At 59.5% G+C, this 113,945-nt stretch carries 105 protein-coding genes and 2 tRNA genes (1 of these 107 only partly in view); 73 read left to right on the forward strand and 34 right to left on the reverse strand.

Annotation, left to right across the window (positions count from 1 at the left end; all coding sequences use genetic code 11):
* Positions 1-438, forward strand: the 3' portion of a protein-coding gene (locus J7447_RS01555; protein WP_051990227.1) for a response regulator. The gene continues 39 nt to the left of window position 1, outside the view; only the last 438 of its 477 coding nucleotides appear in the window; its start codon lies off the left edge, out of view; it ends in the stop codon at positions 436-438.
* Positions 439-471: 33 nt separating this feature from the next.
* On the opposite strand, the gene J7447_RS01560 is transcribed toward J7447_RS01555, so the two are convergent.
* Positions 472-912, reverse strand: a complete 441-nt coding sequence (locus tag J7447_RS01560; protein WP_209168536.1) for a hypothetical protein — start codon at positions 910-912, stop codon at positions 472-474.
* Here J7447_RS01560 and aroQ point away from each other — a divergent pair.
* Positions 899-1,342 carry a type II 3-dehydroquinate dehydratase gene (gene aroQ, locus J7447_RS01565; protein ID WP_055658186.1) on the forward strand — a complete coding sequence of 148 codons (444 nt, stop codon included), beginning with the start codon at positions 899-901 and terminating at the stop codon, positions 1,340-1,342. The genes J7447_RS01560 and aroQ overlap by 14 nt on opposite strands.
* Before the next feature lie 45 nt (positions 1,343-1,387).
* Here the strand turns inward: aroQ and J7447_RS01570 are convergent, their stop codons facing one another.
* From J7447_RS01570 to urtA, 8 genes are all read right to left on the reverse strand, one after another.
* Complete coding sequence (locus J7447_RS01570) at positions 1,388-2,140, reverse strand: sugar transferase (RefSeq protein ID WP_286188862.1); 753 nt, start codon at positions 2,138-2,140, stop codon at positions 1,388-1,390.
* A 279-nt stretch (positions 2,141-2,419) separates the two neighbouring features.
* Positions 2,420-3,727 carry a UDP-glucose/GDP-mannose dehydrogenase family protein gene (locus J7447_RS01575; RefSeq protein WP_055658191.1) on the reverse strand — a complete coding sequence of 436 codons (1,308 nt, stop codon included), beginning with the start codon at positions 3,725-3,727 and terminating at the stop codon, positions 2,420-2,422.
* A 327-nt stretch (positions 3,728-4,054) separates the two neighbouring features.
* On the reverse strand, positions 4,055-5,341 hold the full coding sequence (locus J7447_RS01580; RefSeq protein WP_209168537.1) for an ArgE/DapE family deacylase: 1,287 nt from the start codon (positions 5,339-5,341) through the stop codon (positions 4,055-4,057).
* A 175-nt stretch (positions 5,342-5,516) separates the two neighbouring features.
* Positions 5,517-6,212: an urea ABC transporter ATP-binding subunit UrtE gene (gene urtE, locus J7447_RS01585; RefSeq protein WP_023001729.1), complete on the reverse strand. Its 696-nt coding sequence runs from the start codon at positions 6,210-6,212 to the stop codon at positions 5,517-5,519.
* Between the two features lie 114 nt (positions 6,213-6,326).
* Positions 6,327-7,073 (reverse strand): urea ABC transporter ATP-binding protein UrtD, encoded by a 747-nt coding sequence (gene urtD, locus J7447_RS01590; RefSeq protein ID WP_023001728.1) that lies wholly within the window; start codon positions 7,071-7,073, stop codon positions 6,327-6,329.
* 4 nt (positions 7,074-7,077) lie between these two features.
* Positions 7,078-8,316: an urea ABC transporter permease subunit UrtC gene (urtC, locus tag J7447_RS01595; RefSeq protein ID WP_209168538.1), complete on the reverse strand. Its 1,239-nt coding sequence runs from the start codon at positions 8,314-8,316 to the stop codon at positions 7,078-7,080.
* The gene (gene urtB / locus J7447_RS01600; RefSeq protein ID WP_168685945.1) at positions 8,313-9,935 is read right to left on the reverse strand and encodes an urea ABC transporter permease subunit UrtB; all 1,623 of its coding nucleotides are present in this window, start codon (positions 9,933-9,935) and stop codon (positions 8,313-8,315) included. Before urtB ends, urtC begins: the two co-directional genes overlap by 4 nt.
* Before the next feature lie 240 nt (positions 9,936-10,175).
* A complete protein-coding gene (urtA, locus tag J7447_RS01605; RefSeq protein WP_031269634.1) occupies positions 10,176-11,462 on the reverse strand; it encodes an urea ABC transporter substrate-binding protein in 1,287 nt (428 codons plus the stop codon).
* Between the two features lie 300 nt (positions 11,463-11,762).
* Between urtA and J7447_RS01610 the strand changes: the two genes are divergently transcribed.
* From J7447_RS01610 to J7447_RS01620, 3 genes are all read left to right on the forward strand, one after another.
* The gene (locus tag J7447_RS01610; RefSeq protein ID WP_209168539.1) at positions 11,763-15,152 is read left to right on the forward strand and encodes an ATP-binding protein; all 3,390 of its coding nucleotides are present in this window, start codon (positions 11,763-11,765) and stop codon (positions 15,150-15,152) included.
* Entirely contained in the window at positions 15,142-16,056 is a 915-nt protein-coding gene (locus tag J7447_RS01615) for a response regulator transcription factor (RefSeq protein WP_152511648.1), read from the forward strand. The genes J7447_RS01610 and J7447_RS01615 overlap by 11 nt, the downstream gene beginning before the upstream one ends.
* 198 nt (positions 16,057-16,254) lie before the next feature.
* Positions 16,255-16,977, forward strand: a complete 723-nt coding sequence (locus J7447_RS01620; protein ID WP_075281384.1) for a FadR/GntR family transcriptional regulator — start codon at positions 16,255-16,257, stop codon at positions 16,975-16,977.
* 109 nt (positions 16,978-17,086) lie between these two features.
* Here the strand turns inward: J7447_RS01620 and J7447_RS01625 are convergent, their stop codons facing one another.
* The 8 genes from J7447_RS01625 to J7447_RS01660 all read right to left on the reverse strand — a co-directional run bounded on the left by J7447_RS01625 (position 17,087) and on the right by J7447_RS01660 (position 24,998).
* Positions 17,087-17,857, reverse strand: a complete 771-nt coding sequence (locus J7447_RS01625) for a hypothetical protein (protein ID WP_209168540.1) — start codon at positions 17,855-17,857, stop codon at positions 17,087-17,089.
* Between the two features lie 139 nt (positions 17,858-17,996).
* On the reverse strand, positions 17,997-18,707 hold the full coding sequence (locus J7447_RS01630) for a ThuA domain-containing protein (RefSeq protein ID WP_023001720.1): 711 nt from the start codon (positions 18,705-18,707) through the stop codon (positions 17,997-17,999).
* On the reverse strand, positions 18,704-19,579 hold the full coding sequence (locus J7447_RS01635) for an NAD(P)-dependent oxidoreductase (RefSeq protein WP_209168541.1): 876 nt from the start codon (positions 19,577-19,579) through the stop codon (positions 18,704-18,706). The genes J7447_RS01630 and J7447_RS01635 overlap by 4 nt, the downstream gene beginning before the upstream one ends.
* A complete protein-coding gene (locus J7447_RS01640; protein WP_206904992.1) occupies positions 19,579-21,090 on the reverse strand; it encodes a sugar ABC transporter ATP-binding protein in 1,512 nt (503 codons plus the stop codon). Before J7447_RS01640 ends, J7447_RS01635 begins: the two co-directional genes overlap by 1 nt.
* The gene (locus J7447_RS01645) at positions 21,087-22,088 is read right to left on the reverse strand and encodes an ABC transporter permease (RefSeq protein WP_209168542.1); all 1,002 of its coding nucleotides are present in this window, start codon (positions 22,086-22,088) and stop codon (positions 21,087-21,089) included. The genes J7447_RS01640 and J7447_RS01645 overlap by 4 nt, the downstream gene beginning before the upstream one ends.
* 11 nt (positions 22,089-22,099) lie before the next feature.
* On the reverse strand, positions 22,100-23,131 hold the full coding sequence (locus tag J7447_RS01650) for an ABC transporter permease (RefSeq protein WP_228148060.1): 1,032 nt from the start codon (positions 23,129-23,131) through the stop codon (positions 22,100-22,102).
* 29 nt (positions 23,132-23,160) lie between these two features.
* Complete coding sequence (locus tag J7447_RS01655) at positions 23,161-23,958, reverse strand: SDR family oxidoreductase (RefSeq protein WP_209168543.1); 798 nt, start codon at positions 23,956-23,958, stop codon at positions 23,161-23,163.
* Between the two features lie 80 nt (positions 23,959-24,038).
* Positions 24,039-24,998: a sugar ABC transporter substrate-binding protein gene (locus tag J7447_RS01660; RefSeq protein ID WP_286188866.1), complete on the reverse strand. Its 960-nt coding sequence runs from the start codon at positions 24,996-24,998 to the stop codon at positions 24,039-24,041.
* Positions 24,999-25,298: 300 nt separating this feature from the next.
* On the opposite strand from J7447_RS01660, the gene J7447_RS01665 reads away from it, so the two are divergent.
* The 8 genes from J7447_RS01665 (at position 25,299) to J7447_RS01700 (ending at position 34,992) form a co-directional block, all read left to right on the forward strand.
* On the forward strand, positions 25,299-27,053 hold the full coding sequence (locus J7447_RS01665; RefSeq protein ID WP_228148059.1) for an extracellular solute-binding protein: 1,755 nt from the start codon (positions 25,299-25,301) through the stop codon (positions 27,051-27,053).
* Between the two features lie 12 nt (positions 27,054-27,065).
* Positions 27,066-27,872, forward strand: coding sequence for an SDR family oxidoreductase (locus tag J7447_RS01670; RefSeq protein ID WP_055658217.1), 807 nt, complete (start codon positions 27,066-27,068; stop codon positions 27,870-27,872).
* Positions 27,873-27,938: 66 nt separating this feature from the next.
* A complete protein-coding gene (locus tag J7447_RS01675; RefSeq protein WP_209168544.1) occupies positions 27,939-29,237 on the forward strand; it encodes a Xaa-Pro peptidase family protein in 1,299 nt (432 codons plus the stop codon).
* Positions 29,238-29,291: 54 nt separating this feature from the next.
* Entirely contained in the window at positions 29,292-30,287 is a 996-nt protein-coding gene (locus J7447_RS01680) for a thiamine pyrophosphate-dependent dehydrogenase E1 component subunit alpha (protein WP_209168545.1), read from the forward strand.
* An 11-nt stretch (positions 30,288-30,298) separates the two neighbouring features.
* On the forward strand, positions 30,299-31,297 hold the full coding sequence (locus J7447_RS01685) for an alpha-ketoacid dehydrogenase subunit beta (protein ID WP_209168546.1): 999 nt from the start codon (positions 30,299-30,301) through the stop codon (positions 31,295-31,297).
* Complete coding sequence (locus J7447_RS01690) at positions 31,287-32,630, forward strand: biotin/lipoyl-containing protein (protein ID WP_209168547.1); 1,344 nt, start codon at positions 31,287-31,289, stop codon at positions 32,628-32,630. The genes J7447_RS01685 and J7447_RS01690 overlap by 11 nt, the downstream gene beginning before the upstream one ends.
* Positions 32,631-32,646: 16 nt before the next feature.
* Positions 32,647-34,077: an NAD-dependent succinate-semialdehyde dehydrogenase gene (locus J7447_RS01695; RefSeq protein WP_209168548.1), complete on the forward strand. Its 1,431-nt coding sequence runs from the start codon at positions 32,647-32,649 to the stop codon at positions 34,075-34,077.
* Between the two features lie 9 nt (positions 34,078-34,086).
* Positions 34,087-34,992: a 2-oxo acid dehydrogenase subunit E2 gene (locus J7447_RS01700; protein WP_286188869.1), complete on the forward strand. Its 906-nt coding sequence runs from the start codon at positions 34,087-34,089 to the stop codon at positions 34,990-34,992.
* A 267-nt stretch (positions 34,993-35,259) separates the two neighbouring features.
* Here the strand turns inward: J7447_RS01700 and J7447_RS01705 are convergent, their stop codons facing one another.
* Positions 35,260-35,898, reverse strand: a complete 639-nt coding sequence (locus J7447_RS01705) for a TetR/AcrR family transcriptional regulator (protein WP_023001704.1) — start codon at positions 35,896-35,898, stop codon at positions 35,260-35,262.
* Positions 35,899-36,043: 145 nt separating this feature from the next.
* Between J7447_RS01705 and J7447_RS01710 the strand changes: the two genes are divergently transcribed.
* The 6 genes from J7447_RS01710 to J7447_RS01735 all read left to right on the forward strand — a co-directional run bounded on the left by J7447_RS01710 (position 36,044) and on the right by J7447_RS01735 (position 42,821).
* Positions 36,044-36,877 carry a xanthine dehydrogenase family protein subunit M gene (locus J7447_RS01710; RefSeq protein ID WP_209168550.1) on the forward strand — a complete coding sequence of 278 codons (834 nt, stop codon included), beginning with the start codon at positions 36,044-36,046 and terminating at the stop codon, positions 36,875-36,877.
* Positions 36,874-37,374, forward strand: a complete 501-nt coding sequence (locus J7447_RS01715; RefSeq protein WP_286188872.1) for a (2Fe-2S)-binding protein — start codon at positions 36,874-36,876, stop codon at positions 37,372-37,374. Before J7447_RS01710 ends, J7447_RS01715 begins: the two co-directional genes overlap by 4 nt.
* Complete coding sequence (locus tag J7447_RS01720; protein ID WP_209168551.1) at positions 37,371-39,752, forward strand: xanthine dehydrogenase family protein molybdopterin-binding subunit; 2,382 nt, start codon at positions 37,371-37,373, stop codon at positions 39,750-39,752. Before J7447_RS01715 ends, J7447_RS01720 begins: the two co-directional genes overlap by 4 nt.
* Before the next feature lie 48 nt (positions 39,753-39,800).
* Positions 39,801-40,856: a C4-dicarboxylate TRAP transporter substrate-binding protein gene (locus J7447_RS01725; protein ID WP_023001700.1), complete on the forward strand. Its 1,056-nt coding sequence runs from the start codon at positions 39,801-39,803 to the stop codon at positions 40,854-40,856.
* Between the two features lie 76 nt (positions 40,857-40,932).
* A complete protein-coding gene (locus tag J7447_RS01730) occupies positions 40,933-41,496 on the forward strand; it encodes a TRAP transporter small permease (RefSeq protein WP_209168552.1) in 564 nt (187 codons plus the stop codon).
* Entirely contained in the window at positions 41,493-42,821 is a 1,329-nt protein-coding gene (locus tag J7447_RS01735; protein WP_209168553.1) for a TRAP transporter large permease subunit, read from the forward strand. The genes J7447_RS01730 and J7447_RS01735 overlap by 4 nt, the downstream gene beginning before the upstream one ends.
* Positions 42,822-42,971: 150 nt before the next feature.
* Here the strand turns inward: J7447_RS01735 and J7447_RS01740 are convergent, their stop codons facing one another.
* Entirely contained in the window at positions 42,972-43,871 is a 900-nt protein-coding gene (locus J7447_RS01740) for a LysR family transcriptional regulator (protein ID WP_075281367.1), read from the reverse strand.
* A 179-nt stretch (positions 43,872-44,050) separates the two neighbouring features.
* Here J7447_RS01740 and J7447_RS01745 point away from each other — a divergent pair, with 179 nt between their 5' ends.
* Genes J7447_RS01745 through J7447_RS01765 form a run of 5 tightly spaced genes read left to right on the forward strand, consistent with a single transcriptional unit; the run spans position 44,051 to position 48,759 of the window.
* The gene (locus J7447_RS01745) at positions 44,051-45,061 is read left to right on the forward strand and encodes a hydroxyacid dehydrogenase (protein ID WP_209168554.1); all 1,011 of its coding nucleotides are present in this window, start codon (positions 44,051-44,053) and stop codon (positions 45,059-45,061) included.
* A 2-nt stretch (positions 45,062-45,063) separates the two neighbouring features.
* Entirely contained in the window at positions 45,064-45,744 is a 681-nt protein-coding gene (locus J7447_RS01750) for an RraA family protein (protein WP_209168555.1), read from the forward strand.
* 26 nt (positions 45,745-45,770) lie between these two features.
* Positions 45,771-46,724 (forward strand): tripartite tricarboxylate transporter substrate binding protein, encoded by a 954-nt coding sequence (locus J7447_RS01755; RefSeq protein ID WP_209168556.1) that lies wholly within the window; start codon positions 45,771-45,773, stop codon positions 46,722-46,724.
* Between the two features lie 59 nt (positions 46,725-46,783).
* The gene (locus J7447_RS01760) at positions 46,784-47,245 is read left to right on the forward strand and encodes a tripartite tricarboxylate transporter TctB family protein (protein ID WP_152507308.1); all 462 of its coding nucleotides are present in this window, start codon (positions 46,784-46,786) and stop codon (positions 47,243-47,245) included.
* A gap of 5 nt (positions 47,246-47,250) precedes the next feature.
* The gene (locus J7447_RS01765) at positions 47,251-48,759 is read left to right on the forward strand and encodes a tripartite tricarboxylate transporter permease (RefSeq protein ID WP_075281364.1); all 1,509 of its coding nucleotides are present in this window, start codon (positions 47,251-47,253) and stop codon (positions 48,757-48,759) included.
* A 191-nt stretch (positions 48,760-48,950) separates the two neighbouring features.
* On the opposite strand, the gene J7447_RS01770 is transcribed toward J7447_RS01765, so the two are convergent.
* Positions 48,951-49,853: a LysR family transcriptional regulator gene (locus J7447_RS01770; RefSeq protein ID WP_209168557.1), complete on the reverse strand. Its 903-nt coding sequence runs from the start codon at positions 49,851-49,853 to the stop codon at positions 48,951-48,953.
* A gap of 111 nt (positions 49,854-49,964) precedes the next feature.
* On the opposite strand from J7447_RS01770, the gene J7447_RS01775 reads away from it, so the two are divergent.
* Both J7447_RS01775 and J7447_RS01780 read left to right on the forward strand, forming a co-directional pair.
* Complete coding sequence (locus J7447_RS01775) at positions 49,965-50,717, forward strand: glucose 1-dehydrogenase (protein WP_031269625.1); 753 nt, start codon at positions 49,965-49,967, stop codon at positions 50,715-50,717.
* A gap of 91 nt (positions 50,718-50,808) precedes the next feature.
* Positions 50,809-51,417: an NAD(P)-binding domain-containing protein gene (locus J7447_RS01780; protein ID WP_209168558.1), complete on the forward strand. Its 609-nt coding sequence runs from the start codon at positions 50,809-50,811 to the stop codon at positions 51,415-51,417.
* Positions 51,418-51,580: 163 nt separating this feature from the next.
* On the opposite strand, the gene J7447_RS01785 is transcribed toward J7447_RS01780, so the two are convergent.
* Positions 51,581-51,670, reverse strand: a tRNA-Ser gene (locus J7447_RS01785).
* A 633-nt stretch (positions 51,671-52,303) separates the two neighbouring features.
* Here J7447_RS01785 and J7447_RS01790 point away from each other — a divergent pair.
* The 18 genes from J7447_RS01790 to fdhF all read left to right on the forward strand — a co-directional run bounded on the left by J7447_RS01790 (position 52,304) and on the right by fdhF (position 70,593).
* On the forward strand, positions 52,304-52,903 hold the full coding sequence (locus J7447_RS01790; protein ID WP_023014642.1) for a 50S ribosomal protein L21: 600 nt from the start codon (positions 52,304-52,306) through the stop codon (positions 52,901-52,903).
* Positions 52,904-52,953: 50 nt separating this feature from the next.
* On the forward strand, positions 52,954-53,223 hold the full coding sequence (gene rpmA, locus J7447_RS01795) for a 50S ribosomal protein L27 (RefSeq protein WP_006933726.1): 270 nt from the start codon (positions 52,954-52,956) through the stop codon (positions 53,221-53,223).
* Between the two features lie 138 nt (positions 53,224-53,361).
* Positions 53,362-53,967, forward strand: a complete 606-nt coding sequence (locus J7447_RS01800) for a GNAT family N-acetyltransferase (protein ID WP_031269624.1) — start codon at positions 53,362-53,364, stop codon at positions 53,965-53,967.
* Positions 53,964-54,533, forward strand: coding sequence for a GNAT family N-acetyltransferase (locus J7447_RS01805; protein ID WP_023001686.1), 570 nt, complete (start codon positions 53,964-53,966; stop codon positions 54,531-54,533). The genes J7447_RS01800 and J7447_RS01805 overlap by 4 nt, the downstream gene beginning before the upstream one ends.
* Positions 54,533-55,075: a GNAT family N-acetyltransferase gene (locus J7447_RS01810; RefSeq protein ID WP_209168559.1), complete on the forward strand. Its 543-nt coding sequence runs from the start codon at positions 54,533-54,535 to the stop codon at positions 55,073-55,075. The genes J7447_RS01805 and J7447_RS01810 overlap by 1 nt, the downstream gene beginning before the upstream one ends.
* Before the next feature lie 46 nt (positions 55,076-55,121).
* Entirely contained in the window at positions 55,122-56,168 is a 1,047-nt protein-coding gene (obgE, locus tag J7447_RS01815; RefSeq protein WP_023001684.1) for a GTPase ObgE, read from the forward strand.
* On the forward strand, positions 56,168-57,292 hold the full coding sequence (proB, locus tag J7447_RS01820) for a glutamate 5-kinase (protein WP_209168560.1): 1,125 nt from the start codon (positions 56,168-56,170) through the stop codon (positions 57,290-57,292). The genes obgE and proB overlap by 1 nt, the downstream gene beginning before the upstream one ends.
* A 95-nt stretch (positions 57,293-57,387) precedes the next feature.
* Positions 57,388-58,668: a glutamate-5-semialdehyde dehydrogenase gene (locus tag J7447_RS01825; RefSeq protein WP_023001682.1), complete on the forward strand. Its 1,281-nt coding sequence runs from the start codon at positions 57,388-57,390 to the stop codon at positions 58,666-58,668.
* A gap of 61 nt (positions 58,669-58,729) precedes the next feature.
* Positions 58,730-59,365, forward strand: a complete 636-nt coding sequence (locus J7447_RS01830; RefSeq protein WP_230057653.1) for a nicotinate-nucleotide adenylyltransferase — start codon at positions 58,730-58,732, stop codon at positions 59,363-59,365.
* 230 nt (positions 59,366-59,595) lie between these two features.
* Positions 59,596-59,979 carry a ribosome silencing factor gene (rsfS, locus tag J7447_RS01835; RefSeq protein ID WP_023001680.1) on the forward strand — a complete coding sequence of 128 codons (384 nt, stop codon included), beginning with the start codon at positions 59,596-59,598 and terminating at the stop codon, positions 59,977-59,979.
* Between the two features lie 80 nt (positions 59,980-60,059).
* Positions 60,060-60,542, forward strand: a complete 483-nt coding sequence (gene rlmH / locus J7447_RS01840; protein WP_209168561.1) for a 23S rRNA (pseudouridine(1915)-N(3))-methyltransferase RlmH — start codon at positions 60,060-60,062, stop codon at positions 60,540-60,542.
* 30 nt (positions 60,543-60,572) lie between these two features.
* On the forward strand, positions 60,573-61,064 hold the full coding sequence (locus tag J7447_RS01845) for a GNAT family N-acetyltransferase (RefSeq protein WP_353653738.1): 492 nt from the start codon (positions 60,573-60,575) through the stop codon (positions 61,062-61,064).
* A 281-nt stretch (positions 61,065-61,345) separates the two neighbouring features.
* Positions 61,346-62,725: a peptidoglycan DD-metalloendopeptidase family protein gene (locus tag J7447_RS01850; protein ID WP_055658261.1), complete on the forward strand. Its 1,380-nt coding sequence runs from the start codon at positions 61,346-61,348 to the stop codon at positions 62,723-62,725.
* A complete protein-coding gene (locus tag J7447_RS01855; protein WP_023001676.1) occupies positions 62,722-64,053 on the forward strand; it encodes a S41 family peptidase in 1,332 nt (443 codons plus the stop codon). The genes J7447_RS01850 and J7447_RS01855 overlap by 4 nt, the downstream gene beginning before the upstream one ends.
* A 118-nt stretch (positions 64,054-64,171) precedes the next feature.
* Positions 64,172-65,317: a divergent polysaccharide deacetylase family protein gene (locus J7447_RS01860; protein WP_208984457.1), complete on the forward strand. Its 1,146-nt coding sequence runs from the start codon at positions 64,172-64,174 to the stop codon at positions 65,315-65,317.
* A 30-nt stretch (positions 65,318-65,347) separates the two neighbouring features.
* Positions 65,348-65,878: an RNA pyrophosphohydrolase gene (locus J7447_RS01865; RefSeq protein WP_023001674.1), complete on the forward strand. Its 531-nt coding sequence runs from the start codon at positions 65,348-65,350 to the stop codon at positions 65,876-65,878.
* 273 nt (positions 65,879-66,151) lie between these two features.
* Entirely contained in the window at positions 66,152-67,828 is a 1,677-nt protein-coding gene (locus tag J7447_RS01870) for an NAD(P)H-dependent oxidoreductase subunit E (RefSeq protein WP_209168562.1), read from the forward strand.
* Positions 67,825-70,593, forward strand: coding sequence for a formate dehydrogenase subunit alpha (fdhF, locus tag J7447_RS01875; RefSeq protein ID WP_209168563.1), 2,769 nt, complete (start codon positions 67,825-67,827; stop codon positions 70,591-70,593). The genes J7447_RS01870 and fdhF overlap by 4 nt, the downstream gene beginning before the upstream one ends.
* Before the next feature lie 104 nt (positions 70,594-70,697).
* Here fdhF and J7447_RS01880 read toward each other — a convergent pair whose 3' ends face one another.
* From J7447_RS01880 to J7447_RS01890, 3 genes are all read right to left on the reverse strand, one after another.
* Positions 70,698-72,866 carry a hypothetical protein gene (locus J7447_RS01880; protein ID WP_209168564.1) on the reverse strand — a complete coding sequence of 723 codons (2,169 nt, stop codon included), beginning with the start codon at positions 72,864-72,866 and terminating at the stop codon, positions 70,698-70,700.
* Positions 72,867-73,014: 148 nt separating this feature from the next.
* Positions 73,015-74,157 (reverse strand): tRNA epoxyqueuosine(34) reductase QueG, encoded by a 1,143-nt coding sequence (queG, locus tag J7447_RS01885; protein ID WP_209168565.1) that lies wholly within the window; start codon positions 74,155-74,157, stop codon positions 73,015-73,017.
* Between the two features lie 67 nt (positions 74,158-74,224).
* Positions 74,225-74,917: a glutathione S-transferase family protein gene (locus J7447_RS01890; protein ID WP_023001669.1), complete on the reverse strand. Its 693-nt coding sequence runs from the start codon at positions 74,915-74,917 to the stop codon at positions 74,225-74,227.
* A gap of 218 nt (positions 74,918-75,135) precedes the next feature.
* Between J7447_RS01890 and J7447_RS01895 the strand changes: the two genes are divergently transcribed.
* A complete protein-coding gene (locus tag J7447_RS01895; RefSeq protein WP_055658273.1) occupies positions 75,136-75,942 on the forward strand; it encodes an undecaprenyl-diphosphate phosphatase in 807 nt (268 codons plus the stop codon).
* A gap of 83 nt (positions 75,943-76,025) precedes the next feature.
* On the opposite strand, the gene J7447_RS01900 is transcribed toward J7447_RS01895, so the two are convergent.
* Positions 76,026-77,054, reverse strand: a complete 1,029-nt coding sequence (locus tag J7447_RS01900) for a WYL domain-containing protein (RefSeq protein WP_209168566.1) — start codon at positions 77,052-77,054, stop codon at positions 76,026-76,028.
* A 150-nt stretch (positions 77,055-77,204) separates the two neighbouring features.
* Here J7447_RS01900 and J7447_RS01905 point away from each other — a divergent pair, with 150 nt between their 5' ends.
* Positions 77,205-77,441, forward strand: coding sequence for a DUF1127 domain-containing protein (locus J7447_RS01905; RefSeq protein ID WP_023001666.1), 237 nt, complete (start codon positions 77,205-77,207; stop codon positions 77,439-77,441).
* Between the two features lie 29 nt (positions 77,442-77,470).
* Here the strand turns inward: J7447_RS01905 and J7447_RS01910 are convergent, their stop codons facing one another.
* Positions 77,471-78,733: an MFS transporter gene (locus J7447_RS01910; protein WP_209168567.1), complete on the reverse strand. Its 1,263-nt coding sequence runs from the start codon at positions 78,731-78,733 to the stop codon at positions 77,471-77,473.
* Positions 78,734-78,935: 202 nt separating this feature from the next.
* On the reverse strand, positions 78,936-79,910 hold the full coding sequence (locus tag J7447_RS01915) for a complex I NDUFA9 subunit family protein (RefSeq protein WP_209168568.1): 975 nt from the start codon (positions 79,908-79,910) through the stop codon (positions 78,936-78,938).
* A gap of 178 nt (positions 79,911-80,088) precedes the next feature.
* On the opposite strand from J7447_RS01915, the gene J7447_RS01920 reads away from it, so the two are divergent.
* Positions 80,089-80,175, forward strand: a tRNA-Leu gene (locus J7447_RS01920).
* 100 nt (positions 80,176-80,275) lie between these two features.
* Here the strand turns inward: J7447_RS01920 and J7447_RS01925 are convergent.
* The 4 genes from J7447_RS01925 to J7447_RS01940 form a co-directional block, all read right to left on the reverse strand.
* A complete protein-coding gene (locus J7447_RS01925) occupies positions 80,276-80,623 on the reverse strand; it encodes an SMR family transporter (protein ID WP_055658316.1) in 348 nt (115 codons plus the stop codon).
* 197 nt (positions 80,624-80,820) lie between these two features.
* Complete coding sequence (locus J7447_RS01930; protein WP_156912343.1) at positions 80,821-81,636, reverse strand: hypothetical protein; 816 nt, start codon at positions 81,634-81,636, stop codon at positions 80,821-80,823.
* Between the two features lie 266 nt (positions 81,637-81,902).
* A complete protein-coding gene (locus J7447_RS01935; protein WP_209168569.1) occupies positions 81,903-83,351 on the reverse strand; it encodes an aldehyde dehydrogenase in 1,449 nt (482 codons plus the stop codon).
* A gap of 35 nt (positions 83,352-83,386) precedes the next feature.
* Positions 83,387-84,088: a GntR family transcriptional regulator gene (locus tag J7447_RS01940; RefSeq protein WP_161633265.1), complete on the reverse strand. Its 702-nt coding sequence runs from the start codon at positions 84,086-84,088 to the stop codon at positions 83,387-83,389.
* Between the two features lie 212 nt (positions 84,089-84,300).
* Here J7447_RS01940 and J7447_RS01945 point away from each other — a divergent pair, with 212 nt between their 5' ends.
* The 15 genes from J7447_RS01945 to ptsN all read left to right on the forward strand — a co-directional run bounded on the left by J7447_RS01945 (position 84,301) and on the right by ptsN (position 98,385).
* On the forward strand, positions 84,301-85,494 hold the full coding sequence (locus J7447_RS01945; RefSeq protein WP_209168570.1) for an amino acid ABC transporter substrate-binding protein: 1,194 nt from the start codon (positions 84,301-84,303) through the stop codon (positions 85,492-85,494).
* A 59-nt stretch (positions 85,495-85,553) separates the two neighbouring features.
* A complete protein-coding gene (locus tag J7447_RS01950; RefSeq protein WP_023001658.1) occupies positions 85,554-86,417 on the forward strand; it encodes a branched-chain amino acid ABC transporter permease in 864 nt (287 codons plus the stop codon).
* The gene (locus J7447_RS01955; RefSeq protein ID WP_209168571.1) at positions 86,414-87,337 is read left to right on the forward strand and encodes a branched-chain amino acid ABC transporter permease; all 924 of its coding nucleotides are present in this window, start codon (positions 86,414-86,416) and stop codon (positions 87,335-87,337) included. The genes J7447_RS01950 and J7447_RS01955 overlap by 4 nt, the downstream gene beginning before the upstream one ends.
* Entirely contained in the window at positions 87,334-88,065 is a 732-nt protein-coding gene (locus tag J7447_RS01960) for an ABC transporter ATP-binding protein (protein WP_209168572.1), read from the forward strand. The genes J7447_RS01955 and J7447_RS01960 overlap by 4 nt, the downstream gene beginning before the upstream one ends.
* On the forward strand, positions 88,065-88,775 hold the full coding sequence (locus J7447_RS01965; RefSeq protein WP_062489846.1) for an ABC transporter ATP-binding protein: 711 nt from the start codon (positions 88,065-88,067) through the stop codon (positions 88,773-88,775). Before J7447_RS01960 ends, J7447_RS01965 begins: the two co-directional genes overlap by 1 nt.
* Before the next feature lie 97 nt (positions 88,776-88,872).
* Positions 88,873-91,230, forward strand: a complete 2,358-nt coding sequence (locus J7447_RS01970) for a heavy metal translocating P-type ATPase (protein ID WP_209168573.1) — start codon at positions 88,873-88,875, stop codon at positions 91,228-91,230.
* A gap of 11 nt (positions 91,231-91,241) precedes the next feature.
* Positions 91,242-91,667, forward strand: a complete 426-nt coding sequence (gene cueR / locus J7447_RS01975; RefSeq protein ID WP_209168574.1) for a Cu(I)-responsive transcriptional regulator — start codon at positions 91,242-91,244, stop codon at positions 91,665-91,667.
* On the forward strand, positions 91,667-92,092 hold the full coding sequence (locus J7447_RS01980) for a cytochrome c (protein ID WP_209168575.1): 426 nt from the start codon (positions 91,667-91,669) through the stop codon (positions 92,090-92,092). The genes cueR and J7447_RS01980 overlap by 1 nt, the downstream gene beginning before the upstream one ends.
* 464 nt (positions 92,093-92,556) lie before the next feature.
* A complete protein-coding gene (locus J7447_RS01985) occupies positions 92,557-93,177 on the forward strand; it encodes a ribonuclease H-like domain-containing protein (protein WP_031269608.1) in 621 nt (206 codons plus the stop codon).
* Positions 93,178-93,222: 45 nt separating this feature from the next.
* A complete protein-coding gene (gene lptC / locus J7447_RS01990) occupies positions 93,223-93,873 on the forward strand; it encodes an LPS export ABC transporter periplasmic protein LptC (RefSeq protein WP_208984459.1) in 651 nt (216 codons plus the stop codon).
* A 3-nt stretch (positions 93,874-93,876) separates the two neighbouring features.
* Positions 93,877-94,455: an LptA/OstA family protein gene (locus J7447_RS01995; RefSeq protein ID WP_023001649.1), complete on the forward strand. Its 579-nt coding sequence runs from the start codon at positions 93,877-93,879 to the stop codon at positions 94,453-94,455.
* A gap of 124 nt (positions 94,456-94,579) precedes the next feature.
* On the forward strand, positions 94,580-95,335 hold the full coding sequence (gene lptB / locus J7447_RS02000; RefSeq protein ID WP_023001648.1) for an LPS export ABC transporter ATP-binding protein: 756 nt from the start codon (positions 94,580-94,582) through the stop codon (positions 95,333-95,335).
* 89 nt (positions 95,336-95,424) lie between these two features.
* Positions 95,425-96,978 carry an RNA polymerase factor sigma-54 gene (gene rpoN, locus J7447_RS02005; RefSeq protein ID WP_209168576.1) on the forward strand — a complete coding sequence of 518 codons (1,554 nt, stop codon included), beginning with the start codon at positions 95,425-95,427 and terminating at the stop codon, positions 96,976-96,978.
* 291 nt (positions 96,979-97,269) lie between these two features.
* Positions 97,270-97,857 (forward strand): ribosome-associated translation inhibitor RaiA, encoded by a 588-nt coding sequence (raiA, locus tag J7447_RS02010; protein ID WP_023001646.1) that lies wholly within the window; start codon positions 97,270-97,272, stop codon positions 97,855-97,857.
* 60 nt (positions 97,858-97,917) lie between these two features.
* Positions 97,918-98,385, forward strand: a complete 468-nt coding sequence (gene ptsN / locus J7447_RS02015) for a PTS IIA-like nitrogen regulatory protein PtsN (protein ID WP_023001645.1) — start codon at positions 97,918-97,920, stop codon at positions 98,383-98,385.
* Positions 98,386-98,544: 159 nt separating this feature from the next.
* Here ptsN and mdoH read toward each other — a convergent pair whose 3' ends face one another.
* A complete protein-coding gene (mdoH, locus tag J7447_RS02020) occupies positions 98,545-100,317 on the reverse strand; it encodes a glucans biosynthesis glucosyltransferase MdoH (RefSeq protein ID WP_209168577.1) in 1,773 nt (590 codons plus the stop codon).
* A 147-nt stretch (positions 100,318-100,464) separates the two neighbouring features.
* Between mdoH and J7447_RS02025 the strand changes: the two genes are divergently transcribed.
* The 10 genes from J7447_RS02025 (at position 100,465) to J7447_RS02070 (ending at position 110,421) form a co-directional block, all read left to right on the forward strand.
* Complete coding sequence (locus J7447_RS02025) at positions 100,465-101,487, forward strand: zinc-binding alcohol dehydrogenase (protein WP_209168578.1); 1,023 nt, start codon at positions 100,465-100,467, stop codon at positions 101,485-101,487.
* A 38-nt stretch (positions 101,488-101,525) separates the two neighbouring features.
* A complete protein-coding gene (locus J7447_RS02030; protein WP_023001642.1) occupies positions 101,526-101,924 on the forward strand; it encodes a 6-carboxytetrahydropterin synthase in 399 nt (132 codons plus the stop codon).
* Positions 101,925-101,930: 6 nt separating this feature from the next.
* On the forward strand, positions 101,931-102,983 hold the full coding sequence (locus J7447_RS02035; RefSeq protein WP_209168579.1) for a glycosyltransferase family 4 protein: 1,053 nt from the start codon (positions 101,931-101,933) through the stop codon (positions 102,981-102,983).
* Positions 102,980-103,762 (forward strand): class I SAM-dependent methyltransferase, encoded by a 783-nt coding sequence (locus tag J7447_RS02040; RefSeq protein ID WP_209168580.1) that lies wholly within the window; start codon positions 102,980-102,982, stop codon positions 103,760-103,762. Before J7447_RS02035 ends, J7447_RS02040 begins: the two co-directional genes overlap by 4 nt.
* 87 nt (positions 103,763-103,849) lie before the next feature.
* Positions 103,850-104,380 carry a cytochrome b gene (locus tag J7447_RS02045; RefSeq protein WP_209168581.1) on the forward strand — a complete coding sequence of 177 codons (531 nt, stop codon included), beginning with the start codon at positions 103,850-103,852 and terminating at the stop codon, positions 104,378-104,380.
* 211 nt (positions 104,381-104,591) lie between these two features.
* The gene (locus J7447_RS02050) at positions 104,592-104,840 is read left to right on the forward strand and encodes an acyl carrier protein (RefSeq protein ID WP_006933785.1); all 249 of its coding nucleotides are present in this window, start codon (positions 104,592-104,594) and stop codon (positions 104,838-104,840) included.
* A 3-nt stretch (positions 104,841-104,843) separates the two neighbouring features.
* Positions 104,844-106,025, forward strand: a complete 1,182-nt coding sequence (locus J7447_RS02055) for an acyl-CoA dehydrogenase family protein (RefSeq protein WP_209168582.1) — start codon at positions 104,844-104,846, stop codon at positions 106,023-106,025.
* Positions 106,026-106,027: 2 nt separating this feature from the next.
* Positions 106,028-106,936, forward strand: coding sequence for an amino acid--[acyl-carrier-protein] ligase (locus J7447_RS02060; protein ID WP_209169360.1), 909 nt, complete (start codon positions 106,028-106,030; stop codon positions 106,934-106,936).
* Between the two features lie 11 nt (positions 106,937-106,947).
* Positions 106,948-107,970 (forward strand): DUF1839 family protein, encoded by a 1,023-nt coding sequence (locus J7447_RS02065; RefSeq protein ID WP_209168583.1) that lies wholly within the window; start codon positions 106,948-106,950, stop codon positions 107,968-107,970.
* Positions 107,971-110,421 carry a glycoside hydrolase family 2 protein gene (locus tag J7447_RS02070; protein WP_209168584.1) on the forward strand — a complete coding sequence of 817 codons (2,451 nt, stop codon included), beginning with the start codon at positions 107,971-107,973 and terminating at the stop codon, positions 110,419-110,421.
* A 21-nt stretch (positions 110,422-110,442) separates the two neighbouring features.
* Here the strand turns inward: J7447_RS02070 and J7447_RS02075 are convergent, their stop codons facing one another.
* Positions 110,443-111,750: an oligosaccharide flippase family protein gene (locus tag J7447_RS02075; protein WP_209168585.1), complete on the reverse strand. Its 1,308-nt coding sequence runs from the start codon at positions 111,748-111,750 to the stop codon at positions 110,443-110,445.
* A gap of 235 nt (positions 111,751-111,985) precedes the next feature.
* On the opposite strand from J7447_RS02075, the gene J7447_RS02080 reads away from it, so the two are divergent.
* A complete protein-coding gene (locus J7447_RS02080; RefSeq protein ID WP_209168586.1) occupies positions 111,986-112,666 on the forward strand; it encodes a polysaccharide deacetylase family protein in 681 nt (226 codons plus the stop codon).
* 31 nt (positions 112,667-112,697) lie between these two features.
* Here J7447_RS02080 and J7447_RS02085 read toward each other — a convergent pair whose 3' ends face one another.
* Positions 112,698-113,606, reverse strand: coding sequence for a glycosyltransferase family 2 protein (locus tag J7447_RS02085; RefSeq protein ID WP_209168587.1), 909 nt, complete (start codon positions 113,604-113,606; stop codon positions 112,698-112,700).
* Between the last annotated feature and the right edge of the window lie 339 nt (positions 113,607-113,945).

Below are 113,945 nucleotides of genomic sequence, written 5' to 3' on the forward strand. Positions count from 1 at the left end.
GCGCGGCGCATTGTCGAGGCTGAAGACGGCGCGTCCGGCCTTGAAGCCATGGACCGGGCGAACCCTGACATCCTTATTCTGGATTGGGTTATGCCGATCCTGGACGGGGCGGACATGGTGCGCATGATCCGCAGTCCGAACAATCCCTTCGCCTATATCCCGATTATCATGGTGACCGCTCACACCGAGCGTAGCCGGATCGTGGAAGCGCGCCGGCTCGGCGTGCACGAGTTGCTGTCCAAGCCGATCTCGGCAAAGGCACTGTATCAGCGCGTTTCCAGCGTGATCCTGCACCCGCGCGATTTCATCAAGACGGCCACCTATTTCGGCCCTGCTCCGCGCGAAATCCGGAACCGCCAGAAGATCTGGCAAGGTGGCCCCGGCCAGCCGCAACAGCAGGGCGGCGAAGGCGACGGTAATCTCACCGCGATCGGTTAAGCGTAAAATTCAGCTGAATGTGATGTGGACGCGTCAGGCGGCCGACTGTGCTGTCGCGCGATTTTCCGCTGCCGCATAAGACGATGCGCCTTGAGCTTGGGCACTTTCTGCCGCTTCGGCAAACTGCGCCAGAACGTCAAGATCAACCGTGTAGTGGTCGAGCAGGAACTGGGAAAGAACATCGATAGGGAGATGATGGTAGCCTTCGATGGCGGCCATCAAAGCTTCAAGTGTGTCCAACCGTTCGCGGAGTTTAATCATGGTTACCCGATGAGCCGATTTTTTCTCACACTGGAGTTTTATAGTTAATAATGCGTAAAACCGAGCGTCGCAAGGATGCGGGACCGCGGTATCACCTCCGATAACAATCGTCCACAAACTTTTGCCGGAAATCTTCGAATTTCTTGGTAAAAATCGCCAGTGCGGGGCAAGTTGTCGACGAAGGTCTAGGGAAAATTCAATGGCAAAAATCATCTATGTTCTGAACGGTCCGAATCTCAATCTGCTCGGCAAGCGGGAACCGGAGATCTACGGGGCTCAGACCCTGGATGACGTCCGTGCGATGTGTGAGGCCGCCGCTGCGCCCAAGGGGCTGGAGATTGCATTCCATCAGAGCAATGCCGAACACGTGCTGATCGACTGGATCCATGAGGCGAGGGAAGCGGCCGCGGGTATCATCATCAACCCGGCGGCTTATACGCACACGTCGATCGCAATTCTGGACGCATTGAATACCTGCACCTGCCCGGTGATCGAGGTTCATGTCTCCAACATCCACAAACGGGAAAGCTTCCGGCACCATTCCTACGTTTCAGCCCGGGCGGATGCGGTGATTGCTGGCTGCGGTGTGGAGGGTTACCTGCTTGCCCTGCAGCGCATGGCGACTTTGTGCGCAGACGCATGATCCCGCGTCTCCGCCCGTGACACTGTTTGAGGATTTCCCGGCGGTTCAGTAGCCGTTGCCGTTGAAGAATTCCCTGGCGACCGTCGTCGCGAGGATTTTGACATCAAGGATAACCGACTGGCGCTCGATGTAGGCAAGATCATAGGCCAGCCGCATACGGGCCGCATGAGGGTTTTTGGTTTCCCCGCGAAAGCCGTTGACCTGTGCCAGGCCTGTGATGCCCGGAAGCACCTTGTGGCGGTCCATATACCTGGGGTGGAAGTCCTCATAAGGCATTCCTGCGGCCAGCATGCCGGGCACATGCGGTCGGGGACCTACCAGGGACATCTCTCCCCGCAACACGTTAAAGAGCTGCGGCAATTCATCGAAATTGCTCTTGCGCAGGAAGGCGCCGATCAATGTGACACGCGGATCGTTGGCAACGGTTTGCGAAATCCCGGTGCTGTCGCACTGGTTGGCATGCATCGTCCGGAACTTGAGAACGGCAAACTTCTTGCCATTCAAACCGTAGCGCCACTGACGGAAAAATACCGGTCCGCGGCTTGTCAGTTTTATTGCAACCGCGAGTGCAACAAATAAGGGAAAAAGCAGTAGAAGGCCGGCACTTGCACCGGTCAGGTCAATACATTTCTTCAGTCCGGATTGAATCACTCCGCGTGCCGGGCGGAGGTCGCGGGAGGCACGGTTTGTCGCATCGAGCAGGTCGGGGTGCGGATAGCCCCACGTCGCGAAGCCGGCGATATTCATCGCTTCGCGGCCGTGATCATCTGCTTCGTAAGATACTGTTTCGTCTGCCAAGATATGCCAGCCTCAACCCGATTTACGAGACCACTTGATGTGCGCCAGCATCCTGTCTGGAGGCAGTCGCAATCACCATCGTATCGTTAATATTTGGGTAACAAGATCGGGAAAATTGTTATCCATTAAGGGTTTGGTTACCATAGTGACGCGACGGGAGCAATGTTCCGGCGTCAAAAGTGATGTGAAATTTAATTAATTTTTAAAAAATTGAACGCCGGGCTAGGGTTAGCCCGACGTTCGCATAGGATATTATATTCTGGAGTGGAAACCGGCCGCTTAGTAGCTGCGGCCGACGCTGGTGTACTCGAAGCCACGGGCTTCCATGTAGTCCGGCTTGTAGATATTTCGCAGGTCGACAACCTTGGGTGCAGAGACCAGAGTTTTGACGCGGTCGAGGTCAAGCGCGCGGAACTGATCCCACTCCGTAACGATTACAACCACATCTGCGTTCTCAATGGCATGATAGGGTCCATCGCAGAACATCACACCCGACATGACCTTCTCGGCTTCTTCCATGCTGGCCGGGTCGTAGGCACGGATTTTGGCACCGGCAGCCTGCAGTTTTTCCACGATGTCGATGCTCGGAGCTTCGCGCATGTCGTCCGTATTGGGCTTGAAGGCGAGGCCAAGCAGCGCGATCGTCTTGCCGCTTACGTCGCCGCCCATGAATTCGATCACCTTGTCGGCCATCTTCTTCTTGCGGGCCGCGTTCACCTCGATGACGGAATCGACGATCTTCAGATCGGACTGTGCATCCGCGGCGATCCGCGAGAGGGCAAGAGTGTCCTTCGGAAAGCAGGAGCCGCCGTAGCCAGGGCCGGCATGCAGGAACTTGCCGCCGATGCGGTTGTCGAGGCCGATACCGCGCGAGACTTCCTGGACGTTTGCCCCGACTTTCTCACACAGGTCTGCAATTTCGTTGATGAAGGTGATCTTGACCGCAAGAAACGCATTGGCCGCGTATTTGGTGAGTTCCGATGTGCGGCGGCGGGTCACGATGATCGGGGTTTCGTTGAGATACAGCGGGCGGTAAAGCTCACGCATCACTTCGACCGCGCGCTCGTCATCGGTCCCGACCACCACCCGGTCGGGGCGTTTGAAGTCGCTGATGGCGGCGCCTTCGCGCAGGAATTCCGGATTTGAAACGACGGCGAATTCTGCGTCAGGGTTGGTCTTGCGGATGATCGCTTCCACTTCGTCTCCCGTGCCGACCGGAACGGTCGATTTGGTGACGATCACGGTGAAGCCCTCGATCAGTCGTGCGATTTCCTCTGCCGCGGCATAAACGTAGGAAAGATCGGCATGGCCATCGCCTCGGCGGGTCGGCGTGCCGACGGCAATGAAAACGGCATCCGCTTTGCGGATCGCTTCTTCAGGAGCAGTGGTAAAGAAGAGGCGTTCTTCGGCAACGTTCTTTGCAACGAGTTCCTGCAACCCAGGTTCATAGATCGGGATCTGTCCGTTGTTCAGGGCGTCGATCTTGCTTGCATCCTTGTCGATGCAGGTCACGACATGTCCGAAATCGGCAAAACAGGTTCCGGACACCAGACCGACATAGCCGGTCCCAATCATTGCAACACGCATTTTAAATTTTCCTGCTTCTGGGTGGTCTTCAGGCGCTAGTCAATCACCATAAGCCCGCTAGGTGCTGCCCGAATTACATGGACCGGCAGCAAAAGACCAGTTCGTTGAAATCGTATTGTTTGAAATTTTGAAATTCTGCTCCGTACACTACTCTGAAAAGGGACAGGATGAGGCGTCTGCAATTGCCTGAACGCGTCCCGGTCTTGAAGACTAACGGAACGACACAAAAAACGGGAGCATTTTTCTGGCTAAAGAGGGGATGTGCTCCTCCGGAAGGAAGGCCCTGTGCGAAGAAGGGCCTCCTCATTTCGGTGCAGCTGAACTGGCCTAGGTCTGTGCGATGCCGCACCAGGCAGCGGTAAACAGGGCGATCGTCTTCGTCACTCTTTTCAGCGACGGCAGGTTCACGCATTCGTCTATGCCGTGAATGTTCTTTGTCAGCGGGCCATAGGTGAGGGCAGGAATGCCGCAATGGTTCACGTAAAGAGCCGCATCCAGATAGCAGGCCATGATCGACCGTTTGAGCGCAGTTTCGGACGTGATCTTGTGTGCGGCGGCGAGCGCATTTTCCGCGTCGCTGCCTTCGGGAAGAAGATATCCTGCCTGACATGTCCCGATCCATTCGAGCTTTGGATTGGCTTTTTCAAGCCGGGGATCCTTCGTACCAAGCGTTTTCAGCATCTGTTCCACGCTGGCCATCCGGTCTTGCGGGGCGTCACCCGGATAAAATCCGATCCGGCCTTCGAAACGGCATTCAAACGGGATGGACGCCGGCCATTCGCCGCCGTTGATGGTGCCGATGTTGAGGCTTGCAGGATTGCGCAGGTCGTCGAAGCCGGGATGGCTGGTCTTTTCCTCATTCCAGCGAGCTTCCAGAACCTTCAACTCGTTGATGACGAGGAACGCCGCCTCGATTGCGCTGAGGCCTGACTCCGGCTCACGTGGGTGAGCCGGCACGCCCTGGACGGAGATCCGGAACTTGATGACACCGGAATTTGCATAGGTGACCTCTTCGTCTGTCGGCTCGGGAATGAGAACCGCGTCCGCCGTCGCACCATTCATGATCGCAGCTGCGGTGCCATTGCCCGTCACCTCTTCGTCGATGACAGACTGGAACTCGAGCGGCCCTTTCAAGCTGAACCCGGCAGCCTCGATGGCATCGACTGCAAAGAGATTGGCTGCGAGGCCTGCCTTCATGTCCCCCGCGCCTCGTCCGAAAAGCCAATCGCCCTCGCGCACGGCTGCAAACGGCGGATGGGTCCAGTTTGCCGGATTGGCAGTGGGCACGACATCGACGTGGGCATTCAGGATCAACGAACGCCCGCCATGGGCAGACTTCTTGCGACCACTGACGTTGAACGTGTCGGTGTAGTCGATAGTGGCTGGAGAATAGGCCGGATGGGACTGCAGTTGCGTCACATCAAGCCCATAGGTCTCGACGTCATAGGCACGGTCACGGAGAGCGTCTGCAATGATCTTCTGGACACCGGCCTCCTCACCGCGAAGGGATCTTGCCCGCACGATCTCCTGCAGGAAGGCGATCTCGTCCTCGAATGCGGCGTCAACGGCAGCGGTGATTGCGGAAATGGCTTCGTTGGAAAGTGGTTCTGACATGACGATCCGGCTGGGAAGGACGATGAGGTGGGCGATTTGCCTGCACCCTATCAACTGCACTGCCTGCGTCAAATGCGGGTAACAGCACACCTAACCCCATCATCCTTCGCGGCGCCTCCGAAGCGGCTCCCCACGATGAGGCGGAAAAGTGAGCTTTGGGAGACGTGCCCCTGGCCTAAACAGTCAGATACCGACGGACTTCCGTTTCAGAAAGGTCGGCCCCCGTGCCCGAGAGCACCACTTCGCCGCGGTCCATGACGGCATAATCGTCGGCCAGATCACGGGCGAACTCGAAATATTGTTCCACCAGCACGATGGCCATCGTGCCCTGGTCGCGCAGCCACGAGATTGCCCGGCCAATGTCCTTGATGATTGAAGGCTGGATGCCTTCCGTCGGTTCATCAAGCACCAGAAGTTTCGGACGGGTGACCAGGGCCCGTGCAATCGCGAGCTGCTGCTGCTGTCCGCCGGACAGATCACCGCCACGGCGGGACAGCATGTCCTTGAGCACCGGGAAAAGTTCGAAGATCGTGTCGGGAATGAACCGTTCCTTGCGCGGGATCGGGGCATAGCCGGTCTCAAGATTTTCCTTTACCGATAGAAGAGGGAAGATCTCGCGTCCCTGCGGCACAATTGCGATGCCTTTCTTGGCGCGGGCGTGGGCTGCCAGCGAGGATATGTCCTCGCCGTCCCACAGGATCTTGCCGGCGCTGATGCCGTGCTGACCGGCCACGGCACGCAAGGTGGACGTCTTGCCGACACCATTGCGCCCCATCAGACAGGTTACCTTGCCGGTCTCGGCCTTCAGCGAAACCTTCTTCAGCGCCTGGGCGGCGCCATAGTGAAGATCGATGTTTTCAACTTGCAGCATGAGCTGACTTCCCTTGGCTGATCGCGATGCGCCTTGTGGCCGTTGGTTCGTTCGTTTTCGGTACCGCCGTATCACTTCCACGAGCGACGAGACGCGAAAGACAAAGCCTACTCCTCATCGTCCGAGATAAACTTCCACGACACGTTCGTCGGCTGAGACATGGTCGAGTGAGCCTTCAGCCAGGACCGAGCCTTCGTGGAGAACGGTGACTTTGACACCCAGGGAGCGCACAAACACCATGTCGTGCTCGACCACGACGACCGAGTGATCATTGGCGATATCCTTCAGAAGTTCAGCGGTTTCGGCGGTTTCGGCATCCGTCATGCCGGCAGCAGGCTCGTCCACGAGAAGCAGCTTCGGATCCTGGGCCAGCAGCATGCCGATCTCCAGCCACTGCTTCTGGCCGTGGCTGAGGTTGGCTGCGAGCTCGCTTCTCTTCGAACCAAGCCGGATCAGATCGAGCAGATATTCAACCCGCTTCTTCTCACCACCCGAAATGACATGAAACAGGGTCGCAAATGGGCCACGCGGTGCCTTGAGCGCCAGTTCCAGGTTGTCCCAGACGGTATGGCTCTCAAAAACGGTCGGCTTTTGAAACTTGCGGCCGATCCCGAGTTCGGCGATCGAAGCTTCGTCCTCGCCGGTAAGGTCCACGGTGCCGTTGAAAAAAACCTCGCCACTGTCCGGTCGGGTCTTGCCGGTAATGACGTCCATCATCGTGGTCTTGCCTGCCCCGTTGGGACCGATGATGGCCCGCATTTCACCCGGGGCAATCGTCAGCGACAATTCGTTCAGTGCCTTGAAGCCGTCGAAGGAAACCGACACGCCGTCGAGATAAAGAAGACTGGAAGATCGTGCCATGGCTTTACTCCGCGGGCTGGGCTTCGGCATCCGCCGGAACGGTCGAGGCAGATTTTTTCGGGCTGACGTTGGCCGGGGAAGCGGGCGACTGCGGCGCCTGGCTCGGAGGTTGGTCCGACCCGGCTTCGAAGTCTTTGGAGACTTTCCGTTGCCGCAAGGCCGTCCAGCCCTGGGAAATGGTGCCGACGATGCCCTTCGGCAGGAACAGGGTCACGACCACGAAGAGGCCACCGAGCGCAAAGAGCCAGATGTCGGGCAGGGCGGCGGTGAACCAGGTCTTGGCGAAGTTGACCAGAACGGCGCCGAGAACGGCCCCGACCAGCGTTCCGCGCCCGCCGACGGCAACCCAGATCACCACCTCGATGGAGTTGGCAGGTGCAAATTCACCCGGGTTGATGATGCCGACCTGCGGCACGTAAAGGGCACCGGCGATACCGGCCATCATGGCCGACAGGGTCCAGACGAACAGCTTGTAGTGTTCAACACGGTAGCCCAGGAAGCGTGTCCGGCTCTCCGCGTCGCGCACGGCCACCAGCACCTTGCCGAGTTTCGATCGGGTGATCGCCCGGCAGATGAGGAAACACAGGACCAGCGCCAGGCCTGAGGCTGCAAACAGGCCCGCGCGGGTCGTGTCGGCTTGAATATCAAAGCCGAGAATGTCCTTGAAATCGGTCAGGCCGTTGTTGCCGCCAAAACCCATGTCATTCCGGAAGAAGGCAAGCAGCAGCGCATACGTGAGGGCCTGCGTGATGATCGACAGGTAAACGCCGGTGACGCGTGAGCGGAAGGCGAACCACCCGAAGACGAAGGCCAGCACGCCCGGCACCAGCAGCACCATGAGCGCCGCAAACCAGAACATGTCGAAGCCGTACCAGTACCAGGGCAGTTCTCCCCAGTTCAGGAACACCATGAAATCCGGCAGGATCGGGTCGCCGTAAACGCCGCGGGTCCCGATCTGGCGCATCAGGTACATGCCCATGGCATAGCCACCGAGCGCGAAGAAGGCCGCGTGACCAAGCGAGAGAATACCGCAATAGCCCCAGACCAGATCTACCGCCAACGCCAACAACGCATAGGTCAGGTATTTGCCCATCAGCGTGACCGCGTAGGTCGGCACATGGAAGGCCGAGCCTTCCGGGACAAGCAGGTTGCCGGCAGGAACCAGGACAATCACGGCCGCCATGATGGCGAGGAAGATCCCTGCTCGGGCGTCCATGGCGCGGAAGAGGAAAGAGGTCATCATGCTTCAACTGCCCGGCCCTTGAGGGCGAACAGGCCCCTCGGACGCTTCTGGATAAAGAGAATGATAAAGATGAGCACGAAGATCTTGCCGAGCACGGCCCCGGCATAGGGCTCCAGGAACTTGTTCACGACACCGAGGGTCATGGCGCCTACCAGCGTGCCCCACAGATTGCCGACCCCGCCGAAGACCACGACCATGAAACTGTCGATGATGTAGCCTTGGCCCAGGTTCGGCGAAACGTTGTCGATCTGGCTGAGCGCGACGCCCGCGATCCCGGCAATGCCAGAGCCGAGCCCGAAGGTGAGGGCGTCGATCCAGGGAGTGCGGATGCCCATCGAGGCGGCCATGCGCCGGTTCTGGGTCACGGCCCGGGTATAGAGCCCGAACGGGGTCTTCTTGAGGACAAGCATCAGTCCGGCGAAGACCAGCATCGCGAAGACGATGATCCACATGCGGTTATAGGTGATCGTCATCTGGCCGATCTCGAAGGCGCCGGACATCCAGTCCGGGTTGCCAACCTCACGGTTGGTCGGACCGAAAATCGAGCGCACTGCCTGCTGCAGCACCAGCGAGATGCCCCAGGTCGCAAGCAGTGTTTCCAGCGGGCGTCCGTACAGCCAGCGGATCACGCCACGTTCGATGGCAACGCCCACCAGTCCTGAGGTGAGGAAGGCAAGTGGCAGGGCGATGAACAGGGAATAATCGAAAAGACCAGGTGCGGAGGAGCGAATGAATTCCTGCACCACGAAGGTGACGTAAGCCCCGATCATCACCATCTCTCCATGCGCCATGTTGATGACGCCCATGACACCGAAGGTGATGGCAAGACCAATGGCAGCGAGCAGCAGCACGGATCCAAGCGACAGGCCGTACCAGACATTCTGTGCTGCATCCCAGGCGGCGATGGATTTCTCGATCTTGGTGATTTCCGTGGTTGCCGCTTCGCGCAAGGCGCCTTCGGAGGAAGATTGCACGGCGATCAGAAGCGACAGAGCATCACGGTTGCCCATCGTGCCGAGCGTCGAAACCGCCTGGAGTTTCGCTGCCTCGTCCATATCTGAGTTCAGAACGGCCGCGGCCCGGGCTTCTTCCATCACCTTGCGCACGCCATCGTCCGTTTCAGCGGCAATGGCTGCATCCAGGGCTTCGATACTGTCCGGATCCTTCGCCTTGAACACGGCTTCGGCAGCCGCCATCCGCACCTTCGGGTCGGGCGCCATCAGGGTCAGCGACCCGAGCGCGGACCGGATCACCCGGCGCAGCTTGTTGTTGACCTTGATCTTGTCGATTTCGCCCTTGGCCGCTTCGCCGGTCGTTTCCATGGTCAGCGGGTCGATCAGGGCAAAGTTCTTGCCGGCCTTCCTGGTGATGAAGACTTCGCCATCGGCCTTGCGCACGTATAGATCGCCATCGCTCAGGGCCTCGAGGGCAGGGGCCACCTGCGGGTCACCGGTCGCGACAAGGGCACCGATCTGCTTTTCGGTTTCGGAATATTTGCCCTTGGCCAGGTCGTTGATCAGCGGACGGAGTGCCTCTGGATCGCTTTGGGCCAGTGCCGGTGCGGCAAGGAGGCTGGCAGCGAGGCTGAGGAGGAGTAGGAAGGATCTCATCAAGGACATCGTGTCCACCGGTGTTTAGAACTTTCACCTGACGACCTCATCGTGGGGAGTCGCATTGCGGCGTCTCGAAGGATGGGTCACTTGCTTCCGGGGTTGCCGCCCATCCTTCGAGACGGACCTTTTGGTCCTCCTCAGGAGGAGGGGAGAGCTAAGAGCGACTCTCCAGGCAAACCTTTCCGGTTGGAAAACCGGGGAAAGAGGACGGGTCTCGTAAGACCCGCCCGAGCTCCGTCTCCTCCCTTAAGACCCGGAGCCGCCGCACTTGCCGGTGGCAGTGTTGAAGTTGCCGCAGGAAAGCGGTGCGCGCCAATCGGAGATCAGGTCCTTGGAGCCGTCCAGATAGTCGGACCATGCGTCGCCGACGACGAGGCCGGAGGTTTCCCAGACGGTTTCGAACTGGCCGTCTTCCTGGATTTCACCAATCAGCACCGGCTTGGTGATGTGGTGGTTCGGCATCATTGCCGAGTAGCCGCCGGTCAGGTTCGGGACGCTGACACCGACGATGGCGTCGATCACGGCATCCGGCTCGGTGCTGCCTGCCTTCTTGACTGCTTCAACCCACATGTTGAAGCCGATGAAGTGCGCTTCCATCGGGTCGTTGGTCACGCGCTTGTCGTCGCCGATGTAAGCGTGCCAGGCATCGATGAACTCGGCGTTGGCTTCGGTATCTGCGGACTGGAAGTAGTTCCAGGCAGCCAGGTGGCCGACGAGCGGAGCGGTGTCGAGACCGGCGAGCTCTTCTTCACCAACGGAGAAGGCAACAACCGGAATGTCTTCAGCCTTGATGCCCGCGTTGCCCAGTTCCTTGTAGAACGGCACGTTAGCATCGCCGTTGATAGTGGAAACCACAGCGGTTTTCTTGCCAGCGGAGCCGAAGGTCTTGATGTCGGACACGATCGTCTGCCAGTCGGAATGACCGAACGGCGTGTAGTTGATCATGATGTCTTCTTCAGCCACGCCCTTGGACTTCAGGTAGGCTTCAAGGATCTTGTTGGTCGTGCGAGGATAGACATAGTCGGTGCCGGCCAGAACCCAGCGCTCGACGCCTTCCTCGTTCATCAGGTAATCGACGGCCGGAATGGCCTGCTGGTTCGGTGCAGCGCCCGTGTAGAAGACATTGCGCTGGGATTCTTCACCTTCGTACTGAACCGGATAGAACAGCAGCGAGTTAAGTTCTTCGAAGACCGGTAGAACGGACTTGCGCGAAACGGACGTCCAGCAGCCGAACACGGCGTCGACGCCGTTGACTTCGATCAGCTCACGCGCCTTTTCAGCAAACAGCGGCCAGTCGGAAGCCGGGTCGACGACGACCGCTTCCAGTTTCTTGCCAAGCAGGCCACCCTTCTTGTTCTGCTCTTCGATGAGCATCAGCATGGCGTCTTTCAGAGTGGTTTCCGAAATGGCCATGGTGCCGGAAAGCGAGTGCAGGATGCCGACCTTGATCGTGTCTTCCTGGGCGGATGCGCCGCCGATCATCGTGGAGGCCATCAGGCCTGCCAATGCGAGTTTGGTGAATGTGTTTTTCATGGATGTTCCCCTTTGCTTGACGTCACCGGTTCCCACGCCGGCGATTGGCGGCTGGAAGGTGTGCCGCTGTCAGGAAGGGATCGTGCACTGGCACCACTGCACCGCAACATACGTCAATTGACGTAACCGGCTTGAAAGCCTGCCACGGCGTTCCAGAAGCAAAGACGGCATGAAATGTGCTGAAGAGAGGAGCTGAATAAAAAAACGGGGCGGAAAGCGGGCGATGAAGAACGGCATTTGCCGAATAAATAGTCATATGTCCAGTTATTGGGCATTCGGTGCCGGTGTGGAGGCGAGCGCGTGAGGGCGCGCCAACGCATTCTGCCTGTTCGGCGCCAGTACAACAAATGGGTCAACAACCAGACCCTGGAAGACTATGCGCTCCGGTTCACCGCCAAGAGCGCGCGCCGCTTTTCCTCCCGGGCGATTTCCCAGACGGCGATCGGGGCGATCTCCTTTCTGGCTCTGGAGGCGATCGGTGGTGCGATAACCCTGTCCCACGGAACAGCCAACGCGTTTCTCGCCATATTGGTCGGTAGCCTGGTGCTGTTGGTCGTCGGTCTGCCGATCAGCCGCTATGCCATGCGCTACGGCGTCGACATAGACCTGCTCACGCGTGGCGCCGGGTTCGGCTACATTGGTTCGACGGTCACCTCGCTGATCTATGCCAGCTTCACCTTCATTCTTTTTGCGATTGAAGCCTCCATCATGTCGAGCGCGCTGGAATTCGCGTTCGGTGTGCCGCTCTGGCTGGGGTATGTCATCAGCGCGGTTGCGGTCATTCCGCTGGTGACCCACGGCATTACCTGGATCAGCCGCTTTCAGCTCGCAACACAACCCTTCTGGATCATCCTGAACATCCTGCCGTTCGTCTTCATTGCCTTCACCGACTGGCAGGCCGTCGGCGAGTGGTTGACGTTTTCCGGCATCGACCCGGTAACACAGGCGCCGCGTACGACTGCTGGCGGCTGGGACAGCATCAACCTGGTCAGCTTCGGCGCAGCCTCCGCAGTCATTCTGGCGCTGATGGCACAGATCGGTGAACAGGTGGACTTTCTGCGGTTTCTTCCGGCGCAGGATTATGCCCGCCGCCGGCACCGGCTTGCCCTGTTTTTGGCCGGGCCCGGCTGGGTTGTTCTCGGTGCCCCCAAGATGATTGTAGGCTCTTTCCTGGCAGTCCTCGTGTTGTCGCACGGCGTTCCGGTTGACCATGCCGACGAACCCTCGCGAATGTATGCGGTCGCTTTCGGCTACATGATCCCGAACGAATCCGTCGTCCTCTTGCTGATGGCGGCATTCGTGGTGGTGGCGCAGCTCAAGATCAACGTCATGAATGCCTACGCCGGGTCGCTTGCCTGGTCGAATTTCTTCTCGCGCCTTACACACTCCCATCCCGGCCGGGTCGTCTGGCTCGTCTTCAATGTTGGCATCGCTCTGCTGTTGATGGAACTCGGCATCTATCGGTTGCTGGAAGAAACCCTTGGCGTCTTTTCCATCATTGCGATGGCCTGGCTTTCCGCCATTTCGGCTGACCTCTTCATCAACAAGCCGCTCGGGCTGTCGCCTCCGGGAATCGAATTCAAACGCGCGCATCTTTATGACATCAATCCGGTTGGTACCGGCGCAATGCTTCTGGCCGCCGGTCTCGCATTGGCCGCGCACTTCGGCGAGTTCGGAAAGACGGCGGAGGCCCTCGCCACCTTTCTGGCCATGGCCATCGCCTTTGTCGCCGCGCCCCTGATCGCTTATGCGACCAGGGGACGTTTCTACCTGGCTCGCAAGCCGCGCCAGAGCTGGCAGACGAAGGAGCACATCGCCTGTTCGATCTGCGAAAACCCGTTCGAGCCGGAAGACATGGCCTATTGCCCGGCCTATCAGTCGCCGATCTGTTCGCTGTGCTGCTCACTCGATGCCCGCTGCCACGACAGCTGCAAGCCGAAGGCACGTTTGTCCTATCAGGTCGGCACCGTCGCGGGCCGCATTCTGCCGGAAAACGCGATGGCGTTTCTGCAGTCCCGACTGGGGCGCTATGCGTTCATCTCTGTTCTGTCGAATGCTGCAATCGGCCTGATGCTCTGGATCATCTACGCCCAGGCGGAAAACCGTCTGGGAGATCCGACCGGCATCATCGGCCAGACGGTGCTGTTGATTTTCTTTGTTTTTGCCATCGTCGTCGGTATTGCCTGCTGGTTCCTGGTGCTTGCTCACGACACCCGGCGGGTCGCCGAAGAGGAATCCATGCGCCAGAACGCGCTGCTTCAGAAGGAAATCGACGCTCACGGTGTTACCGATGCGGCCCTGCAGAAGGCCAAGGAAGATGCCGAAGCCGCCAACCTCGCCAAGAGCCGCTACGTGGTCGGCCTCAGTCACGAACTCAGAACACCCTTGAACGCGGTCATGGGCTATGCCCAGGTGCTGGAGCGGGACGACAGCGTGCCGACAGCCCGCAGGCCTGCGATCAGCACAATCCGGCGCAGTGCCGAGCATCTGTCAGGGCTGATCGACGGCCTTCTGGATATTTCGCGGATCGAGGCTGGCAGGCTGCAGATCTATTCCAACGAGATCAACATTCACGAGTTTCTGGATCAGATCGTCGACATGTTCCGCATGCAGGCGGCTGCCAAGGGGCTCGGCTTCAACTATGCGCGCGCTCCCAACCTGCCGGTGTTTGTACGAACCGACGAAAAACGTCTGCGACAGATCCTGGTGAACCTCCTGTCGAATGCGATCAAGTTCACCTCTGAGGGCATTGTTTCGTTTTCGGTCAGTTACCGGTCACAGGTGGCCAGCTTTGTCGTGTCGGACAGCGGACCGGGCGTCGCGCTTGACGAACAGGTCAAGATTTTCGAACCATTCGGCCGCAGCAAGACCGCCGACGGGGCGAAGACACCGGGGTTGGGGCTCGGGCTGACCATCACCAAGCTTCTGACGGAAACCATGGGTGGAGCCATCGCGCTGTCCAGCGAACCGGGGAAGGGCGCTTCCTTTGAAGTGCGGCTGATGCTGGCGGCTGTCGACCGGCCTGTCGATACCATCCGCCTGGAAAGACAGGTGCGAGGCTACGAAGGCGAGCGGAAGACGGTTGCCGTGATCGATGACAACCCGGATCACCGAGCGCTTGTCTGCGATATCCTGAAACCGATCGGATTTGCCGTCATCGAGGCGGATACAGGCAGGGCCTGCCTGGAGACGGTCGAGCCGCTGCGGCCGGATCTCTACCTGATCGATATCCTGATGCCGGGAATGAACGGTTGGGAGCTGGCCGAGGACCTGAGGGACAGAGGTGTCAGCGCGCCGATCATCATGCTGTCGGCCAACATCGGTGACAAGGCTTTGCGGCCGGACGGTCCGGCTCACCATTCAGCAACCCTTGCAAAGCCCTTCGGCATCGGCCAGCTTTACGACCTGCTGCAAAAACACATGGGTGTTGTCTGGACCGAACAGCCGGTCGAGCGAAACCAGGAACCTGCCCGAAAGGATCCCTTGAAATCACCCGGTGCCGATCACGTCGCCGATCTCATCTCGCTTGCGGAGATCGGTTATGTGGAAGGCATCGAGGCCAAATTGAACGAACTGGCGAAAACGCCGGAAAATCTGCCCCTGATCGATGCATTGAATGTCCATCTCGCCCGGTTCGATTTCGATGCTTACAAAAACGTCTTGAGTGAATTGGAAACACATGACGGATGATCGTCGCGATACGGTCCTTGTGGTCGACGACAGCCCGGAAACGCTCGGCTTCGTCACCGAAGCCCTGAAAAAGACCGGCGTAGCCGTTCTGGTGGCGACCAGCGGCGAAACCGCTCTCAACATCTGCAACAAGGTGACACCGGATACGATCCTGATGGATGCGATCATGCCCGGCCTCGACGGTTTTGAGACCTGCCGGCAGATCAAGGAAAATCCGGCGCTCCAGCACGTACCGGTGATTTTCATGACCGGGCTGTCCGAAACGGAACATGTGGTAAAGGCGCTGGAATCCGGCGGGGTAGATTTCCTTACCAAGCCGATCGACGTCGACGAACTGAAGGCACGGATCAAGGTGCATCTGAAGAATGCCCGGTCGGTTCAAAGCGCGCATGTGGCGCTGGACGCAGCCGGGCGCCATCTGGTGGCTGTGTCGCAGGAGGGGACAGTGTTGTGGTCGACACCGCAGATCCACAACCTGCTGGCAAAGACAGGGGCTGCCGAAACCAGTCTTTTCCGGCTGGGCCGAGCACTGGGGGACTGGCTGGACGGGCCGAATTCCTCGGGCGAGCGTCGCAAGAGTTTCATGCTCGGCTTATCTGAAAACCTGGCAGTGCAACTTCACCCGCTTGGCCGTGTCGGCCCTGATGAAAACCTGTTCCGTGTCACCGCAGAAGACGAGGCCGGACAGGTCCAGGCGCTGCAAGGCAGCTTTGAACTGACACAGCGCGAGGCGGAAGTCCTGATCTGGATCGCCAAGGGCAAGTCCAACAAGGATATCGGCGAAATTCTGGGTCTGTCACCGCGCACCGTGAACAAGCATCTGGAGCAGATCTTCGTCAAACTTGGTGTTGAGAACAGGGCCTCCGCTGCCGTTCGCGCAGCAGAGGTGATCTACGCGCTTTAGGGCTTCGTGGGAAACGGGTCCCTCGGCTCGATCTGCAATCTGGTTCCGTAATCGCGTTCGATCTGTGAGAATGGCGGGTTTCCGCCATCTGATGCCAAGGTGCCGACCGGCTCGACAAGCACCCGAGCTTGGCCTATGGATGCATTAAGCCGTTGAAGAACACGAATAACCCACCGGCAATGCGAAGAGGAGCCCGGCATGGCTGAGTTTCGGGAAGTGCGTCGGTCATCGCTGTTACCGGACCGCATCGCAGCAGACATCATGGCGAAAATTCAGGATGGTGAACTGAACCCCGGCGATACGTTGCCGACCGAACATGCACTCGCCGGAACCTTTGGCGTCAGCCGCAATGTGGTGCGCGAAGCCATTGCCAGGCTGCGGTCTGATGGCGTCATTGAATCGCGCCAAGGGCGCGGGGCCATCGTCAAGCCTGTTTCAGAGCGTGAAACCTTCCGGGTCGATATCCGCTCACTCGACAAATCCGGCAACCTTGCGGACCTGTTCGAGTTGCGTGGCCTCCTGGAAATCGAAGCTGCGGGACTTGCCGCGATGCGTCGCACAGGGGCAGATCTCAGGGAGATGCGGGCAGCAGTCGCCATTCTGGAAGGGCACAAGCAGTTCGACGAACAGCGGCTGGAAGCCGACGCCGTGTTTCACCGCGCAATCGGCAAGGCGGCCGGCAACTCCTATCTCTTCGGCATCATCTGCTACATCTCCTCCAGGCTGAAGGAAACCACGCGGGTGACATCCGACATCTACGCCAAGGACGACCTGGTGGAGATCACTTTGGGTGAACATTCCAGGGTTCTTGAGGCCATTGAGGCAGGTGACAGGACCGGCGCCCGGGAAGCCATGGCGGCTCATGTTCAGGGCGCTGCGTCCCGTCTCAACGTTCAGGTCAAGCTGGGCGCCAGGGTTTAGCGCCTCCTGCCCATTTGCCTGCAAGTAGATTGTTCGTGCGGTTGATTTCCACGCCCGCAAGCCGACGGTCTCTAGTGGGGGCTTTGGCAGACAGGGCCGTGGCAGCGGATCAGGTTCGGAACAGTCCTGTTCTTTTTAGGAGCCGTTTCAACTTGTTGGAATTGCGCTCTGCTCGCATTGCCTCATAGAGCTGCAGATCGAGTTGATTGTGTCTCCTGACGGTGTCGAGCTGACGGTCTGAAAGCGAAAGCGCAGGATAGCGGCTCGGATTGTCCTGCCGCATTGTCAGGGACAGGTCGGTTTCTTGCGAGATCTTCTCATAGAGATCCGGCATTTCATCGGTAAATCCCATGATATCCACCGAGCGACCTGTCGAAACGGCACGTTTGAAAAGGCTGTCGTGATCGTCGATCGGATCAATTCTGGAGGCAAGGAAGCGGTCTGACAGCTCTTGTCCTACTGCTTTTATTGGCGTTCCACCGAGATATCTGCACATTGTATTGTCGGGAATTGGTAATCGTCCCTGATCAAGGCTTTCGAACGCATCTGCCTCTGCAATTCGTCCGTCTGCGAGAAAATGTCGAATGTGGGAAAGGACATGCTCCACCGGATCACGCAGAACTACGATCGTTAGCGTATCTGTTGGAAGATATCTTCGGACCCAGAAGCCGTAGTGTCCTCGAAACAGGCGATAGTCCGGTTTCTCCTGAAGCTCCTGCAGGGCCTCGTGAAGCGGCGGATAGCGGCCACCATGATAGGAAATCAGCGCTTGAGAGGGAACAACGGCTGCGTCTCCGACAGCCTGTTCCAGCGACAGGCGCAATGACGTGCCGGCTGTTTTCGGGATATGGCAAAAGAAGATCTTTTTATCAAACTTCAAAAACGTCTCCCTGTTCCTGCAGTGTATTAACCGCATTCGCGCAGATCAGCGCAGTCACAGGTGCGCCGGACGATCGTGAAAGTTTGAATATCCTATTGCAAAGCTGACGGTTCTTGAAGGGTGCGTTCTTTGCGGGTCACTAAGCGGATTTGCCTTCTGCTGCCCAGAGTGCACCGCGACGGATGATCTCCGTCACCTGGGGAACCTTCAGGTCATCCAGTTCGTGTCCGATGGAGCAGTAGAACACTCGGCCCTTGTCCCAGCGCCGTTTCCAGACAACGGGAATGACGGTGCCCTCGATCCACCACAGATGATCGCCTGAGAAGGTCGTGGTGGCCAGCACGTCGTTGGAGGGATCGACCAGCATGTAATATTGCTCGGACCTGAGGCGGAAACTCCTGATGCCCTTGACGATCGGATCGTCCGGTTTGCAGATCGTCACGTCGTAGTCGATGTAGTCCTCCCTGGGCTGCAGGTTGTCCGGCCAACCGGGAGGATGGGCGACGAATTGGCCTCCAATCAGGAAGTGGTAGGTCGGCCGGTCGCGGAAAGCATCTCCCATATGTCCGTGCCACCCGGCAATGCCGCAGCCGTTGGCGACGAGCTTCAGGAGCCCGTCCTCCTGCGGCTTGGTCATGTTGCCGAATTCCTGCTGGTGACCCGACCGGGCCGAAGACCAGATAGGTGTGATCAGGTCGACATCGGCAAGGTCTTCCGGGCGTTCCAGCGGTTCCATCGTATCGTAGACGGTAACGCTGAAACCATTGTCGCGAAGCAAGGCCTCATACCAGTCGCTGAAATGGGTTGGTGTGTGGCCTTCCCAGCCACCGACAAACAGAACTGCTTTCATTTCAGACCCTTGTTCACGAAAGAAAGAATGGAAGCCATGTCGCGGTCGTCATATCCGGCTGATCCGGCGGCCTTCAGAACCGCATGATTGAGTTCCGCCTGCGGCATGATCACACCGCAAGTGGATGCAAGCTCCAGCGCCAGCCCGACATCCTTGCGGGCAAGTGCGACCGTGAAGCTGACGTCGTGCGCAGTCTCATCCAGATAAAGCCCCTTGCGATAGGCGAGAACCGGAGCGGCAGCCGCCGAATTTTCCACGACCTCATAGGCTTGTTCTTTTGGGATGCCGGCTGCCGTGGTCAGGGTAAGGGCTTCTGCCAATGTCTGGTTGAGGCCATGAATGAGCATGTTGACGCCGAGTTTCATGGCAGCGCCAGCGCCGGGTTTGCCAAGCCAGACGGTTTTCCGGCCAAGAACCTCGAAGAGGCGGGCCAGATCAGGCACATCAGTTGCTTCTGCTCCTGCCATGATAAGCAGCTTGGCATCCGCCGCCGCTTGTGTGGCTCCGGAAACCGGCGCATCGACGAAGCGTCGGCCTTTCTCCCGTGCCAATAGCGCCAGACGTTCTGCCATGGGTACGGAAATGGTACCCATTTCGGCCAGAACCCGACTGCCCCCTGACGCCTCGAGCAAGCCATCCGGCCCGAGATAGACTGTCTCCGCAGCAGCATCGTCGGCGAGCATGGTGATCACCACATCCGACCGCTCCGCCAGGTCTTTCGGGGTGACTGCCGAAAAGGCGTTGTGGGCGGCGGCGAAGGCCTGTGCAGTTCCAGCTGTCCGGTTCCAGACGCTCACATTCAGACCGGCAGCAGCCAGATTGGCAGCCATGCGCACGCCCATCCGGCCAAGCCCTGCAATTCCGACCTGCATCAGGCGGCCTTGTCCGGCCGAATGCCGGAAATGGCCTGGATGAGATTGTCTTCGGTAACTTCCTCGGAGGTGAAAGTCCGGATGATCTCGCCGCTGTACATGGCGACGATCCGGTCACTTACATGCAGGACCTCCGGCATTTCCGAACTGATCACGATGACCGCATAGCCCTGGCTGGCCAGGTCGCGGATGAGGTTGTGGATCTCGGACTTGCTGCCGACATCGATCCCGCGTGTCGGTTCATCGACGATCAGAACGCTCGGGTGCATCGAAAGCCATTTGCCGATCACGATCTTCTGTTGGTTACCGCCGGAAAGGTTGCCGGCAAGCTGCTTCCAGCCGGGCGTGCGAATGTCGAGCCGGTCCCGGTACTGGTCGAAAATCGAGATCTCCGCGCCTTCGGCAACGAATGGGCCGGCTTTCAAGTCGTCTACTTGAGGCAGGGTCATATTGTCCCGGCAGTTCATGCCCAGAACAAGGCCCTGCGTCTTGCGGTCCTCAGGCACCAGCGAGATACCCTTGGCGATGGCATCGGCCGGTGAGTGAATGGCAGTCTCTTCACCGTTCAGGAATATAGCGCCGCTGCTGGGTTCTCTGAGACCGAACAGCGTTTCGGCGATTTCCGTGCGGCCGGCCCCGACAAGGCCATAAAAGCCGACAACTTCGCCCTTGCGCACTTCGAAGCTGATGTCACGGAAAAGCGAACCACAGGAGAGCCCTCGCACCTCCAGCGCCACATCACCCAGTTCGTGGTGGACGGCGTTGCGTGACAGGTCGAGCTTGCGGCCGATCATCAGCTGCGTGATCTCGTCCTCGCTGGTTTCGGCGGTGTTCAGTGTGCCGCGATACTGTCCGTCCCGCAGCACGCTGATGCGGTCGGTGATCCTGAAGATCTCTTCCATCCGGTGCGAGATGTAGATGATGCCGACGCCTTCGGCTTTCAGGTTGTCGATGACATCGAACAGAACCACCTTTTCCGCATCGGTCAGCGAGGCGGTTGGCTCATCAAAGATGACCGCCTTGGCTTCCACTGTCAGGGCACGCGCAATTTCCACCATCTGCTGGTTTGCGATGGAGAGATCGCCGACACGCGTGCGGGCGTCGAAGCCGACTTTGAGCATCTCCAGAATGCGGTTGGTCTGTTCATGCAGCTTCTGCCAGTCGACCCGGCCGAAGCTCTTTCGCGGCAGTTCGCCGAGATAGATGTTTTCGGCAACCGTCAGTTCCTCGGCGAGGCTCAGTTCCTGATGGATGAAGACGATGCCCTTGCTTTTCGCCTGTAGTGGCGACGTCATGACAACCGGTTGCTCGCTGACGATGATCTTGCCTTCATCAGGCTGATAGATGCCGCCAAGCACTTTCATGAGGGTCGACTTTCCGGCGCCGTTTTCGCCCATCAGGGCATGCACTTCGCCGGGCAGGACGGAAAAGGACACACCGTCGAGCGCGCGCACGCCGGGGAAGGTCTTGACGATGCCTTCCAGGCGCAAGGCTGGGGTGGTGCCGGTCATATTCTCAGCTCCTGTTTGCCTTTCAGGTTCAATTGACGGTCGAGGAACAGGACGGCAATCAGGATCAGGCCGATCACCAGATTGACTGTTTCCGTGTCGGCGCCGATGTGTCCCAGGCCTTTTCGCAGAAGCTGGATGGCCAGAACACCGCCGAGTGTCGAAAGTACGGATCCGGCGCCTCCGGTAAGTTTGGTGCCACCCAGAACCACGGCGGTGATGACCCACAGCTCATAGAGTTCGCCGTCGTTGGGATTGACCGAGCCGGATTCCGAATAGAACACCACGGCAGACAGGGAGGCGAGAAAGCCGATGATCATGAAGTTGATCATCATGTGTGGCCCGACCCGGATACCCGCATTGATGGCCGCAGACCGGTTGTCGCCGATGGCATAGGCGTTGCGCCCGTGGATCGTGCGGTTCATCACGAACCAGATCACGGCGGTCACGACGATCAGGAACCAGGTGGCGGTGTGCAGTCCCAGGAAATGGGCTTCAGCGAAATCAACCAGCGTCCAGTTGAGATGAGATGTGGGCTGTTCGCCATTGTACATGAACACCAGGCCGCGATAGCCGAGCATGGAACCGAGCGTGACGATGAAGGCATCGACACCGGTCTTCCAGACGATCAACCCGTTCAGAGCGCCCAGAACGATCCCTGTCAGCAATGCCAGTCCCCAGGCAATGGGAATGACGCCGTCGCCGAGGCCGGCGAAAACCGGCCAGGTCATGCTGTCGAGCAGGACGACGGCGCTCAGGGCAAAGGTCGCTCCGACGCTGAGGTCGATATTGCCGTTGATCATGATGATCGTCATGCCGACGGCGATGATCCCGATGGGGGCTGACTGCTTGAACAAAAGCAGCATGTTGTCCACGTCCATGAAGGCCTTGTCACTGAGCGACAGGAATTCGCCCGCGACCGAGAAGAAGACCAGCTCGACGAGAATGAAGCCCCAGATCGCGCCACGTTTCAGAAAAGTGCTCAAGGTTCCCGGTTCCATCAATCCCTCCCTCACGCGATCGGCGACCAGAGCTTGCCGCGTTTGGCGGCAATATCCAGCCACACGGCAAGAATGATGATGATCCAGGTCACCACATATTGGACATAGAACTGCAGTCCGACGAGCAAGAGGCCGTTCTGGATAAAGCCGAGGATCAGGACACCGATAACGGTCTTGAAGATCGTGCCGGAGCCGCCCATCAGCGATGCTCCGCCGAGGATGACTGCAGCCAGGACTTCAAGCTCAAGCCCCTGACCAACCGTGTTCTGGCTTCCCAGTGACCGGCTGGCCTGGATGAGACCGGCAGTACCGACGCAAAAAGCAGACATGAGGTAGCAGGTGAAGACGACACGGGCTCTGCGAATGCCCGAGAAGGTTGCGGCGGTGCCGTTGCCTCCAACCGCGTAGACCTTGCGACCGAATGGTGTCTTGGCAAGGACGATCCCCAGAACAGAGGCGACAAGCGCAAACAGCAGGATCGGTACCGGAATGCCGAGGACGGTCGATTGGCCGAACACGCTGAACCAGGTGCCTTCCTTGTCGGCAATATCCATGTTCTTGCCGCCGGAATAGGTGAGGGTCAGTCCGTGGATCGCCGACAACATGCCAAGGGTCACGATCAGGGAATTCAGCTTCAGATATCCGACGAGGAAGCCGATGAAGGCGCCCAGGCACAGTACCATGGCGTACATGGACGGAATGGCGAGCAAAGGCCCCAGCTTGTCGTGCAGATCGAGGACGACGATGGTGGCAAACGACATCATCGACCCGACGGAGAGGTCGAGATTGCCGCTGATGACGACAAAGGTGACGCCGAGAGCCATCACGCCGAGGATTGCAGAGGAGCGGACAACGCCCATGATGTTGTCTGGGTCGAGAAAGCGCTGGTTGGCGATCGTGAAGCCGATCATGAAGACGGCGAAGGCGATCAGGATGCCCTGTTTCGCCAGAAATCCCCCAACGCCCGACAGACTGAAGGGCTTCATGGATTTTTCCTTGGAACTGCCGGGACGGCTGGCAGCCTTGGTTGATATGTCGGACAACAGACCCTCCCTCATCCTGTTGTAAAGTTTCAAACGAGCGTCATGCCACCATCGATCATCACCACCTGACCGGTCATGTAATCGCTTTCTGGTGACGCCAGGAACGTGGTCGTTCCCGTGATGTCGGACGGTGTCGCCACCCGGCCGCGCAGGATCTCGGAGGAAAATTCCTCCATCGCCTGTCCGGGCCGCTCGGCAGCGCCGATATCCAGAAGATCCCGGTCCACCTGTTCCCACATTTCGGTAGCCACGACACCCGGCGCGAAGCCTGTGACGGTGATGTTGTGTCTGGCAAGGTCTCGTGCGCCGGATTGCGTCAGCGAGACCACGGCCCATTTCGAGGCGCAATAGGGCGCGACATTGTCAAACCCCTGTCGACTGGCGATCGACGCGGTGTTGATGATCTTGCCGCCGGTGCCCTGGCCAATCATCTGGCGGGCGGCCTCCTGCATGCCGATCAGGCACCCAAGGCCGTTCACTCCCATGATGAAGTTCCAGTTGTCCTCCGTGACATCGAGAAAGTTCATGGGTTTGTTGACGCCGGCATTGTTGAACTTGACATCCAGCTTGCCGAAAGCCGCGACGGTTTTCGCGATCATGGCACGAACCTGGTCACGATCGGTCACATCGACCTGGGCCCATGTCACCCCGGCGCCGGTTTCGGCAGCACGGTTGCGGTTGGCTTCGGCAACGGCACTTGCCTGTTCGCCGTTGATGTCCGCAAAGCAGACATCCGCTCCCTCGTTGATAAGGGCTTCGCCAATGGCACGTCCGATCCCTCGGGCAGCACCGGTGACGATACAGGAACGCCCGGACACTCGGCCCATGGTTTCCTCCCGGTCAATGTATTGGGAAAAAATGGGGCGCAAGGCTTGGCTCGCGCCCCAGTCGGGCTTGACCTTCAGGCTCAGAAGACAGGCTTGTCGAATTCGGCCATGTTGTCCTGGGTGATCTTCGGCGTGTCGAAGTAATTCAGGAACGGAACATCCTTGCCGGACAGAATGTCGATTGCCGTCTGCAGGGCAGCTTCGGCATCGTCAACGGGCGACTGGTAGATCGAGCCCCAGTATTCACCGCGCTCCATCGCCTCGTAACCGACGGAGAAATTGGTCGCGCCGACGAAGATGATGCCCTCACGTCCGGCGGCCTTGGCGGCATTCAGCGCGCCGACACCCATGTTGTCGTCTCCGGCGTAAACGCCGTCGATGTCGTCATACTTGACCAGGAACGCTTCCATGACCTTCTGGGACTTTTCGCGGTTCCAGTCGCCCGGCTGGGTCTCCACCAGGGTCACATTCGGGCAGACTTCCGGCAGACGGTCTTCGAAGCCCTTGGCGCGCTCGATCGCCGTCGTGTAGCCCGGCTGGCCGGAAATCTGAACGATCTGGGCCTCGTTCTCGATGCCCATGGCCTTGAACTTGTCGCACATGATCTCGGCGGAACGGGAGCCCTGGGTGATGTTGTCCGGACCGGAGAAGGACTTCACGAACTCGAAGCCCTGTTCGGCGATGTTCGAGTTGGTCACAATCACCGGAATGTCGGCCTTGAAGGCCTTGCGGACGGCCGGGATGACGGCTTCACCGTTCGTCGGCCAGATGATGATCGCGTCCACTTCCTGCTGGATCAGGTCTTCCATCTGGGCGATCTGCCGGGCGACGTCGCCGCCGGCGTCCAGAACGACGGTTTCGACATCCGCATTGGCGTCGGCTGCCGCGATAAAGGCTTTTTCATAGGTGGTCTGGTAGCTGTCGACGCCGACGTTGTTCTGCGTGATGCCGATCTTCATCGTTTCTGCACCGGCTGCACCAGACAAGGTCAGGCCTGCGACGGCCGTCGTGGCGACAACCAGCGAACGGAAAGTGTTCATTGTTTCATTTCCTCCCTGAGAGACCATTTCGAATGGTCTGAATTCTGAACCGTGCCTCCTCCTGACACGGATATGCGCCCACCGTGAGCGTCAACAAAAAGCCTGCACGCCTCGGCAGAACGACGCCCCCTCGAAAATATCCAAAATGGATGTTCTTATATCCAAAATGGATTTTTTGGCCGTTTTTCTAATCGGCCACGTCGCTCACGCTTAGGAGGACATTCAATGTCGATCCAAAAAATATCCAAAACGAGGAAACGCAGCAGTGGTTCATCCCGTCCGGAAAACTGGAGCCGAGCGATGAACCAGCAAGAGGGAGAGTTGGTTCGCGAAAAGACTTATCTGACGCAACAGGCCAAGACGGAAATCCTCCAGGTTCTCAGCTTTCTGGAGAACTTTGAAGAAGAGATGGATGGTCTGTTGGAGATATCTGCTCCGAACCCCTATGTCAAAATGTCGACCTATCTGGTGAAAAGGCATCTGGAAGCGAAGGCGGTGACCCCGACCTCGCTCATTGGCGCGTCGGGCGTTCCCTACGCGACAGCCAGCCGCCGCATGCGCGAGATGATCGACAACGGCCTGATCGAGCAAAGACCGAGGACGTCTTCCGGTAGAAGCTATTCCCTCCATCCGAGCGCTGACATGCTGGAGGCGTGGACCCAGTTCAGCAGCCGTGTCCGCAGGATGGCGGCGCAATCGTTCGGGTCTGCCGATCTGCGCTCCGGTACACAGGACTATTATTTCGGCGGGTCTTACCTGGAAGCCCAGACAATCCAGCCGCCCCAGGTCCTGCTTGAACCCTTGAAACTGTCCGGAGATCTTCGTGTCCTGGTTCATGGCGATCCCACCTTCATGGTGATGCATGGTCTGAAGCGCCAGTTCGAGCAGGTGGTCGGGTGTTCCATTCAGCAGCGGGCCTTTTCCATCGACCGGCTTCACGAAGAAGCGGTCAAGAACGCCCACAGGGCGACAAGCCGCTATGACCTGATTGCCCTGGACCTGCCGTGGCTTGGGGAGTTTGCCGAGAACGGGTATCTCCTGCCGTTGGACGAAGTGCTGGATGTCGAGCGGCTTCAGCCGAGCGATTTTCACACCGCCGGCTGGCAGGCAGCTCACTGGGGAGGCAAGCCGTACGGTGTGCCTTCGCAGACCACGCCGGAACTGCTGTTTTACCGGAAGGATCTGCTGGCGGAAGCAGGGCTTGAACCGCCCCTCACGACGGACGCGCTGCTCAAGGCCGCCGCCCGGCTCAACGACCCGGTTCAGGGCAGATACGGAATTGCCTGGAACGCGGCACGCGGGACAGCGCTTGGCCATACATTCATGATGACTTGTGCGGACTTCGGTCAGCCTATTCTCGATTTGCCCAAACAGGCTGGTGGTTATGACGCCTCGCGACTGGCAGACGGCGGCTACCGGCCTGTCATCTATTCCGAACGTGCACTCGATGCTGCCGAATACCTGATGGCGCTGTTGCAATATTCGCCGCCAGATATCCTGTCGATGTCCTGGTACGAGCGCGTCCGTCCGTTCGCCAGCGGACGTGTGGCGATGGCCTACGGCTATACTTTGCTCGCTCCTTACTTCGAACAGAATCCGGCCTGCGCGGCCCATGGCAAGGTCGGCTTCCTGCCGCATCCTTCCGGTCCGAATGCGCAGAATATCGCCCCGGTCGGAGGCTATCTGCTCGGAATTCCGGCCAATATTGCACCGGAACGGCTGGAGGCGGCAGCCGAAGCGCTGATCGTCTTCACGTCGCCTGAAGCGCAAAAGCTCTACGTCGAACACGGCAGCCGCACCAATCCGCGCTATTCGGTTGGCGCAGACCCGGAAGTCCGGCGCCTGTCTCCGATCTTTGAAGCGGTGGACGCCATGTCCTGGCGGGACGAGTTGCAGTTTTGGCCACGACCGCCAATCCCGGAAATCAACGACATCATCCGCATCTGCGGGGAGGAATGCCACGACATGTTGCGTGGCGTGAAGACGCCAAAAGCCGCGTTGCAGATGGCTCAAGATCGTGCCGACCGACTTCTGCGGGAGGCTGGAAAACTTTAATGGGAGGAATTCATGGACCCCAATCGGCTCAAGGGAAAAAACGTTCTGATTACAGGTGCCGCACGCGGCATGGGCGCAACCAACGCCGAGCATTTTGCAGCTCAGGGCGCCAACGTCTGTCTTGGTGATCTGGACCTCGACGAAGCCCAGGCCGTCGCGGAGCGGATCAATGCGGCCGGTAACGGCAAGGCGGTTGCGGTCAAGATGGACGTGACCCGCCGCGAGGACAACGCCGCGGCGGTGGCGGCAACTGTCGAAGCCTTCGGCAGCATCAATGTGGGCCTCTTCAACGCCGGCCTCAACAAGCCCCGTTTCTTCATGGATATCGATGAGGACAACTGGGATCTCATCATGGGCGTCAACACCAAGGCGATGTGGCTGGGCATGCAGGAAACCGCCCGCCAGATGATTGCGCAAGGGCCTCAGGATTTTCCCTACAAGCTGATCAATGTCGGCTCCATCGCGTCGCGCAAGCCTCTGGTGGATGTGACCGTCTATTGCACATCCAAATACGGCTGCCTGGCGTTGACACATTGCGGGGCCGTTGCGCTCGGCGAACACAACATCACCGTCAACGGCTATGCCCCCGGCGTGGTGGTGACACCGCTTTGGGAACAGCTCGACAAGGACCTTGTCGAAATCGGCTTCAAGGAACGGGCAGGACAGGCCTACGAAGACATCGCCAACAACGAACTGGTGATCAAGCGGGTGTCCTATCCGGATGACATCAAGGGCACCGCGTCGTTTCTCGCCAGCCCCGACAGCGACTACATGACGGGCCAGATGATCCACATCGATGGCGGCTGGTGCATCCAGTAACACTCTGAAAAACAATATTCTTTTTTACATGACGGATGTGCGCAGGTGCATCCGAAGGAGAGAGCCATGTCTCGCGCACTGTTACCCAACCTCCTGACGCCGCAGGATCTCGAACCGCATTGGCGCTGGGAGGGGCGTTTGCCCGCCTGGGGGCACACATCCGTCGATTTCGAACGCCGCATCGACCATGATCGGCTGCGGCGGTATCGCCTTGCCAGAACACGGGAGGCGCTGAAGGCCTCTCACGCCGGTACGCTGCTGCTGTTTGACGTCAACAACATCCGCTACGTCTCGGCCACCAAGATCGGCGAATGGGAGCGGGACAAGATGTGCCGCTTCTGCCTGCTGACGGGCGATGATGCCCCTTACGTGTGGGACTTCGGTTCAGCCGCCGTCCACCACAAGAAGTTCTCCGACTGGCTGGTGCCGGATCATTGCCGGGCAGGTGTGGTCGGCATGCGCGGCACCATTCCGCCGGAATTCGGCCTGATGCGCAAATATGCCCGCGAAATTGCCGGGCTGATCCGGGACGCCGGCATGGCGGATATGCCCGTCGGCGTCGACTATGCCGAAACCGCCATGTTCCATGCGCTGCAGGCAGAGGGACTTAACGTGGTCGACGGACAGCAGATCATGCTGGCGGCGCGCGAGATCAAGAACTGGGACGAGATCCAGCTTCTGACGCAGGCGGCCTCCATGGTCGATGGCGTCTATCACATGATCTACGAGGAACTGAAGCCGGGCGTGCGCGAGAACGACATTGTCGCCCTGTCCAACAAGATGCTCTACGAGATGGGATCAGATGATGTCGAGGCGATCAACGCCATTTCCGGCGAGCGCTGCAATCCGCATCCGCACAATTTCACCGACCGCTATTTCCGTCCGGGCGATCAGGCGTTCTTCGACATCCTGCAGTCCTATCAGGGCTATCGGACCTGTTACTACCGCACCTTCAACATCGGCCGGGCAACCCCGGCGCAGCGTGATGCCTACGTCAAGGCGCGCGAATGGATCGATGCCTCCATCGCCATGATCAAACCCGGCGTCTCCACCGACAAGGTGGCGGAAGTCTGGCCCAAGGCGGAGGAGTTCGGCTTCCCCAACGAGGAGACAGCCTTCGGTCTGCAATTCGGCCACGGCCTGGGTCTGGCCCTGCACGAGCGGCCGATCATCTCGCGTGCGGTCTCGCTCGACCATCCGATGGAAATTAAGACGGGCATGGTGTTCGCGCTGGAAACCTACTGCCCGGCCGCTGACGGCTATTCCGCCGCCCGGATCGAGGAGGAAGTCGTGGTGACGGACACAGGCGTTGAGGTCATCAGCCTGTTCCCGGCCGAAGAACTTCCGATCGCCAACCGGTACTGACCTGCCCATCGTGCCCGGCCGCGCGGTGGCCGGGCCCAGTCAAGGGACAACAAGATGAGCGCTGCGAAGAAAAAGAAACACAACACGGAAGAGTATCTGCGCATGTACACGCAGATGGTGCGCATCCGTGCCTTCGAGGACAACGCCAACCAGCTTTACCTGTCGGCGAAGATGCCGGGCCTGACCCACATGTATTCCGGTCAGGAAGCCGTGGCCGTCGGCATTTGCGAAGCGCTGACGCCCGAAGACAAGATCACGTCGACGCACAGGGGGCACGGTCACTGTGTCGCCAAGGGCGCGCATTTCAAGGAAATGTTCTGCGAGCTTCTGGGTAAGGAAGAGGGCTATTGCCGGGGCAAGGGCGGGTCGATGCATATCGCCGACCAGGCCAACGGCAACCTTGGCGCCAACGCCATAGTCGGCGGCTCCATGGGCATTGCCACCGGATCGGCACTCACCGCCAAGCGTCTGGGCACCGGGCACGTCACCGTGTGTTTCTTCGGAGATGGCGCGACGGCACAGGGGCTCTGGTACGAGGTCATGAACATGGCCGCGCTTTGGAAGCTCCCTGTCATCTATGCCTGCGAGAACAACGGCTACAGCGAATACACCAGGACCGAGGAAATCGCGGCGGGTTCGCTGATTGCCCGGGCCGAAGCCTTCGGCATCGAGAGTTTCAAGGTCGATGGCCAGGATGTGCTGGCCGTGAACAAGCTGGCGGGAGAGCTCGCCGCCCGCTGCCGAAAGGGCGAAGGCCCGTTCTTCATCGAACTCGACACCTATCGCTATCACGGCCACCACGTCGGCGACATCAACCGCGACTACTACCGCACCAAGGATGAAGAGACGGAGTGGAAGTCTGCGCGCGACCCGATCACCAACTTCGGCAAGTGGCTGATCGACCAGAAGATCATGACCGCCGACGAACTGGTGGCCATCGACAATGAAATCGCCGCCGATGCCGAAGCTGCCGTCAAATATGCGCTCGACGCGAAATATCCGGATGTGCGGGAAGTGGACATGCATGTCTACGCCGACACGGCCGCCTGAGGAGGGACGCCATGACACGTGAAATCACCCTGTCCAGGGCCGTCAACGAAGCCATCGCGGAAGAAATGCGCCGGGATCCGTCGATCATTCTCCTGGGCGAAGACGTTGCCGAGGCCGGAACGCCGTTCAAGGTGCTGTCCGGCCTGGTGGAGGAGTTCGGAACGGACCGGATCATCGACACGCCGATATCCGAACCCGGCTTCATGGGCATTGCCGTTGGTGCGGCGATGACCGGACTGAGGCCGGTCGTCGACCTGATGTTCGGCGACTTTCTCTATCTGGTCATGGATCAGCTCTGCAATCAGGCCGCCAAGACCCACTATATGTCCGGCGGCAAGCTGAACGTGCCGCTGGTCCTGCGCACCAACATGGGCGCGACCCGGCGCTCCGCCGCCCAGCACAGCCAGTCCCTGCAGGCGCTTGTCGCCCACATTCCGGGGCTCAAGGTCGCCATGCCGTCTTCGGCTTACGAGGCCAAGGGCCTGATGAAGACGGCAATCCGGGACAACAATCCGGTGGTCATCTTCGAAGACAAGCTGATGTACAACGACAAGGCCCCGGTGCCGGAGGAAGAATACCTGATCCCCTTCGGTCAGGCGCACATCAAGCGCGAGGGTCGGGACGTCACGCTGGTGGCGACCTCCTCCATGGTGCAGGTGGCTGAGGAAGCAGCGGAAACGTTGTCCCGCGAGGGCATCAGCGCGGAGATCATCGACCCGCGTACGATCGTGCCGCTGGATGAGGAAACCATCCTGCGTTCAGTCCGCAAGACGTCGCGCGCCATCGTCATCGACGAAGGTCACCAGAGCTACGGCGTGACGGCGGAAATCGCAGCGCGGATCAGCGAGAAAGCTTTCTACCACCTCGACGCGCCGGTCATCCGCATGGGCGCCATGGACGTGCCGGTGCCGTTTTCGCCTGCCCTTGAAGACATCACCGTGCCGAATGCCGCAGGAGTTGCCGACAACGCGCGCAAGATCTGCCGCGGGGAGCTGATCCATGCCGCATGAGGTGATCATGCCCGCGCTCGGCATGGCCCAGGACAGCGGCCAGTTGCTGGCCTGGCACAAGAAACCGGGAGAGGCGGTCGCCGCTGGCGATGTGCTTTTCGAGGTGGAAACCGACAAGGCCGCCATGGAAGTGGAGGCGCAGAAGGAAGGCTATCTGACCGACGTCTCCGTGGAAGCAGGCAGCGATGTTCCGGTTGGACAGGTGATCGCGATGATCTCTGAAACCCCGGAAGGGGCTGGAGAAGCAGGTAATGCGCCTTCATTGGAGAAGACCGCCGATACGGCAGAACCCGCACCGGGCGGCATGGAGGCCGGGGGGGAAGCCCTTCCGGACGGACATCAGGTAATCATGCCGACACTCGGCATGGCTCAGGACACGGGTCTCCTGGTTGCCTGGTGCAAACAGCCCGGAGAAGCCGTTGCGGCTGACGACATTCTCTTCGAAGTGGAAACGGACAAGAGCACGGTTGAGGTCAATGCCGGCCGCGACGGTTTCGTGGCCGCGCTTCTGGCGCAAGCAGGAGAGGAAGTGCCTGTCGGCCAGGCGATCGCGGTGATTTCGGCGCAAAAGCCGGACAAGGCAGTGTCGCGAAAGGCGGCTGGAGCACGAACCTCTGCAGCTGGTGAATCAGCGCCGGAGCGGCAGGAAAAGACGGAACCTGCCAACACGCCTGCACCTTCTCCTGAAAAACGGGTGACGGCCAAGACCGCGCCCGGAGTGGCCGGGAGAGTTCTTGCGTCCCCCAAGGCACGGCGGCTTGCGCAGGAACAAGGGCTGGACCTGCAGCGTTTGGCCGATGCCGGCCATCCCCAGCCGTTTCACGTCAAGGATCTGGAGACCCTCAAGACCCTGCACGCGGAAACGCCGGCGGCAAGTGCCACGGCGCAGCGCTTCGAACTCAGGGCAGAGGTATCGGGTGCCGGATTTGCAGACTTCGTGGCCTGGGCGAAGGACAACGGCGGGCAAGTCGATCAGGCAGCTCTGCTGGCCGGGTTTGCGGCTGCCAGTTTCGGGAACTTTCCCGCCAAAGTCCGCGTTGAGAATATGTGGCAGTCGCAAGCCTACTCCGCTGCTTCGCTCTGGCTTGGTCAGGTCAAACCGGCGGACGATGATCAAGAAGTGGACCTGCTGGTGCGTGACCTGAGAGCAAGCCGCATCTCGACGCTTCAGCTTGATGCAGGCAAATGCCCTGTCATCAGCATCCTGCGCCAGGGGGAGGATCTCGCTCTGGTGCTGGAATGGACCGGTGACCGAGTGACCACGCCTCAGGCGATTGACCTGCTTTCCAATTTCGCGGGTCGGATGGAGCAACCGCTCCGCCACCTGCTTTGAACCGATGGGGACCATTATGGACCATACCGATCTTTACATTAACGGCGCCTGGTGCGCGGGAGCGAGCGGCGAAAGGTTCGACGTTCTGAACCCGGCAACCGAAGAGGTGCTTGCCTCCGTCGCCTCCGCAGACATCAACGACGCGGATGCCGCGCTGGATGCAGCGGAAGCCGCGATGGCAAAATGGGCCGCCAAAACGCCGCGCGAACGTTCGGAAGTTCTGCGCAAGGCGTGGGAATTGATGACGGCGCGGCTGGAAGACTTTGCCCGCATGATCACACTGGAAAACGGCAAGGCGCGCAGTGACGCCATGGGCGAGGCGACCTATGCCGCCGAATTCTTCCGCTGGTTTGCCGAAGAAGCCGTACGCGCCGACGGCCTCATCACCCATGCGCCTGCCTCTGGCGCGCGCATCATCGTGCAGCACAAGCCTGCTGGACTTGCGGTTCTGGTCACGCCCTGGAACTATCCGGCGGCCATGGGCACCCGCAAGATCGCTCCGGCTCTGGCCGCCGGCTGCGGGGTGATCATCAAACCGGCTTCCGAAACACCGCTGACCATGCTGGCGCTCATGCCCCTCTTGGAAGAAGCCGGCGTTCCGGCTGGCCTTGTCAATGTGCTGCCTTCCAAGCGCACCGGCGCGCTTGTCGATCACATGCTGCACGACCCGCGCGTGCGCGTCGTCTCCTTCACCGGTTCCACGGCGGTTGGCCGCAAGCTGCTGCATTCTGCGGCTGATCAGGTCCTCAAACCGGCGATGGAACTTGGCGGCAACGCGCCGCTGATCGTCTTTGACGATGCCGACCTTGATGAGGCGGTGCAGGGCACAATGCTGGCCAAGATGCGTAATCTCGGTGAAGCCTGCACGGCGGCCAATCGGATCTATGTACACGAAGCCGTTGCCGACGACTTTACCCGCCGACTTGTCGAAGCCATGAAAAAACTGAAGGTCGGTGACGGATCTGACCCGGACGTGGACGTCGGCCCGCTGGTCAATGCGGAAACCCGCGACAAGGTTGCGGATTTCGTTCGCGATGCCGTTGAGAAGGGGGCGAAGATCGAAGTCGGTGGCGACCTGCCGGGGGGAAAGGGCTTTTTCTATCCGCCCACGGTTCTGTCGGGTGTGCCCGAGACGGCCGACTGCGTGCACGACGAAATCTTCGGGCCCGTCGCCGCCCTCCAGACCTTCAGCGATCAGGACGACGTGATCCGCAGGGCCAACGACACGGAATACGGTCTGGTTGCCTATGTCTTCACGAAGGACATGAAACGCGGCCTGCAGGTCTGCGAGAAGCTGGACTACGGCATGGTCGGCTTCAACCGCGGCCTCGTCTCCGATCCGGCGGCTCCCTTCGGCGGCACCAAGCAGTCCGGCCTTGGCCGTGAAGGCGGTCATGAAGGCATGCTGGAGTTCATGGAAACCCAGTATATTTCGGCAAGCTGGTAGGAGGTGGAGATGTCCGACGTGATCGCACCGCCTTCGGTCAGGGCGCTGGCCCGGCAGAAGGGCATAGACATAGAGAAACTCGCGCGCGAGATCGGACGCACGTCCATCGCCCGCGAGGATGTGGAAGGCGAAGGCGATACTGGGATGTCGCCTTCGGTCTCAGCTTCTCCAGTTGAAACAGGAGACCGCGGGTACTGGGACGTCGACCACGCGCTTTCCGGCCCCATAACGGAAGAACCGGTTTCAAGGTTCGCGCAGGTTGCCGCGCAGAACATGGCCGCCGCCCAGCGGCTCATTCCCGCCGTCACCCATCACGACCGCGCGGAGATGACCGCCATTGAAGCCCTGCGCAAGGAATTGCGGACGGAAGCCGGCGAGCGCGGCGTGAAGCTGACGGCGCTGGCTTTCCATGCCAAAGCCTTGTCGAAGGCCTTGCGGGAGTTCCCGAAGTTCAACGCTTCTCTCAGCTCGGACGGCAAGGCACTGTTCCTGAAGGACTACGTGCACCTTGGCATCGCGGTCGACACCGCCCACGGCCTGATGGTGCCCGCGATCCGGGACGTTGACCGGAAAGGCCTCTGGCAGATCGCGGCGGAAATCGCCGACCTTGCCTCCAGAGCACAAGAGCGCAAGGTGCGCCCTGATGAAATGGGCGGTGCGTCCATGACCATCACCAACCTCGGCGGGATCGGCGGCACCGCCTTCACACCCATCGTCAACCCACCCGAAGTCGCCATACTCGGCATCACTCGCACCGAAGTGGCCCCCGTCTGGGACGGGGAGGCTTTCCAACCCGTCCAGATGGTGCCCCTCGATCTCAGCTACGACCACAGGGTCATCAACGGCGCCGACGCCGCGCGCTTCCTGAGCTATTACGCGGGTCTTTTGAAAGAGCCTCGGCGGATGTTGATCTGACGGGCTGTCTGCTGGATTTACCTCACTGCAAGATTGAGGTTCCCGGAATGTGTGTAGCTGCCTGGGAGCTTGTGGACGCTATGCGGTCCTTGAAAAACCTGAGGAATAGCCGGAACGACGGTATCTCTGTTCTCCACGAAGTTACCGAAATCGCGTTTCCGACTGTCCAGCTGCGCTTCGAACAGATTTGGAGCCTTGTCCCGCGTGTGCCTCTCCGGGGGTGGTGAATGAGCCGCTTGAACAGCGGACAACCTCTTCAGCACCAGCTCAAGGGCAGGGACTGATTCCGAACGACAGCAGGAAACGGTCGATCGCTCTTGATATGGCCTCGGACGGATCGTCCGGGCAGGGGGTTCGGTAGATGTGCTGTCGGATGCCGATGTAGACGATGCCGCCGTGCAGGTTCCAGATATCTTCCATGACCGGTGTGACGCCGGAGCTGGCCTCGTGCTCGATCTCGCCCAGGAGCGGCAGCAGGATGACGTCACCCAGATGTTTGAGATAGCGTCGGTTGAGTTCTGCGCCATAAAGGCCGGAAAACATGAAAATCCGCATCCACTCGTACTGGAAGATGAGTGTGCTGTATTCGGTGTAGAAATCGAGCAGGCGACGACGCAGCGGCACTTCCCGGTCGGTCAGCCGTTCCGGCCAGTCGGGAGAAAGACGTCCGAGGTACACCTTTTCGTAGACCGCCTCTATGAGGTCGTCCTTGGTGGCGAAATAGTTGAAAAGCAGCGATTGCGTGACGCCGATACGCTTGGCGAGATCGCGGGTGTTGCCGTCAAGGCCGACCTCGGCGAAGAAGGCGACGGCACCTTCAACGATCTGCTGGCGGCGTTCGGAAGGGGGCAGCCTGCGACGGCTGGAAGTGTCCCCCGTTTCGGCGACATCGGTCATTCCATTCATGTTCCTTTTCCTGCCTCCCTCATACGGCACGCAATAATCTACTTGCAATCTTCCGATTTTTATAGATCATCTGATCAATAAAGTTGAGCAGATGCTCAATAAGCGATGCTGGAGGGCGTCGCGATGAAATCGGGAGGGAGACGCCATGAAGGCATCGGCGGGCGGTTATGCCCGGGCATCCAGTTTGCGCAACGCGCTGGAAATGCTGGCCGCGAGCGACGGCAACGGCCGCGTGCTTGCAGGTGGCCAGAGCCTGGTTGCGGCCTTGAACCTGCGTCTCTCCGCAGGCGACGTTCTGATCGACATTTCCCGCCTGAGCGAGCTTTCCGGGGTAACCGAAACGCAGGATGGTCTGCGGATCGGCGCGCTGACATCGCATGCGGAGATTGGTCGTAACCCGCTGATCCGGCAGTCTGCTCCGCTTCTTTCACAGGCGGTGGAATTCATCGCCCATGCTGCGATCCGCAACCGCGGCACGATCGGTGGTGCGCTGGCTCATGCCGATCCGGCTGCGGAGTTTCCAGCCTGCGTTCTGGCCCTTGGCGCCACGCTACATGTGGAGGGCCTCAACGGCTCGCGGGACATACCGGTGGAAGATTTCTTTCAGGACATTTTCGAAACGGCCATCGAGGAGGGGGAAATCCTGACCGGCCTCTCGGTCCCGAAGGCAGAGCCCGGCGAAAAGCAGGTCATCGTAGAGGTTGCCAGGAGATCCGGCGACTATGCCCTTGCCGGGGTGTGCCTCGTCACGCGCGCCGATGGACACCGGCTGTCGCTTTTTTCCGTCGGGCCCAAGCCGGTCCTTGCCGAAGGGGCCATGGCCGCTCTCGACCAGGGCAACATTGATGGCGCCGTTCAGGCTCTGCAGGCGGAAATCGACCCACCGTCGGACACCCAGGCAAGTGCCGCTTACCGTCGCCACCTTGCCGGTGTCCTCTTACGCCGCGCCGCCGCCAGGATCGAGGGAGGAAACGCATGACGGAGATGTTCCGCGACAAGATCGACATCAGCCTGACCGTGAACGGGGAGCCCGTCGAGGCGCGTGTTCCGGCAGGTCAGCATCTCGTTGATTTCCTGCGCGGCGAGCTTGGCCTTACCGGCGCCCATGCAAGCTGCGAACACGGTGTCTGCGGTGCCTGTACGCTGAAGGTCGATGGCAAAGCCGTGCGGGGCTGCCTGATGCTGGCCGCCCAGGCGGACGGTGCCGACGTCTGGACAGTGGAAGGCCTGTCTGACCTGGGCGCGATTAAGGATCTTCAGGACGTCTTTGTCGAGCGCAATGCGCTCCAGTGCGGCTTCTGCACGCCCGGTATGCTGGTTGCCATTAACGAGCTGCTGGAGGCCGGCGGCACGCCGTCGCGTGATCAGATCCGCGAACATCTGTCGGGCAATTACTGCCGCTGCACCGGCTACGAAGCCATCGTGGATGCGGTTGAAACGGTAGCGCGTGTCCGCGCACAGAAGGGGGCCGCATGACCATTCAATTCGGTAATCCGGACCGGCCCAATTCCTATATCGGCAAGACGGTCCCCCGGCCCAACGCCCGGCGTCTGGTCCAGGGGCGCGGCGTCTATGTGGACGACATCGTGCTGCCGCGCATGGTTCATGTCGCTTTTGTGCGTTCGCCCTTCGCGCACGCGAAGATCAACCGTATCGACGCCGAGGATGCAAAATCGGTGAAGGGTGTGCTCCGGGTCTTCACGGGCCAGGACATTGCCGAGGTCTGCAAGCCATGGGTTGCTGTGCTCGCCCATCTGAAAGGCCTGAAATCGCCGCCGGAACACGCGATTGCCGTTGACCGAGCCTGCTGGGTCGGCGAACCGGTGGCAGCCGTAGTCGCGACCTCTCGCGCTGCTGCCGAGGATGGCGCGGCTCTTGTCGATGTTGACTACGAGCAACTGGACGTCGTCACCGACATGATGACCGCGCTCGATCCTGAAACGCCGGTGCTGCATCCGGAAATGGGTGACAACCTCGCCTTCCGGCGCCTGCACGAACAGGGGGACGTGGACGAAACCTTCCGGACCGCGCACAAGGTCGTCTCGGCGCGCTTCGTCACCGGACGGCACACGGGCGTGACGCTGGAGCCGCGCTCGATCCTGGTCGACTGGAACCCGGCCGAGGAACAGATGACCGCCTGGCATGCGACGCAGGCGCCCCACATGATCCAGACAGTTCTGGCCACTCATCTCGACCTGCCGGAAAGCCGGGTCCGGGTCATCTGCGAGGACGTCGGCGGCTCATACGGCATCAAGGTGCATGTCTATCCGGACGAAATGGCGACGGCGGCAATCGCCAAGATCATGAAACGGCCGGTGAAATTCATTGCCGACCGGCTGGAAAGTTTCTCCAGCGACATCCACGCCCGCGATCATCAGATCGAGGCGAAGATTGCAGTTGGAGAAGACGGCCGGATCCTCGCCATGGATGTCGATGACTGGACGGCGATCGGCCCATATTCGGTCTATCCGCGCACCTCCGCCATCGAAGGCAACCAGGTGGTGAACCTCTGCGGTGGCCCCTATGACTTCCAGAATTACCGGGCCAGGACCACGGTCGTCTTCCAGAACAAGACGCCGACCTGCCAGTACCGGGCAGTCGGCCATCCGATCGCGGTCGCGATCACCGAAGGCCTGGTGGATATGGCGGCCGCCGAAATCGGCATGGACCCGGTCGAGATCCGCCGGCGCAACATGTTCAGGGATGATGCCTATCCGGTGACGTCTCCCGCGAACATGCGTTTCGAGGGGCTGTCGCATCATGCCTCCATGGACAAGCTTCTGGAGCTGATGGATTACGACGGCTTGCGAGCCGAACAGGCAGAGCTCCGCAAGAAGGGCATCTACAGGGGCATCGGCATTGCAAGCTTCATCGAGCTGACCAATCCTTCGCCTTTCATGTACGGTATCGGCGGCGCGCGCATTTCGGCACAAGACGGTTGCACGGTGCGGATGGATCCGGACGGATCGATCGTTGCGCTGTCCGGTGTAACCGAACAGGGGCAGGGCACCGAGGCGATGCTGAGCCAGGTGGTTGCCGAGGGTCTTGGCGTGTCCCCTGCGCGTGTGCGGGTCATTACCGGTGATACACAAGTGACGCCCTATGGTGGCGGCACCTGGGCGTCGCGCGGGGCAGGCATAGGCGGCGAGGCTGCGCTGCAGGCGGCGCGGGCGCTTCGCGATTCCATCCTTGAAGTGGCCGCTTCCATGCTCCAGGCCGATCAGGCGCAGCTCGACATCCGCGACGGCGCTGTGGTCGACAGCACCTCGGGCGAAGCCCGCATGCCGCTCGAGGAGCTCGGCAGGATCGTCTACTTCCGCGGCGACACATTGCCGAAGGGCCTGCCGCGTGAACTCGTCCAGACACGGCACTTCATCACGTCCGAATATCCCTTTGCCTTCACCAACGGCGTCCAGGCCTCCTACCTCGAGGTCGATACGGAGACCGGCATCGTGAAGCTGCTGAAGCATTGGTGCGTCGAGGATTGCGGGCGGGTGATCAACCCGCTTCTCGTGGACGAGCAGATCCGGGGTGGCATCGTTCAGGGACTGGGCGGAGCGCTCTTTGAGGAAATCCACTATGACGCGGAAGGCCAGCTCCTGAACGGCTCGATGGCAGACTACCTCGTGCCGATGGCAGCTGAAATGCCCGACATGATCATCGGTCACGTTGAAACGCCGACGGGGGAGAGTTTGCTCGGGGCCAAGGGCGCGGGCGAGGCGGGCACTGCCGGGTCTCCGGCCGCCGTCATGAATGCGATCAACGATGCCCTGCGGCCCATGGGCGCGCAAGTGACAGAAATGCCGTTCACGCCTGAACGGATCGTGAGAGCACTTGGAACCTTGAATGACTGAACCAGAGGAGCCTGGGAGGATAAGGCTCCGAATGCAGGGAGGAAAATCATGAAGTTCGTAACATTGGCAACCGCAACGGCCATGCTGGCCAGTTCTGCCGGCCTCGCCGCCGCGCAACAGGCGATCACGGTCAACATCGGTTCGTCGCATCCGGAACAGAACATCTGGGTCTATGCGATGAAGAACACCTTCCAGCCGGAAGTGAACCGGATCCTGGAAGCCGCCGGCGAATACAAGGTCGACTGGGTGGAGTCCTATGCCGGCACGCTCTACAAATTCACCGACACGCGTGAAGCCGTCATGGACGGTATCGTCGATGTGGGCATGGTCGGCACCGTCTGGGAAGGTGCGAACATGCCGCTCCAGAACGTGACCTACTTCACGCCGTTTGCCACGGAAGACCACAAGATGATCATCGAGATCTTCGATGATCTTTCGGCAAACCTGCCGGAGCTGCGTGACAGCTGGGCGGAAAACGGCATGGTTCATCTGTCATCGCTCATCACCGACAGCTACGACATCTATGCCACCTTCCCGGTCAACTCCATGAAGGATCTTGAAAACCGCAAGCTCAACGCCCCGGGAACCTCGGCCAACTGGTTGCGCGGGACGGGGGCAACGCCGGTCGATGGTGCACTGACGACCTATTACACCAACATCCAGACCGGCGTGACCGAAGGTACGCTGTCCTTCGCGTCGGGCATTCTGCCGACCCGCGTCTATGAAGTCGCGCCGGAACTCACCCGCGTGGGCATCGGCTCGATGTATTTCGGCGGCATCGCGGCCAACAAGGACTTCTTCGACGGTCTGCCGGAACCGGTCCAGGCCGCCTTCCGGGAAGCTGCGAAGGCAACTTCCGCGGCACACGGTCAATATGTCGAGGATCTTGCCACGCGAGCACTCAAGGAAATGCAGGAAGCGGGTCTGACGATCCACGAACTGCCGGAAGCTGAAAAAACCGCCTGGGTGAACGGACTGCCGAATATCGTGGAACCGTGGCTGGAACAGACCGGCGATGCCGGCCGTGTCGTGCTGAAGGCCTATTTCGACGCCCTGCGCGCACGCGGTGCGGAACCGCTGAGGTCCTGGGACGAAGGGCTCTGAGAGCGGCCTTGCCTCACACCTCTCCCGCCCGGCATCTTGTCCGGGCGGGTTAATTGAGAGCGAACTGGACGTAACGATGACGGATGAGACCAGAACCGAGGCCGACGACGCCTATGTCCCGGCTTTCTCGGAAGCGCCTTTCGGCGCAATGCTCGGCGGCACGGCCGCCATCATGTCATCGGTCGGTACACTTTCCATCGGCGCGCTCATGATACTGATCGTCGCTGATGTCCTTGGTCGAAATTTCTTCAACGCGCCGATTACCGGCGTTGCGGAAATCGCTGCGCGCACCGTTGTTGCCATCGTCTTCCTGCAGGTTGCCGCTGCCATCCTGCAGAAGCGCCTGACCCGGGCCGATTTTCTCGTCCGGCGTCTTGAAAGCGTGTCGCCGAAAGGTGTCTGCCTGATCGAGGCCCTGTTCTCCCTCTGCGGCGTCATCGTGTTCGGTCTCATTCTCTGGGCTTCCTGGCCGAAATTCGCCAGTGCCTGGGCGACGTCCGAATTTTTCGGCGTCCAGGGCGTCTTCACCATTCCGACCTGGCCCTTCCGGGGCATAACGGTCCTGGGCTCGGCGGTGGCTGTTCTGGCCGCGTTTTACCGGGCAAACACAGAAATTCGCATGTTCCGGAGCTTTTCATGACGACGTTGACCATTGGCTTCCTGCTTGTCGGCGCGTTGATCGTTCTGGTTCTGCTCGGCATGCAAATAGCCTATGCGCTGTTCCTGGTGGCCTTTGCCGGGATCTGGATCATCCGCGACAACATCGACCTTGCCTTCAGGATGCTGGAGCTGACCGTCTACAGCGGCATTGCCGATTATCTGTTTGCGACCATTCCCCTCTTCGTCCTGATGGGGCTGCTGGTGAGCGTTTCCAACGTCGGGCGGGACACCTTCGAAGTTGCAGAGGAACTGCTGCGCCGGGTCATCTGCGGGCTCGGGGTCGCGACTGTCGCGGCCAACACGATCTTCGCTGCGGTCACCGGCGTCTCCATCGCCTCGGCGGCGGTATTCACGCGCGTCGCAGTCCCTGAAATGGAGCGTCACGGGTATCGCCCGGCCTTTGCTGCCGGTACCGTCGCGGGCTCATCGGTACTCGGTATGCTGATCCCGCCGAGCTTGCTCCTCATTATTTACGGGGTTCTGGCAGAAGTCTCCATCGGTGGCATGTTCATCGCCGGCATCGTGCCGGGCCTGATGCTTGCCGGTGGCTTCGTGACAATGCTCGTTGCCGTGACCGTCCTGTTCCCGGGTTTCGTTCTCACCGATCCGGCTGCTGCGAAGGAGCGCCGGCGCGACAGCGCCATCGAACCGATGCCGCTTGGCCGGATGATCGCCAAGCTGGTGCCGATCATCCTGCTCGTGGTTCTGGTGCTCGGCGGACTTTATTCGGGATATTTCACACCAACAGAGGCTGGTGGTGTCGGCGCCTTCGGTGCGCTGCTGGTTGCGCTTTCACGCCGTTCCCTCAACCGCCATAACCTGTGGCGGGTGATGAAGCAGACCGGCGTGATCTCTGTATCGATCCTGCTGCTGCTTATCGCTGCCAGTTACTATTCGCGCATGTTGTCGATCGCCGGCCTTCCCAACGCTATTGCAAGCCTCGTCAACGAAACCGGCCTCGGCCCGATGGGCTTCATGGTTCTGTGCTCGGCGCTCATTCTCGTCATGGGCATGATCCTCGACAGCACGTCGATCCTCCTGATCATGGTGCCGATCGCAGCGCCCATCGCGCAGCACATGGGTATAGACCTCAGCCAGTTCGGCATCGTCATCGTGATCGCCGTTGAAATCGGCCTCCTGACGCCGCCCTTCGGCATCTCGGTGTTCACGGTGCACAATACGCTCAACGATCCGGACGTTTCCGTCGAACAGATCTTCGCGGGCACGATGCCTTTCATCGCGGTCATGCTGCTGGTTTTGCTGCTCGTTATTCTTCTGCCAGGCATTGCCACCTTGTTCTTGTGATGGAAAAAACAATGCGAGGATCTTCCGTTTGTCCAGGCAAAGCCTTCTTTCTCGGCCCTGAGACCGAACGATCTCGTTGGTGACGCCTTTTTGACAAGACACATTGATGAGGCGGTGCAGCCTACCGGCTGGTGATCCTTTGGAGGATGGTCAAGACACGTCCTCTATTCTGCTTACGCCATGCGGGGCGCAAAGTTCGGCAAGTACCGTGTGGATACGCGCTATGATTTCAGCCCGCGGCGATACGATCCGCTCAACGATGCCGATTTGCCTTGTCACTTGCGGATTGCCGAAAGGGAGTTTTGTCAGCCGCTGGTGATCCGGTTCCTGCAAGGCGACATGCGGTACAACGGAAACTCCCATGCCTTGCCGGACACATGTGACGATGGACCCGATCGTGTCGATCTCGGCAATGTCGTTGGTAGCGATCCCCATGCGAGAGATCTCCGTGTCGATAAGGTTGGCAAGCGGCACGGCGCTGCGAAATCGAATGAACGGACAGGTGGCAAGCAGGTCGGCGGGGTCGGTGGATTTTGTGTCTTCCGGTGCGATCAGCCAGAGCGGCTCACGAAGGAAGGGGCTCCAGCGCAAGGCGGGCGGAATACCGACATGCTCCGCAACCACTGCAGCATCGAGCCGACCGGAAGCCACATCGGCAATCAGGGTTGAAGACAGCGAAACTCTCAGATTGGTTTTCAGATCGGGATACTGGTTTCGCATCTGGACAATGGCTCTCGGCAGCAGATTGAGTGCACTGGAACGAACAGAGCCCAGCATGAGGGTGCCGGCGAGCTTGTCTCCCCGCAGATTTGCCTTGGTATCGTCTTCGAGACGTAACATCTCCTGAGCCATTTCAAGGACTTGAAGTCCCTGCGAGGTCAACTTCGGAGGACGGGACGACCGTTCGAACAGGATGATGTTCAGTTCGACTTCCAGCGCCTGGATCTGTTGACTGACTGCCGATGGCGTCAGGTTTACGATCTCCGCCGCCTTGGTGAAGGTGCCATGGGTTGCGATAGCGACCAGGGTCTTGAGTTGACGGGTGTCCATACCTTCATCCAGTTTTTCTTAATATAAGAACCAGATTAATTCGCTTTTGTTAAGTCATTCTATCCGTTACCCAAGATGGCGGAGGAATTCAACCGTGCAAGCTGGGAGGCGGACGCGGTCACTCATCCCCTATCAAAGAACAATCACTTTCCGCTTGCGGAGAGCAGAGAGACGTACGCATGAGCAAGAAAATCCTTGTGACCGGCCCCGACCTCGACCCAAGTGCTGTCGCGCTTGTGAAAGACCACGGATACGAAACCGTTCATACCCCGGCCTATGCAGACAGTGATGTGATCTCCAGGCTGCTGGTCGAGACCGGGGCGGAAGGGATTGTCTCGCGGATGGGCCGACTGGATGCCGACGTCCTGGCAAAGGCTCCAAAGCTGCGCGTCATTTCAAAGCATGGTGTTGGCGTTGACAACATCGATCTCCAGGCAGCCGCATCCCGCGGCATTCCGGTACTTGTTGCAACGGGCGCGAACGCAGTTTCAGTCGCCGAACATGCGATTGCACTCATGCTTGCCACCGTGAAGCGCATCCTGCCGCTTGACGCAGGGCTTCGTGCCGGCCGCTGGGAAAAGGCAGGTTTTCTTGGCCGCGAGCTGGCAGGAAGCCGACTGGGCCTGTTGGGGATGGGGTCTATTGCACAGGCGACAGGCCGAATTGCCAAGGGCATTGGCCTGAACCTGATCGGCTACGATCCCTATGCCGACAACGACGTATTCGAAAGACTGGGCGTAAAACGCTGCAGCTCGCTCGAAGAGCTGCTGGAACAATCCGATGTCCTCAGCCTTCATTGTCCGCTGACCGATCAGACACGCCAGATCCTGAACGCCGAAGCCATCGCGCGCATGCCGGAAGGCAGCTACGTGATCAACACGGCGCGTGGTGGGCTGATTGACGAAGACGCGCTGCTCGCTGCAATTCAATCAGGTCATCTTGCAGGCGCGGGACTTGACACTTTTGCCGTGGAACCACCCCAGGCGAACCATCCGTTCTTCAGTGAAAACCGCATCGTTGTCACTCCGCATATCGGCGGCGTCACGCGCGAAGCCGGCGCACGTGTCGGAGTGGAAGCCGTGCGCGGCATCTTCCAGGTTCTGGATGGCCAGCCTGTCGCCCGCGAACGCATAGCAAATCGTGCACTTCTGGCCGACGCCGGTGCCATGTACGCCAAAGCAGGAGAATGAACATGTCGGTTGGCTTTCGTATTTGCAGCCGAAAACAAGCTGCGCCGCTGGAACTCGTTGCTGAATTTGCCAAGCTTCCGGTTGCCAATGTCTCCGACTGCATGGGACGCCTCGCAGCCGCCGGTCCGCGTCTGCGGCCGATGCATGCCTCCGGTGGCCTGGCCGGCGTGGCGCTGACCGTCAAGAGCCGTCCGGGTGACAACCTGATGCTGCACAAGGCGATCGACCTGGCCAAACCCGGTGATGTGATCGTTGTCGATGCCGGTGGGGATCTTTCCAATGCGCTCATGGGTGAGCTGATGCTTGCCTACGCCGTCAAGCGAGGGGTTGCGGGCTTCGTCTTGAATGGCGCAATCCGCGATGTCGATGCCTTTCTCAAGACCAACCTGCCGACTTTCGCCGCGGGGGTCACCCATCGCGGCCCTTACAAGGACGGCCCGGGTGAAATCAATGTTCCGATCAGTCTGGACGGAATGGTGATCGAGCCAGGTGACATCGTGCTGGGCGATTGCGATGGCGTGCTCGCGGTTCCACTGGATGGGGCCGAGAAAATTCTTCGCCAGACCCTGGCGAAACAGGATGCCGAAGAACGGCAGATGAAGGCAATCGCTGAAGGCAAGAACGATCGCAGCTGGGTGGACGCAGCCCTCAAGGAACGTGGTTGCGAATTTCCGGATTACTGAACAGTCTCAACAAAGGGAGGAGACAAATGCTTACTTACCTGAAGGCTTCTGCAATTGCAGGTGCGCTGGTTATGGTCGCTGGGGCTGCCATGGCCGACTATCCCGAAAAACCCATTGAGGTCATTGTCGGATATTCCGCAGGCGGCGGCACGGACGTTATGGCTCGCACCGCTGCACCGTTCATCGAAAAATATCTGGGCGAAGGGGCAAGCCTCGTCGTCAAGAACATGCCGGGTGCTAGTGGGCAGATCGGCATTACGGAAACGGCGAGATCTTCTCCGGATGGCTACACGCTCGGCACCTTCAACCTTCCGGGCATGATGGCGCGCACGATTGATCGTGAAGCGGAATATGATGCCGACAGCTTCACCTATCTCGCCAATGTGGTGAACGATCCCAACGTGATCGTCACCTCCAAGGCGAGCGGTCTCGACACGCTCGACAAGCTGATCGCGGAAGCCAAGGCCAATCCCGGGGCCATCACCGTCGGGATGTCCAGCCTCGGAGGCGATGATCACTTCGCGCTGATCAAGCTTGAAGGCCTGACCGAAACCGAGTTCACCATCGTACCGTTCAAGGGCTCCGCCCCGGCGCGAACCGCACTCATGGGCGGACACGTGGCGATGGGGATCCTCAACATTTCCGAGGTGGCCGAGTTTCAGGAAGAACTGAATGTACTTGGCGTTGCGACGCCGGAGCGCTCTGACTTTGCGCCAGACCTGCCAACCTTCAAGGAGCAGGGACTGGACCTGATAAACGGGTCCATGCGGGGGGTCGTCGCGCCTGCCGGCCTGCCTGAGGATGTACAGGCTAAGCTTCTTGCCGCATTCGAACAGCTTGCCTCTGATCCGGAGTTCCTCAAAGCCATGAAGGAAACCGCAAATCCGGTCGAAGTGGTAACCGGGGACGATTTCAAGGCATTGACCGAGGATCTGCATACCCTTGCAAAGCAGGTCTGGGATACGACTCCCTGGAACTGATGCGCGTTGCGCGGGGCACGCCCCCGCGCGGCCTCTCTTACTCAGATAAAGCCAGTGCCATGTCCGACCATCGTACACACCGCCTTCTCCGGCCCGAGACACTGACCGCTCTTGGCATCGCCGCGGCCGCGTTTGCTTTTCTCTACCCGACCTCGACATTGAGGCCGATATCTGCCCTGCTGCCAGCCGTGATGCTGGTCGGGCTGATCATCCTCTCGCTACTGCTTCTGATCGCCGATCAACGCAAGGCGTCGGCTGGTGAAGAAACCGAGCCCATGAGCAAGTCACCCAGCCGGGTCGCAGGTGCCTTTCTGCTGATCCTTGGCTACGCATTGGCCACCGACCTGATCGGCTTTTACCCGAGCACAGCCATAACCATTCCGCTCGTTGCCTGGCTCTTCGGCTATCGCAACCCACTTGGACTTGCAGTGGCAACCCTGGTCGTTGTCGGAGCCATCTGGCTGATCTTCGATTACGGAATGTCGCAAGACTTTCCGGCAGGACGCCTCTGGCAGGAGTGATCTCAATGTACTCCGATCTTCTCAGCGCACTTCCCGAAGTTTTCGGGCTGGCCAACTTTGCCGCTGTCGTCATCGGCGTGATTGCGGGCATCGTTGTCGGTGCAATGCCCGGCCTTAGCGCCACAATGGCCATCTCCGTGCTTGTGCCATTCACGTTCGGTCTCGAACCTCTGGTCGCGCTCGGTCTGATGGCCGGCATCTACAACGGTGCAATGTATGGCGGTGCCATCCCCGCAGTTCTTCTGCGCATTCCCGGCACCCCGGCAGCCGTTGCCACAACGTTCGACGGTTATCCGATGGCGCAAAAGGGCGAGGGCGGATTTGCGCTGCAAGTGGCCGTCGTCTCATCTTCGATCGGTGGCATCGCAAGTGCCTTTGCCCTGATGCTGCTCGCGCCTCCGCTCTCCAAGGTCACGCTCCTGTTTGGTCCTTCGGAAGTGTTCTGGGTTGCCGTGTTCGGCCTTGCCAGCATCATCTTCCTGCTGGGAGGCAACCCGGTAAAAGGGCTGATCAGCGCCTGTTTCGGTGTCTTCGTCTCAGTGGTGGGGTCGGACCCGATCTATGGAAATGATCGCTACACTTTCGGACAGCTGGAGCTTCTGGATGGCGTCAATATCGTCATTCTGCTGGTCGGCCTCTACGCACTGCCTCCGGTCATCGATCTGCTCGAAACGCCTTTGAAAACGGACGGCGTCAACAGTTCCAAACTGGGAACGGAGCCGATCTGGCGTGCGCTGCCTCGCATGTACCGCTTCTGGAAGACATGGATCCGTTCATCCATCATCGGGATCTGGATCGGAATTCTTCCGGGAGCCGGCGGTTCGATGGCTGCTTTCATGTCTTATAACGAAGCTCGCCGGGCCTCGAAAACACCGGATACCTGGGGCAATGGTGAACCCGAAGGCGTTGCGGCCGCGGAAACGGCAAACAATGCGGACACCGCTTCCGCGCTGATCCCGGCCCTGACACTTGGCATCCCGGGAACCGCTGTCGCTGCGGTCATGCTGGGTGGGTTGCTGGTGCATGGTCTGCAGCCGGGGCCCATGCTGTTCCGGGACAATCCGGACGTGGTGTTCGGCTTCATGTGGCAGTTCCTGTTCGGCGCGATCCTTCTGGTGCTGCTTGGCGGGGCACTGGCAACGAACAGTTTTGCGCGCCTTTTAAATCTCCCGCGTCCTCTCCTGGGGTCGGTCATCATCGTCTTGATGCTGATCGGGGTCTATTCGATCCACGGACGGATGTTCGATGTCTATCTGATGCTCGGCTTCGGTGCGATCGGCTGGGTAATGGACAAGCTCAAGTTCCCTCTGCCACCGGTTGTCCTAGGTCTTATCCTGGGTGGGTTTGCCGAGGAAAACCTTCGTCTTGCCTTGCGGATCGGACGCGGCGACTGGCTGGTCCTGTTCTCGAACACGACCAGCCTGGTTCTGGTCGCCCTGACGGTCGCGGTTGTCGTCGGTCCGATGATCAAGCGGCGGTTTCAGGCCGCCAAAAGGGAAGAGGCTACCAGCTGACAAGACCTTGAGTGTTTGACGGGAAACTTGCCTGAAAATTCAGGACCCCGGTGCAGAGCGATGAGTTCGCATCGGGGTTTTCTGCCGGTTCCATTCCTTTCCGTGAAATCCGTGTGCTGTGGTTTTTCGGGGATCCGCCGCAGTACCTTTCGGAGGACTGGCGGAGCCGCAACATAGTTAGGTTTCGACCGTTATTCGTAGCTCAGTGCATCCTTTGGAAAACAGCGGGCAAGATGGTCGATGAATGATCGGACAGCTGGCGGCAGCCCGCGCCGCGTCGTGAAGACCAGATGCACGATCCCTTTCTGACTTCGCCATTGCGGGAGGACACGCACAAGATCCCCGGTAGCCAGTTCCGCGCTGCAGACGTGGTCGGGAAAAAGCGCGACACCGAGACCCTTCTTCACGGCCGTTCTGGTTGCCGAAAAATCCGCGCAGCCCATCCTGGCCTGCTTTCGAAACGCGTGGGTTTCGCCCATGTCGGTTTCGATGTGCCATTCGATTTCATCCGCGCTATCGCTCGTCGATAGCAAGGGAACTTTGTCCAGGTCATCGACCTCATGAACGGTCTGCGCAAGGCCTGGGTTTGCAACCAGAATTCTGATTGAGGTACCGATCGTACGCATTGTCAGCGAGGCATCGCTGGTCAACGCCGTGCGCACACGCAAGGCGAGGTCAATGCGTTCCGAGATCAGGTCCAGCGCCCGATCGGCAGCTACCAGCTGCAGCCGTACCTTGGGGTGACGAGACAGGAACTCGCTTATCAGCGGGGCAACAACCTCAACGAGGCCGGTTGGGCATCCGAAGCGGATCAGCCCGTGCGGTTCAGCCCTGGATTCCGCAACCAGGGCATGGGCGTGTTCAGCTTCCGACTGCATGCTGCGGCACCGCTCATAGAATTGCTCCCCGATGTCGGTGACCCGAAACCGACGGCTTGATCTTTCGATCAGCCTTACGCCCAGACGCTCTTCCAGAGCCGCTATTCGCCGGCTGAGCTTTGACTTGGGAACGCCGATCGCCCGGCCCGCCGGCGCAAACCCGCGATGCGCCACCACCTCGGCGAAATAAGCCAGGTCATTCAGGTCTTGCTGCATCTATCGTTCTTCCTATGGAACGCTAAGTGTTGAAATTGTCCACTACAGAAACGATCGTTCCATTTGCATCTTCTTGTCAACGGCAATCGTGCCGTCAGACAGGAGAATGAAATGACACAGAACTTCGAGAACAAGGTTGTGGTTGTCACCGGCGGAACCAGTGGCATCGGTCTCGCGACGGCAAAAGCATTCGCATCTGCGGGGGCATCCGTCTTCATCACCGGTCGCCGCCAGGCAACTCTTGACGAAGCCGTCAAGTCCATTGGCGGGAGAACGACCGGCGTGCAGGGGGATATGTCCGTGCTTGCAGATATCGACCGGCTGTACGACGCGGTCCAGCAGCAGCACAGCCAGATTGATGTACTCTTCGCCAATGCCGGTGGAGGTGAATTTGCCCCGCTCGGCGAGATCAGCGAAGAGCACTATCAAAAGACCTTCGATACCAATGTGAAAGGTGTTCTTTTCACCGTGCAAAAGGCGCTGCCGTTGCTGCGGGACGGAGCCTCGATCATCCTGACGTCTTCGACCACGGGTACGGCGGGGACACCGAACTTCAGTGTCTATTCGGCAACCAAGGCGGCAGTACGCAATTTCGCCCGCAGCTGGATCCTCGATCTGAAGGACCGCAATATCCGGGTGAATGCCATCAGCCCAGGGCTGACCGAGACCGCCGGCCTCAACGATCTCTTCGGCGGCGGTGAGCAGGCCGAAGGTGTCAAGAACCACATCCTCGGCAATATTCCCTCGGGTCGGATCGGCCGACCGGAAGACATCAGCAACGCAGTGCTCTTTCTTGCTTCAGAGGCGTCGAGCTTCGTCAACGGCATCGAGCTGTTCGTCGATGGCGGCATGAACCAGATTTAAGTTCGCGGTTGACCAGACGGTCCCAGCCGACAACCGGCTTGACCGTCTGGTCCACGTGCTCACTTCAATACGCTCTCAAGGAGTCTCTTCGATGGAAATCGGAATTCTGGGCGCAGCGTCGCTCGGGCAGACCCTCGCCAGCCGTCTGGCCGCTGCCGGTCACAACATAGTCCTGGCCAACAGCCGCGGGCCGGAAAGTCTGCGTGATGTCATCACGCGTCTTGGGAAAGGGATTACCGCCGGCCATGCGGCGGAGGCCATGAACAAACCGGTTGTTGTCCTGGCCATGCCATGGACGAAACTCAGCAACGTGCTTGCGCCTGATATCGACTGGCACCACCGCGTCTTGATCGACGCGACAAATATCTTCACCAGCTATGCACCGTCGTTCGAGATCGATGACCTTGGGGAAGAGACCGGCAGCGAGATTGTCGCCCGTCTGGCCCCCGGCGCTCGTGTCGTGAAGGCGTTCAACACTCTTCCTGTCGCCACAATGATCGCGCCGTTACAGGAAGAGCGTTTGCACCGTGTCCTGTTCGTGGCCGGTGACGACGAAGACGCTGTCGCAATCGCACGGCATCTGGTTTCAGACATCCATCTGCACCCGGTGTACCTCGGCTCGCTGGCGACAGGTGGGAGGCTGATGGAACTCGGCGGCGCGTTGAGCGGCCTGGAACTCTTCATCGATGGCGGCAGGTGATGGCGCTGATCCGACGACCTACACGTGTGACACCGATGACGACCCGGTCCTCGAGTAGCCGAAAGCGGTAGCGCAAGAATACAAATGGCGGAGGAGGGAAGACAAGGTCCCGACCCGGAGCCATGCGCTAAAGTAGCCGAAGGCGGTAGCGCAAGGATAGATATGGCGGAGAGAGGGGGATTCGAACCCCCGGAACGCTTGCGCGCTCAACGGTTTTCGAGACCGCCCCGTTCAACCACTCCGGCACCTCTCCGCGGTACTTGCGATAAACGGGTCTCAAGTGGCGCGGAACATAGACACACTCTGCGCGCCCTGCAAGCCCGGAAATGAGTTCTTTTTTCAGTTTGTGGATTGGGGCTGTTTTTGCCCGGTTTGTCTGCTTCCTGGGCGCGAATTTACCGCCTGCAGACGTATTTGCACGACGCGAAAAGCGGTCTGCAGGGAGCTCGGGGAAGGGGAGGAGGGAGCACCATGGAGATTCGGATTGACCGGATGTCGGCTTGCCCCGATAACGGCCGTCAACGCCGATTGGCGTATCCCTGTTTGCGGGAATCGTGGTGACCACGAGAGAAACCGCCGCGAATGCGGGGGCGCCAGGGAAACGAAAACAAGCGGTTTTGCGGCAGAAAGGCCAGATTTCCGTTTGACAACGAGAACCGGCCGACTATATTGCGCGGGCTCGAAAAGGTTCGCTTTTTCGAGTTATGTTTGTCGTTCAAGGCCTGCCGGGCTTTAAAAGCTTCACGCTCAACCCGACACAAAGACTTGTCAGCCAGGGTCAAGACCTGGAGAGACAGGCGCCTCGGTTCGACCTGAAAAGCAGCCGGTTCGATGGTTTAACAGCCCGTTCCGGTGTGTCAAAAACGAAAAGAAGGACGTGCGAGACATGTTCGCAGTGATCAAGACGGGTGGCAAGCAGTACACTGTTGCCGCCGATGACCTCCTGAAGGTCGAAAAGCTCGATGCCGAAGCCGGCAGCACCGTAACCTTTGAAGAGGTTCTGATGGTCGGCAATGGCACCGACACCACAGTTGGCGCTCCGCTTGTCGAAGGCGCAACCGTGGTTGCCGAAGTGGTCGAACAGGGCCGTAACCGCAAGGTTATCATTTTCAAGAAGCGCCGGCGTCAGAATTCCCGCCGCCGCAACGGCCATCGTCAGGCTTTCACCCTCGTGAAGGTGACCGATATCCTGACCGGTGGTGCAAAGCCGGCCAAGAAGGCAGCGCCGAAGAAGGCAGCGCCGAAGGCTGAAGAAACCGCTGAAGCCGCACCGGCTGCAGCAGAAGGCGCCGACGACCTGAAGAAACTCGATGGCGCCGGTCCGGCAGCTGTGAAGAAGCTGAACGAAGCAGGGATCACCACCTTCGCTCAGATCGCAGCAATGTCCGCTGACGACGTCGCACGCGTTGAAGAAGAAACTGGCCTGAAAGGCAAGTTCGAACGCGGTAATTGGGTTGAGCAGGCCAAGGAACTGGCTGGCAACTAAGCCGCCGCTCCCGAACCTAAAAAGTATTCGAAGAACGAGGAGTTCTAACGATGGCACATAAAAAGGCAGGCGGCTCGTCCCGCAACGGCCGCGACTCAGCTGGCCGCCGTCTCGGCATCAAGAAATTCGGCGGGGAAGCTGTGATTCCCGGCAACATCATCGCGCGTCAGCGCGGCACTACCTGGCACCCGGGCACCGGCGTTGGTATGGGCAAGGACCATACCATCTTCGCAACCGTGGAAGGCAAGGTAGAGTTCCAGGCGAAAGCCAACAAGCGAACCTACATTAACGTGCTCCCGGTAGCGGAAGCAGCGGAGTAAAGCCGACGTGAAGTTTCGAAACGCCGGCGTCCCGTAAGACCCCGGCAATTCGAGACAGGTCAGCAATCCGACCAGTCAAGATCCAAGGGGGAGATGGGGCGCCATCTCTCCCTTGATTTGTTTTGGCTGGAGGAAAAGATGGTTGTTGAAAGTGACGGTTTATTAGACGAAAGCAGTCTGGCTGCGGCCCCATTGCCGCAGGAAGCGGTTCGTGTGCGGCTCGACAAGCCGCGTATGGACGATTTGGCCGATATGGTGTTTCTGGCCAACAACAAGAAAGTGGCGGCAAACCTTTCCACCATGCCGCATCCCTTCGCATTGGACGATGCCCGGGCGCTGGTCGCCAAGGCCGCGATCAACCAGCCCCGTTCTGCAAGCTTTGCCATCCGCCTGAAGTTAACCGGCCGGCTGATCGGCATCGCGCGGTATGCCAATGTCGAGCCCGGCGGTCCGGTGCATGTTGGCTATTGGTTGGGTGAACCCTTCTGGGGCCAGGGTCTGGCGACAGAGGCCGTGCATGCACTGGTCGACCATGCCTTCACCTATCATGACATCGGCGAGCTGCAGGGGTCCTGCAGGGTCACCAACCCGGCATCGCGCCGGGTGCTCGTCAAATCCGGATTTCAGTATCGCGACCAGGCCATGATTCGCTCTCTCGGGGCGGGTGGCTCGGTGCCCATCGAGCGCTATACGCTGGAGCGGGCTGTCTGGAAGTCGTTGAAAAGATGGGGGCAGGGACGATGAGCATGTTGCCTGAGCTGAAAACAAGACGCCTGATCCTGCGGCCGATCGAGATGTCGGACGCCGAAGCCATGGTTGCGCTGGCGGGCAAGGATTTCGAGGTCGCCCGCTGGATGACGTCGTTCACCTGGCCTTATGAGGACGGGGCTGCGGAAGCCTTCCTGAAGACGGTGGTCGGCAAGGATCCGTTCGAGACCGAAGCATTGTTTGCCATTACGCTCGGTGGGGTTTTCATCGGAGTGGTTGCCATCGAACCGCCGGGTGACCTGGATGATCTGCCGAACCTGCCGACACTCGGCTATTGGCTCGGTCGGGCGTTTCAGGGGCATGGCTATGCCAGCGAGGCTGTAGAGGCTGCTCTCGCCTGGGCGTTCGAAGCCTTTGAGACGGACGCCATAGCCGCGCGCGCCTTCGAGGACAACTTCCGCTCCCGCGGTCTGCTGCGGAAAATGGGTTTCAAGCCCTACTCCATGACGGAACGTTTTTCGAAGGCACTGGATCGCAGGGTTTCCAACGTGATCGTCCGCCTGGCGCGCACCGATTTCGATGCCCGCAAGGAAGCGGCCTGATGTCGCCCGTTCTGAAGACCGAGCGTCTGATCCTTCGAGCCCCGCGCCCGGAGGACCTGGACCGCTGCGCCGAGCTTCTGGGGGACTACGAAGTCGCCAAGATGCTGTCGCGGGTTACCTACCCTTACGATCTGGAGCAGGGCCGGGCTTATCTGGCGCTGTCTGTCGAGCGCTGGTCGACATGGCAGGAGGCGGAGGAACTCGGTTTCCAGATCGACTGCGAGGGCCTGATGATCGGTGGCATCGGCTTCAAAAAGTTGCGGGAGACCCCGGAGATCGGCTATTGGCTGGGGCGCGCCTATTGGGGCAAGGGATATATGAGCGAAGCAGTGCAGGCGGCGGTCGCCTGGCTGTTCGGCAACACGGATCACAAGTTGGTCGCCTGCGAAGCCATGACAGATAACCCGGCTTCGCTCGGCGTTGCCCGGAAATTGGGTTTCCGGGAAGTTGGTGAAGTGGGCTGTGCCAGCGTGTCGCGAGGCTGTACGATGCCCGCCATTCGCACCGAGATGACACGAACAGACTTTCTGAACGGCCATTGATCCGATCGGGATCCGGCCTGAAACAGGACGAAAAGAGAAAAAGAAAATGAAATTCCTAGATCAGGCCAAGATCTATGTGCGCTCTGGCAATGGCGGAGCGGGCTGCGTATCGTTCCGGCGCGAGAAATACATCGAATATGGCGGACCGGACGGTGGTGACGGCGGCAAGGGTGGTGATGTCATCATCGAATGTGTCGACGGCCTGAACACACTTATCGACTATCGCTACAAGCAGCACTTCAAGGCGGAAACCGGCATTCACGGCATGGGCCGCAACCGCACCGGCGCGCACGGCGGCGACGTTGTGCTGAAGGTTCCTGTCGGTACCCAGATCTTCGAGGAAGACAACGAGACGCTGATTGCCGACCTGACCGAGCTTGGCCAGAAGGTGATGCTTCTGAAAGGGGGCAACGGCGGCTTCGGCAACGCCCATTTCAAGTCGTCGGTCAATCAGGCGCCGCGCAGGGCCAACCCTGGTCTTGAAGGCGAGGAAAAATGGATCTGGCTGCGGCTGAAGCTGATCGCCGATGCCGGCCTGGTCGGCCTGCCCAATGCAGGCAAGTCCACCTTCCTTGCAACGGTATCGGCTGCAAAGCCGAAAATTGCCGACTATCCGTTCACGACAATTCACCCCAATCTTGGCATCGTGCAGATCGACGGTCGCAGCTTTGCCATGGCCGATATTCCCGGCCTGATCGAGGGGGCGCACGAAGGCACGGGTCTTGGCGACCGCTTTCTTGGGCACGTCGAACGCACCCGCGTTCTGCTTCATCTGGTCGACGGCTCCGGTCAGGAAGACCCGGGCGAAGCCTATCGGATCGTGCGCGGCGAGTTGGATGCCTATGGCGCCGGGCTTACGGAGAAACCCGAGATCGTGGCGCTCAGCAAGTGCGACGCTCTCAATGAAGACCTGATTGCCGAAAAGGCGGCGAGCCTCGAGGAAGCCTGTGGTCAGAAACCGCTGATCCTGTCCTCGGCCAGCGGCCTCAATGTCGACCGGGCGCTGCGCATGATCGTGCGCGCGATTGACAGGGACAAGGAAGAAGAAGCCAACCAGGTGCCTGCACCCGAACAAGAGGGCTGGCATCCCTGATGTCGCGCAGTCTGAGAGACTTCAGCCGCATCGTTGTCAAGATCGGCTCCGCCCTGCTTGTCGAGCAGGGCGAACTCAAGCGTAGCTGGCTCAACGCGCTGATCGCCGATGTGGTCAAGCTGTCCGATGCCGGTGCGGAGGTGCTGCTAGTCTCCTCCGGATCGATTGCGCTTGGCCGCGGTATTCTTGGGCTGCCTGGTGGGCCGCTGAAGCTGGAGGAAAGCCAGGCGGCGGCCGCAGCCGGACAGATCGCGCTGGCCCAGGCCTATGCGGATGCCCTTGGTGCGCATGGCAAGAAGGCTGGTCAGATCCTGCTCACCCTTGGCGACACGGAAGAGCGACGGCGCTACCTCAATGCGCGCGCCACTATCGGCACTCTGTTGAAGCTTGGTGCGGTACCGATCATCAACGAAAATGATTCCGTGGCGACTTCCGAAATTCGTTATGGCGACAACGACCGGCTGGCAGCGCGTGTTGCCACCATGGCCAGTGCCGACTGCCTTGTGCTTTTGTCGGATATTGACGGGCTTTACACCGCACCTCCCCAGCAGAACCCCGATGCAGTGTTCCTGCCGGAAGTGCCGCGCATTACCCATGAAATCGAATCCATGGCCGGAAGCGCCGGGTCGGAGCTTTCGCGCGGCGGCATGAAGACGAAAATCGATGCCGGCAAGATCGCGACCGCGGCCGGAACGTCGATGGTGATCACCTCCGGCAAGGAACTCAACCCGCTTCAGCGGCTGGATCAGGGCGCCCGCGGCACCTGGTTCCCGGCGCTCAGTTCACCTGCCAGTGCCCGCAAGGCCTGGATTGGCGGCCATCTGGAGCCGCGCGGCGAAATCCGGCTGGATGCAGGTGCGGTCAAGGCGATGACGTCTGGCAAGAGCCTCCTGCCTGCCGGAGTGACATCTATATCGGGAAGTTTTTCGCGCGGCGACGCCGTGACATTGCTCAACCCGGAAGGCCGGATCATCGGCCGGGGGCTGATTGCATATGACGCGGACGAGGCGCAGTTGATTGCAGGCCGCAACAGCCGCGAGATTGAAGCCATCGTCGGCTATCCGGGCCGGGCGGAAATGATCCACCGGGACGATCTGGTTCTGGAACTGCCCGCGCTCGAGTGAGTGTGAGTGAACCGATGGATGCCTTTTGAGGCAGAACGCGCTAAAACGCGGAAAGACTGGCGGCGATGAACGCCGCAAAACGGGAGCAAGTGAGTATGCTGGAAGTAGTCGAGGCAAAGACGACCGAGGACTTGATGGCAGAGATCGGGCAGCGCGCCCGTGCTGCCGGCCGGATCCTTGCCATCGCTCCAGCAGACCAGAAGAACAAGGCCCTGGCCGAAATGGCAGCCGCCGTTCGGGCTGCAACACCGGATATTCTTGCAGGCAACCGTCTCGATCTTGAAGCGATGAAGGCAGGCGGCCAGACGGCAGCGTTCCTGGATCGTGGCACGCTTACGGAAGAGCGGATCGAGGCGATTGCCAAAGCCCTTGAGGACATTGTCGCGCTGGACGATCCCGTCGGCAGCGTGATCGCCGCCTGGGATCGGCCGAACGGCCTGAAGATCGAACGTGTGCGCACGCCCCTGGGTGTTATCGGTGTCATTTACGAAAGCCGCCCGAACGTGACCGCGGATGCAGGCGCGCTGTGCCTGAAAGCCGGCAACGCCGTTGTTCTGCGTGGCGGCTCCGACACCATCAATTCCAACCGGGCGATCCATGCGGCCCTGCAGAAAGGCCTCGTCGCCGCCGGTCTGCCGGAAGATGCGATCCAGATCGTTCCGGTGACCGACAGGGCCGCAGTTGGCGAAATGCTGCGCGGTCTTCAAGGCAACCTCGATGTCATCGTCCCGCGTGGTGGTCGCAGTCTTGTCGAGCGTGTGCAGACCGAAGCTCGGGTGCCGGTCTTTGCCCATCTGGAAGGCCTGGTGCATATCTTCGTCGACAAGGCGGCCGATCTTGAGAAATCCGTCGAGGTGATCGTCAATTCCAAGCTGCGCCGGACCGGCATCTGCGGGGCACTGGAAACATTGCTGGTGCATGAAAACGTGGCCCACAGCCACTTGCCGGTGATCGTGAAGGCACTTCAGGAAAAGGGCTGCGAGATCCGGGGCGGTGCGATTGTGCGCGACATTTGCGAAAACATCGTGCCGGCAAGCGAGGACGACTGGTCGACGGAGTATCTGGACAAGATCCTTTCGGTGAAGGTGGTCGCGGATCTCGACGCTGCCATGGAGCATATCGCGCGCTACGGTTCCAACCATACCGATTGCATCCTGACCGAAGATCAGGCGACTGCCGACCGGTTCCAGCGGGAAGTGGATTCAGCCATCGTGCTGCACAATGCTTCAACCCAGTTTGCCGATGGTGGAGAATTCGGCATGGGTGCGGAGATCGGCATTGCCACTGGGCGCATGCATGCACGCGGACCAGTGGGTGTGGAGCAGCTGACCAGCTTCAAGTACAAGGTGCACGGCACCGGCCAGACCCGCCCGTGACGCCCCCCTTGAAGACCGCCAGGAATGACCGCCCTTAATGACCAATCGTGAGTTCGCCTGAATGAGCCCCTTGAGTCTTGGTGCGGGACTGGACCGTGACTGGATGAAACTGCCCCATGCCGAGCCGGGCAACCGCATCGGCATTTTCGGCGGATCCTTCAATCCTCCTCATTCAGGTCACCGGCTGGTGGCTTCGACCGTGTTGAAGCGGCTGGGGCTGGATCAGGTCTGGTGGCTGGTGACACCTGGCAACCCGCTCAAGAGCCACGCGGACCTGGCGCCGCTGGAGCGGCGGCTGCGACTGACGGCGGACCTCGCCGACCATCCACGCATGAAGGTCACCGCCTTCGAGCAGGTTCTGGGAACACCCTATACGGCCAGAACGCTGGTTGCCCTGCGCCAGATGCGTCCATCTGTCCGATTCGTTTGGGTCATGGGGGCTGACAATTTAGCCGGCTTCCATCGCTGGCAGGACTGGCGCGACATCGTCGGCTCGGTGCCGATCGCCATTGTCGACCGGCCGGGAGCCTCCTTGTCAGTGATGTCGTCTCCCATGGCAAAAGCCTATGAAAAATATAGGCTTCCTGAAGAAGATGCAGCACTTCTGCCGGAAATGGAGGCGCCGATCTGGACTTTTCTGCACACGCCATTGGACCGGACATCGTCCACCGATCTGCGCCTTGGGCAAAGGCGGTAAACAGCGGATTTGCCAAGAATTCCCGCGTGTCTTGAAAATGCCAAACGGGAAGCGGTATTATAGGGACGGTCGCGATGAGCGCGGCCGAGGTACGGTCAACCGGTCCTGCATCCAAAACGGGTGACGTACGAAGTCGGACGTTTCAGTTCGTGACGACGTTGGGCGCGGGACGGCATAAACGGCGAAAGGCACAACACCTGACCATGACCTTTGAAAGTGGGCGGACAGACATGTCCTCTCCTCTGCAGGCTTCCGTAGGTAAAGAACTTGCGGCAGACCTCCTCGATACGGTCCTCACCAGTCTTGACGACTCCAAAGCTGAGGACGCTGTTACCCTCGACATCGCAGGCAAGAGTTCACTGGCCGATTACATGGTAATCGTGTCCGGTCGTTCCCATCGTCACGTGGGCGCGATTGCCGAGCACTTGCTGAAAGACCTCAAATCGGCCGGCGCCGGATCGGCAACGGTTGAGGGTCTGAACATTTGCGATTGGGTGCTGATCGATGCGGGTGATGTGATCGTACACATCTTCCGTCCGGAGGTTCGCGGCTTCTACAATCTTGAGAAGATGTGGGCACCGGAAGAGGATGCGGCACCGCATTACATCGGCTGAGCCGGCATTGAGGCCCTGAGGCAGGGCCTCCGTCTGCTGCCGGGCAGATTTATCACCGGATCGATCTCCGGCAGGGACTTATGCGCTTTACGCTCTTCTGCATTGGCAAAATGAAAGCCGGTGCGGACAAAGAACTTTTCGACCGATATATCGACCGCGCCCGCAAGACAGGCCGCGGTCTCGGCGTTACCGAAGTCATCCTCAACGAAATGCCGGAAAGCCGTGCACAGCGTGCCGATGACCGCAAGGCGGAAGAAGCGCGGGGAATTCTTGCCGCGCTCAATGCCGGTGCGCGGCTGGTGGTGCTGGACGAGAACGGCAAGAACCTGACCAGCCCGGCCTTCAGCCAGAAACTGGAAACCTGGAAGGATGAAGGTGTTCCCGACGTGGTCTTTGCCATTGGCGGAGCGGACGGTCACGGCCAGGAAGTTCTGAGCCGCGCCGACCTTAAACTCGCTCTTGGTGCCATGACCTGGCCGCATCAGATCGCCCGCATTCTTTTGGCGGAGCAGGTCTACCGTGCCATGACGATCCAGTCCGGTCACCCTTATCACCGTGTGTGAGACTTCTGAAAGAGCCCTGGGAGAGAACCGGTGATACCGGCACTTGAGACCGAAAGACTGATCCTGCGGCCGATGACCATGTTGGACTGGCCGGCGTACGAGGCTTTGATGGCCTCGGATCGATCCCGGTATATGGGAGGCCCGCTATCGCGGTTTGCAGCCTGGGGCCTGTTCTGCCACGACATTGCGCAATGGCAGTTGATGGGGCATGGGGCCCTGATGATGGAGGCGCGCGGCTCCGGCGAGGTCTTCGGTCAGGTCGGTATCAATCATGGTCCGCTTTTTCCGGAACATGAACTCGGCTGGTTCGTCTATGAGCATGCGGAGGGCAGGGGCTACGCTTTCGAGGCGGCCAGGGCCTTTCGTGACTGGGCACGGCAGGAGCGCCGTCTACCGTCGCTCGTCAGTTATATGGATCAGGAAAACACCCGCTCGGCGCGCCTTGCCAAACGGCTTGGAGCGCATCTCGATGTCGATGCTGCGCGCCCGGACCCCAAGGATATTGTCTACAGACATTACTGATCGTGAAGGACAGGAGATGGGGTTTCCGCCGGAAAACCTGTTGTCGTAACGGTACTATGACCAAAAATTAACGATTGAAACGGCGGAAAAAGGCGAGAATGCCTGTATCTCGCCGCATTCGCCACGTAACGGTCATCGATCAGACAGAAGAGGGAATGCGATCCTCGGTGGGAGTAGAAGTTAATTGACCGGTCACTAGGGTAAACGGTTCGTTAACGCAGACTGTGTATCGCATTGGAAGATAACCCTTTGGGAGCTTAGGCAGGTTGATAGCGGATCGCATGACAGCGGCGCGTTCGGAACTCGAGAGACGGAAGAAATTCCGCCCGCTCTTGAGTGGCCTGACTGCGGCCTTGCTCGTTCTGCCCCTGCCAGCCGGATCGACGGAAAGTGTCGATGAGACCACCACCCAGGAACAGGCGGCTCCGCCTGCTGAGGTGACTGCTGCACTGGAACGCAAGAAACAACGCGAAGAGGAACTTGCCGCGCTGTCGCGCGATATCGAGGTATCGACGGACCGGCAGGCGACCATCGCACGCGAAATCCGCGCACTTGATCGCGACCGGGACACGTTGAATGCCAAGATCATCAGCACGTCCGACACGATCAAGGGCCTTGAAGGCGAACTGACCGATACCGAGCGGCGGTTGCGCGCGCTGGGGGAGAACGAGGACGCGGTGCGCTTGTCGCTGATTGCTCGCCGCGACGTGCTGGCAGAAGTTCTGGCTGCCCTGCAGCGAATCGGACGCCGTCCGCCACCGGCGCTTGCCGTGCGCCCGAGCGACGCGCTGTCGGCTGTGCGCAGTGCGATTCTCCTGAACGCGGTCATGCCGGAGCTGAAGGTGGAAACCGAGGCACTGGCAGCAGATCTTGAGGAATTGCACCGCCTGAAGACGGTGATTGCTGAGGAAAAAAACCGCCTGCGCGGCGACGCGATGCGATTGGCTGAGGAAAAGTCCCGGCTGGAGCTTCTTCTGAGCGCGAAAAGGCAGGAACATCAAAGATCGGTACAGGACCTTCAGGAAGAGAAGGAGCGTGCAGCGGAACTTGCGGACAAGGCGGGATCTCTCCAAGAATTGATCGCGACCCTGGAAGTGGAAATCGAGAGCGCCCGCGAGGCGGCGGAAAAGTCGCGTCAGGCAGCACTCGAGGCCAGGAAAAATCCGTCGCGCTCATATGATCCCTTTGCGGATCCTGGGCGCTTGGCACCGGCCATTTCGTTCCAGGAAGCCAAGGGCAAGCTGCCTCAGCCTGTTGCCGGTACGCTTTTGAAGGACTATGGCCAGGAAGACGATTTCGGCGGTGTGACGGAGGGTCAATCTATCGCCACACGGCCTGGGTCCAATATTACGTCACCTGCCGACGGATGGGTGGTCTATTCCGGACCGTTTCGTTCGTTCGGACAGCTCTTGATCCTGAATACCGGCGACGGCTACCATGTGTTGCTGGCCGGAATGGACCGGATCGATGCGGAGTTGGGGCAATTTGTTTTGACCGGGGAACCGGTCGGAGTGATGGGCGCAACCCAGTGGGCAAGCGCTTCGACGTTCGGTTTGGGCTCGACCCAGCCGATCCTTTATGTTGAATTCCGGAAAGACGGTCGTGCGATCGATCCCACACCCTGGTGGGCACGCACTGAAGAAGAAAAGGCTCGCGGATGATACGGAAAGCTTCCTTGCTGCTTGTGGGTGCTCTCATGGGAGCAGCAGCAATCACGACACTGTCCCAGATGCCGATCAATGTCTCGGTAGCGGCCAATGCGGCGGCAACGGATACGTACCGGCAGCTTAACCTGTTTGGCGACGTGTTCGAACGCGTGCGGTCAGACTACGTGGAAGTCCCTGATGACGCCCAGCTCATCGAGAGCGCCATCAACGGCATGTTGACCTCCCTCGACCCGCACTCCAGCTACATGTCTCCGAAGAGCTTCCGGGACATGCAGGTGCAGACCCGCGGCGAATTCGGTGGTCTCGGCATTGAAGTCACCATGGAAGAAGGCCTCGTGAAGGTCGTGTCGCCGATCGACGATACGCCTGCCGCCAAGGCCGGTGTCCTGGCAGGTGACTACATCACCTACATCGACGGCGAACAGGTCCAGGGACTGACCCTCAACGAAGCGGTCGAAAAGATGCGCGGGCCGGTCAAGACGGACATCGTGGTCACGGTGCGCCGCAAGGGCCGCGCCGAGCCGTTCGACATCACCATCACCCGCGACATCATCCGCATCCGTTCGGTTCGCTGGCGGGAAGAGGATGACGTCGGATATGTTCGCGTCACCCAGTTCAACGAACAGACCTTCGACGGCCTGAAGGAAGGCATCGAGGAAATGACCGCGAACATCGGTGAAGACAAGCTCAAGGGCTTCGTCATCGATCTGCGCAACAACCCGGGTGGTCTGCTGGATCAGGCAATTGCCGTTTCCGACGCTTTCCTGGACCGTGGCGAGATTGTTTCGACACGTGGCCGTGAAGCCGACGAAACCCAGCGCTACAACGCACGGGCTGGCGACCTGACAACCGGCAAGCCGGTAATCGTGCTGGTCAACGGCGGCTCGGCCTCCGCTTCGGAAATCGTTGCAGGTGCGCTGCAGGATCATCGCCGGGCAACCATCCTCGGCACACGGTCCTTCGGCAAGGGCTCGGTTCAGACGATCATCCCGCTTGGTGCCAACGGCGCCATCCGCCTGACCACGGCTCGGTACTACACCCCGTCTGGCACATCGATCCAGGCCAAGGGCATCGTGCCGGACATTGAGTCCCTGCAGGATCTGCCGGACGATCTGGTCGGCCGTGTCGATACCAAGGGCGAAGCCGGTCTTCGTGGCCACCTGGAAGCTTCCGAAGGAGAGGAAGAATCCGGTAGCCAGGCCTATGTGCCGTCCGATCCGAAGGACGACACCCAGCTGAACCTGGCACTCGACCTTCTGCGCGGTAATCAGGTGAACAGCGCCTTCCCGCCGGTCTCCGACAGCGCGGCTGTCAAAAACTAAATCAAAAAACGCGCGCCGGTCCGCCGGCGCGCGACTTGTCGTTCTCGTTCTGCGTATATCAAAAACAAACTTTCCGGTTCGGGGATATCCTGAAACCGGGCAATAGGCTCAGGACGATATGTCGAGCGAAGATCTCACAGCTCCTTTAGGCATGGGCAAGCGGCGGCTGGTCAGGCTGCCGTTCGGTCTTATCGGGGTCGGAATTCTGAGCGTGATCCTCACTTCTACGCTCGTCTGGATCACTGTTGTCGACGACCCTCTTGGCGGAGAACCCGTTGCCGTTCTGCCGCTCGACGCCATCGTCGAAGGCGTGACCTCCCAGGACATCGAAGTGGTCGAGATCCGCCCGGGCATCAACGGTGACCTGGGCCCGAACCTGCGTCCGGAAAGTAGCAAGGATCTGCTTGGCCCGCGCTACGACATGGTCATGCGACCGGACGGACTGGGCCCGGAAGCTCCGGTAACCGGCCTGTCGATCAATCCGGACAGCCGTGTCAGCGAACGGTCCGATTTCGGGTTCCTGCCGAAGGTCAGCGATGCCGGGATCCGTCCGCTGGATGCCTATTCCCGGCCCATCGTTCGCGAGTTCACCTCGATCCCGAAAATTGCCGTCATCGTGACCGGGCTCGGCCTGAGTGAAACCGGTACCCAGAACGCTATTACCCGGTTGCCGGCCGATACGACCTTTGCACTTGCCCCTTATGGTGAAGACCTGGACCTGTGGATGCAGCAGGCCCGGACCAAGGGCCATGAACTGCTGCTGCAATTGCCGCTGGAGCCGTTCGATTTTCCCGACAATGACCCGGGCCCGCACACGCTGCTGGTCAGCCTGCGCCCCAATGAAATGATGGATCGGCTTGGGTTCCTGCTCACGCGGGCGACCAACTATGTCGGCGTCATTCCTGAAATGGGCGCGCGTTTCACGGCGACGAAACCCTCCATGGAGTTCCTTCTGGAAAAACTGAAGGCGCGTGGCCTGATGTTCGCCGACAACGGCACATCTTCCCGGTCCATCGCCGATGATGTCTCCAAGGAAATGCGCGTTCCCTTCAGTGGGGTGGACGTGGTGCTGGACGAAGTACCGCGTGAAGACGACATTAACGCCAAGCTGCTGCAGCTTGAAAGCGTTGCCCGTGCCCGCGGTGTCGCGGTGGCGACCGCATCCGCATTGCCCGTGACCGTGCGCCAGCTGGAAAAGTGGGTGCAGGATCTTGAAGAGCGCGGTCTCCAGCTGGTCCCCGTCAGCGCGACCATCGATCGATAATTCTGAGAAATTGAGCACCAAGAGGTATTCGTGACGAAGCTGGCACTCGGACCGGGATTTCCGGAACCCGTCGACGGTCTTCCCTATCGGCCCTGCGTCGGTATCATGCTGATCAACAAGGCAGGCAAGGTCTGGATCGGCAGCCGCGATGATGGGGGCAGTTCCTCCAACTACGAATATTGCTGGCAGATGCCGCAAGGCGGGATCGACAAGGGCGAAGCACCCGAGCCGGCTGCCCGGCGCGAGCTTTACGAGGAAACCTCGATCAAGTCCGTTTCCCTTCTGGAAGAAGCCCCGGAGTGGTTCGCCTACGACTATCCAGAAGACGTCGTCCGCGCATCGCGCAAGGGCAAGTATCGCGGTCAGGCTCAGCGCTGGATCGCCTACCGCTTCGACGGCTCGGAAGACGAAATTAATATCCTCACGCCACCGGACGGCCACACCGCGGAATTCAGCGAGTGGCGCTGGGAAGATGCCGACCGGCTGCCCGGTTTGATCGTGCCGTTCAAGCGCCCGGTCTATGAGCGCGTGGTTGCCGCGTTTTCACATCTGACCTCGTAAAACGAAGCTCATCCAACACCGGCTGAAAAGCCCCCTGGAACCTGCTGGGTTCGCGGTGCTTTTTGTCCGTGAGGTGCTCCAAAGCGTCAGCATTGGAGTCCCGCTTGTCGTTTTTCAAACAGACAGGCTGACTCGGCGCGGCTAACATCCGGACCAAAATGCGGGGTAGGTCCTGGGTTCGCCTGTTCGAACCATCAGCCGCACCCGCGAAGATCGAGAGAGGAGCGCGGACGCGAAATCCAGATGCGCTCCAGCAATACGGGAGGTACGCCAATGTCTTTCGGCAAGGGGCTTTCACGCAAGCCGTCCCAGCCAAAAGGGCGTCAATTGGAAGATGCGGCCCTGGACGAAGTCCGGAATTTGCTGGGTGATGAGCCGCGCCGGCGCGACCTGCTCATTGAACATCTGCACAAGATCCAGGACGCATTTGGCTGTCTTGAGGCTCGGCACCTGCGCGCATTGGCCGACGAGATGCGCCTGTCGCAGGCAGAGGTCTATGAGGTCGCGAGCTTTTACCACCATTTCGACATCGTACGGGAAGGAGATGCAAAGCCTGCACCTCTGACCATTCGTGTTTGCGACAGCGTTGCCTGCGCGCTCAAGGGGGCGGACGCTCTGGCCGCTGCGCTTGAAGTCGGGGTTGATCCGGCAAAAGTCCGCATCCAGAAAGTTCCGTGCATCGGTCGCTGTGCCGGTGCCCCGGCCGTGCAGGTCGGCAAGCGGGCCATCGACAACGCAAGCGAAGTGTCCGTGCGCTCTGCCTTGTTCGAAGGAACGTCCGATCCGGTGGTTCCCGATTACATCAAGCTGGATGCCTACCGCGAAGCTGGTGGTTACAAGTTGCTGGAGCGCGTGCGCGCGGGTGAACTGGATGCAGCGGCAATTGCGGACAAGGCGCTGGAAGCAGGCCTTCGCGGCCTGGGCGGTGCAGGCTTCCCGACCGGCACGAAATGGAAGATCGTCCACGACCTGCCGGCTCCGAAATACCTCACCATCAATGGCGATGAAGGCGAACCAGGCACGTTCAAGGACCGCGTTCACCTGGAACGCGACCCGCACCGGATGCTCGAGGGTGCGCTGATTGCCGCCCATGCGATTTCCGCCGCGCGCATCTATCTCTATATGCGCGACGAATACCCGGCGGTTCTCCAGATCCTGAAGACGGAAATCGAGGCCCTGCGCGAAGCGGGTATCATCACGACCATCGACATCGAACTGCGCCGCGGGGCGGGAGCCTATATCTGCGGCGAGGAAAGCGCGATGATCGAATCGATCGAAGGCAAGCGCGGCCTGCCGCGGCACCGCCCACCGTACATTGCCCAGGTCGGCCTGTTCGGTCGGCCGACGCTCAATCACAACATAGAAACCCTGTTCTGGATCAGGGATATCGTCGAGAAGGGCTCGGAGTGGTTTGCCGGCCACGGCCGCCGTGGTCACAAGGGCTACCGCTCCTTCTCGGTTTCCGGCCGTGTCAGGGACCCAGGCGTCAAGATGGCCCCGGCGGGGATCACCATGAACGAGCTTCTGGCAGAATACTGCGGTGGCATGGAAGAGGGGCACGTCTTCAAGGGCTACCTGCCCGGTGGCGCCTCCGGAGGCATCCTGCCCGCGTCTCTTGCCGACGAGCCGCTGGATTTCGGTACGCTCGATAAATACGGCTGTTTCATCGGCAGCCACGCCATCGTCGTTTTCTCCGATCAGGATGACATGCGCGATGTGGCATTGAACCTGATGCGCTTCTTCAAGCACGAGAGTTGCGGTCAGTGCACGCCCTGCCGCTCCGGAACGGAGAAGATGGAACATCTGCTGGCAGCAGGCGATTGGGACAAGACGAAGATCACGGATCTCGATGAAGTCATGCGATCGGCATCCATTTGCGGTCTTGGGCAGGCAGCCAGCAATCCGGTCACGTCGGTGCTGAAATTTTTCCCGGAGGAGTTCGAGAAATGAGCCAGGTCACTTTCTCCCTCGACGGTCGGATGGTCACCGCGGCAGACGGCGAAACCATCTGGCAAGTTGCCAAGCGCGAAGGCGTCGCCATTCCGCATCTCTGCCACAAGGACGCTCCGGGTTATCGCTCCGACGGCAATTGCCGTGCCTGTATGGTCGATATCGAGGGCGAGCGCGTGCTTGCCGCTTCCTGTATTCGCACCCCTGCCGAAGGCATGGTGGTGAAGACCGCCAGCGAACGGGCGTCCAAGGCACGCGAGATGGTGTTCGAACTTCTGGCAGCCGACCAGCCCTCGCGCGACCATCACCCTGACCCGGAAAGTGATTTCTGGAAATGGTCCGACCATGTCGGTGTTGCCACCAGCCGGTTTGCCCCATGCGCCAAACCGGCCCAGGACATTTCGCATCCGGCCATCGCGGTCAATCTGGACGCCTGCATCGCGTGTAATCTGTGCGAGCGAGCCTGCCGGGAAGTCCAGGTCAACGACGTTATCGGCATGGCGGATCGCGGTTCGCACACGGTGCCGGTGTTCGATCTGGCAGACCCTATGGGGCTTTCCACATGCGTTGCCTGCGGCGAATGCGTGTCGGCCTGTCCGACCGGGGCCCTGATGGAAAAGAGCCTTCTGGATGCCAGCGCCAGCAAGCGCGAGATCTTTGCCGAAGAAACCGTCGACAGCGTCTGTCCTTTCTGTGGTGTGGGCTGCCTGACGTCGGTCTCGGTGAAGGACGGCAAGATCGTCAGCGTCGAGGGACGCGACGGCCCGGCCAACGAGAACCGGCTCTGCGTCAAGGGCCGCTTCGGCTTCGACTATGTTTCCAGTCCCGAGCGCCTGACCAAGCCGCTGATCCGCCGGGACGATGCGCCCAAGCGTGGCGACATTGCCATGACACTGGAAAACCATCTCGACTATTTCCGTGAGGCAACCTGGGACGAAGCGCTCGAGCGAGCCGTTGGTGGTCTTAAAGCGGTTTATGACGCCAAGGGCGGCCGTGGTATTGCGGGCTTCGGCTCGGCCAAGGGCTCCAACGAAGAGGCTTATCTCTTCCAGAAGCTGATCCGCCAGGGTTTCCAGACCAACAATGTCGACCACTGCACCCGTCTCTGCCACGCTTCTTCCGTGGCTGCGCTCATGGAGGGCATCGGTTCGGGCGCAGTGACCGCCCCTTTCAATGCAGCCGGCGATGCAGACTGCATGATCGTGATCGGCGCTCGTCCGGAGCAGAACCACCCGGTTGCCGCGACCTACATCAAGCAGGCAGCCAAGAACGGCACAAAGCTGATCGTCATGGACCCGCGCGGCCAGGGGCTGATGCGCTTTGCGGACTACGGCTTGAAGTTCAAGCCGGGCACCGATGTGGCGATGTTGAACGCGATCCTCAACGTCATCATCACCGAAGGCCTCTACGACAGCCAGTATATCGCCGCTCACGTGGACGGCTTCGAGGCACTGAAGGAAAAGATCGTCGACTTCACGCCGGAAGCGATGGAGCCGGTCTGCGGCATCGACGCACAAACCCTGCGGGAAGTCGCAAGGCTTTATGCCACCAGTGCCAAGTCGATCATCTTCTGGGGCATGGGCGTTTCGCAGCATGTCCACGGCACCGACAACGTCCGCTGCCTGATCGCCATGGCGCTGACAACCGGCCAGATAGGCCGCCCAGGCACGGGCCTGCATCCCCTGCGCGGTCAGAATAACGTGCAAGGGGCATCCGACGCCGGCCTCATTCCGATGGTGTTTCCGGACTATCGTTCAGTTGAAAACCCGGACATCCGCGCCGAATTCGAAGACGCCTGGGGCCGCACGCTCGACCCCGTGCGCGGTTTGACAGTGGTGGAGATCATGGACGATATCCTGGATGGTGGCATCGAGGCGATGTTCGTTCAGGGTGAAAACCCGGCCATGTCCGATCCGGACCAGGCCCATGCCCGCAAGGCACTGGCCAGTCTGAAACATCTTGTGGTTCAGGATATCTTCCTGACCGAAACCGCCTGGCATGCGGACGTGATCCTGCCTGCCTCCGCCCATGCGGAAAAGCTCGGCACGTTCACGAACACCAACCGCCAGGTTCAGATCGGCCGTCCTTGCGTGCCGATGCCCGGTGAAGCACGCGCCGACTGGCAGATCCTCATCGATATCGCCAACCGCCTGGGCCTGAACTGGACCTATGACGGCGTCCCGGCGATTTATGAGGAAATGCGGTCGCACATGAATTCGCTGAGCAACATTTCCTGGGAAAGGCTGGAGCGCGACGGTACGGTCACCTATCCGGCAGATGCCCCGGACAAGCCTGGCAACGAGATCCTGTTCGGCCAGTCCTTCCCGACGGCAGATGGCCGCGGACGCATCGTGCCGACGGATCTGGTGCCGCCGGATGAACTTCCCGACGATGATTTCCCGTTGGTGCTGACCACGGGGCGTATGCTGGAGCATTGGCACACCGGTGCCATGACGCGGCGTGCGGAAGTGCTCAATGCCATCGAACCGGAGCCAGTCGTTTCCATGAACCCGCGCGATATCGAGCGCTCGGGTCTGGACATCGGCCAGCAGGTGAGGGTGGAAACACGGCGCGGCGCGATCACATTGACCCTGCGCGCCGACCGGGACGTATCGACAGGCATGCTCTTCATCCCGTTCTGCTTCAGCGAAGCCCCGGCCAACTTCCTGACCAACCCGCAGCTGGATCCCTTCGGCAAGATCCCGGAGTTCAAGTTCTGTGCGGCGCGGATCGGAACGGTCGGACAGCAGCAGGCGGCAGAGTGACGCCGGGTCTCGCCACAACTCAAGGAACGAGCTAACTGCCTTAAGGTAAAAAAGGGCGGCCACTGGCCGCCCTTTTGGTATTCGCATTCACGTGGTCAGAGCAATCAATTGGCAACAATCTTGACTGCAAGCAGATCCGGCAGGGTTTGCGGTGCTGCCATCGAACCCAGGATCTGTGCCAGCGGAACCGGGTTCGGCGGTGTCAGGGTGACCTTCAGTTCCCCCGGATTGTCGAGGAACTTGGACGCTGCTTCAGTAACCATCTGCGTAAAGGCCGCATTCTGGATCGGCGCGGTCATTTGCGTCGCCTGTGCCACCAAGGCTTCCCGGAAGACATTTTCGGGGATGTTCTGAGCTGCGGCAATGTGGGCCAGGCCCTTCTTGGTGAGGCCGGCATCCTTGAAGGTCAGGGATGCATCGACGAACTGGGCAACAACAAGGGCCATTTGTCCCTGGTTCTCGGGATCCTCGAACAGGGATTTCGGTACGTTTGCAAGACGTGCGGACAATTCGGCGCGGCCGAGCCCTTCGACATCCACCATCATACGCTCCAGGCGCAGTTCCAGCGTTGCCTCGTCCCAGTAGAGCCGGGTCTCGTCGGACCAGACGACCGTTTCCAGACCGAGAGCTTCCAGCAATTCCTGGGCTTCCGGGTCATCAATGGCCGCGACAGGTACTTTCAGCCCTTCGGTCCTGGCGTGAAAGCTGGTCGGGATTGGCGGCACTGTGGTGGACAGCGTCATCTCGGCTCTGCCGATTTCGGTCCGACCGAGGTCGGGCACGGCAACGTCCAGTCCTTCCAGTTCATAGCCGAAAGAGCGCGGCATGAACGCGCGGGCCACTTCCATCGGGTGATCCTCGCCGAAGCTCGGGTCCGCCATCAATGTACTGATCATGGCACGCATGGGCGTATATTCGGCGAATTCGATGTCGCCAATCGCCGCCCAGTCGATCTTGACCGATGCACCTTCCGGCAGGTCCGGGGCATCGAGACCGACCATCATCATTTCGCCGATACCGTCGGAGTTGATCTCCGACATGGACATTTCCTTGATGGCGATTTCCATCGGCTTTTCTGGACCAGGCGTCGGCACGGTCACGTTGATACCGCTGATGCGGGCATCGGTAACGCCGAACGACCGGTAGAACTGGAATACGCCGGTGATCAATTCTTCAGGAGCTGGAACCTGCTTGGCGAACAGACCGTCAAACAGGGCAAGGATGTTGTTTTCACGCTTCAGAACGGTGACTTCTGAAATCGAGGTCTTGTCGACGGCAATCTCAATCGCAAGCCCATCGGCGATGTCCTGTTTGGACTTGTAGTCGATCGCCGACGCCGAGCCGAGCATGACAACTTCATCGCCGGTTTCGGGAACATCGGGGTCAAACAGATCGAAGAACGCGGCCGCGTCCATGTCCGTGTAAACGGTCTTGCCCTGGCTGGTGGTCTGGTTCAGCATCTGGCCCGAAGTCGTGTCCAGGGTCTGCATCGACTGGCTCATGCTGTCGATCGTGTATTCCCCGATCCGGCCATCCACAGCGTCGGCCATGCGGTAGCCCGCAATCTGCATGGTGCCTGACAGAACAAGAGTGTCCTTGCCGTCTTCGATCTCATGCGCCTCGATGGTCATCGCCGTGTTGTCGGCCTTGACTTCGTCGTAGGAAGTCAGGAGGGCGGCCTTCACGAACGGCAGCCAGCGGCTGACCTGGTGCGCCTCGTCTTCTGCCGGCACTTCCGGCATGGTGAAGCTGTAGTTCGTCGCGGAAACTCCGCTCAACCGGCCGTCGATCTTCAACCGGCCCTTGCCTTCGGCGCTGGCGGAAAGAACCATTTCTGAATCGTCGGAATAGACCCAGCTTGCGGCGTCAAAGTCGCCGTCTTCATGGCTGAGACCTGTAATGGTGACCGTGCCGCTGCTGAATGAAAGCGAATAGGTCAGGTCGGTCAGCTTTTCCGGTTCGATATCCGTCGCGCCGTCATTGCCCGTGACATCCGTTTCCTCGGCCGGAATATCCTCGATGGTTCCGCTCAAGGAGATCGTGCTGTCGGTGAGGGTCAGCGTGTCGGTACCTTCGTCGTAAGCGACGCTACCGTTTTCGACCTCGACACCAAGGCTCTTCAAACCTTCTACATAAGCTTCATAGGCGGTCTCGCCGGTGTCTTGCGCAAGGGCGGAGCCGGAAACCAGCGCAAGCGCGGTGCCGAGCATGAGGAGCCGGACGCGGGCCCTGGCTGGTTTGGATGAGAAAACGGAGGCGGGCTGAAAATTCAATGTCGTGGCTCCAATAAAATGATCGGAATCGAGCGGTTTGAACGAGATCGGTCCCGATAGGGTTGGACGTCCAAGTCCTCATCAAGACCTAGGCCATTCCATGACTATGTACCAATCACATGACAAGGTCGAATCGGGAAAAGCCGGATCAGGATTGCGCGAGGAGCCATTCAGAACGCACGGTCTCGTCGGTTTCGACGCGCAACGCCGCGGTTTTGCGGGCCTGAAAATCTTCCTGTGCAGAAAGTTGGCCGAGTGCCCAGACGGCGGTGCCGCGAACAAGGGCGTCGGCATCGTCGAGCAGTGCTTCGATCTTGCCGAGCAGTTCAGTTTCTCCGGAATTGCCGGCGGCAATCAAAACGTTGCGCAGAAACTTTCCCCGTCCGATCCGTTTCACCGGTGATCCGGAAAAGAGCTGGCGGAAAGCTGCGTCGTCCAGCGACAGGAGGTCTGCAAGCTTCGGGGTAATCATCTCCTCCCGGGCAATCAACTTGGCCTCCCGGGCAGCTTCGGCAAATTTGTTCCAGGGACAGGCAGCCAGGCAATCGTCACAGCCATAAATACGGTTTCCGATGGCTTTGCGAAACGCGTCCGGAATAGGGCCGGGGTGTTCGATGGTGAGGTAGGAAATGCAGCGCCTCGCATCGAGCTGATAAGGCGCGGGAAATGCGTTCGTCGGGCAACTGTCGAGGCAGGCGCGGCAGGAGCCGCAATGATCGCGTTCCGCACCGCTCGGCGGCAGATCCAGTGTGGTGAAGATCGAGCCGAGGAAAAACCAGGACCCGAGATCACGTGACACAAGGTTCGTGTGCTTGCCCTGCCAGCCAAGCCCGGCAGCCTCCCCGAGCGGCTTTTCCATCACCGGTGCGGTATCGACGAACACCTTCACGTCTCCACCGGACCGGGAAACCAGGAAGCTGGCCAGTTCCTTCAAGCGCCCCTTGATGACATCGTGATAGTCGCGGTGTCGCGCATAGACGGAAATGCCGCCGCTGGTCTTGTCGGCCAGATGGGCGAGGGGATGTTCGTGTGGTGCGCTGCCTGGGCCATAGTTCATTGCCAGCATGATGACAGAGCGAACCTCCGGCCATAGCGCTTGAGGTGAGTATCGGCGGTCGGCGGTTTCCGCCATCCAGCCCATGCTGCCTTCATAGCCCTTGTCCAGGAAGTGCCGCAGGCGTTCGCCCGCCTCCGGAATGCTGTCGGCAGCGGCAATCTTCACGCCGTCGAAACCGAGGGCGCGGGCCTTCTCCTCAAAGGCGGTCAGAAGCTTTTGGGTCTTTCGGTCCAAGGCCTTCGGCTGCTCGCTGGAACAACGTTCAGTTCAACCGGAACCGGTTGAACGCACGAAGAATGCGTCAGAAATCGAGATCCGCATAGGTCTGTGCGGCCGGCATGCCCAGCACCTTCTCGCCCAGGAGCGGGCGCATCGACGGCCGCGACTTGACCCGCGCATACCAGCTCTTGATGTCTTCCTGATCGCTCCAAGGCACTTCGCCCAGATAGTCGGCACACGACAGGGAGGCCGCAAGGGCGAAGTCGGCGAAGGTCAGCCGGTCGCCGGCAACCCAGCGGCGGGAGGCGACCAGATAGCCGAAGTACTTCAGGTGGTGATGGATGTTCGCCCGGGCAACGCGCAGGGCTGCCGAATCCGGTTCACCGCCGCCGGCGGACTTCGGCATGATCTGCTTGTAGATGCGTTCGCGCACAAGATGACCGATCACTTCCTGATCGAACTTGCCTAGGCTCCACTCGACCAGGCGTCTCGTTTCTGCACGGGCATCGGGATGATCCGGCATCAACCGGCGGTCGGCAACCGCATAGCCCCGGGTTTCGTCCAGATACTCCATGATTGGTCCGGCGCCGCAAATGGCAGGGCCTTCGTTTTCCACGATAACCGGCACGGTGCCTGCCGCGTTCAGCACCAGGAGCGCCTGAGGCCGCTCCCATGGGTTCACGTGATGCTCCTCGAAGGCGGCTCCGTATTCGCTCAGGATGAGCCGGATGAACCTTGAAGATGGCGAGAACGGATGATGGTAGAGCGTCAGCATGAAGGGGTTAAGAGCCTGAACTGTGGCAAGACTACGTCAAAGCGAATGCCGAATGCTGCAATCGCCTTAACGGAGAGTTTGCCCCGAATATGGTTATCAAGGGTTTGACGGCGTGACTTCGCTTCGTCAAATAAGCGGCGACTTGGGAGACGCCCTGAGTCGCGAGACATACTTGGTCAGGCTGGTTTTCATCAAGCCATTTGGAGACAAGATACACAATGGACGGCCAAACGATTGTTAATGCTCTCATTTTGGGGATTGTCGAAGGTCTGACCGAGTTCATTCCCGTCTCGTCTACCGGTCACATCCTGCTGCTGGGGCATTTTCTCGGCTTCGACAGCACAGGTAAAACTTTCGAGGTTCTGATCCAGCTCGGCGCCATTCTGGCGATCCTGTCGGTTTATTTCGGCCGTTTGTGGACGCTTCTGGTCACGCTGCCAAGCGATCCCTCCAGCCGGCGCTTCGTGGCCGGTATCCTGATCGCCTTCCTGCCGGCCGCCGTCATCGGCGTGCTGCTGCATGGTTTCATCAAGGAAGTGCTGTTCGAAACGCCCGCGCTTATCTGCACGACGTTGCTGCTCGGTGGCATCGTCCTTCTGTGGATCGACCGCCTGCCGCTGAAGCCGCGCTATACAAATGTGATGGATTACCCGCTGTCGCTCTGCCTGAAGATCGGCTTTTGCCAGTGCCTTGCCATGGTGCCCGGCGTTTCACGCTCCGGTGCGACCATTGCCGGTGCATTGCTGATGGGCACCGACAAGCGCTCGGCGGCCGAATTCTCGTTCTTTCTGGCCATGCCGACAATGGCCGGCGCCTTTGCCTACGATCTCTACAAGAACCGCAACGTGCTCTCAATGGACGATGCCATGCTCATTGGTATCGGTTTTGTCGCGTCTTTCATCGCCGGTGTGTTTGTGGTCAAGGGGCTGCTCGACTTCGTCTCCAAACACGGCTTCGCGCCCTTTGCCTGGTGGCGCATTTTCGTCGGCATTGCCGGTTTCGCCGGGCTTTATTTTCTGGGCTGAGGCCGCTTTACCAATGTCCGGATCGGCGCGAATATTTTGCTGCGCTTGTCCGGACCGATGGAGCGAGTGTGACGGGGCTTGGCTCAGGCTGAACGGTTGAGCTGTCTCTTGGCCGTATAGGTCCCCGCCAGGGCCTCCAGTTCGCTTGCAAGCTCCTGACGGAGGTCCTCCGGGCCAAGCAGTTCCGCCCCCGGCCCGAGCCAGCGGACGAGCGGCAATATGCGGGCCCGCTCGGTGGAGGGGATGCTGACGAGGATCCGGCCTTCTTCGGCCGGTGTGAAGACAGCGTGACGGTAATACCAGTCGGCGCTCAGCTTCTTTGCCTGTGCGGCAGTGATCAGGATCTCGGCAATCGCTTCTTCCTGCTCCCAGCGACGCATCGCCTGCGACAGCCATGCCCCGCCGAGAAGGCTCTTGATGGAGAAGGTCTTGTCGGGCCGGAAAAAGAGCCCGCTGATTTCCAGATCCCGCACCCGGTCCGCCCGATAGACCTTGAGCGTGTCCGTATCGACGCAGCGTCCGGCCAGGTACCAAAGGTCCCGGTCGAACATGACCCCATAGGGTTCGACGTCATGGGCTTTCACGGTCCGCCTTGTGGGGTTGACGTGTTCGAAGCGGACCCGTTTGCCATCCAGGATACCAGTCATGAAACCGTCGAGGGCCTTCTGCCAGTCGCCCGTCGGTTCCGCCTTTGTGCCGGAATGAAAGATGTCGGGCGGGATTGGTTCGATGCCCACGATCCTGTCTGCCTCTTTCAATAGCCCGTGAACCGTTTTGGGCAGGGACGCAAGCAGCTTCTTTTCTGCTGCCGCAAGATCGTCTGCAAGCGGCACCGTGCGGCTGGAGCGCACCAGTGCCATTGCTGCCAGCAGGGCGGCGGTCTCATTGCGGGTCAGTGCCACGGGTGGCTGAAGATAACCGCTGGCAAGCCGGTAGCCGCCTTCCGCACCACGCTCCGCATCCACCGGAACGCCAAGCGCGATCAGCCTGTCGATGTCGCGATAGATCGTGCGATGGGAAACGTGAAACCGTTCGGCAAGTACGGTTGCCGGGACAAGTTTGCCGCCGGTCAGCAGAAGCAGGATGCCGAGTGCGCGTTCAATCGGGTTCATGGAAAATCGGGCTCTGTGAGGTCGGAACAAAAAAAATCATAACCTGAGAACAGAACGGGATCAAACATGACTCACTGCTGTCAGGATTGATTTGCCATTCTCATCTCGTCCCCAGAAAGGAACGGGCGTTCAGCCCTTAGGAGAAGAGAGATGAGCCTTGAGATCGACACCATTTTCCGCAGCCGCGCAAACAGCCGCAGTGTTCTGTTTTCTGCCCTTCGTGTTTGTGTGGCAGAGTTCCGGAATTATCTTCGCCGCCGGGAAACTAACCGAGCACTTTCTCGCCTGAACGAGAGTGAGTTGAAGGATATCGGCCTGCAACGCACAGAGCTCGGCTACAGCGAGCTGCACGACGACCGCTTCAAGTTGGGGCCTCGGCGTGGATAATTTTTTCCGGCGGCTGGCAAGTTCTCCTGTCAGCCGCCGGATCCGCGCATCAATGCCTTTATCTCCGGCTTGTTCCAGGCAAAGAACATCACCACAAGAGCGGTGAGAGCCGCGATGATCACACCGTAGAACGGAAGATCCAGATCAAGCCCGATCAGTTCCCCGCCCAGCAACGAGATCACGCCCGCCACCAAGGTGAAGACGGCAATGGTCACACCCATGACCCATCCCTGTTCCTTGTCGCTGACGGCTGCCGAATAAAGCCCGAGAAACGTCGGATAGGCGATGCCGAAGGCGAAGTAGAAACAGAAGACCGGCACATAGGTCAGAATTGCGCTGGGCGAGGCTATGAAAGCTGCCGCCGACACTGCCCAGACCGTGAAGGTCATGCCCAGAATAGCTTCCTTGCTGAACCGCTTTTGCGCCGGCACAACCAGAAACGTGCTGGAAAAGGCGAGGGCAATGCCGATCGTCAGCATCACCATCGAACCGCCGAGCGTGCCGTAACCGAAGCGGCTGGTCAGGTAGTTGTCGACGAAGATGTAGAAAGACAGGTTGGCGACGTGAAAGAAGAAGAACACCACTTTCAGCCGCATCACTGTCGGATACTTGCGGATACGCCACAGAAGCTCGAGGATTTCCGAAGGCCTGAACACGAATTTCTGCCGCTCCGCCTCGGCGTCGTGTGCATCCTTGAATGAGAATATCACCAGCAGGATGGCAATCAGCACCAGTACGAAACAGGCATAGAACGGCAGTTTGATGCTCGCCAGGTCGCCAAGAAGGACCGGGTCCGACAGGAGACCGCCGAGTAGCGGGCCGCCGACCAGCCCGAAGCTGACGCCGGTGATGATATAGCCCATGTTCCGGTTGCGGTCCTCGTCATCCGTGCTGCCATCGATCATCGCGGCCTGTGCGATCGGCTGGTTGCCCGCAGTCAGCCCGGTGATCGCGCGGCCCAGGATCAGGAGCAGGAAGCTGTTGAGATAGAGCGCTGCTATGGTGAGCGCATAGCCGCCGAGCGCGCCGAACAGGCAGATCAGGATCGCGTTCTTGCGGCCGATGACATCCGACAGTTTGGAGATGTAGGGCGCACCGAAGAACCAGCACAAGAAGAAGATGCCGATGATGAGGCCGTAATCGAAATGGCGCATCGCGTCGCTGGTGGACTGCGGCAACATCGACGTCGACGGTTCCATCACCAGGGAATTGATGATCGGAAACACCAGCCCCTGGCCGAGCAGGTCGACAAAGACAACAAAAAGTAACGTGACCTTGGCAAGAAATGACATCTGCGCCTCCCGTCAATTTTGACGGTAGGCGAAGGAGCGGGATGCGGCAACGAAAAGCTGTGCCGGGTAGGGGCGGCGGATGAACGGTGCCGCTTGCAGATGAACTGCTGGAGTGCGCATACCCGCCCGGCACCGGGCAGGTTTCTTTCAACAGAAAACGGGCCCCGAAGGGCCCGTCGAAGAAGTCAGGTGCAAGCAGGCCTTACGCCGGCCGGTGCGCGTCGTACTGGCCGTGCTCGCGGTAGCGTTCCAGGTAGGTCGGCAAAACGGCGGCCAGCGTTGCCGGAGGAATGCCGATGCCTTCCAGGGTGCGGCCTTCCGCCTTTGCCTTGTCAGACACCACGTTGTCGGTTTTCAGCAGCTCGACCTGATCGGCTGTGAACGGCGCGTAGGGGAAGAGCTGCAGAACCTTGCCCATGGCAGATGCGACCGGAAAGGGCAGCGGCAACAGAACGCGGTTGCGGCGGGTGACTTCCAGAACGTCTTCCAGGCAAGACTTGAAGCTTTTCACTTCAGGGCCGCCGAGTTCATACGTGGTGCCACCGGCAAGCTGGCCATCGACAGCGCGGGCAACCGCTTCGGCAACGTCGCAGACATAAACCGGCTGGAACTTGGACTCGCCGCCACCAAGCAGCGGCAGCACAGGCGAGAAGCGGGCCATGTCGGCAAACTTGTTGAAGAACTTGTCTTCCGGACCGAACACGATGGATGGCCGCAGGATGACGCTGCCGGGCAGGGTTTCCAGAACACCGGCTTCGCCGACCGCCTTGGAGCGGGCGTAGGCAGAGCTGCTCTGTGCGTCCGCACCGATGGCAGAGATATGCGTGATCCGATCAAGGCCTGCTGCACGCGCGGCTTCCGCGATGGCTCGCGGACCGAAACTCTGCACCGCGTCGAAGGACTGTTTGCCGCTGGGGGCCAGGATGCCGACGGCGTTGATCACCGCATCCGCGCCGATCACGGCCCGGTCGACCGACCAGCGATAGCGCAGGTTGGCCTGTACCGGCATGATCTGGCCAACGGCGCCAAGCGGCTGAAGATGAGTCGCCAGATCGGGGCGGCGGACGGCTGCGCGCACGCGGTAACCGCGCTTGGCGAGCGCCTGAACGATATGACGGCCAAGGAATCCCGATCCGCCGAAAACCGTGACGAGTTTGCCGTTAAGTGCTGTGGACATCCTGAAAATGCCTTCTGTCGCGTCCAAAAGGAGAGGCGGCCTGGAATTTGGCCGGCTCAGTCTGGGAGTTTCTTAGCCCTTTGCCGCGGGTCTGTGAAGGGCTCGCTGTGAATGAATAAAAAAAGTCACACAGAGTGATTGACAAGCCCCGGAACCACCCTTACAAGCCCCCCTCACAGCCCAGGTGGCGGAATTGGTAGACGCACTAGCTTCAGGTGCTAGCGCTCGCAAGGGCGTGGAGGTTCGAGTCCTCTCCTGGGCACCAAATTTTGGTTTTGGACACACTACCAAGGTCCAGAACAATCTAAAAAAGCTCCGGTTTTCCGGAGCTTTTTTCGTTTCTGGGGCTGCTTCGGCGTTTTGGCCTAATGGCCTACCGATTTTGAGAAAACATTGATGATCACCACCCCGCTAAGGATCAGTCCAAGGCCGATCAGGGCCGGCAGGTCGAGTTTCTGGTCGAACACTAGCCAGGCGACCATGGTGATGAGAACGATGCCCGCTCCGGACCAGATTGCGTAGACGATTCCCGTCGGCAAAACGCGAATCGGATAGGACAGCAGCCAGAACGAGATCGCATAACCGGCCACGGTGATGATCGAAGGCAGCAGGCGGGTGAAATTTTCGGTTTTTGCCAGAGCGGAAGTTGCGATGACCTCGGCGACGATGGCCGCGACGAGGAAAAGATAGGTGGCGGCGAGGCTGTTCGGCATCTCTGGCTCTTTAAGGCGGTGAGGGAACTCCGGATGAAGGTACGCAGGCCTTTCAGGGAGCGAGTGGTTTCCGTTTCGTCTGTTTATACGAAAAAGGCCCGCGTGCGCGGACCTTTCTGAAGGCTGGGGCTGTATTTCCGGGAAGCTGCCTGGCGCAAATCGCGATGCGCGATCCTTCTGGTTGAACGCGACACGCTCTAGAAGGTGTATTTGCTTTCCAGCAGCAGGCCGTAGCGGTGATAGTTCTGGTCGAGAACCACTTTCTCGCCGGTGACGACATATCTGCGGTCGAAATTCGATTGGAGCCACCAGTAACGGCCACCGACGCCCAGTTGCCAGTTCTTGGTCAGGTCGACATTCAGCATCGCATCTGCTTCCAGACCATAGGTCCAGTCGCTTTCCCAGGTTTCTATCTTGTTGTAGCTCCAGGGGACACCTGCAACGTCGACGGACCAGCCGGCGCGTTGGCCGATGTCGCCTTCAGCAGTCATGCCGAGGCGGATCGCATGCCAGTCGCGGGACTGTTCGACGGTCAGGTTTCCGTATTTCGCCGAAACGTCGTCGGACAGGTACTGGTAGCCGACGAACCCCTTCAGCCGCACCTGATTGTTTGCAAATTGCGCAAAGCCCCAGCCGCCGTCGAGAACAACATATCCGAGCGAGGTCTCATCGGTTTCGTCCATCTCGTAGCCAGAGAAATGCACATCGCCACCGTCGCTCCTGCCGAGGCCGACATAGCCCCTGAAGAAGGTGTTGGACGTCGTGTCCTCGAGCGTTCCGACCAGTTCAGCGGTGTGAGAGGTCACATTATCCGTGCTGGAAATGTCGAAGCCGCTGTTGTCCAGATCGGAGCGCGACTGGCTGTACCAGTATCGCAGACCGATGCTGCCGCGCAGCGTCGAAGGCTGATAGAGCTCGCCGGGCCCTGAGTAGACATCCGCAGCGGAGGCAAGGGGCGCCGAAGAAAGCGCAAGGAAGGCCGCAATCGGAAGGGACTGCAAAAGTCTTTTCATGGCTGAAACACCGCTTGTCTGAATACGCGGGAATGCGCGCTATTGGTGTGTCAGGTATTGCAATTTATGGTTAACAGTGCGTGAAGGCACACCTGTTTAAGCCAGGTGACGCAGCGTCCCGCCCGGCGGGCCTTGAAAAGGAAGAGGCCCCGGCACAGCCCCGGCACGGCCCCGGCAAGCCTTGCTGCGGGCCCTTGGTGAAAGTGATTTGGCTCAACCGCCTCCCGCGCACTTTCGGGGGGAGGCGGCGAGCTACCGGTTATGGATCAGATCGGATAGCCCTGACCGGGATCTTCGATGGTGATCCAGCGCAGTTCCGTGAACTCGTTGATGCCTGCCGTACCACCGAAGCGGCCATAGCCGGAGGATTTCACACCGCCAAAAGGCATCTGCGCTTCGTCAAAGACAGTCGGGCCATTGATGTGGCAGATGCCGGACTGGATGTCTTTGGCAACTTCCAGAGCCCTGCGGGTATCCTGCCCGAAGACGGCCGCCGAAAGGCCGTAGTCCGTGTCGTTGGCGATCTCGATGGCATGGGCGGTGTCGCGGGCGCGGATCATCGTGGTGACAGGACCGAAGCTTTCTTCGCCATAGATGCGCATCTCCGGAGTAACCAGATCGACGATGGTCGGGGCCATCACGGTGCCTTCCTCCGGCACGCCGCCGCACAGAACCTTTGCGCCTTTCGCAACGGCGTCGTCAATCAGGGCTTTGACATGGTCGACCGTGTCGCGATCGACAACCGAGCCGATATGAACCTGTTCGGTTGGCGAGCCCACTTTAAGCGCGCTGGCGCTGGCCGCGAATTTCTCCGCAAAGACGTCTGCAACGGACTGATCGACAACAACTTTTTCCGTGGACATGCAGATCTGTCCCTGGTTCATGAAAGCGCCGAACCGGGCCGCATTGACCGCACCGTCGAGATCGGCATCGTCGAGCACCACCAGTGAAGCCTTGCCGCCAAGTTCCAGAAGGCAGGGTTTCAGGTGCTTGGCGGCACGCTCTGCGATGATCCGGCCAACGCGGGTCGATCCGGTAAAGTTGATCCGGCGCGTCAGCGGGTGGTCGACCAGCGCGTTGACCACTTCGGGAGCGTCAGCTGCATCGTGGGTCAGGATGTTCAGGACGCCCTTGGGCAAGCCCGCATCAGCCATGACGTTACCCAGAAGCCTGTGCAGGCCCGGGCATTTCTCGGAGGCCTTCATCACCACCGTGTTGCCGCAGGCAATCGGCAGCGCGAAACAGCGGACACCCAGAATGGTCGGAGCGTTCCACGGCGCCATGCCGACCAGAACGCCAACGGGCTGGCGGTAACCCATGGAAAAGGATCCGGGCTTGTCGGAGGGGATGATCTCGCCCTTGATCTGAGTGGTGGAAGCGGCCGCTTCACGCAGGATCTTGGCGGCGAACATGTTGTTGAAACCGAGCCATGGCGCAGTCGCCCCTGTCTCGCGAATGCCGACCTCGACGAACTGCGGCGTGCGTTCTTCCATGAGATCGGCAGCCTTGTTGAGGATCTTGCGCCGTTCGCTCGGGCCAGTCTTCGACCACGCGGCAAAGGCAGCCTGCGCGGACTGCACAGCCTTGTCGACGTCGGCCGCCACCGCGGCTGCCGCCACGCTGGCGCGTTCGCCGCTGACCGGGTTCTTGCGTTCGAAGACAGCCGCGTTGCTGGCTGCCTGGTCCTCGTTGTCGATGAAAAGGCCGTAGTCCATGGGATCCTCCGTTGTGTTGGTCTTGTTTGGTTCCGTCAGTCGTCCGGGCCTGCGAACAGGGCGGAGTAGACGAGTGTCTGGTTGGCGTGTTCGCGCATGATCGATTCAGCGCGCTGTGGGTCGCGTTTCGAGATCGCGTCGAAGATGAGGCGGTGCTGCATGTTGCCCAGGCGCAGGCGCATCATGTCTTCTTCGGCCTTGTCGGCGCTGAACACCACCGTGCCCAGCTTGAGCATCGGGAGGCTTTCCATGCGATCGAACGCATAGCCGATGTAGTCGTTGCCGCACTGGCGCATGATCGTCTCGTGAAAGGCGACATTGCCGTCCTGATAGCGCGAGATCTTGTCACCATCCGCCGATGTGTCGGTTAGCGCGATGTCCATGTCCTTGATGACGGATTTCAGCGTCGACTCGACGTCCTTGCTCATGCCGCTCTTGGCAAGCGTGCCGGCAGCCAGGCCTTCCAATACACCGCGCACCTCGTAGGCGTGCTTGATGTCGCCCAGATTGAATTCCTGCACCGTGAAGCCGCGACCGTCACGCTTCTTGATGAGACCTTCCACCTCCAGCGCGCGCAGTGCCAGCCGCGCAGGTGTTCGCGACACGTCGAACATGTCGGCGACGCTCACTTCGCTGATCTTCGAGCCCGGTGCCAGCGAGCCGTCCATGATCATGCGATGAAGAACTGCCAGCACGCGCTTGTCGGACGGGGCTGTTTCATTTGCCTTGGTCGTCATCTGTCCTTGCCATTTTCGGATCCATACCTTTTCGAAGGCATGGACCTTATCATGAGCATTTTCATATTTATGTATCCAAAAATAGCGCATTGTCATTACAAAATTTCTGAAATCACCATTATTGGATGCAATATGTTGCAAAGTTGAAAATTTATGGATACAAAGTTGACGCGCGATCAAACGCATGATCTGCGCGACTGGGAGGAGTTCTGATGCGTAGAATAGTTTTTGGAGCGACCGCGCTTGCCGCGGCGCTGCTGGCCTCCACGGCCTTTGCCGCGGACCCGATCAAGATCGGCCGCGTGGTGCATATGACCGGTCCGGCGGCAGGAGGTGATGCTGCCAGCCACAGCCCGAATGTGGAGCTCTGGGTTAGCCAGGTGAACGGACGCGGCGGCCTGATGGTCGGTGGCGAGCGCCGTCCTGTGGAACTGGTCGAATATGACGACAAATCCAATCCGGCCGAGATGATCAAGGCGGTGCAGCGTCTCGCCACGCAGGATGAAGTCGATTTTCTGCTGACGCCCTGGGGTACCGGTTTCAACGCGGCAGCCGCGCCGATCTTCGCAAAATACGGTTATCCGCAAATCTCGGTGACCAACATCACCGACGAGATCGAGGAACTTTCCGAACGGTTTCCGAACATGTTCTTCACCCTCGGCAACACGACCGGTTTTGTCGAGGGCCTGCGTGACACCTTGAACAAGCTTCGTGACAACGGTGCCATCGGCAACAAGGTGGCCATGGTCAACGTCGCAGATGCCTTCGGCATAGAGCTTGCGGCCGTCGCCCGTGAAGTTCTGCCGGCGGCTGGCTACGAGATTGTCTTCGACAAGTCCTACCCCCTCGGCACGGCGGATCTGTCCCCGGTGGTCAAGGGAGCCAAGGCGACTGAACCGGATGTGTTCATCGCCTTTTCCTACCCGCCGGATACCTTTGCCCTGACGGAACAGGCGATTATTGAAAATCTCGATGTCGGCGCCTTCTACACGGCGGTCGCGACAGCGTTTCCCGCCTACGCTGGCAAATTCGGCAGCAAGATCGAAGGTAATCTCGGGGCAGGGGGCGTCAATCTCGATCTGGAGCCGATGACGGAATACCGCGCGGCCTTCAACGCGCTTCATGGCAACCAGCCTGAATATTGGGCTGCAGCCACCTACTATGCCAGCCTGCAGGTTCTGGAACAGGCGATCGAAGGGGCTGACAGTACGGACCGCGAGGCCGTGACCGAGTACATCAAGGCCAACAGCTTTGACACCGCCCTCGGCACGATCAGCTTCGACAAGCACAATGAATCGAAGCACTACTGGACGGTGGGCCAGTGGCACGACGGCCAGTTCAATGCCGTCGCCGGCGTCGGTGTCCCGGTTGCGGTCGAGCCGGTCGCCAAGGAAGGCTGGAACTGAAGACCTTCGGACCGGCCGGCTCAGGCCGGTCCGGATCGTCTCGCGAATTGGTAGTTTAGATGGACATCCTGATTTCCGGCCTGCTTCTGGGCGGAACCTATGCGCTCATAGCCATGGGGCTCAATCTGCAATACGGCGTCGCCCGGATCATGAACCTTGCCAATGGCGAGGTTCTGGTCATGGGGGCACTGGCGTCGTTTCTTGCCTTTACCGCGGCTAGCATAAGTCCGCTGATCACTGTGTTCCTCGTGGCGCCATTGGCGTTCGCAACCAGCTGGCTGGTCTACCGCGTCCTGCTTCTGCCGCTTGTCCGGCGGGCGAAAACGCAAGGCCAGCTGGAGGTGGACTCCATTCTGGCAACCTTCGGAATGGCATTCATTCTGGTGGGCACCATGGTGTTGATCTATCCGGAACTGTTTGCCTATTCCTTCCTTGCCGTTCCGGTGGACGTTGCCGGAACGACGGTTGCCGCCAACCGGCTGGTTGCCTTCGGCGGGGCCGTGGCCATCAGTCTGGCACTTTATCTCTGGCTGAACCGGTCCAACGCCGGCTTGGCTGTCCGGGCTGTTGCCGTCAGCCCGATGGCAGCCGGTCTTGTCGGCATCAACGTCGAACGCATCAGCGCGCTGGCCTTTGCCATCGGCGGCACGATCACGGCGATGGGGGGCGTGCTGATTTCAACCTTCGTCACGCTGGATCCGTCGTTCGGTGTCATCTTCACCATGAAGGCGTTGATCATCGTGATCATGGGCGGGGTCGGCGACATTCGCGGGGCGATTGTGGCTGCGCTGATCCTGGGCGTGGTGGAAACCGCCGTGGCGACGCTGATCGATCCGGGGCTGACCCTGGCTGCTGCCTACACGATCTTTCTGCTTGTTCTCCTGTTTCGGCCCCAGGGCCTGTTTGGCAGGAGACCCGCATGAACATTTCAGCCCTTGCGATGCCCGGCGCCGCAGCGCTTCTGGCCGCCGCCGCATGCGTTCCTTTTGTCGCTGACGGCTACTGGCTGTCGATCGCCGTAACCGTTCTGATGTATGCCGCCCTTGCCACTTCATGGTCGCTGTTTTCCGGACCGACCCATTACATTGCCCTGTCGACGGGCGCCTTTTTCGGCATCGGTGGTTATCTGGTCGGCCTCGGCATGAGCGACTACGACCAGAGCTTCTGGGCCATGGCGGCACTCGCTCCCGTTGTCGCGACAGCGCTCGCCGCGCTGATCGGCTGGGCAACCCTGCGCTTGTCCGGCGTCTATTTCGTCATCTTCACGCTCGGTCTTGCGGAAATGGTCCGCAACCTCGTCAGCTGGGTGCAGAATAATTTCCTCGGCAGCCGCGGGCTCTATGTGCTCACCGACCTGGATGAAACGCATATCTACTGGATGCTGCTTGCCGTTCTTGCCGCCGTGTTCGTGTTCGGCTGGTGGCTGTGGCGGTCGCGGCTCGGGTTCGCGCTGCGCATTCTCGGCAATGACGAGGCTGTGGCGCGTCATGTCGGCATCAACACCGCGCGCACCAAGGTCCTGATGTTCATGACCACCGGCTTCGTCGCCGCTCTCGTCGGTGCCATCGTCGCACCGCGCTATTACTACATCGAACCGAATGTTGTGTTTTCGCCGGAGCTCAGTTTCGTCGTTGTCATCATGGCTCTTCTGGGGGGCACGCGGAAACTTTACGGTCCGCTTCTGGGCGTTCTTCCCTTCACGCTCCTGTGGGAGGTGATTTCTGTCTCTTTCCCCAATGCCACCACGCTGGTTCTAGGGCTCGCTTTTCTTTTGATCGTCTATTTCCTGCCGAATGGTGTCACCGGTCTTTTCGGCAAGCTTCTGGCAGGGAGGTCGTCATGACACAAGGACAACCGATCCTTCACGTGGAAAGCCTCAGCAAGCGCTTCGGCGGTCTTGTTGCAGTCAACAATGTCAGTTTCCAGGTACTTGAGCATGAGGTGATGGGGCTGATCGGGCCGAACGGGTCCGGCAAGTCCACGACCATGAACATGATTTCCGGCGCCCTGAAGCCGAGCTCCGGGGCGATCATTCTCAAGGGGCAGGATCTGACCAGGAAAAAGCCCCACGAAATTGCCCGCTCTGGCGTTTCCAGAACCTTCCAGCTTGTCCGCATTCTGCCGGAGCTGACCGTGCTGGAAAACGTCATCGCCGGCGGCGTCTTCGGCCATGCCAGGCGCTGGGGCAAGGAGGTGGAAACTTTCGCGACGGAGCTTCTGGCAAGGGTCGGTCTGGAAGGGCAAAGTGGCAAGCCGGTCTCCGCGCTGACCTACATCGACCAGAAGCGGCTGGAACTTGCCCGCGCACTCGCCAGTGAACCGGAAGTCCTTCTTCTGGACGAGTGGCTCGCCGGTCTCAATCCTTCCGAACTGACGGTCGGCATCGATCTGATTGCCAGCCTGCGCCAGGAGGGGCGGACGATCATTCTTGTCGAACATGTCATGGACGCCATCCGCTCGCTATGCGACCGGTGCCTTGTGATCAACTCCGGCGCCCGGATTGCCGAAGGCACACCGGAAGACGTGCTTTCCGACCCGGAAGTCATCCGGGCCTACCTGGGGGACGGCTGATGCTGGATATCAACGGGCTCACCGTCACCTATGGTCTTCATGCAGCCCTTCAGGGTGTCAGCCTGACCGCATCGAAAGGCGAGATCGTCGTCATTCTGGGCGCAAACGGGGCCGGCAAGAGTTCGCTGTTGCGGGCCATCGCCGGGATCAGTGAAGGAACGGTCAGTGGTGAGGCAGCACTCGCTGGCCAATCCCTTCGCCAGATGAAAGCGGACAGGATCGTCGAGGCTGGAATAGCCTTCGTGCCGGAAGGCCGAGGCATATTCGGCGATCTCAGCGTCTGGGAAAACCTGATGCTGGGTGCCTATCCGGAGCGGGCGCGAGCAAGCCGGCAGGAGAACCTGGAAAAGGTGGTTGCTCTCTTTCCGAAGCTGGCACAGCGGCGCAACCAGACCGCCCGAACCATGTCGGGTGGCGAACAGCAGATGGTGGCCATCGGCCGCGCCATGATGTCGAACCCGGACATCCTGATGCTGGACGAGCCGTCCCTTGGCCTGTCGCCACTCCTGTCGGGCGAACTCTTCGAGAACCTGTCGCGCATCCGGGAAACCGGCATCGGCGTCCTTCTGGTCGAACAGAACGCCAAGCGAAGCCTGGCGATCGCGGACAGGGGGTATCTGATTGAAAACGGCCTGATCACAGGCGCTGATACGGCATCTGCCTTGCTCAATGATCCGGCCGTACAGAAAGCCTATCTCGGATCGGGATAAACGCCGGGTCGGAGAATAAGCAATTGTCCGCCTTGACCTTCCAGCAACTGGAGGGCCTATCTGATGGGGAGATCGAAGATCCATCAGGGCGAACATCATGCAGGATACAGCGATCCAGCCGAACCAGACTGGCGAGGCAGGCAAGGTCACGGACCCGGTCTGCGGCATGTCGGTTACTCTTGGAAAAGGCAAGCCGAGCCTGAAGTACAAGGGCGAGGAGTTCCACTTCTGCAGTCCGAAGTGTCACGACAAGTTCGAGGCTGATCCCTATTTCTATGTGTCCGGCAATAGCAGGAAGAAAAAGGCGATGGAGGCGGAACAGTCCGCCAAGGGCGCACTTTATACCTGCCCCATGCACCCGCAAATCGTCCAGGAAGGTCCGGGAACCTGCCCGATTTGCGGGATGGCACTGGAACCGCAGAGCGGAGTTTCCGACGAACCCAACCATGAGCTGGTCGATTTTACCCGCAGGCTCTGGGTCAGCGCCCTGGCGGCTGTCCCGCTTCTGATCCTGACCATGGGGCCGATGGTAGGCGTGCCGATCCGCGACTGGATCGGCGAAGGCGTTGCGATCTACCTCGAAGTCCTGTTGGCTACGCCGGTAGTCCTGTGGGCAGCCTTGCCTTTTTTCCAGCGGGGCTGGGCGTCTCTGGTCACTCGCAATTTCAACATGTGGACACTGATCATGATCGGTGTCGGTGCAGCCTATCTCTATTCCATGATTGCCGCTTTCCTGCCTTTCCTGTTCCCGGATGCGCTGAAGGGACCGGAAGGCCATATGCCGGTTTATTTCGAGGCGGCGGTGGTGATTATCGCGCTGGTCTTCGTAGGCCAGGTGCTGGAACTGAGCGCCCGCGAACGCACGGGCGACGCGATCCGCGCCCTGCTGGACCTTGCCCCCAAGACAGCCCGGCGGATCACGCCGGAGGGTGACGAATACGACGCACCGCTTGAGAATATCCTCGCAGGGGATCTGTTGCGCGTTCGCCCAGGCGAGGCTGTTCCGGTCGATGGTGTGGTCAAGGAGGGTGGGTCATCCGTCGATGAAAGCCTGGTCACCGGGGAACCGGTTCCGGTCGAAAAGAACCCGGGAGACAAGGTTACCGGCGGAACGCTCAACAAGACCGGATCCTTCACCATGGAGGCGAAGCTGGTCGGTGCGGACACCATGCTGTCCAAGATCGTCGACATGGTCGCCTCCGCGCAACGTTCACGCGCCCCGATCCAGGGGCTGGCCGATCGCGTTGCAGGATATTTCGTGCCTGCGGTACTCGGTGTGGCGGTGCTTGCTTTCGTGATGTGGCTGTTCCTAGGTCCAAGCCCTGCGTTCGTTCACGCGGTTGTCGCAGCCGTTTCGGTGCTCATTATCGCGTGTCCGTGTGCACTCGGCCTTGCCACCCCGATGTCGATCATGACGGCGACAGGCAGAGGCGCGCAGGCCGGCGTTCTGGTAAAGACCGCCGAAGGTCTGGAACGGCTAGCCGCGGTGGATACGATCGTCGTTGACAAGACGGGAACCCTTACCGAAGGCAAACCGGTTGTCGATGAGATTGTTCCGGCCGCCGGCAAAAGCAAAATGGAGCTTCTGCGGCTGGCCGGCGCGCTTGAAAAAGGCTCGGAACACCCGCTTGCCGAAGCGATCCTCGGGGCAGTCAAAAGCCAGGATCTGGATCTGCCCAGGGCAGAAAACTTCGAAGCCGTCACGGGGAAAGGCGTGCGTGCACGGGTCGATGATGCAGTCGTTCTTTTTGGTAATGCCGCTTTTGCCAGCGAAAGTGGCGCCGATTTGTCCGATCTTGGCGATCGTGCCGAAGAACTGGCTGAGCTGGGCAAGACGGTGATGTATCTGGTGCAGGAGGCTGGTGAGACAGAGCAGCTTCTTGGGCTTATCGCCGTTGCGGATCCGGTCAAGGCAAATGCCAGGGCAGCCATCAGCGCCCTGCATGACGACGGTATCAGGATCGTCATGGCGACGGGCGATGCGCCTCGCACGGCAGACGCCGTAGCCAAGCTGCTGGGGATTGACGAGGTTCACGCCGGTGTGTTGCCGGAAAGCAAGAAAAAGCTCATTGAAGACCTGAAGTCCAGGGGAGCAACGGTTGCCATGGCTGGTGACGGTGTCAACGATGCGCCCGCATTGGCTGCTGCCGATGTCGGTCTTGCCATGGGCACGGGGGCCGATGTCGCGGTGGAAAGCGCCGGACTGACGCTGCTCAAGGGCGACCTGGAAGGCATCCTGCGCGCCCGGAAGCTTGCCCGCGAGACGGTTCGCAACATCAGGCAGAACCTCTTCTTCGCCTTCGTCTATAATGCGGTCGGTGTGCCAGTGGCGGCCGGCGTGCTCTATCCGGTCTTCGGTGTACTGCTGTCGCCGATGCTGGCCGCCGCCGCCATGAGCCTGTCTTCGGTTTCGGTTATCAGCAACGCGCTGCGTCTGCGCACGCTGAAGCTTTAAGGAAAAGAAAAATGAATATCGGTGAAGCCTCCGAACAGAGCGGACTGCCGGTCAAGACGATCCGCTACTACGAGGATATCGGCCTCGTCCGTCCTCTGCGCAGCGAGAACGGATATCGCGATTTTATCGACGCGGATCTCCAGCGGCTGAAGTTCCTTCAAAGGTCGCGCAGCCTTGGGTTTTCCATCGACGAGTGCCGTGAACTTCTGTCTCTCTACGAGGACCGCAACCGGGCAAGTGCCGACGTCAAGGCGATCACCCGGGCGAAGATCAAGGAAGTGGATCGCAAGATCGAGGAACTGCGCTCACTCAAGAAGGTTCTGTCAGAGCTGGTGACCGCCTGCCATGGTGACGATCGGCCCAACTGTCCGATCATCGACGATCTGTCCGGCCAGCATGACCACGATCAGCTGGATGAAGAAAGCAGGCAGGCTTGATGAGCAGGATCTTTCTGACAGTTTCAGCGATCTTGTCCGTTATTGTGCTGGGCATTCTGTTCTGGGGGCTCGTGTCCGGAAAGGAACAACCGCCTGCCGCCAGTGGAGCCGCGCTGGTGTCGGTGCAAGTCCCGGCCCTGGAAGGACAGGCCCTGGCTGGCGAAACTCTTTTTCGCGAAAACTGCGCGAGTTGTCATGGCGACAACGCTGCCGGGCGCGATGGCATTGCGCCTCCGCTGGTACACAAGATTTACGAGCCTGGCCATCACGCCGACGGGGCCTTTCTGCTCGCAGTCTCCCGTGGCGTGCGTGCGCACCACTGGCCATTTGGCGATATGCCGCCCGTGGATGGCGTCAGCCAGGAGGATGTACAAAAGATCGTTGCCTATGTGCGCGCGCTTCAGCGGGCAAACGGGATCAACTGAACTCGAGAGGCGGGGCGCGAGCTTTGAACCGGGGGGGGGTTGTTGGCCTCGGCTGTCGCGCCATCTTTCCGAACCGGTCATGGAAGAGGGATGACCGGTGGCCGAGTGCCTGGTGCGTTGTTTGCGACTTAGGACTGGAATTGCAATGAGCTGCCACCAGGCAATTGGTATCAAGAAATAGCATTCTCTTCACGTATCGGCATGGTTCTGCGGTCAACCGGCTTGCCTCATCCCGCCGCATGTTTTACCTGACGGAAAACTTATTCGAATAAGCGGCCTGTCGTTTGCCTGTTGCGGGCAGTCGGCAGGCAATAACATTTGCGGTCGTTCAACCTGTGTTCATGTGTCTTGGCATAAATGCAGGTGCGGTCATTGAAGATAAGAAACAGGTGTCCTGCTGGATCAGTATGGCAGGAGCATCGACAGAAATTGTGCTCGGGACAGGCCAGAGGAGACGAAACGTCATGACCATCCGCTATCACAAGGGCGATTTGCCCGATCTGAAAGCCTATGAAACGGCAAGTGCGGTGGCGGTCGATTCCGAGACCCTGGGCCTCAACCCGCATCGTGACCGGCTCTGTGTTGTGCAGCTTTCACCGGGCGATGGCAGCGCCGATGTGGTCCAGATCGCACGCGGCCAGAGCGAGGCGCCAAACCTCGCTGCGCTGATGACCGATACGGCCAAACCGAAAATATTCCACTTCGCCCGGTTTGATGTTGCGGTGCTTCAGCACTATCTGAACATCCAGGTCTCGCCGATCTGGTGCACGAAAATCGCCTCCAAACTGGTTCGGACCTATACGGATCGCCACGGACTGAAGGATATCACGCGCGAACTTCTCGGGGTTGAATTGTCCAAGCAGCAGCAGAGCTCGGATTGGGCTGCTGAAACCTTGAGCGACGCTCAGCTGGCCTACGCGGCTTCGGACGTGCTTCATCTGCACGCCTTGAAGGAACGGCTGGAAATGATGCTGGAGCGTGAAGAACGTAGTCATATTGCCCGGGCCTGTTTCGATTTCCTGCCGACGCGGGCGGAACTCGATCTGAAGGGCTGGGAAGAAAACGATATTTTCGCCCACTCGTAATGGCTTAGGTGCCAGGAGATCGGGCACACGATTTCGGAGAATGGATTGAGCGCTGTTGGCGATCATATGCACGGACATGCGGCCAGGCGACCATTGACCCGCGCCCAACGAGCCGCGCGCCGGCACAGCCTGATGGTGCGCATCATGCGCTGGCTGTTTCCTGGCGTCGGGCTGTTGATTCTGGCAGTCATGGTCGGGCTTGTGGTCTTGTTCAACGTGCTCAGCGGGCTTGGTGCCACCAACATGATGCTGACCAGCGAGGGGCTGGTGATGGATCATCCCGAACTGTCGGGTCATGATGGTGACCGCTCCTACCGGGTAACCGCCTACAGGGCGATCCAGCGCCTCAGTGACCCGCGCGTCATCGATCTTGAGACCATTCGGGCCGACATCACGCTCAGCAAGGACCAGAGCGCGCAGATTGTGGCGCTGAAAGGTACCTACAACAACGCGACGGAGAGCTTGCGGCTCTATGAAGGCATTCAGCTTGAATGGAGTGAAGGCTACACGGTCGACCTGTCTGAAGTGGAAATCGACCTCAGCAACGGGGCTCTGAAGACCTCGCAGGTCGTGTCCATTCGCTCCGATCAGGGCCGTGTCGTGGCGGGCAAACTCGACTATGATAAAGCCAAGGGAATCGTCAGGTTTTCCGACGGTATCAAGATGACCCTCAATCCTGCTTCGCAAGGACAGTAAGAGATGACTTTTCTGAAACGCATGACGATTGCCGCCGCCGCAGCCCTTCTTGCCGGTTCGGCCCATGCCCAGACCTTCTCCGATGCCTTCGCCGGCTTCGGGTCGAACGATGGTGAGCCAATCGAGATCGAGGCGAGTGAACTGAGGGTCGAAGACAACAACAACACCGCAACCTTCGTTGGCGATGTGCTGGTCACGCAGGGCGAAACCAGCCTCAAGACGCAGCGGCTCAAGGTGTTCTACGTCGGCTCAGGTGCTGAGAAGACAGAAGAAAGCGCCGTCCAGCAGAAGATTTCGAAGCTGGAAGCGGCGGGAGGCGTGTTCATCACCTCCAAGGACCAGACCGCGAAGGGCGACGAAGCCAGCTTCGACATGAACAAGGAAGTCATGGTGATGACCGGCAAGGAAGTCGTGCTCAGCCAGGGACCGAATGTTGTCGTCGGGAACAGGCTGACCGTCAATCTGAAGACCGGCCAGGCCAATCTGAGCGCCGGCAATGGCAAGGTGTCCGGCCAGGGCAGCGGCCGCGTCAAGGTGCGCATTCAGCCTAACAGTGTGAACAACGACCAAAACGGCAACTGATATTGACGGCTGGTTCGACTCGACAGTGTCGGCCACAGACCTTATGTGAAGCCGCGGCAATGATCGGATGGACGGCGCGCCAGTGAAGAGAACGTCTTCGGAGTATAACGGATTGCAGGGAAGCATGCCGGAAACGGGCCACGATGGCGAAGAACTGTCGCAGGCGCTGGTCGTCGATGGCATCGGCAAGACCTATGGCCGCCGCCAGGTGGTGAAATATGTGAGCCTGTCCGTGAAGCCTGGCGAAGCCGTCGGCCTTTTGGGGCCGAACGGTGCCGGCAAGACCACGACCTTCTATATGATCACCGGGCTGATCCGGCCGGATCAGGGCAAGATCTCGCTGGAAGGCTTCGACATCACCCGCATGCCCATGTACCGGCGCGCCCGGCTCGGCATCGGCTATCTGCCCCAGGAAGCGTCCATCTTCCGTGGCCTGACGGTGGAAGAGAATATCCGCGCCGTTCTGGAAGTGATCGAGCCGAACCGGCAGAAACGCCGGGAGGAGCTAGATGAGCTGCTGGCTGAATTCGGCCTCACCCACTTGCGGAAATCGCCGAGTATCGCCCTTTCCGGTGGTGAACGTCGCCGCGTGGAAATTGCCCGCGCACTTGCAAGCCGTCCGTCCTTCATGCTGCTCGATGAACCTTTCGCAGGTATCGACCCCATCGCGGTAGGGGATATTCAGCAGCTCGTGCGTCACCTGACCCAGCGTGGCATTGGTGTTCTGATAACAGACCACAATGTTCGCGAGACACTCGGCCTCATCGACCGCGCCTACATCATCGCTTCGGGCGAAGTTCTGACAGAAGGGCTCCCCCAGGAAATTGTCACCAATCCGGATGTGCGCCGGCTTTATCTGGGTGAACAGTTTACGCTTTGATGACACGCCGCCAGCTACGTTATACACTCGGTCTGCAATCAAGAAGCAAAAAGCAGACCAACTTGAAATAACGCTTGCCTGGGAACTCAATGGCCATTTCAACCAAGCTGGAGATGCGACAAAGTCAGTCGCTGATCATGACGCCGCAACTGATGCAGGCGATCAAGCTGTTGCAAATGTCCAATCTCGATCTCGTTGCCTATGTCGAAGCCGAGTTGGAACGAAATCCGCTTCTGGAAAAGAACGAAATCGCCGAAGGTGGAGGTGAGGGGGATGGCGGCAGGGATGCCGCTGCAGACGCGTTCGGCGATGGCGCGGACAATCAGACCCGCCAGGGCGATGAGCCCGATACCGGCGACTGGATGCAGAACGATCTGGAAACCGGGTCGGAGGCCATTGCCTCACGCATGGATACCGATCTGGGCAACGTCTTTCCCGACGAGCCCGGCGTGCCTGCATCGCCGGACCCGGCTCTTCTGAAGGCCGGTGACAGTTACAAGAACGCCGGCAGCAGTGGTGCTTCTGAAGATTACAATCTGGAGGCCTTCGTTGCCGACGAAGCCTCTCTGGTCACGTCTCTTGAAGAACAGATGCATCTGGCGATCGGCGATGAAGCCGACAAGCTGATCGCGACCCACCTGATCAACTCGCTTGATGAAAACGGCTACCTTTACCTGGATTTCGATGAGACGGCGGAGCAGCTCGGGGTCGAAACCGAGCGGCTGGAAAGCGTTCTGGCCATCTTGCAAACCTTTGAGCCCGCAGGCGTGTTTGCGCGTAACCTGGCCGAATGCCTGAAGCTGCAGCTCATCGACAAGAACCGCTACGATCCGGCCATGGAAGCGCTGATCGACAATATTGAACTGCTGGCCAGACGTGATCTGCCGGGGCTTCGCAAGGTTTGTGGTGTCGATGATGAGGATCTGGTCGAGATGATTGCGGAAATCCGCGCACTCGATCCCAAGCCCGGCAGTCTCTTCGGATCGGCGCTGGTGCAGCCGGTGGTGCCGGATGTCTTCGTGCGCCCGGCCAACGACGGCACCTGGGCGATCGAGTTGAATTCGGACACCCTGCCGAAAGTGCTCGTCAATCAGACCTATTATGCCAAGGTCATCAAGACGGCCCGCAACGAGACGGAGAAGGAATATCTCACCGACTCGTTGCAGACGGCCAACTGGCTGGCCAAGAGCCTTGATCAGCGCGCCCGTACGATCCTCAAGGTATCGACGGAGATTGTCCGGCAGCAGGACGGGTTTCTCACCTACGGCATCGCCCATTTGCGTCCGCTCAACCTGAAGACCGTCGCGGAAGCGATCGGCATGCACGAATCGACAGTCAGCCGGGTGACCTCGAACAAATTCATGGCGACCCCGCGCGGCATCTACGAGCTCAAGTACTTCTTCTCGTCAGCCATCTCCGCAACGGTGGGCGGCGATGCCCATTCGGCGGAGTCGGTCCGGCACCGGATCAAGCAGATGATCGATGCCGAGGATCCGAAGTCGATCCTTTCGGACGATACGATTGTCAAAATTCTGAAGGACGACGGTGTCGATATTGCCCGCAGGACGGTCGCCAAATACCGCGAAGCCATGAAGATCGGTTCGTCCGTTCAGCGCCGGCGTGAAAAAAACGTGCGACTTTAAGTCCTGATGTGATCTGCCGTTAGTGCTCAATGGTGCAATATTTAAAATGTTTCAGAGATTTCCACTGAAACAATACAAGGCAATTACACGGCTCTTTTTCAACTTTGTTTCTTTAATTCATAATCAATTGACTCTTTGAGCGAGCGCAATTATAGCACCGCCCTCGTGACGTAAACAGGGGATGGCGCTTCGGCGCTGACTGGTCCATTCTGTAAGCTTGAAACGTCTCGCGTTTCAACACCGGCGGCAACGCCGGTGACCTATCGGTCAATAGAAAAAGAAGAGGTCCCCATGGCTTTGCGGATTTCGGGTAAGAATGTCGATGTAGGCGATGCACTGCGCGTCCACGTCACAGACCGAATCGAAGACGCTCTGGAAAAATATTTCACAGGCGGCTTCACAGGCCACGTTACGCTCAGCAGGGAGGGCACAGGCTTCAAGTCTGAATGCAGCCTGCATTTGGACACCGGTATTGTGCTTCAAGTGTCCGCGCAGGATCAGGACCCGCGCGCCAGTTTCGATATGGCTGCGGAAAAGATCGAAAAGCGGCTTCGCCGCTACAAGCGCAAGCTGAAGGACCATCATGGCCCCAACGGCCACGACCGGGAGGCTCTGGAAGCAGCATCTTATGTGCTGGCTTCGCCCGAGGAAGACGAGGAAGTGCCGGTGGATTTCAATCCGCTGGTGATTGCCGAAACTTCCGCGAAAGTTAAAACGATGACCGTCGGTATGGCGGTAATGGAGCTGGATCTGACCGAAGCGCCGGTCGTGTTGTTCAAAAACGCGGCAAATGGCGGTGTCAATGTTGTCTATCGCAGGCCAGACGGCAATATTGGCTGGATAGATCCAGCATTGGTAGCCAATCAGGCTGCCGAATAAGGATGCGGATGGGGTCGGCTTCCTCAGGGAAGCCGGCTTCTGAAACTTGTAGGCGGACTAATGGATCTTGGTGATCTTCTGGGTAAAGACGCGGTAATTGCCGGGCTCAAGGCCAAAAGCAAAAAACAGGCAATTCAGGAACTCGCCGGTAAGGCGTCTGAACTGACCGGTCTTTCCGAACGGGAAATCTTCGACACGCTTCTTCAGCGCGAACGTTTGGGCTCTACAGGTGTCGGTCACGGCATTGCGATCCCGCATGGCAAGCTGACACGGCTCGACCGTCTGGTAGGACTGTTCGCGAAGCTGGAAAAACCAGTCGATTTCGATGCTCTCGATGATGAGCCGGTTGACCTGGTGTTTCTGCTTCTGGCGCCGGAAGGCGCTGGTGCCGACCATTTGAAGGCTCTGGCCCGTATTGCACGCCAGCTCCGCGACGGCGCTGTCACCCAGGGCATTCGCGCGTCCCATGATGCGCAAGAGATCTACGATCTTCTGACCCAGCCGTTGGCATCTTCCAACGCGGCTTAATCCGTTTCAAAGTCTCTGATGCAAAAAGACCGGCTGCGAGGCCGGTCTTTTGGTTCGTGTGCGGCGCGTTCAGCCAGCAAGGAGGCTTTGGACGGTTCACCTGGTGTCACACAGCCCTCAATGGACTTGGCAGGTCCCAGTGCGTGAGCCTGATCCGTGTCAGGCCTTCGCCGGATTGGCATCGCCCTGAACGAGCCCTTGCTGCTGGACGGCGACCGCACCTTTGGTAAGCGCCGGCAGGTGAAGGTCTGCGAGCTCTGCAGGGGGATTGGTCTCTTCGGGAATACGCCACAGGGTCGAACGGATCGCGATCTGGCCAAGTGTTCTGGTCGAGGTTGTCACCGCGATGACAGCTGCCAGAAGTGGCCCGATGGCCACGGGAATGACCGGCCACACCAGATCGATAGGCTGGGTGGAAAGCCAGGCAAGACCTGCAAGTCCGAAGAGTGTCTGCGGCCAGAGCTTGCGGGCTGCCAGCAAGACCGGCAGTCGTTGGACACCACGTGCCTGCGCACCCCAGCCGATGGTTTTGCCGAACAGGAGCCCACCCATGAACAGTGAGTGCGCCACGGCCATGATCGGTGCCAGCATTGCCGAATAGACGATTTCCGCAAGAACGCTCACGACGACACGTATCGGCCCGCCGAAGGCCTTGCGAAGGTCCGGACGGGCAAGCACGTCGGCGACGGTTGCCAGTTTCGGCGCGAACACCATCGTCAGGACGGTGAAGAAGAGCAGGGCGCCAGTGTCAGGGCGATATGGCATGTAGTCGGTGACCATGCCGAGGATGGCGGCCGAAGTCATGAAGCCCAGCCACGCAGGAGAGCCGAGGAACATCAGGATAGCCAGCACCAGCTGCATCCGGCTAACGGGTTTGAGGCCAGGAAGCCCGATCAGCCGGCGGTATTGCAGGTTGCCCTGGCACCAGCGCAGGTCACGGCGGATAAACTCCAGCAGATGAGGCGGATTGGCTTCATAGCTGCCCGTTTCGAGCGGCAGTACGCGCACTTCGTAGCCGGCGCGGCGCATCAGGACGGCTTCCACCTGATCATGGGAAAGAATGGTTCCCGAAAGCGGGCCCTTCCCGGGCAGTTCCGGCAGACGGCAGCTTTCCTTGAACGGTTTGATCCGCAAGATGGCGTTGTGTCCCCAGTAGGGGCCGCAGTCACCCTGCCACCAGGCACTGCCGATGGTGTAGGAGCGCATGCCAAGCCGCATGCCGAACTGGAAGACGCGGGCAAAGGCGCTGTCTGTCGGAAGGCCAACCACAAGACTTTGCAGAATGCCGAGCTGGGGATTGGCTTCCATGCGCCGCACCAGTCCGACAATGGCGTCGGCCGACATGTAGCTGTCGGCATCCAGCACCAGTGCAAACTCGTGTCGATCGCCCCAACGTTCGCAGAAGTCTTCGATGTTGCCGGCCTTGAAACCGCGATTGTCCGTGCGCCGCCGATAGACCACCTCCATCTGGCCTTCGAAGCGATCTTTCAGCCGGGACGTCATCTGCTGCTCCTGAAGGGCAACGTCGTCCATATTGGTGTCGCTGAGCACATAAAGGGTGAACCGGTCGGCTTCGCCTGCGCGTATCAAGTGAGACACGATGGCGTTCAGATTGGTTTCCAGGCTTTCTGTATCTTCGTTGCGGACACAGGACAGCAGCGCTGTCGAACTTCGCAGCGGCTGAGTAGGGTCGCCGTGCTCGATCGGGCAGACTGCATCAGCAGGGTTTCTGGAAAGCCGCATGATGAGGAGGCCGATCACCGCATTCCAGAAACCTATGATGGTCCAGGGCAGGGTGATCATGAAGCAGACAAGAATGAAAAGGTCGAGCGCCGTATATCCACCAGGAGAAAGCGTCAGCGTCATCAAGGTGGCAAGGCCGGCAAAACTGAGCCCGATAAGGGCCGCGAACGTCAAACGCCGTGCGGTCATAGGAGCAATTGATCCATTGAATTTTGGCATGTCAAAGACCCGAAACATTTTTTTGACTTCCAATCGGAGCGATCATCGCAATAGTGCGCATGTCAAAATGTCCTAACGTTGACAAAGGCAAGGGTTGATGACCGCAGAGGATAAAGGATGACCGCAGACGTACCGGTGACGCGCGACACAGGTAAACCGCAGGCGCTGTGGTACACCGAGCCCGGTCGATGCGGACTGGAGACTGTTTCCTTGAATGAGATGCAAACCGGCGAAGTGCTGGTCGAAACGCTCTTTAGCGGGATAAGCCGGGGAACGGAAGGCCTTGTCTTTCGCGGCGACGTTCCGTCGAGTGAATGGCAGCGCATGCGGGCGCCGCATCAAGAGGGAGATTTCCCGTTTCCGGTTAAATACGGATATGCAAACGTCGGCAGGGTCATAGCAGGAGACCCGGATCTCAACGGCTGTCTTGTGTTTTCTCTCTTCCCTCATCAAAGCGTCTTTACGCTCCCCTCCATGTCGTGCGTGCCGGTTCCCCAGGGCGTTTCCGCCGAAAGAGCCGTCCTGGCGGCCAACATGGAAACGGCACTTAATGCGTTATGGGACGGAAAACCATCACCGGGGGATCACATCTGCGTGGTCGGCGGTGGTGTCGTCGGTCTCTTGACCGCATACGTTGCCGGACGGTTACCCGGATCAAAAGTAACTGTCGTGGATACAAACCCTGACCGAGCGGAAGTTGCCATCGGGCTGGGTCTGGAATTTGCACTGCCGGAAGATGCGCCGGCTAACCAGGATCTGGTGTTTCACACAAGCGCCACGTCGGCGGGACTGGCAACGGCGCTTGCCTGTGCCGGCGACGGTACGTCCATCGTCGAGCTGAGCTGGTACGGCGCGCATGCGGTCACGGCTCCGCTGGGAGCAGACTTTCACTGCCGCCGCCTGAAGCTTGTTTCCAGTCAGGTTGGAACGATCCCGATCGAACGGCAGGCCCGCTGGACTTACCGCCGCAGGCTGGAAACGGCTCTTGGCCTCCTGGCCGATCCTGCCCTCGACCGTCTCATCACCCACAAGGTGGCGTTTGCCGAGCTTCCGGATCGTCTTCCCGATTTGTTGAACAAGGCGTCAGATGTGCTTGCCGCCCTCGTCGTATATGACGGAACCAACCAAGCCGTCGTTTGAAAAGCTCTCAATTTTCCTCATGATTTCAGGATGATAAGATGTTTGCAGTTGAAGTACGCGATCACGTCATGATTGCCCACTCCTTCAAGGGAGAACTGTTCGGTCCGGCCCAGGCATTGCACGGCGCCACGTTTGTCATCGATGCCGCGTTTCTGGCCGACAGTCTTGACGCCAATGGCGTGGTGATCGACATCGGCCGGGCGCATGAAGCGTTGAAGGAGGTCCTGCAGCCTCTGAATTACAAGAACCTCGACGAGGTGCCGGAATTTGCGGGCATCAACACTACGACCGAGTTTCTGACAAAGCACATCCATGATCACCTGGCCAAGGCTGCCAGAGCGGACAAGCTCGGACGTCCGGGATCTGAACTGAAGGCGATCCGCGTGACGATTTCCGAATCCCACGTCGCGCGCGCCTGGTACGAAGCCGGGATCTGACAGCTCATGCCCGCGCTTGTCTTTGCCTATCCCGGAGATTTCAACACACCGACCGGCGGTTACGGTTACGATCGCAGGATCGTCGCCGGTCTGCGCACGCTAGGCTGGGAAGTTGATCTGGTTTCGCTTGGGGACGGCTTTCCGTTTCCCACCAAAGAAACGCTTCGGCAAGCCGAAGCCCGGCTGTCGTCGGTGCCGGAAGGGGCGCTTGTTGTCGTCGACGGTCTCGCACTTGGTGTAATGGCGGGAGCCATGGAAAGACTGCAGGACCGGATCACTCTCATTGCGCTTGTGCACCACCCGCTCTGTGTCGAAAACGGTTTGTCGAAGGAACAGGCTGAAGCTCTTTTCCAGAGCGAAAACAAAGTGCTGGCTTTTGCCCGTCATGTCATCGTGACCAGTCCCGCAACAGGCACCCAGGTTGAAGAGCTTTTCGGCATTTCTTCGGACCGCATCACCGCCGTTCTGCCCGGCACGGAAAAGCCTGAGCCGTATGAACGACCACAGAACGACGTCACGAGGCTGTTGTCGGTCGGCACCTTGCTGCCACGCAAGGGCTACGATCTCTTGCTGACCGCCCTTGCAAGCCTCAAGGAGTTGCGCTGGCATCTGGATATCGTCGGCGGTCTTGAGGCGGATCCTGAATGTTACCAGGCGCTCTTAGGTCAGGCGCGTGAGCTGGAACTTCTCGACAGGATTACCTTTCACGGGGCTGTTCCGGCGCAAGACCTTGGCGACTTTTATCGCTCGGCAGAGGTATTCGTGCTCGCAAGCCGGTATGAGGGCTACGGTATGGCTTATACCGAAGCGCTTGCCCACGGTTTGCCGGTAATCGGTAGCGGTGGCGGCGCGGTGAAGGAAACACTTCCGGAGAAAGCTGCCCTCTACTGCGGCGTCGAGGATGTCGATGCTTTGCGTGACGCGCTCGAAACACTCATCTCCGACCGCGAGAAACGTGCGGGATTGAGCACTGAAGCCAGAAAGGCCGCTGAACTCTTGCCGGACTGGACGGATGCGGCACGGAAGTTTGCAGACCTGTTGCAGGATAATGGCCGATGAGTGGTTTTTCACCAGCATGGCTTGCCTTGCGCGAACCGGTCGATCTGGCGGCTCGCAATGAAGAAGTGGAAACCGCATTCTTTGCGGCTCTCGGCAGTCAGCCGATGCGCATAATGGATCTCGCAAGTGGAGCAGGCTCGACTGTCTCGGCTCTTGCTCGGCATCGAAGCACTTCGATCGAATGGCTTTTGACCGACTACGATCCGGCTCTGTTGGAAGTTGCCGGGCAGCGTTGGCAGGACAGGGTAACAACGCGGCAGATCGACCTTGCGAGCGATCTGGAGGAGCTGCCGTTTGCCGAGGTCGACGCGGTGACTACATCCGCTTTTCTGGACTTGGTCGCAGAGCCGTTTCTTGTCCGGTTGGTCGATCAGGTCGCGAAGGCGCGAAAACCGTTTCTGGCAAGCCTGACCTACGATGGCCGCGCGCTTTTCACCCCGCAACTTTCCCTTGATGCCGCGTTGTTGGCCGCACACAACACGCATCAGCTGTCTGACAAGGGGTTCGGTCCGGCCCTCGGTCCGGCCGCTGCCATGCGTGCCATCGAACTGTTTCGGGATCGAGGCTACAAGGTGGTGCAGGGCCGGTCTGACTGGCAGGCAGACAGTTCGTCAGCGGATTTCCTGAAAGAGCTTCTCGGCGGCTGGTGCAACATCGGCAGGGAAGTTGCGCTGGACGAGGCGGAACTGGCGCAATGGTGGTCGCTGCGGCAGGAACACATCACTTCCGGTCAACTCACTCTCAGCGTCGGTCACGTCGATTTCACTGCCTTGCCGTAAGACACAGGTATCCGGCTTCCTCCCGGGACTTGTTGAAACCAGGTGGGCTGCCTAAACTGTGTGCAGGCAGGAGAGGAGAGGTGCGATATGGGCGCAAGTGATGAACGCTATAGCCCGATTGCCCGGTTGATCCATTGGCTGACCGCCATTCTGGTGCTGACAATGGTGCCTGCCGGCCTTGTCATGATCCGGATCGACAGCGGCCCCTTGCAGAACCAGCTGTTCGACTACCATCGCTCGGTCGGCATCGTGTTGATGATATTGACCCTGATACGTCTCGGTTACCGGCTGACCCACAAACCCGCCCCCTTGCCGGAAAGCATGCCGCTCTGGCAGCAATTTGCCGCCAAGGCTACCCATGCCTTTCTGTACGGGTTTCTGCTGGTCAATCCCTTCATCGGGTGGGTGGCTACCTCCGCCTACGGTGCGGCAATCTCGGTCTTCGGCCTGTTCACCATGCCGGCGATTGTCGCCAAGGACCGTGCGTTGGCAGACCAGCTTTTTCAGATTCATCTTGTGCTCGGGCTGCTCTTCACTGCCGCCGTGGTGCTGCATATTGCCGCCGCGCTTTATCACGGTCTTGTGCGCAAGGACGGTGTTCTCGGTAGAATGATTTAAGTTTTTGGAACGAATACTCTGCGGTAATGTTGAGTGTCTTGAAAGATTTTTTATGATTGAGGAAGTGTTAACTTAACAAATTTTAATAGTTCCTGTTTTGTAATTTTTTACCATGCCCTTTAATTACAGTTTATCGTTTTTTGGCCTAAATGACGTCTCGGAACCCAAGGACCGGTTCAAGTGTAACCGTTAGAAAATGGTAAGGACTAAAATGAAACAGACCATTCGGACCCTGCTGGCAAAACACGGCAATCTGCCGGTTTCTATCGACGACGTCGCGGACGGTGCTGACCTCTACGATGCCGGTCTGTCTTCGTTTGCATCCGTCCAGGTGATGCTGGCGCTCGAGGAAGAATTCGATATCGAATTTCCGGAGCATTTGCTGAACCGCAAGTCTTTCTCCTCCATTGATGCGATCGACGCAGCTCTTACCGAAATCCTGAAAGAGCAGGCTGCGTAATCCATGACCGCCGCAGCCAAGATCACTGCCATGGGGTTGGCAGATCGCGCCAAGCGGGCCGCCAAGGTCGCTTCCGAGTTTGCCGACAAGGTTGATGTGGAAGGCCGCTTTCCTGTTGAAGGCATGAACGCCCTGAAAGCGGAACGCCTGATGGGTGTCATGATCCGTCCGGAATTCGGCGGGGAAGGCGCAACGCTGACCGAGATTGCTGATGTTTGCGCAATTCTTGGACAAGCCTGCGCGGCCACCGCGATGACTTATGCCATGCACCAGATCCAGATTGCCAGCCTGGCGGATTACGCGGTGGGCAGTGCCTGGCACGAAGGTTTCCAGAAGCGGATCTGCGATGAGCAGCTTCTGATCGCCTCTGCAACCAGTGAGGCGGGCATCGGCGGCAACTTGCGCAATTCGATCTGTGCGGTCGAGGTCGAGGGCGACATCGTGCGCCTGACCAAGGATGCGACCGTGATTTCCTACGGCGCCAATGCGGACGCCATCATGGTGACCTCCCGCCGGCATGTCGACGCGGCTCATTCCGACCAGGTTGCGACCATTTTCCTGAAGGATCAGTACACGCTTGAGCAGACCAGCAAATGGGATACGCTCGGCATGCGTGGAACCTGCTCCGACGGCTATATTTTCAAGGCGGAAGCTCCGGCCGAGCAGATCCTGCCGCGCCCGTTTGCGGAGATTGCCGCCCAATCCATGCTGGCCGTTTCCCATCTTCTTTGGGGCGCACTCTGGTATGGCATCGCTGCTGATGCGGTTGCCCGAGGGCAGGCATTCGTGAAGAACGCTGCGCGCAAGGCTCCCGGCCAGGTTCCTCCGGGAGCACTACGTCTGGCGGAGGCGTCAAGCCTGCTGCAGCTGGTCAAGGCCAACGTCGTTGCCGGCCTGAAACAGTTCGAAGGCTGCAAGGGCGACAGTGATGCGCTCAATGCCATGAGCTTCTCCGTTGCCATGAACAACGTGAAGATCGGCACGTCACAGACGATCCTGACAATCATCAACCACTGCATGCTGATCTGCGGGATCGCAGGCTACAAGAACGGTACGCCGTTCAGCCTCGGACGCCACCTGCGTGACGCCCATTCGGCGCAGCTGATGATTTCCAACGACCGTATTCTGGGCAACACGTCCACGATGCTCCTGGTCAACAAACAAGACACCAGTCTTTTGGGGTAATGATGGACGCGCAAGTCTCTTTTCTGGATCAGCTCTTTGCCAAAGGCGTCCTGCATGACAGCGGCGTCGACGGCCTTTATGCCCGCAGCGGCGAATTTGAAGACGTTATTGCCCGTTTCGAAAAATTTGCCCTCACCTACGGTCAGGACGAGATCTCCGAAGCAATGGTGTTCCCGCCGGGAATGACCATGCAGGATTTCGAAACCAGCGGTTACATGAAGAACTTCCCGCAGTTGGCAGGAACAGTGCATGCCTTTTGCGGCAACGACCATGACCACATGGGGCTGTTGCAATGCATGGCCGCTGGCGACGACTGGTCCAAGGATCAGAAACCGACCCAGGTGGCTCTGACGCCCGCTGCCTGCTATCCGCTATATCCGATCCTCTCGCGCCGTGGTGCATTACCGGCCGAGGGAGCCTACGTCGCGCTGCAGTCCTATTGCTTCCGCCACGAGCCTTCCAAGGATCCGGCTCGGATGCAGATGTTTCGCCAGCGTGAATACGTGCGTGTCGGTTCTGCCGAACAGACCATGGATTTTCGCGAGACCTGGAAACAGCGCGGCGCGGACATGATGGAGCGGCTGCAGCTCCCGCATAACGTTGATGTCGCCAACGATCCCTTCTTCGGCCGAGCTGGCAAGATCATGGCGTCCGGCCAGCGTGAGCAGGAATTGAAGTTCGAAATGCTTGTGCCGATCACGTCGGAAGAAAAACCGACGGCCTGCATGAGCTTCAATTACCACATGGACAATTTCGGCAAGGCCTGGAACATCCGTCAGGCTGATGGAACGCCTGCCCACACCGCCTGTGTCGGCTTCGGTCTGGAACGACTGGCGCTGGCGCTCTTCCGCCATCATGGTTTCGACACGTCCAAATGGCCTGAAGGCGTCCGTGCCGCGCTTTGGGGATGAGGGGACGCAACATGACGCAAGCCGTGTTTGACCGCTTCAATGCGGCGACCTACGTGCGTAGTCCGCTCCATTCCCAGGACCGGGATTGGCCCGAAACCAATTGCTATCTTGATGTCTGGATCGAGGTATTGCCGTCGCTTGGTCTGCCGGTGGAGGCTTGTCTGTCCTATTCGGTCACCCAGGATTTTGAAGGGGACCAGTTCACCTTCTTCAAGGTGCCGCTGGAGGATCTGGAAGCGCTTTATGGTCTCAAGGTCACGGAACTTGCGATCTACGACCGGGTGGAAGCCCACGTCCGGCAACAGATCGAACGGGGCCGCCTGTCACTGGTCGAAGTCGACAGCTATTTCCTGCCGGACACACACGGTGTCGGTTATCACGAGGCCCACGGCAAGACCACGATCGCAGTCAACTGGATGGATTTTGAAGCCAGGACCATGGAATATTTCCATGGTCTGGGCCTGCACCGGCTGGAAGGTGACGATTTCGACGGAGTGTTCCAGCGCGGCGCACATGAAAAGCCGACGCCGTTCCTGCCATACACGGAATTCGTGAAGGTTCCGGACACACTGCCAACGCCGGCTCACATCCTGAACGTTTCGGAAGGTCTTCTGCGCCATCACCTGAAGCGCCGCCCAAAGCAGAACCCGATTGCTGCCTTTGCACAGGTGTTCCCGGCACAGGTGGAAAAGATCTGCGAACGCGAGTTCGGCTTCTTCCACTTGTATGCCTTCAACACGCTGCGCCAGCTCGGTGCGAATTTCGAGCTGTTTTCGTCTTATCTCGAATGGCTGGTTGCGGCAGGCAGGGACGATCTGACCGAGGGTGTGCAAATGGCCAAGACCATTTCCTCCACCTGCAAGATGGTGCAGTTCAAACTGGCACGCGCCGTCATGCGCAAGAAGTTTCAGGGGCTGGACGAAGGTTTGCTGCCAGCGATCAACGCCTGGGACAACTTGATGCAACTTCTCGACACCCACTACGGTGATCAGGAAACACGTTTTACTCCCGTAGTCAGCGCTGCCGGGGCTTGAATGATCGACCTGGGTGAAGTGACCTGGGCGCTGTCAATGACAGAGCCCGGTGCCTTTGAAACACCGCTTTCGACGGGGCACCAGTGGGATTTCGTTCCGGCACACGTTCCGGGAACCGTCGCCAGTGCTCTGACGGATGCAGGACTTTACGACCCGGAAAATCCCGTTCCCCTTCATGGCAAAGACGTCTGGTATGAAGCCTGGTTCGACGCCCCGCCGGGCCGATATCGCTTGCACCTGGAGGGGTTGGCGACCATTGCCGAGGTTTACCTGAACGACGTTGAGGTGCTGTCCAGCCGGAACATGTTCCGCAAATACAGTGTTCCCGTGGAACTGGCCGATCGCAACGTTCTGAAAATCTGCTTTCGCGCGCTAGAGCCGCACTTGAACGCAAAAGGGCCGCGCGCCCGGTGGAAGCCTCAGTTGGCAACCAGCCAGGGGCTGAGGCTCGTGCGGACGACGCTTCTCGGTCACATGCCCGGTTGGTGCCCGGAAATCCATGCGGTTGGCCCATACCGCCCAATCAGGCTCGAACCTCAGACGCCGCCGCGTATTGTTGAAAAGCATATTCTTGCGGACCTGGCCCCTGATGGCACAGCCGCGCTGTCAGTTACGGTCAGGCTGGAAAATACGGATGCCGTTCCGGTGCTGACTTGCGCGGGAGCATCGGCGAAGATGAGCCTTCAGGACGACGGTTGCTATGCGGCGACCCTCCGTCCTGAGGGCGCCAAGCCCTGGATGCCGCACACGCACGGCGAGCCTGCTCTTTACGACGTAACCGTTCAGGCCGCTGACAATATTCTTTCACTGGGCAAGACAGGCTTCCGCCGGATCGAGGTGGACCACGGTGCCGATGGACGCGGCTTCGGACTGAAGATCAACGGTGTGCCGGTCTTCTGCCGGGGCGCCGTCTGGACCAATGCGGATCTATTGAACCTGTCGTCCAGCCGCGAAGCCTATCGCCCGCTGTTGGAAAAAGCCCGGGACGCAGGCATGAACATGCTGCGCATCGGTGGGACGATGCTTTACGAGAGCCGCGCCTTCCTTGAGCTATGTGACGAATTGGGTCTGCTGGTCTGGCAGGACTTTCAGTTCGCCAACTACGATTACCCCGTGAAGGATGCCGCCTTCGTCGCGGAGATCGAAGCGGAACTGCGCGATCAGCTGGATGAAAGCATGGGCAGCCCTTCACTTGCCGTTCTGTGCGGTGGTAGCGAGATCTACCAGCAGGGCGCCATGATGGGGCTTTCCGAGGATCGCTGGAAGGGGCCGCTGTGCGAGGAGATCTTGCCGGCTATTGCCACAGAGCTGCGGCCGGATGTGCCCTATGCAGCAAATTCGCCATGCGGCGGGGTCTTGCCGTTCTCCCCCAACGAAGGCATCGCCCACTATTACGGCGTTGGGGCATATCTGCGGCCTCTGGAAGACGCAAGGCGGGCTGACGTCCGCTTTGCAGGTGAGTGCCTCGCGTTTTCCAACATTCCCGTCCAGCAAAGCCTGGAAGAAGGATTGCCGGTGAAACCGGGGCATGATCCACGCTGGAAGGCACGGGTACCGCGGGACCGCGGCGCCGGCTGGGACTTCGAGGATGTGCGCGATCACTATCTGAAGCTGCTCTATGATGTCGATCCGGCCGCGCTTCGCTACGGCGATCCGGACAGATATCTCGACCTCGGACGGGCGGTCACCGGTGAGGTCATGTTCGAGACCTTTTCCGAATGGCGACGGCCCGGGTCCAATTGCCAGGGCGCACTGGTCTGGACCCTTTCCGACCTCTCGATTGGTGCCGGGTGGGGACTTGTTGATGCAGCCGGACGTCCCAAACCCGCGTGGTATGCCCTCAAGCGCGCATTCAGGCCGGTAATTGCCTGTGTCACCGACGAAGGCACGAACGGCCTTGCCATTCACGTCCTTAACGAAAGGGCAGAGGAAAAGCCGGTCAGGATCAGCATTGCCTGCCTGAGGGATGGCCAGGTGCCGGTGGTTTCAGGAGACAAGGAGCTGTTGTTGGCGCCGAACAGTGCGCAGACGCTCAATGCAGTGGACCTGATCGGAGCCTTCTTCGACGTCACCTACGCCTATCGTTTCGGCCCGCCCTCGCATGATGTAACCGTCGTACGTCTGTTCGATACGCAAACCGGAAAACTCATTTCCGAGGCGCATCATTTCCCTCTCGGCCGAGCACTGCATCGCCATTTCGATGCGCCCGAGGTGAGTGTGGAACAGGACGAGGCCGGCAGTTGGTCACTGATGATCCGTGCCAAACGCTTCCTGCAATCGACAGTCGTTGCCATTCCCGGATTTAAGACGGAGGACAACTGGTTCCATCTGGCTCCGGGCGAGGCGAAGTGCATTCAACTGCAACAAACGCCAGACGAAGAACGCGATGATCAGGCAGCCCCCAAAGGGCAACTTACGGCCTTGAACTTCGCCGGGCGCGTGCCCTTCTGACGCCTTTCTGGAAGCGACGGATCAGCCTGCGGTTTCATCTGGTTCGGGCGCAGGTGCCTTTGTCCAGAAAATGAAGAACCAGGTGCCCGCGGTCAAAGCAATCTGGACGCCAAAGCGGAAAAGCGCTGCGCCGGCCAAGCCTCCCAACGCAGCGCCAAGGCTGACGATGGGTATCAGCAGGAGGCTGGTGCTGATAAGCAGCGCCATCCGCACGCGTTGACGACCGGTGGCTCGCAAGATGTCCGCCCCTACACCGGAAAGCCCCATAAGGAGCGGATAAAACGCAAGGCACATAACGACTGTCGGTGTTTCTGCGAAATCTTCACCCAGAACAAGGGGAATGAAACCGGCGATCAGCAACAGGAAAACTGCGACCGGCAGGGCGAGGAATACCGTCACCGGCAACAGCTTGACGCCGAAAGCAAGGCTGCTTGCCTGCCCATCTTGTGCCTGGCGAAAATGGCGGGTGTAGGTTGCATAGAGAAACGCTCTGACGGGCGCTGAGGCTGCGTCGATGATGCGGAACCCGGCTGCGTACTGCCCGCCTGCATCTGCGCTCAAAGTGTGAACGACCACCGGCTTGTCCAGATCCTTCATGCCGCCGATGGCAAAAAACTCGATGCAATAGAGAAGGCTGAGTTTCAGGTCGTCCCGGATCAGGGTGAAGGTCGGCCGGCCGAGATCACGCAGAACAAGCCAGCAAGCCGCAAGAGCAGACAGAATTCCGGCGGCGAAATACCACCACGCCCATTCCTGTAGCGTGAGACTTCCGGGGAGAAGCGTGGCAACGAACAGGAAAGCGAGTTTCAACGAAGCAGCCAGAACATTGATGACAATCTGTTTTCTGGCCCGGTCGAAGGCCATGTAGGATTGCGCGGACAAGATCACCAGTTTTGTGAGGAGCAGATCCGAAACAGTGACAATCGCGATAGTCGATAGCGGAACGGTATCGCCGATGAGGACGTACAACAAAGCGATTGTCCCGGGCAGGACAAACGGAAAGGTAAGTCCCATCATGATCAGGGAATGCCCGAGGTATCTGTCGAAAGACTGAGGCTCAACCGCGACCCGCTGGAGGAGAAGGTATTCACTGCCCAACCCGACCAGGAAACCGGCCATGATCGAGACACTGACGATGGTGATGAACAGACCGTAGTCTGCTGCCCCCAAGGCGCGCGAAATAAACAGGAAAAAGACGAGCTGAATGACGAGCAAGAGACCAAAATTGATCGTGTAGGAAATTGTATTGGCAACAAGCGGGCGTCGTGAGAGGCCAAGGGCCTTGTCATAAAGCGCGCGAAATTTTCTCGATGCCGAACTGGAATTCATTGACACGAAATTGCCTCGAGGCGTGGGCCGTTGATCGAAAAAAGCGGGATCCGTGGCCGCTGGCCTTGGACCGCAGGAGCGGATTTTGTGTATCTGCCCCCCGGATAAGTCACAACAGAAACTAGGTGCCAAACCTGACTGCGCCGTTAATAGGCAGGCAACGCGAACCTGCACAAACTATTTTAACTTCCCTGCGTCAAGGATCTGGCGTCCTGTTCGAAAAGGCGGAGAAAAAATGCTGGCAAAAACGCAGGTTCTCACTTTCCACGGTATTGGTGTACCAGCGGTGCCTGTTTCGCCGGAAGAGAGCCATTACTTCGTCCCGATAGAGACTTACCAGCGCACAATTGAACGCCTTCCTGCACTTGAGCAGAAACACGGAGCGAAGCTGGAAATCACCTTTGATGACGGCAACCTGTCTGACTACGAGGTTGGGTTGCCAGCCCTTGTGGAGGCGGGTCGGCCAGGTCGTTTTTTCGTTCTGGCTGCACGTATCGGGGCAAAGGGCTATCTGACCGCGGAACAGATGCGGGAGATTGTTTCGTCGGGATCGGTCATCGGCAGCCACGGCCACGACCATGTCGACTGGCGCAAGCTGGATGCCGCCGGCTTTCAACGGGAGCTTTATGACGCTCGAAAGAAAATCGAGGATGCGGTAGGGGCTGCTGTCACAGAAGCGGCGATCCCGTTCGGTGCTCTGGACGCGAACGTTTTGCATCGTCTCAAGGAAGCCGGGTACCGGCGGGTCTTCACAAGCACACCGGGACTTGCCTATCAGACGGCATGGTTCTGTCCGCGCTTTTCGCCTGCAAATGGCTTCGACCCGGATCGTGACATCCCGCCGATGTTTTCGGCCAAGAAGCGCCTGAAAAGCTCCCTCTATGCCTTCGCACGGCGCGCGAAATTCCGCATTTGAAGGCATGTCCGAGGCGTAGGCGCCAACTGGTTCAATCCGGTTTTCTGTAGAGCTCTGCAAGGGGCAGGTTGAATACAGCGCGCAGCTTGCCTGTATTGAGCGCAAGTTTTTGCCGCATCCGGAAAGAACGTCCCCTGTCGAGAAGCCGGAATGCGAGCGCTAAAACACCGGCAACGGCACATTTTGCCAGTGCTCCAAATGCGAAAAAAACGTGCCAGAAAGGGTCTGGATGCCGGGCGAGGCGCATCTGGCCATAGGATTGGCCTGACCGTGTCGCGCGGCTGAGAATGAACTTCGACGACAATCGGTCTTGGGGAACATGTTCGTGCGCGATCGCATCGTCCGTGGCAAAGATACGTGCCCCGCGTTCGGCTGCTTGAGCAAAGAAGATGGTGTCTTCGCCGCCTGTCCGGCCATAGGCTTCATCAAACCTCAGTTCCAGCGCACGAACAAAACCAACCCGCACCAGCGTGTTGCCGCCCCGGCCGGTGTAAAGCCGTTTTCCCCGGTGCCCCCAGTCGGTGTAGAGCGGGTTCGCACGCCGCATCCACTCGGGCGTATTGTCCGGATAGCGTGGTTTTACCGGGCCGATCACGACGTCTGCGTTGAAGTCTTTCTGGCAGGCGAAGAGTTTTTCCAGCCAATCTCTCTCCACCCATTCGTCGTCATCGACAAATATCAGCCAGTCGCCATCAGCTGCGTCGAGCAATGCGTTGCGGGCTGAAGAGATATTACCGCTCGCCACGGCAAGACAGGTCACGTCCAGCGACTTGATGGGATGACCGGCAACGAGTTTGGTCGCCGCACCGGATTTGGAATCGTCGGCCACCAGCACGTTGAGCTCCATCCCGACCGGTTTGGTCACCGCCGCCAGGGAACGTAACGTATCGAGCAAGGTTTCACGGCCAATGCTCGCTATGGCGACGGAAACTTTTTCCATTCAGACTGGGCTCCGAAGCAGAGTTGGAAGCAATCAACAGGATGTGAGACGATCTTTTAATGCACCAGAAGTTCCTGCAGCATTATTAAACAATGGCTTAGAAAAAAGGCGCAAGATGCCCCGGAATTTGGAAGGACCGCCTTTCACCCGCCATGAAGCTGGAGCTCGCACGTGATATGAACCGGCAAGGTTTTGATACCTCCTCTGCTACACCTGTTGCCGGAACGTCTGCTGTGGCCTTGCCGATCTCGTTCGATGGGCTTGCTGGTTATTTTCATCAAGCTGCGGGAGGAACAGCAATCCTGCTGTTGAGTCCCTGGGGGTATGAAGAGCTGTGTT

It is taken from the genome of Labrenzia sp. R5_0, from assembly GCF_017743835.1.
Classification (GTDB): Bacteria; Pseudomonadota; Alphaproteobacteria; order Rhizobiales; family Stappiaceae; genus Roseibium; species Roseibium algicola.

Excerpts from the sequence above, each read along its gene's own strand:
- J7447_RS01860 (WP_208984457.1), top strand. The coding sequence starts at position 64,172 with ATGTCGAGCGAAGATCTCACAGCTCCTTTAGGCATGGGCAAGCGGCGG.
- J7447_RS01895 (WP_055658273.1), top strand. The coding sequence starts at position 75,136 with ATGGACGGCCAAACGATTGTTAATGCTCTCATTTTGGGGATTGTCGAA.
- J7447_RS01940 (WP_161633265.1), bottom strand. The coding sequence starts at position 84,088 with ATGACGACCAAGGCAAATGAAACAGCCCCGTCCGACAAGCGCGTGCTG.
- aroQ (WP_055658186.1), top strand. The coding sequence starts at position 899 with ATGGCAAAAATCATCTATGTTCTGAACGGTCCGAATCTCAATCTGCTC.
- rlmH (WP_209168561.1), top strand. The coding sequence starts at position 60,060 with ATGCGCTTTACGCTCTTCTGCATTGGCAAAATGAAAGCCGGTGCGGAC.
- J7447_RS01655 (WP_209168543.1), bottom strand. The coding sequence starts at position 23,958 with ATGGGCCGAGTGTCCGGGCGTTCCTGTATCGTCACCGGTGCTGCCCGA.
- J7447_RS02060 (WP_209169360.1), top strand. The coding sequence starts at position 106,028 with ATGGACGCGCAAGTCTCTTTTCTGGATCAGCTCTTTGCCAAAGGCGTC.
- J7447_RS01645 (WP_209168542.1), bottom strand. The coding sequence starts at position 22,088 with ATGGAACCGGGAACCTTGAGCACTTTTCTGAAACGTGGCGCGATCTGG.
- obgE (WP_023001684.1), top strand. The coding sequence starts at position 55,122 with ATGAAATTCCTAGATCAGGCCAAGATCTATGTGCGCTCTGGCAATGGC.
- J7447_RS02085 (WP_209168587.1), bottom strand. The coding sequence starts at position 113,606 with ATGGAAAAAGTTTCCGTCGCCATAGCGAGCATTGGCCGTGAAACCTTG.
- J7447_RS01685 (WP_209168546.1), top strand. The coding sequence starts at position 30,299 with ATGACACGTGAAATCACCCTGTCCAGGGCCGTCAACGAAGCCATCGCG.
- J7447_RS01790 (WP_023014642.1), top strand. The coding sequence starts at position 52,304 with ATGTTCGCAGTGATCAAGACGGGTGGCAAGCAGTACACTGTTGCCGCC.
- J7447_RS01720 (WP_209168551.1), top strand. The coding sequence starts at position 37,371 with ATGACCATTCAATTCGGTAATCCGGACCGGCCCAATTCCTATATCGGC.
- J7447_RS01925 (WP_055658316.1), bottom strand. The coding sequence starts at position 80,623 with ATGCCGAACAGCCTCGCCGCCACCTATCTTTTCCTCGTCGCGGCCATC.
- J7447_RS01950 (WP_023001658.1), top strand. The coding sequence starts at position 85,554 with ATGGACATCCTGATTTCCGGCCTGCTTCTGGGCGGAACCTATGCGCTC.
- J7447_RS01750 (WP_209168555.1), top strand. The coding sequence starts at position 45,064 with ATGTCGGTTGGCTTTCGTATTTGCAGCCGAAAACAAGCTGCGCCGCTG.
- J7447_RS01985 (WP_031269608.1), top strand. The coding sequence starts at position 92,557 with ATGACCATCCGCTATCACAAGGGCGATTTGCCCGATCTGAAAGCCTAT.
- J7447_RS01745 (WP_209168554.1), top strand. The coding sequence starts at position 44,051 with ATGAGCAAGAAAATCCTTGTGACCGGCCCCGACCTCGACCCAAGTGCT.
- J7447_RS01690 (WP_209168547.1), top strand. The coding sequence starts at position 31,287 with ATGCCGCATGAGGTGATCATGCCCGCGCTCGGCATGGCCCAGGACAGC.
- urtD (WP_023001728.1), bottom strand. The coding sequence starts at position 7,073 with ATGGCACGATCTTCCAGTCTTCTTTATCTCGACGGCGTGTCGGTTTCC.
- J7447_RS01580 (WP_209168537.1), bottom strand. The coding sequence starts at position 5,341 with ATGTCAGAACCACTTTCCAACGAAGCCATTTCCGCAATCACCGCTGCC.
- J7447_RS01810 (WP_209168559.1), top strand. The coding sequence starts at position 54,533 with ATGTCGCCCGTTCTGAAGACCGAGCGTCTGATCCTTCGAGCCCCGCGC.
- J7447_RS01915 (WP_209168568.1), bottom strand. The coding sequence starts at position 79,910 with ATGTCCACAGCACTTAACGGCAAACTCGTCACGGTTTTCGGCGGATCG.
- J7447_RS01965 (WP_062489846.1), top strand. The coding sequence starts at position 88,065 with ATGCTGGATATCAACGGGCTCACCGTCACCTATGGTCTTCATGCAGCC.
- J7447_RS01705 (WP_023001704.1), bottom strand. The coding sequence starts at position 35,898 with ATGAATGGAATGACCGATGTCGCCGAAACGGGGGACACTTCCAGCCGT.
- J7447_RS01850 (WP_055658261.1), top strand. The coding sequence starts at position 61,346 with ATGACAGCGGCGCGTTCGGAACTCGAGAGACGGAAGAAATTCCGCCCG.
- urtC (WP_209168538.1), bottom strand. The coding sequence starts at position 8,316 with ATGATGACCTCTTTCCTCTTCCGCGCCATGGACGCCCGAGCAGGGATC.
- J7447_RS01710 (WP_209168550.1), top strand. The coding sequence starts at position 36,044 with ATGAAGGCATCGGCGGGCGGTTATGCCCGGGCATCCAGTTTGCGCAAC.
- J7447_RS02045 (WP_209168581.1), top strand. The coding sequence starts at position 103,850 with ATGGGCGCAAGTGATGAACGCTATAGCCCGATTGCCCGGTTGATCCAT.
- J7447_RS01620 (WP_075281384.1), top strand. The coding sequence starts at position 16,255 with ATGGCTGAGTTTCGGGAAGTGCGTCGGTCATCGCTGTTACCGGACCGC.
- proB (WP_209168560.1), top strand. The coding sequence starts at position 56,168 with ATGTCGCGCAGTCTGAGAGACTTCAGCCGCATCGTTGTCAAGATCGGC.
- J7447_RS01800 (WP_031269624.1), top strand. The coding sequence starts at position 53,362 with ATGGTTGTTGAAAGTGACGGTTTATTAGACGAAAGCAGTCTGGCTGCG.
- J7447_RS01930 (WP_156912343.1), bottom strand. The coding sequence starts at position 81,636 with ATGAAAAGACTTTTGCAGTCCCTTCCGATTGCGGCCTTCCTTGCGCTT.
- J7447_RS01900 (WP_209168566.1), bottom strand. The coding sequence starts at position 77,054 with ATGAACCCGATTGAACGCGCACTCGGCATCCTGCTTCTGCTGACCGGC.
- J7447_RS01805 (WP_023001686.1), top strand. The coding sequence starts at position 53,964 with ATGAGCATGTTGCCTGAGCTGAAAACAAGACGCCTGATCCTGCGGCCG.
- J7447_RS02040 (WP_209168580.1), top strand. The coding sequence starts at position 102,980 with ATGAGTGGTTTTTCACCAGCATGGCTTGCCTTGCGCGAACCGGTCGAT.
- J7447_RS01575 (WP_055658191.1), bottom strand. The coding sequence starts at position 3,727 with ATGCGTGTTGCAATGATTGGGACCGGCTATGTCGGTCTGGTGTCCGGA.
- J7447_RS01870 (WP_209168562.1), top strand. The coding sequence starts at position 66,152 with ATGTCTTTCGGCAAGGGGCTTTCACGCAAGCCGTCCCAGCCAAAAGGG.
- J7447_RS02055 (WP_209168582.1), top strand. The coding sequence starts at position 104,844 with ATGACCGCCGCAGCCAAGATCACTGCCATGGGGTTGGCAGATCGCGCC.
- rpoN (WP_209168576.1), top strand. The coding sequence starts at position 95,425 with ATGGCCATTTCAACCAAGCTGGAGATGCGACAAAGTCAGTCGCTGATC.
- J7447_RS01680 (WP_209168545.1), top strand. The coding sequence starts at position 29,292 with ATGAGCGCTGCGAAGAAAAAGAAACACAACACGGAAGAGTATCTGCGC.
- J7447_RS01640 (WP_206904992.1), bottom strand. The coding sequence starts at position 21,090 with ATGACCGGCACCACCCCAGCCTTGCGCCTGGAAGGCATCGTCAAGACC.
- J7447_RS01725 (WP_023001700.1), top strand. The coding sequence starts at position 39,801 with ATGAAGTTCGTAACATTGGCAACCGCAACGGCCATGCTGGCCAGTTCT.
- J7447_RS01890 (WP_023001669.1), bottom strand. The coding sequence starts at position 74,917 with ATGCTGACGCTCTACCATCATCCGTTCTCGCCATCTTCAAGGTTCATC.
- J7447_RS01980 (WP_209168575.1), top strand. The coding sequence starts at position 91,667 with ATGAGCAGGATCTTTCTGACAGTTTCAGCGATCTTGTCCGTTATTGTG.
- urtA (WP_031269634.1), bottom strand. The coding sequence starts at position 11,462 with ATGAAAAACACATTCACCAAACTCGCATTGGCAGGCCTGATGGCCTCC.
- urtE (WP_023001729.1), bottom strand. The coding sequence starts at position 6,212 with ATGCTGCAAGTTGAAAACATCGATCTTCACTATGGCGCCGCCCAGGCG.
- J7447_RS02030 (WP_023001642.1), top strand. The coding sequence starts at position 101,526 with ATGTTTGCAGTTGAAGTACGCGATCACGTCATGATTGCCCACTCCTTC.
- J7447_RS01765 (WP_075281364.1), top strand. The coding sequence starts at position 47,251 with ATGTACTCCGATCTTCTCAGCGCACTTCCCGAAGTTTTCGGGCTGGCC.
- raiA (WP_023001646.1), top strand. The coding sequence starts at position 97,270 with ATGGCTTTGCGGATTTCGGGTAAGAATGTCGATGTAGGCGATGCACTG.
- J7447_RS01830 (WP_230057653.1), top strand. The coding sequence starts at position 58,730 with ATGAGCCCCTTGAGTCTTGGTGCGGGACTGGACCGTGACTGGATGAAA.
- J7447_RS01775 (WP_031269625.1), top strand. The coding sequence starts at position 49,965 with ATGACACAGAACTTCGAGAACAAGGTTGTGGTTGTCACCGGCGGAACC.
- J7447_RS01995 (WP_023001649.1), top strand. The coding sequence starts at position 93,877 with ATGACTTTTCTGAAACGCATGACGATTGCCGCCGCCGCAGCCCTTCTT.
- J7447_RS01735 (WP_209168553.1), top strand. The coding sequence starts at position 41,493 with ATGACGACGTTGACCATTGGCTTCCTGCTTGTCGGCGCGTTGATCGTT.
- J7447_RS01770 (WP_209168557.1), bottom strand. The coding sequence starts at position 49,853 with ATGCAGCAAGACCTGAATGACCTGGCTTATTTCGCCGAGGTGGTGGCG.
- J7447_RS01970 (WP_209168573.1), top strand. The coding sequence starts at position 88,873 with ATGCAGGATACAGCGATCCAGCCGAACCAGACTGGCGAGGCAGGCAAG.
- J7447_RS02070 (WP_209168584.1), top strand. The coding sequence starts at position 107,971 with ATGATCGACCTGGGTGAAGTGACCTGGGCGCTGTCAATGACAGAGCCC.
- J7447_RS01730 (WP_209168552.1), top strand. The coding sequence starts at position 40,933 with ATGACGGATGAGACCAGAACCGAGGCCGACGACGCCTATGTCCCGGCT.
- J7447_RS01630 (WP_023001720.1), bottom strand. The coding sequence starts at position 18,707 with ATGAAAGCAGTTCTGTTTGTCGGTGGCTGGGAAGGCCACACACCAACC.
- J7447_RS01615 (WP_152511648.1), top strand. The coding sequence starts at position 15,142 with ATGACGGATGATCGTCGCGATACGGTCCTTGTGGTCGACGACAGCCCG.
- urtB (WP_168685945.1), bottom strand. The coding sequence starts at position 9,935 with ATGTCCTTGATGAGATCCTTCCTACTCCTCCTCAGCCTCGCTGCCAGC.
- J7447_RS01740 (WP_075281367.1), bottom strand. The coding sequence starts at position 43,871 with ATGGACACCCGTCAACTCAAGACCCTGGTCGCTATCGCAACCCATGGC.
- J7447_RS01955 (WP_209168571.1), top strand. The coding sequence starts at position 86,414 with ATGAACATTTCAGCCCTTGCGATGCCCGGCGCCGCAGCGCTTCTGGCC.
- J7447_RS02050 (WP_006933785.1), top strand. The coding sequence starts at position 104,592 with ATGAAACAGACCATTCGGACCCTGCTGGCAAAACACGGCAATCTGCCG.
- J7447_RS01715 (WP_286188872.1), top strand. The coding sequence starts at position 36,874 with ATGACGGAGATGTTCCGCGACAAGATCGACATCAGCCTGACCGTGAAC.
- J7447_RS02025 (WP_209168578.1), top strand. The coding sequence starts at position 100,465 with ATGACCGCAGACGTACCGGTGACGCGCGACACAGGTAAACCGCAGGCG.
- J7447_RS02035 (WP_209168579.1), top strand. The coding sequence starts at position 101,931 with ATGCCCGCGCTTGTCTTTGCCTATCCCGGAGATTTCAACACACCGACC.
- J7447_RS01700 (WP_286188869.1), top strand. The coding sequence starts at position 34,087 with ATGTCCGACGTGATCGCACCGCCTTCGGTCAGGGCGCTGGCCCGGCAG.
- lptB (WP_023001648.1), top strand. The coding sequence starts at position 94,580 with ATGCCGGAAACGGGCCACGATGGCGAAGAACTGTCGCAGGCGCTGGTC.
- J7447_RS01560 (WP_209168536.1), bottom strand. The coding sequence starts at position 912 with ATGATTTTTGCCATTGAATTTTCCCTAGACCTTCGTCGACAACTTGCC.
- J7447_RS01825 (WP_023001682.1), top strand. The coding sequence starts at position 57,388 with ATGCTGGAAGTAGTCGAGGCAAAGACGACCGAGGACTTGATGGCAGAG.
- rpmA (WP_006933726.1), top strand. The coding sequence starts at position 52,954 with ATGGCACATAAAAAGGCAGGCGGCTCGTCCCGCAACGGCCGCGACTCA.
- J7447_RS01960 (WP_209168572.1), top strand. The coding sequence starts at position 87,334 with ATGACACAAGGACAACCGATCCTTCACGTGGAAAGCCTCAGCAAGCGC.
- J7447_RS01670 (WP_055658217.1), top strand. The coding sequence starts at position 27,066 with ATGGACCCCAATCGGCTCAAGGGAAAAAACGTTCTGATTACAGGTGCC.
- rsfS (WP_023001680.1), top strand. The coding sequence starts at position 59,596 with ATGTCCTCTCCTCTGCAGGCTTCCGTAGGTAAAGAACTTGCGGCAGAC.
- ptsN (WP_023001645.1), top strand. The coding sequence starts at position 97,918 with ATGGATCTTGGTGATCTTCTGGGTAAAGACGCGGTAATTGCCGGGCTC.
- J7447_RS01780 (WP_209168558.1), top strand. The coding sequence starts at position 50,809 with ATGGAAATCGGAATTCTGGGCGCAGCGTCGCTCGGGCAGACCCTCGCC.
- J7447_RS02080 (WP_209168586.1), top strand. The coding sequence starts at position 111,986 with ATGCTGGCAAAAACGCAGGTTCTCACTTTCCACGGTATTGGTGTACCA.
- J7447_RS01665 (WP_228148059.1), top strand. The coding sequence starts at position 25,299 with ATGAACCAGCAAGAGGGAGAGTTGGTTCGCGAAAAGACTTATCTGACG.
- J7447_RS01945 (WP_209168570.1), top strand. The coding sequence starts at position 84,301 with ATGCGTAGAATAGTTTTTGGAGCGACCGCGCTTGCCGCGGCGCTGCTG.
- J7447_RS01635 (WP_209168541.1), bottom strand. The coding sequence starts at position 19,579 with ATGCAGGTCGGAATTGCAGGGCTTGGCCGGATGGGCGTGCGCATGGCT.
- J7447_RS02075 (WP_209168585.1), bottom strand. The coding sequence starts at position 111,750 with ATGAATTCCAGTTCGGCATCGAGAAAATTTCGCGCGCTTTATGACAAG.
- cueR (WP_209168574.1), top strand. The coding sequence starts at position 91,242 with ATGAATATCGGTGAAGCCTCCGAACAGAGCGGACTGCCGGTCAAGACG.
- J7447_RS01935 (WP_209168569.1), bottom strand. The coding sequence starts at position 83,351 with ATGGACTACGGCCTTTTCATCGACAACGAGGACCAGGCAGCCAGCAAC.
- J7447_RS01660 (WP_286188866.1), bottom strand. The coding sequence starts at position 24,998 with ATGAACACTTTCCGTTCGCTGGTTGTCGCCACGACGGCCGTCGCAGGC.
- J7447_RS01695 (WP_209168548.1), top strand. The coding sequence starts at position 32,647 with ATGGACCATACCGATCTTTACATTAACGGCGCCTGGTGCGCGGGAGCG.
- mdoH (WP_209168577.1), bottom strand. The coding sequence starts at position 100,317 with ATGACCGCACGGCGTTTGACGTTCGCGGCCCTTATCGGGCTCAGTTTT.
- J7447_RS01675 (WP_209168544.1), top strand. The coding sequence starts at position 27,939 with ATGTCTCGCGCACTGTTACCCAACCTCCTGACGCCGCAGGATCTCGAA.
- J7447_RS01760 (WP_152507308.1), top strand. The coding sequence starts at position 46,784 with ATGTCCGACCATCGTACACACCGCCTTCTCCGGCCCGAGACACTGACC.
- J7447_RS01910 (WP_209168567.1), bottom strand. The coding sequence starts at position 78,733 with ATGTCATTTCTTGCCAAGGTCACGTTACTTTTTGTTGTCTTTGTCGAC.
- J7447_RS01755 (WP_209168556.1), top strand. The coding sequence starts at position 45,771 with ATGCTTACTTACCTGAAGGCTTCTGCAATTGCAGGTGCGCTGGTTATG.
- fdhF (WP_209168563.1), top strand. The coding sequence starts at position 67,825 with ATGAGCCAGGTCACTTTCTCCCTCGACGGTCGGATGGTCACCGCGGCA.
- J7447_RS01905 (WP_023001666.1), top strand. The coding sequence starts at position 77,205 with ATGAGCCTTGAGATCGACACCATTTTCCGCAGCCGCGCAAACAGCCGC.
- J7447_RS02065 (WP_209168583.1), top strand. The coding sequence starts at position 106,948 with ATGACGCAAGCCGTGTTTGACCGCTTCAATGCGGCGACCTACGTGCGT.
- J7447_RS01855 (WP_023001676.1), top strand. The coding sequence starts at position 62,722 with ATGATACGGAAAGCTTCCTTGCTGCTTGTGGGTGCTCTCATGGGAGCA.